Source organism: Pseudomonas sp. C8002, assembly GCF_013385765.1.
Classification (GTDB): Bacteria; Pseudomonadota; Gammaproteobacteria; order Pseudomonadales; family Pseudomonadaceae; genus Aquipseudomonas.
This window is the reverse complement of record NZ_JACAPJ010000012.1, coordinates 1-112,335: the sequence shown is the minus strand read 5'-3', so window position 1 is coordinate 112,335 and position 112,335 is coordinate 1. Positions and strand designations below refer to the sequence as shown.

Sequence of the window (112,335 nt, the reverse complement as noted above, 5' to 3'; positions counted from 1 at the left end):
AGCGGCCGCTTCGTCGATGGCCAGCTGGAGGGCAACGGCACCTTCAACAGCGCCGACGGCGACATGTACATCGGCCATTTCAAACAAAACCAGCTCAACGGCAAGGGCCGCTACGAAAACGCCGACGGCGACGTATGGATCGGCGAATTCAAGGAAGGCGCCCTCAGCGGCAAGGGCGAACTGATCGGCGTCGATGGCAGCCACTACGTCGGCCAGTTCGTCGACTGGCGCTTCACAGGCACAGGCCGCCTGAACCTCACCGACGGCAGCTTCTATATTGGCGGCTTCGACAGCGACAGCTATCAAGGTCGTGGCACTTTGGTGCTCACCGACGGCACCGTGCAGGCCGGCACCTGGGTCAACGGCATGCGCGTGCGCGACGCCGAGGGCAAATTGTTGCCTGACCCGCTGGAAATCGGCCTGTTTGCCCAGGGCCACTTGCTGGATGCCGCCCTCGCCGCCGTGCCCGCGTCCAAATCGGGGGTGGAGCTGTACACCCTGGTGGTGGCCGGCGACGGCAAACAAAGCGTGTTCCTGCGCGAAGCCGACTACGTCAGCAACATGCTCGCCACGCGCTTCGGCGCCTACGGCCAGATCCGCCTGGTGAACCATCGCGACCATATTGCCGACCGCCCGATGGCCACTCGCGAAAGCCTGCGCCGCGCAGTCCAGACCTTGGCCGAACGCAGTGGCCCGCAAGACCTGGTGTTTATCTACCTGACCAGCCACGGCACCCACGAGCACGAACTGGTGCTCGACCAGCCGCGCATGGAGCTGGCCGACCTGCCGGCCGATGAGCTGGCCGCCGTGCTGGCACCGCTGAAGAACCGCGACAAGATCATCGTGATTTCGGCCTGCTACTCCGGCGGGTTCATCCCGGCCCTGAAGGACGAACACACCCTGATCATGACCGCCTCGCGCGCCGATCGTGTGTCGTTCGGCTGCTCCGAAGAGGCCGACTTCACCTACTTCGGCGACGCCCTCTTCGCCCAGGCCTTCAACCAGACCGACGACTTGCAGCAAGCCTTCAAGCTGGCACAGACCCACGTGGCCGAACGCGAACAGGCGGACAACTTCGAAGCCTCCGAACCGCAGATCTGGGCCCCCAAAGGCGTAATCGCCCATTGGCAATTATTACGCAAACAGCAGGCACGAAAGGCGCTCGAAAGCGTCTCAATGAATAGCAAGGAAGCCAAGAGCAACTAAGCTGAATCTGTATAAAGGGGGAAACATCATGTACCTGACGCCTCAGCATATCTTGCTCGCCGGAGCCTCCGGCTTGACCGGGGAGCACCTGCTGGACCGCCTGCTCAACGAGCCGACCGTGACCCGCGTGCTGGCACCCAGCCGCAAGCCTCTGGCCGAGCATCCACACCTGGAAAACCCGGTGGGCGACCCGGCAGTATTCCTGCCGCAACTGAGCGGCCAGGTGGACATCGCCTTCTGCTGCCTGGGCACCACCATCAAGCAGGCCGGCTCCGAAGAAGCGTTCCGCGCCGTCGACCTGGACATGGTCGTGGCCTTTGCCAAGCGCGCCCGGGAAATGGGGGCGCGACACCTGATCGTGATCAGCGCAATCGGCGCCGACCCGAAATCCTCGATCTTCTACAACCGCGTCAAGGGCGAGATGGAACAGGCGTTGAAAGCCCAGGATTGGCCGCAGTTGACCATCGTCCGACCTTCGCTGTTGTTGGGTGAGCGATTGGAACCGCGGCTGGCCGAGCAACTGGCCGGGCCATTGTCGCGGCTGATTCCGGGCAAGTACCACGGCATTGAAGTGTGCGAACTGGCGCGGGCGATGTGGCGACTGGCGCTGGAAGAGCAGGATGGGGTGCGGGTTATAGAGTCGGACGAGCTGCGCAAGCTCGGCAAGTAACCCGTATTCCAGGCCGAACACAATCAAAATGTGGGAGCGGGCTTGCTCGCGAATGCGGTGGATCAGTCAATGATACAGTGACTGATCCACCGCATTCGCGAGCAAGCCCGCTCCCACATTGGATTTCTGTTAATACTGGGATAAGTACTAAAGCCCGCCCGTCGCGTTAAACCCAACCCCCAGCACCGTCAGCACCGACAGCGGCAACAGCAGCGTGTCGAGCAAGGCACTGGCCGGCAGGTCGACATGGGGATAGCTCGGCGCCTCGGCCCCAAAACGGTCCATCGCGCAGCACCCGCCCTGAATCGCATACATGTCCAGCCGCGTGCCGGCATACACCACCGGCGCGCCGGGCTGGGCTGCGTCCAGGGTTCGCGCAGTCGCACACCCGGTCAGTTGCAGCGCCAGCAGCACCATCAATAGTTTATTCATCACTGCTCAAATGGTGCTCGCCCCAGCGCGGCAGCATGTCCTGGGGAATGTTCAGCAGGTTGAGAATCCGCGCCACCACAAAGTCCACCAGGTCATCGATGGTCTGCGGCTGGTGATAGAAGCCCGGCGACGCCGGCAAGATAGTCACACCCATGTTCGACAGCTTGAGCATGTGCTCCAGATGGATGCTCGAATACGGCGCTTCGCGCGGCACCAGAATCAACTGGCGACGCTCCTTCAAGGTCACGTCCGCCGCGCGCTCGATCAGATTGTTGCAGGCGCCCGTGGCAATCGCCGACAGGGTCCCGGTGGAACACGGCACCACCACCATCGCGGCCGGTGCACCGGAGCCCGACGCCACCGGTGACATCCAGTCTTCCTTGCCATAGACCTTGATCTGCCCCGCCGCCGCACCGGTGTACTCGGTGAGGAAGGCCTGCATCATCTGCACTTTGGGCGGCAACGCCACATCGGTCTCGGTGGCCAGCACCAGTTGCGCGGCCTTGGAGATCAGGAAGTGCACCTCGCGGTCTTCGCGCACCAGGCAGTCCAGCAGGCGCAAGCCATAGGGCGCGCCGGACGCACCGGTCATCGCCAGGGTGACGCGTTCCGGGCCGCTCACTTCAGGGCCTCGGCGAGTTTGCCATGCAGGCCGCCAAAGCCGCCGTTGCTCATGATCACCACGTGAGTGCCGGGCCTGGCCTGGTGTTTCACGTGTTCGATAATGCCTTCCAGTGAGTCGCGGCAAATCGACGGCACCGTGCACAACGCGGCGATGGCAGGCAGGTCCCAACCGAGGTTGGCCGGCGCGTACCACACAACCTGGTCGGCATCGTTGACGCTTTCCGGCAAACCATCACGGTGGGCGCCCAGCTTCATGGAGTTGGAGCGCGGCTCGATAATCGCGATCACCTGGGCATCACCCACACGCTTGCGCAAGCCATCCAGGGTAGTGGCGATGGCCGTCGGGTGGTGGGCAAAGTCGTCATAGATGGTAATCCCATTCACTTCGGCGACCTTTTCCATCCGGCGCTTGACGCTTTTGAACGCGCTCAAGGCCGCAATGCCCATGGACGGCACCACGCCGACATGCCGCGCAGCCGCCAGGGTGACCAAGGCATTGGCGACGTTGTGCTGGCCGGTCATGTCCCAATCGACGATGCCTTGGGCGACGCCTTCGAACAGCACTTCAAATTTGGAGCCATCTTCGCTCAGCAGTTTGACCTGCCATTGGCCGCCAGCACCGGTGGTTTGTACCGGGGTCCAGCAGCCCATCTCGATAACTCGCTGCAGGGCAGGTTCGGTGGTGGGGTGAATCACCAGGCCTTCGCTGGGAATGGTGCGCACCAAGTGGTGGAACTGCCGCTCGATGGCCGCCAGATCAGGGAAGATGTCCGCGTGATCGAACTCCAGGTTGTTCAGGATCGCCGTACGCGGGCGGTAGTGAACGAACTTGGAGCGTTTGTCGAAGAACGCGCTATCGTACTCATCGGCTTCGATGACAAAAAACGGGGTGTCGCCGAGGCGCGCCGACACCGAGAAATTCTGCGGCACGCCACCAATCAGGAAGCCCGGGCTCATGCCCGCATGCTCCAGCACCCAGGCCAGCATGCTGCTGGTGGTGGTCTTGCCATGGGTACCGGCAACGGCGAGTACCCAACGGCCTTGCAACACATGGTCGGCCAGCCATTGCGGGCCAGACACGTAAGGCAAACCTTTATTCAGTACATATTCGACTGCCGGGTTACCGCGCACCATGGCATTGCCGATCACGACAAGGTCCGGGACCGGGTCGAATTGCGCCGGGTCATAACCTTGGGTCAGCTCAATGCCCTGGGCCTGCAGTTGCGTGCTCATGGGTGGGTAAACGTTGGCATCGGAGCCAGTAACATGATGGCCCAGTTCTTTGGCGAGCACCGCCATCGAGCCCATGAACGTGCCGCAAATACCGAGAATATGAATGTGCATAGTCGACCTCGTAAAACATCGAGGCAGGTTAGCGCAGGGAATGGAAAATCGCACTCTTTAGCTGTAGCACGCAGGCCTTGGGGGGGGGTAGCCGCCATTGTTTGTCAGAGCGTAGGGGAATATTCGATAAGTCCGGTGCCACAGGATGCATGCATGGCATCGGACCCATCGCCAGTTTGACTGAGCATCATCCATGACTCGAAAGTTTACGCGGGGTTATGTCACACGACTTTTGTTTCGGCAGACTCCGCCGGTAATTCCAGCGTTTTCATGTGCAACAACTTCCCTATGAACTTGTTTAATGCGTCGAATTTCTTATCAATAACATCCAGACGGCCTTTGTCATCGGTGCCGTCTGCGGGAGTGGCAATGTAAGGCCGGAATACCATGTCGCTTTCGTCCGCCAGTTTTTTAAGCTGTTCCTCCGCAGTTTTATACAAGGCCTCAAGCGTTTCCAGGCGCTCGCTTGGCGTACGCGACGACGAGGAGTCGCTCATTTTAAGTGCCAGAGCATTCGTTCCTTGACGCATTGCCATAATATTGTTGGCAATGACTTCCATGCGCAACTCGGCCAGGCCCAAGCGCGCGGTCGTGGCACCCGTGTCGGTGTCCTGCGTGGCGACGACCGATGCTGTCCCGTCGGTTTTCGCGGCAGGCACCTGCGTGCTTGGAGCCGGCTGGTGAGCCGGAGGGAGCAGTGGCGTATTGTTTGTAAACTGCGCCTTGATTGTCTCGCCAGACCAAACCGAGCCTGCGTAGGTACCAATACTCAGGGGAGCACTGACCAATCCGCTTACACCCGCACTGACAAAGGCGTCGCGGGCTACCGTCGCCGCCTGGGGCGAGGTGTCGAACACCTTAGCCTTGACCAGGCGATCAGCAACCATCAGGTTTTGAGTCACCTGTGCCATATCTTTAGGATCTGCGCTGGCCTGAGGCTTGAACGGCCGGTTGGCAGGCCCTTGGTTCATCAATTTTTGTTGTGTCAGCGTTTGAAAATTATTGGGTTTCTCGGGCTTGGGTAGCGTTGTGGAGGTGTCTGTGGCCGGATTTTTCCCTAACCGGGGTTTAGGTTGGGGAGCTATTGGAGGGGAGCTGCCCTGGCCACCGGGACGTACTATCGGAGGCGTTACACCGCCATTGCGCGGGGCCGGTGGTGTATTCACTGGAGGTAGATTGACCGTGTTGGGCCGAATTCTAATACTATTCATGATTATTATCTCACTTGTTGTTACTATTTACCCATAAGCGCTATTAGCGAGTTATCGAGACAATCGACAACCGCCAACTTAGTAACTAAACAGATAATGAACGTTCCAGAAGACAGTCACCCACACACGAAAATACATGACAAAACATTAATACGGTGCGACGCCAATTATTTAACGCACAGTCGCCCACAACACAGATTGATCACTCACAGCCAGAACAGGTAACGTCATCATTAAACCTGACGCGCTATACCATACTTACGTAACTTTCTATAAAGCGTATTTCTACTGACTCCAAGCACGGTCGCCACGTGCGTCATATGCCAGCGTTGCTGCACCAATGTTGCCAGCAATGCCTGGCGCTCGGCAGCATCCAGCAATGAGTTTGCCGGTTCACTCACCGCCACCGGCACGGTTTGCACGGCACGAATCTGTGCAGGCAGGTCATCAAGCCTCACCCTCCCGTCCTCACACAGTGCGGCGAGGGTGCGCAACACCGTGCGCAACTGCCGCACGTTGCCCGGCCACGCGAACGCCAACAGGGCCTGGCGGGCCTCGCCGTCAAGCTGCACCGCCTGATCTCCCGCTTCTTCGGCCAACAGGAAGTCCAGCAGTTGCAACTTGTCACTGCGCTCGCGCAACGGCGGCAAGGCCACTTCCAGGCCATTGAGCCGGTAATACAGGTCTTCACGAAAACTACCGTCCTGCACCCGATCAAGCAGATTACGGTGGGTAGCGCTGATAATTCTGACGTCCACCGCTTGCGGTTCACCGCCGATGGGCACTACCAAGCGGTCTTCAAGCACCCTTAATAGCCGGGTTTGCAAAGCCAGCGGCATATCGCCGATTTCATCCAGAAACAACGTGCCACCATCTGCCTGCTGAAGCTTGCCGCGCATGCCTTCCTTGCGGGCGCCGGTAAAACTGCCGCCGCGATAACCGAACAGCTCGCTTTCGATGAGGCTTTCCGGGATGGCTGCGCAGTTGAGGGCCACAAAGGCTTTATCTGCGCGCAGGCTTGCATGGTGCACGGCCTTGGCAAACGCCTCTTTGCCAGACCCGGTTTCCCCCTGGATCAGCAAAGGCACATCACGCTCGAACACCCGCAAGGCTCTGCGGAAATCGTTTTGCAGCGCCGCGTCTCCAAGGCAAATGCCCGGCAATCGCGGCCGCTCCGGCAAGGCGTGGGCCACCGGCACCGGTACGCTGCGTGGCTGGCCGCGCAACACCGCGAACAAGCCACGGCCATCGCGGGTACGCAGGGGCCAACTGGCGCTGGCGTTCGCGCTGGCACGCCCGAGCAACTCATCGAGCGAACAATCGAAAAACGCCTCGACCGGCTGCCCCAACAACCCGCCACGGATTTGCCCGAGCAGGTTCAACGCACTCTGGTTAACCGCACAAATGCGCCCTTCACCATCGAACGCCAGCAGCCCTTCGCTGAACAGGCCCACAGACTCGGCCTGCAAATGAAAGCGCAGCAACCAGTGGTGCTCAAAATGGCGCAGGAAGTAACAGCTTTCGATCATCTTCGCCGAAAGATTGACCAGCGCCATGGTGTGGAACTGGCTCTGGCGCGACACAGCCTCCCGGGCCGAAGACACATCCAGCACCGCCAGCAGTTCGCCATGAGGGTCGAACACCGGGCTGGCCGAGCAGGTCAGGCCGGTATGTCGGCCACGAAAGTGTTCATCGCGATGAATCGTCAGGGACTGGCGCTCCACCAGGCAGGTGCCGATGCCGTTGGTGCCTTCGCAGGCCTCGCTCCAATCGGCACCCAGCCACAGCCCGGCACCCTCGAAGATCTTGCGCTCGCTGGGGGCGGTGACGCAGTTGAGGATCACCCCGCGGGCGTCGGTCAGCAGCACCGCATGGCCGGCGCCGGAGAGCTGTTGATGCAGGCTGTTCATTTCATTGCCGGCGATGCTCAGCACTTGTTGCAGGCGTTCGCGGCTTTCCAGCAGGCGGCCATGTTCGAGCACCGTGGGCGCGATGGTCAGTGCGGGGTCGAGGTGATAGTCCTCAAGACAACGCAGCCAGGAGCGGGCGATGGACGGATCGCTGCCGGGGCCATGCAGCGGGTCCTGCCCACGGGTGACCGTCAGGACTTGTTGGGCATGGCGACTGAAATGATCGTTTTGCATGTTCTTATTATTCTCCCTGCGTGAAGTACACCGCGCGCGAGTGCCCAGCATCCTCCAGCCTCCCGACCAATGCAATCCCGGGCAGACCCACCGGTCACAGGCTGTACCGCTTATGGCACAAACTGTCACCCAGGCTGTACCAAGCTTGCCACAGCAACGGTTTGCAACAACCTCTAAACCCTTGATTTACAGGCTCTACGAGGCACTGGCCCGACCTTTGCTCTACGCTTTAACAAGCACAACCGTGCGTCCTCCAATAAACACAAAAAGCCAGGAGATACCCACCATGCGTTACGCACACCCCGGTACTGAAGGCGCGATCGTTTCGTTCAAGGCCAAGTACGGCAACTACATCGGCGGTGAGTTTGTCGCGCCGGTCGATGGCAACTATTTCACCAACACCTCGCCGGTCAACGGCAAGCCCATCGCCGAATTCCCGCGCTCCACTGCCAAGGATATCGACAAGGCCCTGGACGCCGCCCACGCCGCCGCTGACGCCTGGGGCAAGACCTCGGCCCAGGACCGCTCGCTGGTACTGCTGAAAATCGCCGACCGCATCGAACAGAACCTCGAACTGCTGGCCATCACCGAAACCTGGGACAACGGCAAGGCCGTGCGCGAAACCCTGAACGCCGACATCCCGCTGGCCGCGGATCACTTCCGCTACTTCGCCGGCTGCATCCGCGCCCAGGAAGGCAGCAGCGCCGAGATCAACGAACACACCGCCGCTTACCACTTCCACGAACCGCTGGGCGTGGTCGGCCAGATCATCCCGTGGAACTTTCCGCTGCTGATGGCCGCCTGGAAACTCGCGCCAGCCCTGGCCGCAGGTAACTGCGTGGTGCTCAAGCCTGCCGAGCAAACCCCGCTGGGCATCAACGTGCTGATGGAACTGATCGGCGACCTGCTGCCGCCGGGCGTGCTGAACGTGGTGCACGGCTACGGCAAAGAAGCCGGCGAAGCCCTGGCCACCAGCAAGCGCATCGCCAAGATCGCCTTCACCGGCTCCACGCCAGTGGGCTCGCACATCATGCACGCGGCCGCCGAGAACATCATTCCGTCCACCGTTGAGCTGGGCGGCAAGTCGCCGAACATCTTCTTCGCCGACATCATGAAAGCCGAACCGCAATTCATCGAGAAGGCCGCCGAAGGTTTGGTGCTGGCGTTCTTCAACCAGGGCGAAGTGTGCACCTGCCCTTCCCGCGCGCTGGTGGAAGAGTCGATCTACGACGACTTCATGAAAGTGGTGATGAAGAAGGTCGAGTCGATCAAACGTGGCGACCCGCTGGACACCGACACCATGGTCGGCGCCCAGGCGTCCGAGCAGCAATTCGACAAGATTTTGTCCTACCTCGAAATCGCCAAGGGCGAAGGCGCCGAGCTGCTCACCGGCGGCAAGGTCGAGAAGCTGACCGGCGATCTGGCCACCGGCTATTACATCCAGCCAACCCTGCTCAAGGGCACCAACAAGATGCGGGTGTTTCAGGAAGAAATCTTTGGCCCGGTGGTGAGCATCACCACGTTCAAGGATGAAGCCGAAGCCCTGGCGATTGCCAACGACACCGAGTTCGGCCTGGGTGCCGGCCTGTGGACCCGCGACATCAACCGCGCCTACCGCATGGGCCGGGCGATCAAGGCCGGGCGTGTATGGACCAACTGCTACCACCTGTACCCGGCGCATGCCGCGTTCGGTGGTTACAAGAAGTCCGGTGTGGGCCGTGAGACTCACAAGATGATGCTTGATCACTATCAGCAGACCAAAAACCTGCTGGTGAGCTACGACATCAATCCGCTGGGCTTCTTCTAACTCACAACCCGCTCCCACATTTGAAATGCAATAAAAATGTGGGAGCGGGCTTGCTCGCGAATGCGGTGTATCAGTTACTGAGTTTTCAACTGACTACCGCATTCGCGAGCAAGCCCGCTACCACACTTGATCTTCACAAGACCTTGCTACTCATTCGGCTTACTTAAGTAAGCCGGGATAAAACAATAAGAAAGGGATTCCATCATGCCCAGCGAACCGAATGGCGCTCCGGCGTCCGGGTCTTCCGTCGACTTTGAAAAGGTCGGCACCGAATACTTCCAACAACGGGAACTGAAAAAAGGCGCTGCCGGCTGGGTACTATTAGTCGGTCTCGGGGTTGCCTACGTCATCTCCGGCGACTACGCCGGCTGGAACTTCGGCCTGGCCCAGGGTGGCTGGGGCGGCATGTTCCTCGCCACACTGCTGATGGCCACCATGTACCTGTGCATGTGTTTCTCCCTGGCCGAACTGTCTTCCATGATTCCTACCGCCGGCGGCGGCTACGGCTTTGCCCGAAGCGCGTTCGGCCCCTGGGGCGGGTTCCTCACCGGCACCGCGATCCTTATCGAATACGCCATCGCCCCCGCCGCCATCGCGGTGTTTATCGGCGCCTATTGCGAGTCGCTGTTCGGCATTGGCGGCTGGATGATCTACCTGGCGTTCTACATCATCTTTATCGGCATCCACATCTTCGGCGTGGGTGAAGCGCTGAAGCTGATGTTTGTGATTACCGCCGTCGCCGCGATTGCCCTGGGTGTGTTCCTGGTGTCGATGGTGCCGCACTTCAGTGTCGCCAACCTGCTGGACATCCCGGTGACCGAGGCCAAGGGCGCCAGCACTTTCCTGCCCTTCGGTTATGTCGGCGTGTGGGCGGCGATTCCCTATGCGATCTGGTTTTTCCTTGCGGTCGAAGGCGTGCCCCTGGCCGCTGAAGAAACCAAGAACCCCAAACGCGACCTGCCCCGCGGCCTGATCGGCGCCATTGTGGTACTGACCAGCTTCGCCCTGCTGATTTTGGTAATCGCCCCCGGCGGTGCTGGCGCCTACGCGCTGATGGCATCGGGCAATCCGCTGGTGGAGGCCTTGTCCAAAGCCTACGGCGGCTCCACGTGGATGGGCCACTTCGTCAATCTGGTGGGCCTGGCCGGGCTGATCGCGAGTTTCTTCTCGATCATCTACGCCTACTCCCGGCAGATCTTCGCCCTGTCCCGCGCCGGCTACCTGCCGCGCAAGCTGTCGCAGACCAACAAAAGCAAGGCACCGGTACTGGCCCTGGTGATCCCCGGCATCATCGGGTTCGGCCTGTCGCTGACCGGCCAAGGCGATTTGCTGATCCTGGTCGCCGTATTCGGCGCGACCATTTCCTACGTGCTGATGATGGCCGCGCACATTACCTTGCGCATCCGCCGCCCCAAAATGGACCGCCCTTACCGTACTCCGGGCGGCATCTTCACCTCGGGCGTCGCCCTGGTACTGGCCTGCATCGCTGTTGTGGCGGGCTTTCTGGTGGATCCGCGCGTGGTGATTGGCGCCGCGATCATCTATGGAGTATTAATTGCTTACTTTGCTTTCTACAGTCGGCATCACTTGGTAGCAGGCACGCCGGAAGAAGAATTTGCGGCGATCCAGGCCGCAGAGGCCGCCTTGCACTAAACGCCGTAAACCTCGGCGCGGGCGCTTTACTCACATTCCGCCCGCGCCGAAAAGGAGACTCTGTATGGCAAGCTTTTCCCACGCGGTCGGTGCATTGACCTACCGCTTCGACAGCCTCAAGGACGTGATGGCCAAGGCCAGCCCGGCCCGCTCCGGGGATTTTTTGGCGGGTGTTGCCGCCCAGAACGATGGCGAGCGGGTCGCGGCGCAAATGGCCTTGGCCAACATTCCGTTGAAGCACTTTCTCGAAGAAGTGTTGATCCCGTACGAAAGCGACGAAGTCACCCGGCTGATTATCGATACCCACGATAAACAGGCGTTTTCCGTGGTCAGCCACCTGACCGTCGGGGGTTTGCGGGATTGGCTGCTCAGCGACGCGGCCGACGAACAGAGCCTGCGCGCCCTGGCGCCCGGGCTGACACCGGAAATGGCCGCCGCCGTGTCGAAGATCATGCGTGTGCAGGACCTGGTACTGGTGGCGCAGAAAATCCGCGTCGTCACACAGTTCCGCGGCACGATGGGCCTGCGCGGGCGCCTGTCCACCCGCCTGCAGCCCAACCATCCCACCGATGAGCCGGCCGGTATCGCCGCGAGCATTCTTGACGGCCTGCTCTACGGCAACGGCGACGCCATGATCGGCATCAACCCGGCCACCGACAGCATCGCCTCGATCTGCGCGATGCTGGAAATGCTCGACGCGATCATCCAGCGTTATGAAATCCCGACCCAGGCCTGCGTGCTGACCCACGTCACCACCTCCATCGAAGCCATCAACCGTGGCGTGCCGCTGGACCTGGTGTTCCAGTCGATCGCCGGCACCGAGGCGGCCAATGCCAGTTTCGGCATCAGCCTGAGCGTGCTGCAGGAAGGCTACGATGCGGGCCTGAGCCTGAACCGCGGCACCCTCGGGCAAAACCTGATGTATTTCGAAACCGGCCAGGGCAGCGCCTTGTCGGCCAACGCACACTTTGGCGTCGACCAGCAAACCTGCGAAACCCGCGCCTATGCCGTCGCCCGGCATTTCAAGCCGTTTTTGGTGAACACGGTCGTAGGATTTATCGGCCCCGAGTACCTGTACAACGGCAAGCAGATCATCCGCGCCGGCCTCGAAGACCACTTCTGCGGCAAGCTGCTGGGCGTGCCCATGGGGTGCGACATCTGCTACACCAACCATGCCGAAGCCGACCAGGACGACATGGACACCCTGCTCACCCTGCTGGGCGTGGCCGGGATCAACTTCATCATGGGCATCCCGGGCTCCGACGACATCATGCTCAACTACCAGACCACTTCATTTCACGACGCGCTGTACGCCCGCCAAACATTGGGTTTAAAGCCGGCACCGGAGTTTGAACAGTGGCTGGCGAAAATGGGCATCTTCACGCAAGCCGACGGCAAGGTGCACTTCGGCAACAGCCTGCCACCGGCATTCCGCCACGCCTTGGCGCAACTGGGATGAAGAAGGAACCGCCCGTGCACATCGACACCCCGGAAAACAACGTGGACAACCCGTGGCTTGAGCTGCGGCGCCTGACCCCGGCGCGAATTGCCCTGGGCCGTACCGGCACCAGCATGCCTACCGGCGCGCAGCTGGATTTCCAGTTCGCCCATGCCCAGGCCCGCGACGCGGTACACCTGCCGTTTGATCATGCAGGGCTCAGCAGCCAATTGGCGGAGCGTGGCCGCGACAGCCTGCTGCTGCACAGCGCCGCCGTCGACCGTCACAGCTACCTGCAACGCCCGGACCTTGGGCGCCGCCTCAGTGATGAATCCGCCCAGGCCCTGCGGGACTATGCCGAAGCCAACCCCGGCGGCGTGGACCTGGCGGTGGTGGTGGCCGATGGCTTGTCGGCCCTGGCGGTGCATAAACATACGTTGCCGTTTCTTACACGCATGGAGGAACAAACCCACGCTGAAGGCTGGTCGCTGTCACCGGTGATTCTGGTGGAGCAGGGCCGTGTCGCCGTCGCGGATGAAGTCGGCCAGTTGCTCGGGGCAAAAATGGTAGTGATCCTGATCGGCGAGCGGCCGGGGCTCAGCTCGCCGGACAGCCTGGGGCTGTATTTCACCTACAACCCCAAGGTCGGACTCACTGACGCCTACCGCAACTGCATCTCCAATGTGCGCCTGGAAGGCTTGAGCTACGGCATGGCCGCTCACCGCCTGCTTTACTTGATGCGGGAGGCCTGTCGCCGGCAGTTGTCGGGGGTCAACCTCAAGGATGAAGCGCAGGTACAAACCCTCGATTCGGATGATCCCGACCTGATGAAAGGAAACTTCCTGCTCAGCCCACCGAAGGACTGATCCCTGCACGATTGCGCTTTTTCTCTGCTTTAGGCAGCATCGAGACACGGCCGCTTGTGTGGTCATACCCCATTTGGAAGTTGAGGCCTGGCATGCGGATTACTCAAGCGACCCTGGAACACCTGGACCTGTTGACCCCGCTTTTCGTCAAATACCGCGAGTTTTACGGCGCGCTGCCGTTTCCTGATTCGAGCCGCGCCTTCCTGGAAAAACGCCTGCGCCGCAAGGAGTCCGTGATCTACCTGGCGCTGGCCGACGATGACGACAAGAAACTGCTTGGCTTTTGCCAGCTGTATCCAAGCTTTTCATCGTTGTCCCTCAAGCGGGTGTGGATCCTCAACGACATCTACGTCGCCGAAGACGCACGCCGGCAGTTGGTGGCCGACAACCTGATGCGTACCGCGAAGAAGATGGCCAAGGAAACTCAAGCCGTGCGCCTGCGTGTGTCCACCAGCAGTGACAACCAGGTGGCGCAGAAAACCTATGAGTCCATCGGTTTTCGGGAAGACACCGAGTTCAAGAACTACGTGCTTGCGATCAGCGATGACTGACAACTATTAACCAAACCTCATACATCTGTTGTGGGAGCCCCCTCCCACACTGACGCTGTGTCTACAATCAGATCGCTTTCGCGACATTCCCCGCTACAAAACCAGCACGCTTTTCACAACTCTATCCGTATAATGCGGACCTTTCAGGGTCGTAAGAAATACGCCACTACCTTGTAGCCCTTATTACCCGAAGCCTCCGCACAGGCCCGCTGAGCCAGGCCATTCACACAGGTGCCCTCCATGGATTTCAACCCGCTCGACCTTATCCTGCATCTCGACGTGTACCTCGACATGCTGGTGAGAAACTACGGAGTGTGGATCTACGCCATTCTGTTCCTGGTTATCTTTTGCGAAACCGGCCTGGTGGTCATGCCGTTTCTGCCGGGTGATTCCTTACTGTTCATCGCCGGCGCTGTTGCAGCGGGCGGCGGCATGGACCCGATATTGCTGGGCGGCCTGCTTATGCTCGCGGCCATCCTGGGTGACAGTACCAACTACGTGATCGGACGAACGGCCGGGGAACGCTTGTTCAGCAACCCCAACTCGAAGATCTTCCGCCGCGACTACCTGCAAAAAACCCACGACTTCTACGACAAGCACGGCGGCAAAACCGTGACCCTGGCGCGCTTCCTGCCGATCCTGCGCACGTTTGCGCCGTTCGTCGCCGGTATCGCGAAAATGCCTTACCCGCGCTTCTTCGGTTTCAGCGTGTTCGGCACCGTCCTCTGGGTCGGCGGCCTGGTAACCCTGGGCTACTTCTTCGGCAACGTGCCGTTCATCAAGAAAAACCTGTCGCTGCTGGTGGTGTTCATCATCCTGCTGTCGCTGGTACCGATGATCATCGGCGTGTTCCGCAGCCGCTTCGGCCGCAGCTCTTCCGAAGCAAAGCCGCAGTAACCGGCTATGTGGTCCCTCAGCGCCTGGCGTCGCCGGCGCCTGCTGGCCAAGCACCCGATTGCCGATGAAACGTGGCAACGGGTGCGCCACCACCTGACGTTCCTCGACGGCATCACTGCCGAGCAAGACCAGTGGCTGCGGGAAGCCTGCGTGGTGTTCCTCGCCGAAAAACACCTCACCGCCCTGCCCGGCGTCGAACTGCACCAGGAACAGCGCCTGCTGCTCGCCGCCCAGGCACAGCTGCCGCTGATGAACCTTGGCGACCTCGACTGGTACCAGGGCTTCCACGAGATCGTGCTGTACCCCGACGACTTCCTCAGCCCGCAGCGCCATCGCGACGCCAGCGGCGTGGAACACGAGTGGGACGGCGAGCACAGCGGCGAAGCCTGGCAACAGGGCCCGGTGATCCTTGCGTGGCCCGGCGTACTGGCCAGCGGCAACTGGGAAGGCTACAACCTGGTGATCCACGAACTGGCCCACAAGCTGGACATGCTCAACGGCGACGCCAACGGCCTGCCACCGTTGCACCACGACATGCGCGTGCAGAAATGGGCCAGCGTCATGCAAAGCGCCTTCGACGACCTCAACCGCCAGCTCGACCGCAACCCTGACGCCGAAACGGCCATCGACCCCTACGCCGCGGAAAACCCGGCCGAGTTCTTTGCCGTCACCAGCGAATATTTCTTCAGTGCCCCGGATTTACTGGTCAGCAGTTATCCACAGGTGTACGAGCAACTGAGCCACTTCTACCGTCAGGATCCCCTGGCGCGCCTGCACCAACTGCAGGCCGGCGACGTGCGGTATCAGACGGAACGCCAAGCGCCCTACGACGTCTGACGCATGGCATCGGCGTCAGAATATGCCTATAATCGCCGCCACTTTTAGGCCAATCCGGCCATGTTCCATGGCCAACTACGGGGGCAACGCCCAATGAGCTACAGCAAGATTCCGGCTGGCAAAGACCTGCCGAACGACATCTACGTCGCCATCGAGATTCCGGCCAACCACGCGCCGATCAAATACGAAATCGACAAAGACAGCGACTGCCTGTTCGTTGACCGTTTCATGGCCACCCCGATGTTCTACCCGGCCAACTACGGTTTCATCCCCAACACCCTGGCAGACGACGGTGACCCCCTCGACGTGCTGGTCGTGACCCCTTACCCGGTTACCCCAGGCTCGGTTATCCGCGCCCGCCCGGTCGGCATCCTGAACATGACTGACGACGGCGGCGGCGATGCCAAAGTTATCGCAGTACCACACGACAAGCTGTCCCAGCTGTATGTCGACGTGAAGGAATACACCGATCTGCCGCCACTGCTGCTGGAACAGATCAAACACTTCTTCGAGAACTACAAAGACCTCGAAAAAGGCAAATGGGTGAAGATCGACGGTTGGGGCAACGCAGACGCCGCCCGCGCCGAGATCCTGAAGTCGGTCGCTGCCTACAAAGGCTGATACCGCTATTCGCTCTGAAAAAGCCCCGATTAATCGGGGCTTTTTTTGTGGGAAAAACATAAACATCCGCCTACTTTAATAAACATATTTACAGCAATTGTTTAACTAGCTTAATCAACTAGCAGAATAGTCCTGCGATAAGGAAACACCTACATACAGCAACTCAACGCATGGTTTATTTGATCTGATTTTACGGCCAGTAAACTCTGCGTTTATGAATACATCAGGTGATCGCTTAAGAGCGCTATTACGGGAAGTCCATCTTTCCGCTTCCGACTTCGCCAAGAACCGCGATGTTACGCCTCAACACGTAAACAACTGGTTCAAACGCGGCGTCCCCATGGGCCGGCTCAACGAGTTCGCAGAATTGTTGTGCGTCACCAGCCGTTGGCTGCGCACAGGCGAAGGCCCCAAACATCCACCCGCCAACTACCTGCTGGAAGGATCCGATGCAGACACCTCCCACCGTATCGCCCGCGAGACCAGCGGCAACTACATCACCCACCCGGTCTCGGGCCCGGTAAAAATCGACGTGGAGATCCCCCTCCACCCCACCTTCACCTCGACCGAAAGCATCCGCCTCTCCCTGCACACCCTTGAAGCCATCGGTGTAAGCCCGGAGCGGGCGCTCGGGGCCTACATGGTCGGCAACAGCATGATCGACATCATCCAGGACGGAAGTACCCTTGCCATCGACTGTGGTCGCAAACAGATCATCGATGGCGAAATCTACGCGGTAGAGCACGACGGAATGCTGCGGATCAAATACCTCTACAACCGTCCAGGAGGTGGCCTGCGGATGCGTAGCCACAACAGCGCCGAGCATCCGGACGAGTTTTTGACCTATGAGCAGCGGCATGAGCAGAACTTTGAGATTCTGGGTTGGGTGTTCTGGTGGGCAACACTGAATAACCGTCGCCCGCCGGTGCCGCTGGATGCGCATTTATTGGGCTACGAAGGCTCTAAATCGGATCCGGAGCTGGGAAATTGAGGCGAATATGGGTATTATCCGCCGCACATTTGGCAGGGGGTTGGCGTGAAGCCGGTCCGCCCTGCCTGGCGATGCGGAGGAGTTCCCGCTGATGCCCCTTATCATCTGGGTGCGAGCCTGGGTGAACGATTTGAAGGCTGGTGAGGTTTACCAAAAATAAGCTGAACCAGTCCCCGAGAAGCCGGCCACAAGCCGGCTTTTTAATGCCTGGAAGAAATGCGCTACACCTGCCAGGCATCGAGCTATTTGAGAACGCGCCAACCGCTCCAAGGCACGCAAGCCGTCTTTTCCATCCTCAGGACATTCGCCTGATACGTCGCTAAAAGCCCGTTCCAAGAACACGTTTCGCATACCTGTCGTTACCAACGACATGACATCAAGACGTGTCGCAGAAATCAAAATATAGCGACACGTAGTGCACGCATGTTTACACTGACGCCACGAAAGGGCGCCCTGATGAGCCCCTCTTACCTTTAGACGGATAAGTCAAAGACCGAGCCCCATCCATGACCGCATCCCACCTTCCCTGGCAGGCTGACAAGCCCTACAACCAGCTTCCCACTTTGCCACCGGCAACTGTTCTGGAAACCCATGCAGTGCTCAAACGCTGCATTGAGGCCCGCACAGCCCTGGCCGAATTGAAGCAAGCGGCTGAGCTGATCCCTAACCAGACAATGCTGATCAACACCATTCCATTGCTGGAGGCCAAGGACAGCTCAGAGATCGAAAGTATCGTCACCACCACGGATTTGCTCTTTCAGCATGCTCAGGATGGAGATAGCCACGCAGACCCAGCGACCAAGGAAGCACTGCGCTACCGCAAAGCCCTGCAGAAAGGTTATCAATCGTTGGCCGACCGCCCACTCTCCAGCGGTACTGCAGTCGAAATCTGCCGCACGCTTAAAGGCGTGAACATGGATATACGCCGGGTGCCAGGAGTCCAGCTAGCCAACGACCGAACCGGCGAGATCATCTATACCCCACCGGAAGGCGAAGATCGCTTACGTGACATGCTCGCCAACTGGGAGCGCTTCCTGCACAACGAGACCGACCTGGATCCATTAGTACGTATGGCGGTTAGTCACTATCAATTCGAAGCCATTCACCCATTCACCGACGGCAATGGCCGTACCGGGCGAGTGCTCAACACCCTGTACCTGATCCAGGAAGGCCTGCTGAATCTACCGATTCTCTACCTTAGCCGTTACATCATTGCCCATAGAGCCGATTACTACCGCCTGTTGCTTGATGTCACTCGCGAACAAGCCTGGGAGCCTTGGCTGCTGTACATGCTCAGCGCTGTGGAAGAAACAGCACGCTGGACTTGTGCAAAAATTGCCGCTATTCGCAGCCTGTCCGAGCACACCACCCAGTTTGTTCGTGAGCAGTTGCCGAAAACCTATTCCCGCGAGCTGGTAGACGTCATTTTCGAACAGCCCTACTGCCGCATCAGCAACGTCGTCGACAAACAGATTGCCCAGCGTCAAGCAGCCTCCCGTTACCTCAAAGAACTAGTCGCCATCGGCGTTCTGCAAGAGGTTCAGGTTGGCAAGGAAAAGCTCTTCATCCATCCCAAGCTGATGCAGTTACTCACTCGCGACAACAACGACTTCAAGCCATACGCCTGAGGGGAGAGCTTTACTCGATGACAATCGTCTGCCGGGATCTGCGCCCCTGAGCCGTGATGATTAGCATTTGGTCAGTAGGTTGCTGACCAAATGCATCGTTACCTCAGTGTCGGCTTAGGATCCTCACCTCGGCTGCAAGCAATCCAACGCCCTATCCACCACCACCTTCGACATCTCCACCAAATGCATCACCGCCCGCTGCGCGCCGTTCAGCGGCTCGGTCGACGCCTGGGCGGTCGCCACGGCGCAATGCAATAACTCGGCAGCATGGGCCAGGGCATCTTCGAAACTCAGTTCGTCATCGACGGTAAACGGGTTGGGTGAAGGCTGCGCGTCCGGCGCTTTAAGGTAGTGATCGATCACTCGACGCGAGGCATCAGTGTCGCGGAGTAAGGCTTTATGGAATGCGGGTGGATCGGGGGTAACTTTGACCATGGTAAATCTCCAATCAAACATTTGGAGCCACCACGCTTCGCGACTAAACGAAGGTGGCAGCTGTACGCAGGTTAGTCGACCGGTCGATTGGAAACCCGGCGCGCCCGAGGGCGCCCTGCGCACAGCCACCATAAAAGTGCAGGCGAAAAACGGCCTGACTCATGAACTGATCGTGCGCCAATCGAATCCGGGCGACTAAACCCGATCACCGAATAAGCAGTGACGGAACGCAGACTAGTCGCGGGATTTTGCTGGCGCAAGCGCTTGGAATTCTCTAGGAAACGTCCTGCCAAGGAAAGGGATCTGTCTTGCTGGCCATCAAAAATCAGCGCCCCACCACCACACATCAGATGTGTTATCGGGTGACACCTCGCCCCGTATCTGCCAATCCAACTTCCCAAACTTCCCGTCTGACAAATCCAGAAACGATCCTACAAACCAATCTAAACAGGATGTTTAACCCCGACTCCCTCCTCCATACCATCAACCCCACCCTGCTCTGGCCCGAATTCTGCCTATTGAACACCGTACAATAAAATCGGCCACCAAGCCGGATAACGTTCATGACCGCTGCGCAATGCAGCCAGGGGAATGATGATGTGCAACATGTCCAACCAGGGCCTTGCTACTTCTCTCAAGGAACGCCACGTCATGCTGATCGCCATCGGGGGGGTGATTGGTGCTGGGTTATTTTTAGGGTCTGGCAAGGCGATCGCCACTGCCGGGCCTGCGTTGTTGGCGGCTTATGCCATTTGCGGGCTGATGATTTATCTGATCGCACGGGCGCTGGGGGAGTTGTCTCTATACCGACCCAATAGCGGGTCCTTTGCGTCTTTTGCCGAGGAGTTCCTCGGGCCGCGCTTCGGCTTTATTACCGGGTGGTCGTATTGGTTGATCTGGATTCTGGTGGGCGTGCTTGAGGTCACCGGCATCGGCCTGCTGATGAAATATTGGTTCCCGGAACTGCCCCAGTGGATTCCCGCACTCGTCACGGCCGGTGTGCTGATGGTGATTAATTTGTTCACAGTCAAGGCGTTTGGCGAGGTGGAGTTTTGGCTGGCGCTGATCAAAGTGGTAACGATTGTCGGGCTGATTGTGGCGGGGTTGGTGATTTTGTTTTTCGGCCTTGAAACATCGGCGAAGACACCGCCGTCCATTACCAACCTATGGACCCACGGAGGCGTTTTACCTCACGGCTGGAGCGGCCTGTTGTACGCGATTCCGGTGGCGGCGTTTGCCTTCGCCGGCGTTGAAGTGATCGGTGTGGTGGCCGCTGAAACGGCCAACCCCGAGCGCACGCTGCCCAAGGCGATCAACAGCATCATTTGGCGCATGTTCATTTTCTATGTCGGCTCGATGGCGATCATCATGGCGCTGTATCCGTGGAACCAGCTGAATACCGGGCAAAGCCCGTTTGTCATGGTGTTCGACAGCATCGGTCTGGGAATGGCCGCGGGGCTGGTGAACTTTGTGGTGATCACAGCGCTGGCGTCATCCTGCAATACCGGGCTGTTTGCCACGAGTCGCATGCTGTATTCGCTATCGCATTTCCAGCAGGCGCCACGCAGCCTCCAGGTGTTGAGCCGGCGCCAGGTTCCCGCTCGATGTCTGATGGTCTCGACCCTGATGTTATTGGTGGGTGTGCTGCTCAACTACATGATTCCGGAGAGTCTGTTCGGCCTGCTGATTACCGGGATATTGGGCCTGTTGATCTGGGTGTGGGCGGTGATCATCGTTGCGCATATGGCGTATCGCCGCAAAGTTCAGCGGGGTGAGTTGCCTCGGGTTGCCTATCGCATGCCGTGGGCCATGGGCAGCAGTGTGCTGGTGCTGTCTTTTCTGGCGGTGCTGGCCGTGTTGGTGGCTCTGGACCCGGACACCCGCGCAGCCTTCTATGTGACGTTCGCCTGGTTCGCGGTGCTGATGCTGGTGTATCCGAAACCCACTCAGTCATTAGCTGCCAGCGACGTGCAGGGAGCTTGAATATGACCGGCAACACCCTCAAGACCGAACTGGCTGCGTGTGTCGAGCGCTTCACTCGTGCCAACCCCAATAGTGCGCGCCAGTTGGAATGGGCCGCCCGGGTCATGCCCGGTGGCAATACACGCTCGGTGCTGTTTTACGAACCGTTTCCCCTGACCATGTCCAGTGGCGCGGGTTGCTTGCTCACCGATATGGACGGCCATCGCTATATCGACTTCCTGGCCGAATACACGGCGGCGCTATATGGCCACTCCCACCCGGTCATTCTGCATGCGCTGTCACAAGGGATGGCGCGAGGACTGAACCTCAGCGCCCACACCGAGCTGGAAGCCAGGCTGGCAACACTGATTGTGGAGCGCTTCGATTGCGCCGAGCAGGTGCGGTTTACCAACTCGGGGACCGAAGCGAACCTGCTCGCACTGGCGGCGGCAGTTGCTTACACAGACCGTCGCGCAATCATTGCCTTTTCTGGTGGATACCACGGAGGCGTAATGAGTTTCGCCGGACCGGCGACGGCAATGAACGTTCCCCATCGCGTCTATCTAGCCGACTATAACGACCTGCACAGTGTCGAGCGCTTGATGCATCAGCACCGCGGCAAAATTGCCGCGATCCTGGTGGAGCCCATGCTTGGTGCCGGCGGATGCATCTGCGCTGCGCCGGGTTTTCTTCAAGGTTTGCGCGAAATGAGCCGGGCCCATGGCGCGCTGCTGATCTTCGACGAGGTGATGACTTCACGCCTGGCGCCTGGAGGTTTGCAGGAAAAGCTTGAGGTCAAACCTGACCTGATCACCCTGGGTAAATACTTGGGCGGCGGGATGCCTTGCGGAATGCTGGGGGGGCGCCGGGAAATCATGGCGCAGTTCGATCCGCGCCTGGGTCGCCTGCCCCATGCCGGGACATTCAACAATAACGTGATGACGCTCAGCGCCGGCATCGCCGGCCTGGAGCAGGTGTTCACCCGCGAGGCAGCCATTGCGCTCAATACCCGAGGCGATGCATTACGCCAGCAACTCAATCAGGTGCTGGCACCTGTCGCCCTGCAGTTCACAGGACAAGGCTCGGTGATGAATTTTCATCCCACCGCCATGCACCTGCAGCGCCCTATGGAGTTATCCGAGTACCAAAAACGCCTGCGTGACCTGTATTTCTTCCACCTGATCGAAAGTGGCATCTACCTCGCCCGGCGCGGGTTGGTCGCGCTGAGCTTGCCACTGACCGACAACGAACTGTTACACCTGCTCACCGCCACTCGGGCTTTTGTCGATCGCTACGCTGCTGTTTTGCCTTGCGACTGAGGCCGCCCGGCCCAGGAGCCCGATGCTCCTGGGCACTCCACCGTGATTCGTATCCGAGACAGGAAAACCCTTAGCCGCTATTCTTTCGCCTTCCCTCAGCCGGAACGAAAGGCCCATGACCAGCAAAACCGCAAACCCCCGAGGCCGGCGTAAAAAAAGCGCTGGGGAGGATTCGAAAAACCTGTTGACCGCCCAAATCATCACCGCCGCGGCACTTGAGCTGATTGATCAGGAAGGCCTGGAGAAATTCAGCCTGCGCACTCTCGCCAGCGCCCTGGGCGTCTATCCGACGGCGATTTACTGGTACGTTTCTTCTCGGGAATTACTGCTGGCCCAGGTGTTGGCCAAGGTGTTGGAACACTTGGCGCCCGAGCCCCAGGAACGCTGGCAGGACTACTTGCGTGCGGCCATGGTCAATTGCCACAACGCCGTGCACCAACATCCGAATATTGCGCCGTTGCTCGGTGCGCAACTGGTCTCCAATACCCGCACCGACTTCAAACTGGTAGAAGGCGTGCTGGCGGCCCTGCAACAGGCCGGCTTCAACGGGCCGACACTGGCAAGCGCCTACAACACCTTCATTGCCGCCCTCACCGGGTTTACTACGCTGGAGTTCGCACCGCTGCCGGAAAACACAGAAGCCTGGCAAAACCAGGTCCAGCAGAGCCTTCAGCAAGTCGACCCGCAACAACACCCGACACTGGCGCAGAACATGGATCAGTTGAGCAATCGCAGCTTCAGCCTGCGCTGGCAAAACGGCGTGCAAGCGGCGCTGGATGACAGCTTCGCGTTTTATGTCGAGACCATCATCTGCGGATTGGAAACCCTGGCATCCCGTCGCTAGAAACGTCACTCATCGATACCTGAAAAACCACCAATTGTACGTCGTACAATTGATGATTAAGATCCGTCACGCATGAAACCCAATGACCCTTAATAAAAATAACGTCAGAGGTCTTTTATCGTGGCGAACGCTTTCCCGTTTTCTGATCCTGTCCGTCATGGGCAACTGCTGTGGCAGCCTAGCCCCGGGCACATACAACAGGCCCGCCTTACCCGTTACCTGAATTGGCTGCAGCAGGAACGAGATATTACCTTCACCGATTACCACGCCTTGTGGCGCTGGTCCGTCAACGACCTGGACGCCTTCTGGCAATCCATCTGGGATCATTTCCACGTACAGGCCTCCAGCCCTCCCCGCGCCGTTCTGGGCGCCCGCACGATGCCAGGGGCGCAGTGGTTTCCGGGGGCCCAGCTGAATTTCGTCGAACATATTCTGCGTAACGAGCGAGAAAACAGTGATGCCCTGCTGTACGTGAGTGAAACCGATACGTTGCAAGGCATGCCCTGGCCCGACTTCGCCAACCAGGTGCGCACCCTGGCGACTTATTTGCGCGAGCTGGGAATAAGACCTGGCGACCGGGTTGTGGCTTACCTGCCTAATATCCCCGAAGCCATGATCGCCCTGTGTGCCAGTGCTGCCATAGGGGCAATCTGGTCGAGTTGCTCACCGGACTTTGGTGCCGATGGCGTATTGGATCGGGTCCGACAACTGGCACCCAAGGTGCTCTTCGCCGTGGACGGTTACCGCTATGGTGGGAAAGCATTCGACCGTCGTGAACAGGTCCAACGGATCGTTCGGGAGCTGGGCAGTATCGAGCAATTGATCATGCTGCCCACGCTCTTCCCCCAAGAGTCGATCACCGTTCAGGGCGCAGTCGATTGGCGCAACCTGCACCTTCGCCCGATCGTCCCGGCCGCCGACTTCCAGTGTGAGCAACTGCCCTTCGACCACCCGTTGTGGGTGCTGTTTTCTTCCGGCACCACGGGGCTTCCCAAAGCGATCGTGCACAGCCATGGCGGCATTTTGCTGGAGCAATTGAAAGCCCTGCATCTGCACCTGGATTTTCGCCCTGGCGATACCGCGTTCTTCTTCACCACCACCGGCTGGATGATGTGGAATACCTTGTTCTGCACGTTGCTCTGCGACGTACGCCCAGTGCTGTACGACGGCCATCCCACCTGGCCGAACACCGATACGTTATGGCAAGTGGCGCAAGACAGCCGTGCGAGTTTTTTCGGCACCAGCCCCACCTACATCGAGCTGATGAAACGTCAGGGCGTGGTTCCCGGCCAGCGCTTCGATCTTTCGGCACTGCGCACTGTCATGCCCGTGGGGTCACCGGTTTCACCTGAGTGCAATGCCTGGTTCTATCGCCACCTCAAACCCGACGTATGGGTCGCCACCGGCAGCGGCGGTACCGATATCTGCAGCGGCCTGGTCAGTGGGGTGCCCACGTTGGCCGTGTATGCCGGCGAAATCCAGGCACGTGCCCTGGGCGTGGCGGCGCATGCATTCGACGACCAAGGCAAGGCCGCCATCGATCAAGTCGGCGAGTTGGCAGTGACGGCGCCAATGCCTTCGATGCCGGTGTACTTCTGGAACGATCCCACCGGCGAGCGTTACCGCGACAGCTATTTCCAGGCCTGGCCCGGCGTATGGCGCCATGGTGATTTCTTCCTGGTCAACGGCCGTGGCGGTTGCCAGGTGCTGGGGCGCTCGGACGCGACGCTTAATCGCTTTGGCGTGCGTATCGGCACCGCCGAAATCTACCGTGCGCTGGAACAGATCGAGGCCATCGAGGACTCGCTGATCGTCAATCTGGACTTGCCTGAAGGTGGGTTCTTCATGCCGCTGTTTGTCCAGCTACGCCCTGGGATTCAGTTGGACGCAGGCCTTGAACGGCACATCAGCGAGTGCCTGAGCCAAACCTGTACACGCCGACATGTCCCGGATCGCATACACGCGGTGCCCATGATTCCCACGACGTTGACGGGAAAGAAAATGGAGGTGCCAGTGCGGCGGATTTTGATGGGCCATGACCCGGCAAAAGTGGCCAATCCAAGTGCCATGCGAGACCCGCACGCATTGGCGTTTTTTATCGATTACGCAGGCCAGCAAACCGACTATCCAATGCCTTTACCGCTGGGAGACATCGAATCATGAGCCTTAAAGCAAAAGCGTTTATCGTCGGGGCTTATGAACACCCTACCCGCCACGCCGTGGACCGCTCCCTCGCCCAACTGCATGCCGACGTCGCACGCGGCGCCCTGGACGACGCAGGATTGAGCATCAACGATGTCGACGGCTACTTCTGCGCGGGAGACGTACCGGGATGGGACTCCCAAGGCGTCGGCCCGTTTTCCGTGGTCGAATATTTGGGCATCAAACCTCGGCACATAGAAACCACAGAAAGCTGGGGTTCGTCCTACATCCAACACGTTGCACAGGCTACACGTGCCATCGCCGAAGGCCGGTGCAAGGTGGCGCTGATTACCCAGGCCGGACGTCCACGCGCCGAGCGCCAGCGGCCGGACAGCAGTCAGCTCAAGCAACCGCAGAGCGCCTGCGAAGCACCATTTGAAATGCCCTACGGCGCCGCCGTGACCAATCTCTACGCCATGTGCGCCATGCGTCACAGCCACGAACATGGCACCAGCGCCGAGCAACTGGCCTGGATCAAAGTCGCTGCGTCACACCATGCCCAGTACAACCCCAACGCGATGCTGCCCAAGGTCGTCAGTGTTGAAGACGTGCTGAACTCGCCACTGATCGCGGCCCCATTACGCAGGTTGGACTGCTGTGTCATCAGCGACGGCGGCGGAGCGCTGGTACTGGCGCATCCGTCCATCGCCCGCGCACTCAAGCGGCCGCTGATCACACCCATCGGCTCAGGCTATTCGGTCAACCATTTGAACGGCGGCTACTTCGACCTGCTCTCCAGCGGCGGCATCCAGTCCGGGGCTGACGCCTTTGCCGAGGCTCGACTCAAGCCCAGCGATATCCGCTACGCCTCACTCTACGACAGCTTCACCATCACCGTATTGATCCAGCTGGAAAACCTCGGATTTTGCCCACCCGGCCAAGGTGGCGTCTTTGTCGCCGATGGCAAGCTGATCAGTGGCGAAGGCCCACTGGCGGTGAATACCGATGGCGGCGGCCTCTGCAACAATCACCCGGGAAACCGGGGCGGCATGACCAAATTGATCGAAGCCGTCCGCCAATTGCGCGGTGAAGCCCACCCGGCGGTTCAGTTGCCCGATTGCACCTTGGCATTGGCTCACGGCACCGGTGGCCTGCTGGGCTCACGACATGGCAGTGCCACCCTTATTCTTGAGCGACTCTGACATGCACCTCAAACCACCTCAAATCACCCCGGAAAGCGCGCCGTTCTGGGACGCCGCCAATCAAGGAAAACTGCTGCTGCGCCGCTGCCTCGATACCGGCAAGCCTTACTACTACCCGCGTGATCACAGCCCGTTTACCGGCTCGACGTCCACCGACTGGATCGTCGCCAGCGGCGACGCGACGCTGTATAGCTTCAGTTACAGTCGGCGAGAAGGCCACGTTCACTGCATTGCCTACGTGACCCTGAACGAGGGCCCTACGATTTTGTCGGCAATAGACTGCGAGGACCCACAACAACTGCGCATTGGCCAGCGACTCAAGGTCGCCTTCTACACCTGCGAGACAGGACAAAATGTACCGGTCTTCCTGCCGGTCGGCAGCGTTTAACTATCACGGGCAGGGCTAGGTCAGCCAGATCGCCTACCCTTGCCCATACCGTAGAGCAAGCGCTTGACTCTCCCCCTAAGGTCACACCTCACCCTGAAACCCCAGTTTTCAGGACCGCACCACCATGAGCCAACGCATCCTGGTCATCCTCGGCCACCCTTCCAGCACCAGCTTCTGCTCGGCCCTCACCGACACCTACATCACCAGCGCCAAAAACGCCGGCCACGAAGTACGCATCCTGCGTCTGGGTGAACTGGCCTTCGACCCCATCCTCCACAACGGCTACAACCAGGCCCAACCTCTGGAACCCGACCTGATTAGCGCGCAATCCGACATCCTGTGGGCCAATCACCTGACGTTTGTTTTCCCCGTCTGGTGGGGTGGAATCCCTGCGTTGATGAAAGGTTTTATCGACCGAATTTTCCTATCCGGTTTCGCCTTCAAATACCGCAAGGGAAAGGCCTTCCCCGACAAACTCCTGAAGGGCAGAACCGCGCACTTGCTGGTGACCCTGGACACACCGCCGTGGTATTACAGGTGGTTCTACCGCATGCCCGCGCTGCACCAGATACGCAAGACAACGCTGGAGTTTTGTGGCATCCAGCCGATCAAGACGTTGCAGTTCGGGCCGGTGCTTGGCTCTACGCCAGCACAGCGGGAACAGTGGCTGAAACAGGCCGGCGCACTCTTTGGGAAAAGGACTTTTCATGTACATCGGCAAAGCCGCGCAACTGTCGGGCACAACCATCAAGGCGATTCGTCACTATGAGGCCATCGGCCTGTTGCCGCCGCCGCAGCGGGAAGGTCGTTATCGGATTTACTCCACGCAAAGTGTCGAACTGCTGACGTTCATCAAGTGCGCCCAGCAGTTGGGTTTCAAGCTCAAGGAGTTGCAGGCGATTCTGGGCGGGCATCCTGGTGATGGGTTGCCCTGGGAGCTGGCGGACAAGGCAATCACCAACAAAAAGCAGGAACTGGTGAGGCAAATCGAAGCGCTGCAGAAGATGCACGGGGGATTGGTCGAATTTGAGGCCAGTCTCAAGGATGCTCAGGGCCAATGCACCGCACCACTGAAAACGCCACTGCCGTCAATGAGCTGAATCGCTGTTTTACGTAGTACCGGGCAGCGGCTCGGAACAGAAAAAGCTTCGCAAGTAATGGAGTGGTTTCCGGCCGCACTGGGAAAGGTCCACTTCGAGCGCGATTGGCAATGGCGTGCTGGCGGGAAGTTGGACGGCGATTACCGGCGTGTGGGACGCCATCAAGCAAGTACAGGAGATCTTCAAGGACGCCGGCAAGCTGTTTGAAAGCCTGGGGGCGACAGCCAGCGAATCGATGGAGCTGGCGAGTACTGCGCCAAAGGTTATGGAACAGGCGATCCTGCTGGCCAGTGATGAGGCGGCGCTGTACCTGATGTGCGCATCTGACTGGACAGTGAGCCGAATAGCTCACACAATCGGCTCACCAAATGAGCCGAATAAGCCTTCTATTCGGCTCACATACCGAGCATGCCTCCATGGATCACCCGAACTGGATCTGGCAACAACCCGACTGGCCGCACTTTCACTGGCAACCAGAGCGCCTCGCAGCGTTGTTGCGCGAGTGCACGCAGGCGCAAGGAAAGTTGCTGGGCATGCTCGGTTCGGTCAGCCAGGCCCAGAGTTCAGAGAATGAACTGGATGCGTTGCTGCAAAACATTCTGACCTCCTCGGCAATCGAGGGTGAGCAACTGAATATGGGTTCCGTACGTTCCTCTTTGGCCCGACGCCTGGGCCTGGAGCAATTGCAAGACGGCTCAGTGAGCCGACGCAGCGAGGGTCTGGCTGACTTGATGCTGGACGCCACGCAACAGTTTGCTCAACCGTTTACCCTCACCCGTCTATTCAAATGGCATCGATGGTTGTTTCCCGCCGAGGAAGCCCGCTTTTCCACCCATGGCTTGAACGTAGGCGCGCTAAGGGGGGATGAGCCCATGCAGGTTGTGTCGGGACGACTGGACCGACCCACTGTGCATTTCGAGGCACCACCCCGCCAAGGACTGGAGCAGTCGCTGGACGATTTCATCGAATGGTTTGAAGCCAGCCGGAATCATGCGGCCCTTGACCCATTGCTCCGCGCAGGCCTGGCGCATTTCTGGTTCGTCACCCTGCACCCCTTCGATGATGGCAACGGTCGTCTGACGCGGGCTATTACTGACCTCGCGCTTGCCCAGGCGGAGAACCAGGCGATCCGCTTCTACGCCATGTCGGCAAGCATCCTTGAAGACCGGGCAGGCTATTACCGTGCACTGGAAACCAGTCAAAAAGCCACGCTGGATGTCACCGATTGGCTAGAGTGGTTCCTGCAAACCCTGCTTCGTAGCCTGCAGCAGGCGATGGCGCGGATCGACCGGGTGCTGGGTAAAACTCGCTTCTGGCAACGGCATCGAGACCACGCACTCAGCGCCGAGCAGACAAAAGTCTTGAATCGCTTGCTCGACGGCGGCGAGAAGGGCTTTGAGCACGGGATCAGCGCGGCCCAATATCAAGCGGTGGCCAAAGTGTCCAAGGCCACGGCGACCCGACATCTGGCCGATCTTCTGGAAAAAAACTGCCTGGTTCGGCTACCCGGCGGCGGCCGCAGCACCCGCTATCAAATCAACACTCAAGGCGATTGATTTTCAAGGCAAATCCCCCCACTCATTTGCCCCAATCCCCCATGTCTGCTAGTGTCGCGCCGGTTTACCGTCTACCGGAATAGCCGCCATGGCCCGCAAAAAAGTTGCACTCGATTTCGAACAATCCCTCGCCGACCTGCAAACCCTGGTCGAGCGTATGGAGAACGGCGAGTTGTCGCTGGAAGACTCGTTGACCGCATTCGAGCAAGGCATCGGCCTGACCCGCGACTGCCAGAGCGCCCTGGCGCAGGCGGAGCAGAAGGTCCAGGTGTTGCTGGAACGCGATGGGGAGTTGGCCGAAGAACCTTTCGATGCGGAACAGCCTGAATGATCGACGCTTATCAGGCCGACAGCCAGGCCCGGGTCAATGCTGCGCTGGAACCGCTGTTTGTCGCGCCCAGCCCTGAGCTGAACCGCCTGTATGAGGCCATGCGCTACAGCGTGATGAACGGTGGCAAGCGGGTTCGCCCGTTGCTCGCCTATGCGGCCTGTGAAGCCCTCGGCGCCCAGGCGGAGGAAGCCAACGGCGCCGCCTGTGCGGTGGAGTTGATCCACGCTTACTCCCTGGTACACGACGATTTGCCGGCGATGGACGACGACGATCTGCGTCGCGGCCAGCCCACTACCCATAAAGCCTTTGATGAAGCCTGCGCGATTCTCGCCGGTGACGGCCTGCAAAGCCTGGCGTTCAGCGCCCTGCTGGACCCGCGCCTGAGCAGCGTCAACGCCGAGATCCGTCTGCGCATGGTTACCGCGCTGGCGCTGGCCGCAGGGCCTGCCGGCATGGTCGGCGGCCAGGCGATTGACCTGGGTTCGGTCGGTTTGAAGCTCGATCAACAAGCCCTGGAATACATGCACCGCCACAAGACCGGCGCGCTGATCGAGGCCGCCGTGCACCTCGGCGCCCTGGCCAGTGGCCTCGCCGAAGCTGCGCAACTGGCGGCGCTGCAAACCTACGCGCGGGCCATCGGCCTGGCGTTCCAGGTGCAGGACGATATTCTCGACGTTGAAAGCGATACCGCGACCCTCGGCAAGCGCCAGGGTGCTGATATCGCACGGGACAAGCCGACTTATCCTTCGCTTCTTGGGCTGGAAGCCGCCAAGGCGTACGCCCTGGAGCTGCGGGACCAGGCCCTGGATGCCCTGCGACCTTTCGACGCGGCTGCCGAGCCACTGCGTGACCTGGCGCGGTATATCGTCGAACGTCGCCACTGACAACAGCGGCCTTTTCCACCGCATATCAGCCAAGTTCGGCGCTCTGCGTGGGCAGTTTGCGATGCTTGAGGTAAACTGCCGCCTCTTCTATACCTATAACGATTCGCCTGATGCCCACGACGTTTCAAGAGATTCCCCGCAAGCGCCCGGCCACGCCCCTGCTGGACCGTGCCAACACGCCAGCCGGCCTGCGCCGCCTGGGTGAAGCCGAGCTGGAAACCCTGGCCGATGAGTTGCGCCTGGAATTGCTCTACACGGTCGGCCAGACCGGTGGGCATTTCGGTGCCGGCCTGGGCGTCATCGAGCTGACCATTGCGCTGCATTACGTATTCGACACTCCGGACGACCGGCTGGTGTGGGACGTGGGTCATCAGGCCTATCCGCACAAGATTCTCACCGGACGCCGCGAGCGCATGGCCACACTGCGCCAGAAGGATGGCATCGCCGCCTTCCCGCGCCGCTCCGAGAGCGAGTACGACACCTTTGGCGTCGGCCACTCCAGCACCTCTATCAGTGCAGCGCTGGGCATGGCGATTGCCGCCCGCCTGCAAAACAGCGATCGCAAGGCGATTGCGGTGATCGGTGATGGCGCGTTGACCGCCGGCATGGCCTTCGAGGCGCTGAACCACGCACCGGAAGTGGACGCCAACATGCTGGTGATCCTCAACGACAACGACATGTCGATCTCGCGCAATGTCGGTGGCCTGTCGAATTACCTGGCAAAAATCCTTTCCAGCCGCACCTACGCAAGCATGCGTGAAGGCAGCAAGAAGGTGCTCTCGCGTCTGCCCGGCGCGTGGGAAATTGCCCGTCGTACCGAAGAATATGCCAAGGGCATGCTGGTTCCCGGCACCCTGTTCGAAGAGTTGGGTTGGAACTACATCGGCCCGATCGACGGCCATGACCTGCCAACCCTGATCGCCACCCTGCGCAACATGCGTGACCTTAAAGGCCCGCAGTTCCTGCATATCGTGACCAAGAAAGGCAAAGGCTTCGCCCCGGCGGAAGTCGACCCGATTGGTTACCACGCGATCACCAAGCTGGAACCGCTGAACGCCCCGGCCGCCGCGCCGAAGAAGCCCAGCGGGCCAAAGTATTCCGGTGTGTTCGGCGAATGGCTGTGTGACATGGCCGCCGCCGACCCGCGCCTGGTGGGCATCACCCCGGCGATGAAGGAAGGTTCCGACCTGGTGGCGTTCAGCGAGCGTTTCCCGCTGCGCTATTTCGACGTGGCCATCGCCGAGCAACATGCGGTGACCTTCGCCGCGGGCATGGCCTGTGAAGGCGCCAAGCCGGTGGTAGCGATCTACTCCACGTTCCTGCAACGCGGTTATGACCAGTTGATTCATGACGTCGCGGTGCAGAACCTCGACGTGCTGTTCGCCATCGACCGTGCGGGCCTGGTGGGCGAAGACGGCCCGACCCATGCCGGCAGCTTCGACCTCTCGTACCTGCGCTGCATCCCCGGCATGCTGGTGATGACCCCGAGCGACGAGAACGAACTGCGCAAGATGCTCAGCACCGGCCACCTGTACAACGGCCCGGCGGCTGTGCGCTATCCGCGGGGGAATGGTCCGAATGCGGTGATCGAAAAGGACCTTGAGCCTATCGAAATCGGCAAGGGTATCGTCCGCCGCCAGGGCAGCGGCGTTGCCTTGCTGGTGTTCGGCGTGCAATTGGCTGAAGCCTTGAAAGTGGCCGAGAAGATCGACGCCACGGTGGTAGACATGCGTTTCGTCAAGCCACTGGACGAGGCCTTGGTGCGCGAGATCGCCGGCAGCCATGAGCTGCTGGTGACCATCGAAGAAAACGCCATCATGGGCGGCGCCGGTGCGGCAGTCAGTGAGTTCCTGGCACGGGAGAATATCCTCAAGTCGGTGCTGCACCTGGGCCTGCCGGATGTGTATGTCGAGCATGCCAAGCCGGCGCAGATGCTGGCTGAGTGCGGGCTGGATGAATCCGGGATTGAAGCTTCGGTTCGTCAGCGCATGGCCCTGCTGGGCCTGTAGAAACGCGATTAAAAATGTGGGAGCGGGCTTGCTCGCGAAAGCGCTGGGTCAGTCGACAGATGCATTGACTGACACTGCGCCTTCGCGAGTAAGCCCGCTCCCACATTTGTTTTATGCCAACTTCAAATGCTACGGACAGCCCATGAACCGCCTTCGCCTCGCCCTGCCCCTTCTGTTACTGCCCGCCACCGACCTGCTCGCCGACAGTTTCGAACGCGACCAAGCCCTCAAGCTGCCCGACATGGTGATCAGCGCCAACCGCCAGGTCCAGGCGCGCAACGACAGCAGCGCCGCCAACACCGTCTTCACCCGCGACGACATCGACCGCCTGCAACCCACCAGCGTGACCGACTTGCTCAGCCGCGTGCCCGGCGTGCAGGTTTCACAGGCCGGTGGCCGTGGCAGCCTGGCAAGCGTCTACATTCGTGGCACCAAGTCGGCCCAGAGCCTGGTGCTGGTCGACGGCCAGCGCATCGGCAACTCGACTTCCGGCGACAGTAACCTGCAGCACCTGAACATCCAGCAGATCGAACGCGTAGAAGTCCTGCGTGGTTCGCGCTCGGTGATCTACGGCAGCGATGCGATTGGCGGGGTGATTCAGATTTTCACCCGGCGTGGTAACGAGTCCGGCCTGCAACCCCGCCTGCATGTGGGATTTGGCAGCAACCAGACGTGGGAACGCAGCCTGGGCTTGTCCGGCGGCGATGCGCAAACTCGCTTCAACCTCGGCGCCAGCCTGGATGACACGGCTGGAATCAATCGCACGTACGACTCCTATCCCAGCGACCGTGACCATGACGCCTATCGCAACCAGGCCATCAGTTTCAGCCTGAGCCATGCCTTCAACGATGACCTCGAAGCGGGTGTGAACGTGCTGGATAACCGCGGCAAAAGCGAATTCGACAACCCGTTCGGTCGCTTCGATTCGACCACCTTCCAAAGCTTCCAGCAAAAGCCCTACACCCACTTCACCGTGAGCAGTGTCAGCACCTATGTTGACGCGCGTATCAATGACACGTGGAAGTCCCGGCTGGAAGCGGGCCACAGCGAAAACCGCGAAGAAACCCGGGACAAGCTCAGCACCGAACGCAGCGTGTTCAACACTTACCGCAACTCACTGAATTGGCAGAACGACCTGACCCTCAATGAGCAGAACAGCCTGATACTGGGCGGCGACTGGTACGAGGACCAGGTCAACAGCAGCACCGCGTTCGCCGAAGACAGTCGCTGGAATCGAGCGGCGTTTATCCAGCACCGTTTTCAAGCCCAGTCCTTTTCCACTGAACTGGGCCTGCGTCGCGACGATAACCAACAGTTCGGCGGCCACAACAGTTGGAGCGGCACCTTCACCCTGCCGCTGACCCCGGACAATGATCTGTTGCTGAGCTACAGCGAAGGCTTCCGCGCGCCTACGTTCAACGACCTCTACTACCCGGACGAATTCGGCTTCAAAAACAGTAACCCGAACCTCAAGCCCGAGACATCGAAAAGCTACGAAGTGCAATGGCGCAGCCAGCTCAGCGACAGCAGCCGACTGGAAGCCTCGCTGTACCGCACCGATATTCAGGACGCGATCGTGTTTGCCAGCAACGGCCCGCAAAACGTCAGCGCCGCACGCATCAACGGCTTCGAGGCGGCGCTCAAGCAAGAACTGTTCGGCTGGCAAAGCAGCCTCGCCGTTGCATTGATCGACCCACGCGACCGCGACACCGGGCGCACACTGGCACGTCGAGCCCGGCGCACCCTGAGCCTGGACCTGGATCGCCAATTCGATCAATTCGGCGTCGGCGCCAGCTGGCAAGCGGTCAGCAGCAGCTACGACGATGCGGCGAACCAGCAACGCCTGGGCGGGTATGGCTTGCTGGGGCTACGGGGCAGTTGGGCGGTGAACCATGAAGTCACGCTGGAAATGAAGCTCGATAACCTGCTGAACAAGGACTACAGCCGGGCGCTGTATCAGTATCAAGGCCAGCAATATGGCTATCGGGAAGAAGGCCGGGCACTGATGTTCGGGGTGACCTGGACGCCGGAACTCTAAGTCGTCTGCACCGGCCTCATCGCGGGCAAGCCCGGCTCCCACAGGGGACCGTGCTTATCCAGACGACTCGGTCAAATGTGGGAGCTGGCGTGCCTGCGATAGCGGTCTCACAGCCCCGGAGCAAGAACCTGACACAACCGCGCCACCGCCTGCAGCATCTGCCCGCTGGGCCGTTCCAGGCCCTTGTCAGGCACCACCAGCAAACGCCCGCCAGCCACCGCCGCCACCTGGGGCCAGGCTTTCCAGGCATCCAGCTGCGCTTGATCGCCCGCCAGAATCACCTCGGGATTACGCTGCAACACCGACTCAATACTGACCTGCGGTGCCGGTAATTTCAGGTCATCGAACACATTGCGCGCGCCGCACACACTCAGCGCATCGCTGATGATCTGCCCGCCACCCACGGTGTACAGCGGCTGGTTCCACACCTGATAAAACACCCGCAACGGCTCGGCCCGCTGATAGCGCGAGCGCAATTCGACCAAGCGCTGACGCAACTGCGCGGCCAATTGCCGGCCGGCGTCATCCCGCCCGAGTTGCCGGGCAATGGTTTCGACCTGTGAGGTGAGTTGTTCGAGGCTGTGGGGTTCGGCGACAAATACCGGGATGTTCAGGCGTTGCAGCTGTTCACGCTGGCCCGGGCCGACGCTGCCGGGCCAAAGCAGGATCAGGTCGGGCTTGAGGCTGAGCAGCCGCTCCATGTCCAACTGCCCGTAGTTGCCCACAGACGGCACGTTCGCCAACGCCTGTGGCCGCTCGCCGCCATCCAGCACGCCCACCAGCAAATCGGCGGCGCCCAGTTCAACGACGATTTCAGACAACGAAGGCGCAAGGCTGACCACCCGCTCGACCGCCGCAGCCTGGGCCGCGACAACCAGCAGCCACACCGCCAGCCAGACGCGCATCAACCCAACTGGCGCGGGATGCGGTAGAGGTAGAACAGCACCAGGGTCGACAGTGCCAACAGAAACAGCGGCACCGCTTCCAGCCCGACAAACACTGCCAGCGCGCCGACCCAGGCCGGCAGTGCAGCCACCAGCAACGCCACACGACGGCGGGCCGCGAGGGTGATCCAGGCAGCCGGCTCTTCAGGGGTATCGAGGGCTTTGCCGGTGGCGATCAGCGCGTGTTTATAGCCGTGGAAGTAACGCAGGCTGACAAACATCGAGGCTACGCCGGCGATAAAAAACGGCATCGCCAGCACCGGCAGCAAGGGCTCGGCCTTGCCAAACACCAGGTTGATCACAAACAACGGCACCAACGCCAACGCCAGGTATTGCCACCAGTTAAACGACAGCCGCCGCTTGACCTGGCCGCGCGTCACGCCCGGTCGGCCTCGCCCTGGTGCTCGTTGCCCATCATGTGGTCGAGCTTGCTGGCCTTGGTGGCCAGGTAGAGCTTGTTGTGCGGGTTGTGGCCGGTGTGCAGCGGCACGCGCTCGGCGACGGTGATGCCCATGTCGGTCAAGGCTTTGACCTTGCGCGGGTTGTTGGTCATCAGGCGCAGGGATTTGACGCCCAGGTGCTGGAGCATCGGCAGGCAGATCCCATAGTCGCGCTGGTCAGCGGCAAAACCGAGGCGCTCGTTGGCTTCCACAGTGTCGGCGCCGCCATCTTGCAGCTCATAGGCGCGGATCTTGTTCAGCAGGCCAATGCCACGGCCTTCCTGACGCAGGTACAGCAACACGCCACGGCCTTCGCGGGCGATGGCCTGCAGGGCGGCTTCCAGTTGTGAGCCGCAGTCACAGCGCTGGCTGAACAGCGCATCGCCGGTCAGGCACTCGGAGTGCACGCGACCGAGGACCGGGGCACCGTCCGCCACGTCACCGAGGCTGAGAACAACGTGTTCGCGCCCGGTGGCTTCTTCAAGAAAGCCATTCATGGTGAACGTGGCAAAAGGGGTTGGCAGCTTGGAAGCGGCGACGAAAACGACGGGCACCTTGTGCTCCTGATTTCAGATTTCACAGGGGAGGGATTGTAACAGTAGGTTCCTACAGACGCTTAAGCTGAATTATCGCTGATAAAGATCAATAGGTTCGATTGGCCTTCAGCTTGGTTCTATGCCTTTCAGAAATGTTGATAGCCACGAATGGCCGGCGTGACGTCCTGGCCAGACGCATCCAGCAGGGTAACGCCCTGCCCCGCCTCGACCCGGCCGATTACATGGACCGGTACACCGGCGGCCAACAGCGGCGCCAGTTCGGCGGGCGGCAAGGTGAACGCCAGTACGTAGTCGTCCCCCCCGCTCAACGCGGCCACCCGGGCATCCGCCTCACCGACGAACGCCAGCAAGGCGGCGGACAACGGCAGTTTTTGCTGCTCGATCAACAAGCTGACAGCCGACGCCTTGGCGATATGCCCGCAATCAGCCAAAAGGCCGTCGGAAATATCCATGGCAGACGTGGCCTTGCCCCGCAACGCCAAGCCCAGCGCCAACTGCGGTTGCGGCGACCAGTAATGGGCCAGCAGCGGCTCGGCGATAGCCGCCTCCGCCGTGCGCTGCCCCAGCACCAGCGGCAAGGCGCCCGCTGCGTTACCCAGCTCACCGCCCACACACAGCAAGTCGCCGGGCCGCGCGCCGCTGCGGGTCAAGGCCTGGCCCGCCGGCACCCGGCCAAACACGGTCATGGTCAGGCTCAGCGGCCCACGGGTGGTGTCGCCGCCCACCAGAACCACGCCACAACCCTGCGCCATGGCGTTCAAGCCCTGGGCATAGCGTTGCAGCCAATCGGCATCAACCGTCGGGGTGGTGAGGGCAAGGGTAAACGCGAGGGGATTGGCGCCCATGGCCGCCAGATCGCTGACTGCCACGGCCAGCGAGCGCTGGCCGAGCAGAAACGGATCGCAGGGGTCGGCAAAATGCACGCCGGCCACCAGGGTATCGGTAGAAATCGCCAGCTGTTCCCCGGGAGGAACAGCCAGCAAGGCGCAGTCGTCGCCAATCCCCAGTGCAATGCCTTCGCCGCCCTGCGCACAGGGCGCGGCGGCGAAGTAGTTGCGGATCAGCTCAAACTCGCCCATTGCGTCAGCAAGCGCCAGTTAGCGCTTGTACGCCTTCACTTCGGCTTCACGCAGGCGCGGGGCCAGCTTGTCGAGCACGCCGTTGACGAACTTGTGACCGTCGGTGGAACCGTAGACTTTCGCCAGTTCGATCCCTTCGTTGATCACAACGCGGTAAGGCACGTCGACGCGCTTGAGCAGTTCCCAGGTGGACAGGCGCAGTACGGCCAGTTCAACCGGGTCCAGCTCTTCGATCGCCAGGTCCAGGCACGGCGTCAGTGCAGCGTCGATCTCCGCCAGGTTGGCCGGAACACCGTGCAGGATGTCGTGGAAGTAGCTGGCATCGGCCGCGCTGAAATCGTTGTCGACGCGAAACTGCGCCTCGATTTCGTTCAGCGAGGTTTTCGCCATGTGGCGCTGGTACAAAGCCTGGGTCGCGAGCTGGCGGGCCGAACGACGCTTTTCGCTTTTCGATGGCTTGCCGGCGTCTGCCGGGCGCGGGTCCTGGGGGTTGAACTGATCGCTGTCGTCGCTAATCACTTGGCCTCCAACTGCGCCAGCAGGCTGACCATTTCCAGGGCGGACAGGGCAGCTTCAGCACCTTTGTTGCCGGCCTTGGTGCCGGAACGCTCGATGGCTTGTTCGATGGAATCAACGGTCAGCACGCCAAAGGCGACCGGCACGCCGAACTCCATGGACACTTGGGCCAGGCCCTTGGTGCATTCGCCAGCCACGTATTCGAAGTGCGGAGTGCCGCCACGAATGACCGCGCCCAGGGCGATGATCGCCGCGTATTCACCCTGCTGTGCAACTTTCTGCGCAACCAGTGGAATTTCGAAGGCGCCAGGAGCGCGGATGATAGTGATGTCGCTTTCGCTCACACCGTGGCGAACCAGGGCATCCACGGCACCGCTTACCAGGCTTTCAACCACGAAGCTGTTGAAGCGGCCAACCACCAGGGCATAGCGGCCTTTGGGGGCGATGAAGGTACCTTCGATGGTCTTCAGGGTCATTCGACAAATCTCTTAAAGAGCCGGGACGCGCTTAGTGCGCGCCCCTCAGTGATATTTGAACCGCGAACAAGGGGCAAACAACGCCGGCCTTTATTCGGAGGGCACGTATTCTACTACTTCCAGGTCGAAACCGGATATGGCATTAAATTTCATTGGCGCACTCATCAGGCGCATTTTGCGCACGCCCAGGTCCCGCAGGATCTGCGAACCGGCCCCGACGATGCTGTAGGTGGTCGGTTTTTTCACCGGCGCGTGGTCGGCGGTTTCGCGGATATGCGCCAGCAGCACGTCGCCATCCAGCGGATGGCCCAGCAGCAACACCACACCGCTGCCGGCCTCGGACACCGCGGACATCGCGGCCCGCAGGCTCCAGCGCCCCGGTTGCTTGACCATCAGCAGGTCGCGCAGCGGGTCCATGTTGTGCACCCGCACCAGGGTTGGCTCTTCAGCGCAGATGGTGCCCAGGGTCAGGGCCATGTGCACGTCGCCTTCCACGGAATCACGATAGGTCACCAGGTTGAACTGGCCCAGTTCGCTGTCCAGCGGCTGCTCGGCAATCCGCTGAACGGTACGTTCGTGGATCATCCGGTAGTGGATCAGGTCGGCAATGGTGCCGATCTTGATGTTGTGCAGCGCGGCAAATTCTTCCAGCTCGGCGCGACGGGACATGGTGCCGTCGTCGTTCATCACTTCGCAGATCACACCGCTCGGCTCGAAACCGGCCATGCGCGCCAGGTCGCAGGCCGCTTCGGTGTGGCCGGCGCGAGCCAGGGTGCCACCCGGCTGGGCCATCAGCGGGAAGATGTGGCCCGGGCTGACGATGTCTTCGGCCTTGGCGTCTTTCGCGGCAGCGGCTTGTACGGTGCGGGCGCGGTCAGCAGCGGAGATGCCAGTGGTGACACCGGTGGTGGCTTCGATGGACACGGTGAACTTGGTGCCAAACCCGGAACCATTGCGCGGCGCCATCAACGGCAGCTTCAGCAGCTCGCAGCGCTCGCGGCTCATCGGCATGCAGATCAGGCCACGGGCGTGCTTGGCCATGAAGTTGATGTGTTCCGGCTGGCAGCACTCGGCGGCCATGATCAGGTCGCCTTCGTTCTCGCGGTCTTCGTCATCCATGAGGATGACCATCTTGCCTTGGCGGATGTCTTCAACCAGTTCTTCGATGCTGTTGAGCGCCACGCGGCACCCCCTTGGGTCAGGATTTAAGGTAGCCGTTAGCGGCTAAAAAACTTTCAGTGATGTTCCCGGCGGGCCCTTGAAGAGAGTCAGACTCTGCGGCCTTATCGCCCAACAACAGGCGCTCCAGGTAACGGGCAAGCAAGTCCACTTCCAGGTTCACCCGGCGACCCGGCTGGTACGACGCCATGATCGTTTCGCTCAGGGTGTGGGGAATGATGGTCAGTTCAAATTCGGCGCCATTCACGGCGTTCACCGTCAGGCTCGTGCCGTCGACGGTGATCGAGCCTTTGTGGGCGATGTACTTGGCCAGCTCTTTCGGTGCGCGAATGCGAAATTCCACGGCACGCGCGTTTTCGCTGCGGGCAACCACTTCGCCGACACCGTCGACGTGGCCGCTGACCAGGTGCCCACCGAGGCGTGTGGTCGGGGTCAGGGCTTTTTCCAGGTTCACCGGGCTGCCGCTCTTGAGGTCGTTCATCGCGGTGCAGTCCAGGGTTTCCCGGCTGACATCGGCGGCAAAGCCGTTGCCAGGCAACTCGATGACGGTCAGGCACACACCGCTGACGGCGATGCTGTCGCCCAGTTTGACGTCGCTCAGGTCGAGCTTGCCGGTTTCAACCAGCAGGCGTACATCGCCGCCTTTTGGGGTCATTGCACGGATGCTGCCGATGGATTCGATAATGCCGGTGAACATGCCGTTCTCCTGAAGACGTGGCGCAGGCCGGGAATTATACGCTCGCTGATGGCAGAGGGATGGCAGTGACTCTCCAGTCATCGCCAACAGCGCGCATTTCAGTGATCTTGAGTTGGGGGGCGTCGGCCAGTTTCTCAAGCGGCCAGTCCAGCAAAGGCCGGGCGGCAGAGCCAAGAAACTTGCCGGCGACGAATATCACGTACTCGTCCACCAGCCCTTGCTGGGCGAAGGCACCCGCCAGGCTTGGGCCGGCTTCCACCAACACTTCGTTGACACCACGGGCCGCCAGGGCCACCAGCGCGGAACGCAGGTCGACCTGGCCGTCGACACCCGGCACCACCAGGCACTCGGGGCCTGTGGGGTACTGGTTGTCCGGCGTCACGCAGGTGATGACCAGCGCGGGGCCAGCCTTGAAGAACGGCGCATTCAGCGGCACCCGCAGGCGGCCGTCGATCAGCACACGCAGCGGCGGACGGGACATCGCCAGGGCGGTGGTTTCTTCATCCAGGCCCAGTTCGGCGGCGCGCACGGTCAGGCGAGCACCATCGGCCAGCACCGTGTCGGCGCCGGTCAGCACCACACTGGCCTGGGCACGCAGGCGCTGCACAGCGGCACGGGCGGCCGGGCCGGTGATCCATTGGCTTTCGCCGTTGGCCATCGCGGTGCGACCGTCCAGGCTCATGGCCAACTTGACCCGCACAAACGGCAGGCCATGCTCCATGCGCTTGAGAAAGCCCGGGTTAAGCGCCCGCGCTTCGTTTTCCAGCAAGCCGCTGTGGGTCTCGATCCCGGCCTGGGCCAGGCGGCGCATGCCACGCCCGGCGACTTCCGGATTCGGGTCCTGCATCGCTGCCACCACACGGGCCAGGCCGGCATTCACCAAGGCATCGGCGCACGGCGGTGTGTGCCCGTGGTGGCTGCACGGTTCAAGGGTCACGTAGGCCGTGGCGCCCCGGGCCTTGTCGCCCGCTGCCCGCAGGGCATGGACTTCCGCATGGGGTTCGCCGGTGCGCACGTGCCAGCCTTCGCCGACAACCTGCCCGTCACGCACGATCACGCAGCCAACCCGGGGGTTGGGGTGGGTGGTGTACAGGCCCTTGCGCGCCAATTCCAGGGCACGGGCCATGTAATGGGCGTCGAGTACCGCTTGTTCTGCCGAAGGTGGGTTCATTCTTTTACCGGCTCACGGGCCAGGCGGTCGATCTCTTCGCGGAACTCGTTGAGGTCCTGGAAGCGTCGATACACCGAGGCGAAACGGATATAGGCGACTTCGTCGAGCTTTTGCAGCTCGCCCATCACCAGTTCTCCAACCACCAGGGATTTGACTTCGCGCTCGCCGGTGGCGCGCAGCTTGTGCTTGATATGCACCAGTGCCGCTTCCAGCCGCTCGACACTCACCGGGCGTTTTTCCAGGGCGCGCTGCATTCCGGCGCGCAGTTTTTCTTCGTCGAAGGGCTGGCGACTGCCGTCGGTCTTGATCAGACGTGGCAATACCAGTTCGGCGGTTTCGAAGGTGGTGAAACGTTCACCGCAGCCAGAGGCCAGGCATTCACGCCGGCGACGCACCTGTTCGCCCTCGGCGACCAGACGCGAGTCAATGACCTTGGTGTCGTTGGCACCGCAGAAGGGACAGTGCATGGTGGCAGGCAACAAAAAATGGGAGGGCCATGGTAGCGCATCCCTGTGGCAAGACAAGCCATAGCCTTTACGGTATATAGGCTGACTATTATGTTTCATATTTTTTAAGCCACGGATTTTGTCCTTTCTGGAGCCGTACATGCAGTTACGACCACTTGTTTTGCTCACGTTGCTCGGTTTTCTGGTCGCCTGCAGCAGCCATGCCCCAAAACCTGCGGCGCCGGCTCCGGCACCGCAACAAGAGAAAAAACTGCCGGGTGTGGAAGAAGATCTCGGCCCGTTGCCCGCCTACCAGCGTGAAGTCAGCGGCCAATTGAACGGTATACCGGCGGGTGCCGAAGTCGAACTGGCGCTGCTGGTGATCGACGACCGTTCGCGCCCGCAACAACTGCTGGCCAGCAGCGTGCTGATCGGCAACAACAAGCCCCTGGCCTTCCGCCTGCGCTTCAACCCGCAAGCGTTCCCGGCGGGCGGGCGCGTTGAATTGCGTGGTCGCGCCAGCCAGTCCGGCCAGTTGATCCTGCACCTGCCGCCGGTGCGCATCACCCAGGCGATCACCCAGACCACCGGGCCGCTGCAACTCGTTCCCGCACCATGACGCCACCGCTGGACCTGCAACGCGCACTGAGCGAACTGATCGGCGACGCCCAACTGGTGCCCTGCCCGCTGCCAGGCACCGAGTTGTCGCTGTGGTTACTGGACGCCGACAACATGGACCGCGCCTTCAGCCCCGAAGAAACCCGGCGCATCCTGCATGAGCCGCCGTACTGGAGCTTTTGCTGGGCCAGTGGCCTGGCGCTGGCGCGATACCTGGCGGCCAACCCCGAGTGGGTCGCGGGTAAGCGGGTGCTGGATTTCGGCGCAGGTTCGGGTGTTGCCGGGATTGCTGCGGTAAAAGCCGGCGCTTTGGAAGTGGTGGCGTGCGACCTGGATCCGCTGGCCCTGGCTGCCTGCCGGGCGAATGCCGAACTCAACGGCGTAACACTGGGCTATTCAGATGACTTCTTCACCGAAGCCGACCGGTTTGACCTGATCCTGGTCGCCGATGTGCTGTACGACCGGGCGAACCTGCCGCTGCTGGATCAATTCCTGACACGCGGCCGCGAAGCGCTGGTCGCCGATTCCCGGGTTCGGGACTTCCAGCACCCGGAGTATCAGCGCCTGGGTATCCTCGACGCCCTGACACTGCCCGACCTGGCCGAGCCGTGGGAGTTTCGCAAGGTGAGCCTGTACCATTCGCAGCGCGCTTGAGAGCATCGCGGGCAAGCCCGCTCCCACATTTGAAATGCATTCCCCTGTGGGAGCTGGCTTGCCTGCGATTGCGATCCTGAGACCGCCCCGCTTTCAGCTAACCCCACCAACCCTTATAGTTGCCCCATCCCCTGCTTTCTTCGAGATTCCCCATGAGTGAGCCCACGCCGTACATCTTCGATGCCACCACCGCCACCTTCGATCAGGCGGTGATCCAGAACTCCTTCGAAAAACCCGTGCTGGTGGATTTCTGGGCCGAGTGGTGCGCGCCGTGCAAGGCGTTGATGCCGATGCTCGCGCAGATTGCCGAGAGTTATCAGGGTGAGTTGCTGCTGGCCAAGGTCGATTGCGATGCCGAGCCGGACGTGGTCTCGCGCTTTGGCATTCGCAGCCTGCCGACCGTGGTGCTGTTCAAGGATGGCCAGCCAGTGGATGGGTTTGCCGGTGCGCAGCCTGAATCCGCCGTGCGCGCGATGCTGGAACCCCATGTGCAGATGCCACCACCGGCGGCTGCCGATCCACTGGAGCAGGCCCAGGCGCTGTTTGCCGAAGGCCGTATCACCGACGCCGAGGCCGTGCTGGTCACCCTGCTTGGCGAAGACAACACCAACGCCGCCGCGCTGATCCTGTACGCACGCTGCCTGGCCGAGCGCGGTGAACTGGGCGAAGCGCAAACCGTGCTCGACGCCGTCAAGAGCGATGATCACAAGGCCGCACTGGCCGGCGCCAAGGCGCAGATCACTTTCCTGCGCCAGGCCGCCGACCTGCCGGACGCCGCAGACCTGAAAGCCCGCCTGGCGCAAAACCCGCAGGATGACGCGGCGGTGTACCAACTGGCCGTGCAACAACTGGCGCGCCAGCAATACGACGCCGCGCTGGATGGCTTGCTCAAGCTGTTCATCCGCAACCGCAGCTACAGCGAAGGCCTGCCCCACAAGACGCTGTTGCAGGTGTTCGAACTGCTCGGCAACGATCATCCGCTGGTCACCGTGTACCGCCGCAAGCTGTTCGCCGCGCTGTATTAAGCCTTACTCGATCCAGCTGTACAGTGGCGTATCCCCGCCGCTGGCTACCTTGACCTTGGCGCTATGGCGCAGGCGCACCAGCAGGCGCTTGCCCGCCGAGGCGCTGCCGGCCAGGCCTTCCAGCTGATCAAGCAATTCCAGGCCGTTGAGTTGCCCGGCCTTGCGCAGCAAATCCTGGGCGGCCTGCCACAGGCTCTCGTCCAGGTTACCCGCCGCCGGCGTCACTACCGGTTCCGCACTCGGGGTTTTGCTGGCCTGCAACTGCGCACCCAGCCGGGCCCAGTCGCCGTCATCCAGCTCCAGGGTCAAGTCCACCGGCAGGTCACCGACGGTTCCACGAATTCTCAACATCGCACTTACTCCCGCACTTTTCTGACGAGCATGCTCCCACGCGTCTTGCGCTACGCCAAGCAGGCGGTCAAACTCCTCGCAAAATTGTTATAAGATCACATAACAAAACTTTCATCTTTGTCCGGGAGCTCCACCATGCGCCGTTTGCTGCTCGCTTTGCCGTTTGCCCTGTTGCCACTGGCCATCGCCCACGCTGCCGACGAGCACGACCATGATCACGAGCACGGCAGCCTCGGTGCCCACGAACACGGCGTGGGTCGCCTCAATGCGGTGCTCGACGGCCAGGCCCTGGAGCTGGAACTGGACAGCCCGGCGATGAACCTGGTGGGCTTCGAACACCTCGCCACCACCCCTGCCGACAAAGCCAAGGTCGCCGCCGCCCGTAAGCAACTGGAGCAACCCTTGGTGCTGTTCAGCCTGCCCAAGGCCGCCGGTTGCGTGATCAGCACCCAGGAACTGAACAGCCCGCTGTTCGGCGACAAGCCTGAAGCCGACCACGATGAAGACGATGACGACCACGCCACCGATGGCAAAGGCGCCGCCGCCCACGAACATCACCACGACCACAGCGAAATCCACGCTCACTACCAGTTCACTTGCGCCACGCCGACCGCCCTGAGCAACCTCGACCTGACCCAGGTGTTCAAGACCTTCCCCGCCACCCAGAAAATTCAGGTACAACTCATTGGCCCGAGCGGCCAGCAGGGTGTGGAAGCGACGGCCACAGCAGCCACCCTGAAATTCTGATGTAAACACCACACTGTAGGAGCTGGCTTGCCTGCGATGCAGACGCCGCGGTGCTCCAGAAACACCGCGGTGATGCCATCGCAGGCAAGCCAGCTCCTACAGTTGATCGGTGTCATCATCCAAATCGAGCCAGACCACTGACCTCCCTATGACCCAAGCACTTATCGAACTGTCTGACCTGGGCTTCAATTGGCCCGGTCACCCACAGTTGCTGGACATCCCCACGTTCAGCCTGGAGCCGGGGGAAACCCTGTTCCTCAAGGGCCCCAGCGGCAGTGGCAAGACCACCCTGCTGGGCCTGTTGGGTGGTGTGCAAAAGCCCAGTCGCGGCAGTATTCGCCTGCTCGGCCAGGAACTGACCGAACTCTCGGCCGGCGCCCGCGACCGTTTCCGGGTCGACCACACCGGCTACATCTTCCAGCAGTTCAACCTGTTGCCGTTTCTCTCGGTGCGCGAGAACGTCGAGTTGCCCTGCCACTTTTCAACGTTACGGGCACAGCGGGCAATCCAGCGTCACGGCAGCGTCGACCAGGCTGCCGCGACCTTGCTCGCCCACCTGGGCCTGAAGGACAAGAGCCTGCTGGAGCGCCGCGCCGACTCCCTGTCCATCGGCCAGCAACAACGGGTGGCCGCTGCCCGTGCGCTGATCGGCCAGCCGGAGCTGGTGATCGCCGACGAGCCGACCTCGGCCCTGGACTACGACGCCCGGGAAGCCTTCATTCAGTTGCTGTTCGCCGAATGCCGCGAAGCAGGCGCCAGCCTGTTGTTCGTCAGCCATGACCAGAGCCTGGCGCCGCTGTTCGACCGCAACCTGTCGCTGGCCGAACTCAATCGCGCCGCCACGCCCGCAGAGGTTTGAGATGTATTTGTTTCGACTAGCCATGGCCAGCCTGGCTAACCGCCGCTTTACCGCGATCCTCACCGCCTTCGCCATCGCCCTGTCGGTGTGCCTGTTGCTGGCGGTGGAACGGGTACGCACCGAAGCCCGCGCCAGCTTCGCCAGCACCATCAGCGGCACCGACCTGATCGTCGGCGCGCGCTCCGGCTCGGTGAATTTGCTGCTGTATTCGGTGTTCCGCATCGGCAACGCCACCAACAACATTCGCTGGGACAGCTACGAACACTTCGCGGCCAACCCGCAGGTAAAATGGGCGATCCCGATTTCCCTCGGCGACTCCCACCGTGGCTACCGCGTGATGGGCACCAACGAATCCTATTTCGAACACTACCAATACGGCCGCCGGCAGAACCTGGAACTGGCCAGCGGCCGCGCCTTCGCCACCGATCCATTCGAAGTGGTGCTCGGCGCCGAAGTGGCCGACGCGCTGCATTACAAGCTCGGCGACAAGCTGGTGCTGGCCCACGGCGTGGCGGTGGTCAGCCTGGTCAAGCACGATGACAAGCCGTTCACCGTGGTCGGCATTCTCAAGCGCACCGGCACTCCGGTGGACCGCACACTGCATATCAGCCTCGGCGGCATGGAAGCGATTCACATCGACTGGCACAACGGCGTACCGGCCCAGGGCAAAGGCCGGATCAGCGCCGATCAGGCTCGCAACATGGACCTGACGCCCCAAGCCATCACCGCGTTCATGCTCGGTTTGAACAACAAGATCTCCACCTTCGCCCTGCAACGGGAGATCAACGAGTTCCGTGGCGAGCCGATGCTGGCGATCCTGCCGGGCGTGGCGCTGCAAGAACTGTGGAGCATGATGGGCACGGCTGAAAAAGCGCTGTTCGTGATCTCGCTGTTCGTGGTACTGACCGGTTTGATCGGCATGCTCACCGCGATCCTCACCAGCCTCAACGAGCGCCGCCGGGAAATGGCAATCCTGCGTTCGGTGGGCGCGCGGCCCTGGCATATTGCGACCTTGCTGATCTTCGAAGCCTTCGCCCTGGCATTGTCGGGCGTGATCGCCGGCGTCGGGCTGCTGTATGTGTGCATCGCCGCGTCGCGCGGGTATTTGCAGGCCAACTACGGCCTGGACCTGCCGCTGTCGTTGCCGAGCGAATATGAATGGACTTTGTTGGGCGGTATTCTCGTCGCAGCCCTGCTGATGGGCAGCGTGCCAGCCTGGCGCGCCTACCGGCAATCGTTGGCCGACGGCCTGTCGATACGTTTATGAGGAAGCTGTTGATGCGTCGCGCCGTGCTCGCACTGTTACTACTGGTGGCCCTGCCCGTGTGGGCTGAAGACCAGCCCAAGGACCTGTCGTGGCAGGAGATGATCCCGCCGGACGCGCCGCCGGAAATCCCCAACATGAAACCGCTGCACGACTTGTCGGGCATGGCCGATGCGTTGTCGGTGGAGTCAGCGCCGGCCGCCAAGCAGGACCTGCCCAACGCGCCGGTCGTACAGAGCCTGGACGGTAAGCACATCCGCCTGCCGGGTTATATCGTGCCGCTGGAAGTCAGCGAAGAAGGTCGCACCACGGAGTTCCTGCTGGTGCCGTATTTCGGCGCGTGCATCCATGTACCGCCACCGCCGTCGAACCAGATCGTGCATGTGAAAAGCGAAGTCGGCGTGAAGCTCGACGAGTTGTATCAACCGTACTGGATCGAAGGCCAGATGCAGGTCAAACCGTCCAGCAGTGAACTGGCCGATGCCGGCTACCAGATGGATGCCGACAAGATCTATGTGTACGAGTTGCAGGAATAACCCGTGATTGCGCTTTCATTGAGCTGAGTCAAAAGCTCGAACGTTACGATCTTTACCATTGGACACAAGCAATTAATAACGTCCTTTGGAGCTCCCATGAACAAGTCCCTGCTCGGCGCGTCGCTTGTCGCGCTCGCCCTCGTCGCCCCTGTTGCCCACGCTCACGAAGCGGGTGACATCCTGATTCGCGCCGGTGCCATCACCGTCAACCCGAAAGCGGACAGCAGCAGTGTCAAGGTTGACCAGGGCCCGCTGGCCGGGACCAACCTGGGCGGCAAGGCGACCATGAGCAGCGACACCCAGCTGGGCTTGAACTTCGCCTACATGTTCACCAGCCACTGGGGTATCGAATTGCTGGCGGCCACGCCGTTCGAACATGATGTGAAGATCAAGAACACCGCCCTGGGCGCTGCCAACGGCAAGCTCGGTACGCTGAAGCACCTGCCACCGACCCTGAGCGTCGTGTACTACCCGCTGGACAGCAAGTCGGTATTCCAGCCGTACATCGGCGCCGGTATCAACTACACCTGGATCTACGACGAGCACGTCGGCAGCCGCGCCGAGCAGGCCGGCTTCAGCAACTTCAAGGCGGAAAACTCCTGGGGTTGGGCGGCGCAGATCGGTGCGGACTACATGATCAACGACAAGTGGATGATCAACGCCCAGGCGCGCTACATCGACATCAGCACCAAGGCCACCGTGGACAACAACGCGCTGGGCCAGGGCACTCGGGCCAAGGTGAATGTGGATGTTGACCCGATGGTGTACATGGTCGGTATTGGCTACAAGTTCTAGGTTCTACCCAAGGCCCTGTTGTACAGGGCCTTTTTTGTGAGGCTTCCCCTGGAGGCAAGCGCCAATCAGAAGCCAGGCACACGCCCGTGTGCTGCGATTCAGGCTTCAGCCAGGAGTTGGCGAACTTCAGCGATGACCAAGTCAATGTTGAACGGCTTTTTCAACACTGCATTGAACAAGTCCGACCGCTCCATACCAATATGAGCCTGGGCTCCGCTGATCAGGATGATGGGCAGGTGATTGACTGCCGGCAGGGCGCGAACCGCTTCGGCAAACTCCAGGCCGTCCATGACCGGCATCATGAAATCGGTGATGATCAACGCTGGCCGCTCGCGCTCCAGGACCTCGAGTCCTTTCTGGCCATTGCTCGCTTTTACGACCATGTACCCCTCATCCTCCAGCGCATAGCCGAGAATGTCAGCGATCAAATACTCGTCGTCGACGACCAGGATGGTGGTCATGTCAATTCAACCCGAATCAGAGACTTTGGACGTTGAGCCCGGCCGCCAGGAATCATCAGCGACAGCCAATGCATTTCTTGATGCCTTCTTCAAGTCAACGCCGTGTTCATGGATTACCACTTCAAGAAGCGAAGGATCGTAGAAGCTGTCTCGTACCTTAAGAATCGAAAGCATTCTTCTTAGTTCAGATTGAATCTCGAAGAAACGCATCAACAGCAGGTTATCGACAATACTGGAGAGGTCCGGGGTTGGAGAGCTGACCTCCGAACCAAAAACGTCACGCATCTCCCATGAGGCAAATACCGTTACGCCACGGGCACGAAGCTCGCTCATCAGGGCGCTGTAGAAATCAGTGATACGTGCCGGGTTCGTCGACACTCGGGTCATGCCGCTCAAGCTGTCGATGAACAGGCGCTTGATGCCCTTTTCCTCAACCATTTTCAGCAGCCGTGCGCCGAGACCGTCGATCAGGCCTTCTGTCGTGGGTTGCCAGGCAATACTCAGCGCACCACTTTCTTCCATACCCTTGATATCAATCCCCAGCGATTGGCCTTTGAGACGTAACCGCTGCGGGCTTTCATAAAAACCGAAATGCAGGCCCGGCGCTTCCACTGTCGACTCTGCGAGAAACCTGAGCCCCAACGTGGTTTTCCCGACGCCGGAAGGCCCCATGACGAGGGTAACGGAGGAACTGTGCAGGCCACCGCCGATGATGGCGTCCAGCGAACCGATGCCGCTGGTGATACGCGTCAGATCGGCACTGTCAGGTAAAGACGGATGGCTGTAGAGGCTTTCCAGACGCGGATAAACTACCAGGCCATCGTCGGTGATTTCACACTCGTGCAATCCGGTCAGTGCACCACTGCCGCGAGTCTTGCGCAGTTGAATACGGCGCACTGAACGGCTGCCGTGAAGCTCTTCACCCATCTCGATCACACCATCAACCATGGTGTGCTCGGGACTGCCGTCGTCCAACCGGGAACTGGTGAGAAACAGCACCGTACAACCGGCGAACGCAGCGTGCCCTTGCAGCTCGGAAATGAATTTCTTGGTGTCGATGGGCGAGTCAGCCTTGGAGCGTGCATTGAGCAAGCCATCGACCACTAACACGGTGGCCTTCTGGCGACTGATCTCACGCCGAAGCAGCTTGACCACCTCATCGAGACCTTCGTTCTCAAGGGTGTCAAACGCACTGACGAACTGAATTTCAGCCCCCACCCGGGAAACATCAAAGAAGTTCAGGGTCGAGAGGAACTGAAATAAACGGTCGTGGGATTCGGCCAGCAACGTGGCCACCAGTACACGGCCCCCATTGCGCGCATGGTTAAACCCCAGCTGATTGGCGAGGATGGTTTTACCGGATCCCGGGCGCCCCTGGATGATGTAGGAGGCACCTGCGACTAGCCCACCCTTGAGCAGAGCATCCAGCCCTTCTATTCCGCTTTGAAGGCGATTTAGCTTTTCCACAATGCAACCCTGATGTGAACAACAGGCTCTTGAGCCGAAGGTTTACGATGCTAACTCCATTTGTGCAATCGGGCTATCCACTCAGCCCGTTCAAGCGCGGGGCAAATAAAGCGTGAACGTACTTCCCTGACCAGGACGACTCTCTACCCTGATCTCTCCCCCCGACTGCTTGGCAAAACCAAATACCTGGCTGAGCCCCAACCCGGTTCCCTGGCCGTTGCCTTTGGTGGAGAAAAACGGTTCAAAGATTCTGTCGAGGTTGAGCGGTGCGATACCCGAACCATTGTCTGTGATGGAGACGGCAACGTAACTTCCGTTCATAAGGGCATGACCATTGGACGCAGGGATAAGGTCCATCGACTCAACACGGATGACCACCTCACCGTGATCAGGCATGGCGTCTCGGGCATTCATGAGCATATTGAGAATGGCGGTTTCAAACTGTTCTGGGTCAACGTGAACAACGCAGGGTGCTGCTGTGGACTCAATGCGTACGTGGATGCCTGTGCCAACCCGCAAAGCAATCGTATCGGCCATGGCCAACGTGCTTGAATTGACGTCCAGCGGTGCGGGATGGAGGGTTTGCCTGCGAGCGAAGGACAGCAATTGGCTGGTGAAGTGAGAACCACGCTTTACCGCCTCGGAAATGGCTTCTACCAGGCGCAGCCGCCGCTCTTCCGATACGGAAGGACGCTTCAAAAGATCCGCTGAAGAACGTATCACCGTCAGCAGATTATTAAAGTCATGAGCCACTCGGCCTGTTACCCGCCCCAGCGCGTCCATCTTCTGCGACTGAAGTGACTGCTCTTGGCTCACATCCTGAACGGTTCCCGTCATCGTGACGGGTAGACCATCATCGGCATAACGGGGTCTTGCGCACACGTGCAGCCAGCGAGTTTCACCGATTGGCGTGATGACACGGTAGCGAACGTCGTAGTCGCCACGTTGAGCGATTGAGCGATCCCACGCTTCGGCCACTCGACGCTTGTCTTCGGCGTGCACCAAGCGCTGCATGTGTTCATAGCTGAACGGTACGTGAGGTTCGAGTCCGAAGTTGAGGCGGCAAGTGGCTGAGGTCTTCAGCTCGCCCGTCGTCAAATCCAGGCGCCATATACCAAGCCCGGCGGCACTCAAAGCGAACTGCAGGTCGTGCGCTTCCTCATACACATCATCGTGAGGCGGCGGCGAACCATTCACCGGAGAGTTTGTTGCCATGATGGGTAGGGCTCCTCTTTTAGGCTGCCCATGGCTGGATGGGCGAAGTCTTCTTCTGAATGCAGACTTTTGCTTTTGCTGAACGAGCCGTAAGCACAATCAATCCCTATTGGCATGGATGACCGGGCGCACCAAAGGTTTCAAATTTTTCGTATGCCGTGGCGCATCCGACTTGCCAACACATATCACTTTTAACCGTCCGCGCACCGCCACAAAAAAAGGCGCCTGTTTCAGGCGCCTTTTTTATGTTTGACCGTGTCGATAGAACCGGTCGAGCAACGCCGGCAGCCCGGCCCGCCATGCCCGTGGCTTGATGCCGAAGGTGTGGAGGATTTTCTTGCAGGCCAGCACCGCGTGTTGCGGCTCGTCGGCTGCATCCGGACGGGCGGCGTGGGCCTGGGCGGTCGGTGCTTCCACAGCCAGCGGGTGGAAGTTGCGCGCTTCGGTCAGGATCGCCTGCCCCAGCGCCAGCGGGGTGGTCGCTTCGTGGCCGGCGTAGTGGTAGGTGCCCCACAGCGGCGCGGCGCAATCGAGTTGCTTGAGCACCGAAATGATCACCCGCGCGGCATCGTCCACCGGCGTCGGGTTGCCCCGGCGGTCGTCGGCCATCAGCAGCTCATCAGGTTTTTCGGCACGGGCCAGGAAGCGCCCGAGGGTGCCGTCGACGCTGTCATCCAGCAGCCAGCCGAAACGCAACAGCACGTGCTGCGGGCAGGTGGCGCGTACGCTCTGCTCGATGCGCCACAACGCCTGGCCTCGCAGACCCAAGGGCACGGGTTCGTCTTTCTCGCTGTAGGCGGTGGCGCGGGAGCCGTCGAACACCCGGTAGCTGGACGGTTGCAGCAGGGTGATGCTGTGGTGCTGGCACAGTTCGGCCAGGCGCTCAATCGCATATTCCTGGGCGGCCAGCCGTGTCTCGCTGACCGTCTCCGCCTGAAACCAGTCGAAGTAATAGGCGAGATTGATCAAGGCATCGGGACGGGTGTCGTCGAGCAGTTGCGTGAGGCTCGCGGCATCCCAGCCGTCTTGGGGCGGGCGCGGGGCGAGGAAACCGATGTCTTCCTCCGCACCGAGGCGAATCAGCGCCTGCCCGAGGGCATTCCCGCCGCCCAGTAACATAAGGCGCATTCGCATAGATTGAGCAGGCCCGGTCTGTTTGGAACGATGGTTATTATCGACAGGCTTGTGAGCCATGCCGTTGGCATTTGCCAGAATCGTTGCATTTTGCGGGTTTGTAGCGCAACCGTCACTTATAAAGTGCGCCGCCGATTGCGGCCGGGGGGCTTTAGGCAGAGAGAGCCTTTTTATGGCTAGGGAGCATGCAGTGGCTAGGGGCCTTGCAGTGGTCAGGGAGCTTGCTGTGGCCAGGGAGCTTCTTGTGGCGAGGGAGCTTGCTCCCGCTGGAGTGCGCAGCGCTCCCGCTTTTTTGGGGCCGCTACGCAGCCCAGCGGGAGCAAGCTCCCTCGCCACTGCAAGCTCCCTCGCCACAACAAGATCCCTCACCACAGGGAATGCATCCCGGGGTTGCAAGTTGCCGGGGCCGGCCGCATAAATTGGGGATGAACCTTCCAGAATCAACGGACACGGTCTTGAACGGTTTCCACCCCGCCGTCAGCACCTGGTTCCGCAGCACGTTCCCGTCGGTGACCGCCGCCCAGGCCCAGGCGTGGCCGCTGATCCGCCAGCGCCGTTCCACACTGATCGCCGCACCCACCGGCTCCGGCAAGACCCTGACTGCTTTTCTCGCCGTGCTGGACGATCTCGTGCACCAAGGCCTGGCCAATGGCGGCCAACTGCCAGACCAAACGCTGGTGGTCTACGTCTCGCCCCTGAAGGCTCTTTCCAACGACATCCAGATCAACCTGCAAACCCCGCTGGCCGGCATCACCGAGCACTTGCAGCGCCTCGACCTGCCTCCGCTGGCGATCCGCACCGCCGTGCGCACCGGCGACACCCCACAGAAAGACCGCGCCCTGATGCGCAAGCACCCGCCGCACATCCTGGTCACCACCCCGGAATCGCTCTACGTGCTGCTCGGCTCGGATTCCGGCCGGCAGATGCTTGCCAGCACCCGCACGGTGATCGTCGATGAGATCCACGCCATCGCCGCCAGCAAGCGCGGCAGCCACATGGCCCTGACACTGGAGCGCCTGCAGGGTTTGTGCAGCGAACCGCTGACCCGCATCGGCCTGTCCGCCACGCAAAAGCCCATCGAGGCGGTGTCGCGCTTTCTGGTGGGCACCGGCCGGCCTTGCGAGATCGTCGATATCGGCCACGCACGCCCACGGGACCTGGATATCGAAGTGCCGCCGGTGACGCTGTCGGCCGTCATGGCCAACGACGTGTGGGAGCTGGTCTACGACCGCCTCGCCGAACTGGCCAGGCAACACCGCACCACGCTGATTTTCGTCAACACCCGGCGCCTGGCCGAACGCCTGGCCCGGCACTTGAGCGAGCGCCTGGGCAAAACCGCCGTCGCCGCCCACCACGGCAGCCTCGCGAAGGAAATGCGCCTGGACGCCGAACAACGGCTCAAGGCCGGTGAGCTGCAGGTGTTGATCGCCACTGCGTCGCTGGAACTGGGGATCGATATCGGCGATGTCGACCTGGTGTGCCAGATCGGCTCGCCCGGCTCGATCAACGGTTTTCTGCAACGGGTCGGACGCTCCGGGCATCAGGTCGGCGGCACGCCCAAGGGCCGGTTGTTCGCCACCACCCGTGACGACCTGATCGAATGCGCCGCCCTCCTCGACTGCGTGCGCCGGGGCGAGCTGGACACCTTGCTGATTCCGGTTGCGCCGCTGGATGTGCTGGCCCAGCAGATCATCGCCGAAGTCAGCTGCCAGGAATGGCAGGAACAGGCCCTGCTCACGCTGATCCGCCGCGCCTCGCCCTACGCCGAGCTGGATGAGCGTCACTATCAGGCAATGCTGCAAATGCTCGCCGAAGGCTACAACGGGCGCCAGGGCCTGCGCAGCGCCTACCTGCACCGCGACGCCATCACCCGCACCCTGCGTGGCCGGCGGGGCGCCAAGCTCACCGCCGTGACCAGCGGCGGCACCATCCCCGACAACGCCGACTACAGCGTGCTGCTTGAGCCGCAAAGCCTGAACATCGGCAGCGTCAACGAAGACTTCGCGGTGGAAAGCATCGCCGGCGATATCTTCCAGCTGGGCAACACCTCCTACCGCATCCTGCGAGTGGAGCCCGGCAAGGTGCGGGTCGAGGATGCCCACGGCCAGCCGCCGACCATTCCGTTCTGGCTCGGCGAAGCACCGGGGCGCAGCGCGGAGTTGTCGTTTGCCGTGGCGCGTTTTCAGGGGCAACTGGACGCGCTGCTGGGCGCCACGCCGGGTAACCTGCAACCGGCGCTCGATTGGCTCACCGGCACCCTCGGCCTGAACCTGGCCAGCGCCGAACAACTGCTGGATTACCTGGCGCGGGCGCGGCTGGCGCTGAGCGCGCTGCCGTCCCAGGACACGTTGATCATGGAACGGTTTTTCGACGAGTCCGGTGGCACCCAATTGATCATCCACACGCCGTTCGGCAGTCGCATCAACCGCGCCTGGGGCCTGGCGCTGCGCAAGCGGTTTTGCCGCACCTTCAACTTCGAACTGCAAGCCGCCGCCAGCGAGGATGCGATCGTGTTGTCGCTGTCCACCAGTCACAGCTTTGAGCTGGACGAAGTGTGGCGCTACCTGAACAGCAACACGGCCGAGCACATCCTGATCCAGGCGGTACTGGATGCACCGCTGTTCGGCGTGCGCTGGCGCTGGAATGCCGGGGTGGCCCTGGCATTGCCGCGCTACACCGGTGGGCGCAAGGTGGCGCCGCAGATCCAGCGCATGAAGAGTGAAGACCTGATCGCCAGTGTGTTCCCCGACCAGATCGCCTGCCTGGAAAACCTCGCCGGCGAGCGCGAAGTGCCCGAGCATCCGCTGGTGGAGCAAACCCTCGACGACTGCCTGCACGAGGCCATGGACAGCGAAGGCTGGCTGGCCCTGTTGCGGCGCATGGAGCGCGGCGAAATCCGCCTGATCAGCCGTGATCTGCCGGCGCCGTCGCCACTGGCAGCAGAGATTCTCAGCGCCCGCCCCTACACCTTTCTCGACGACGCTCCGCTGGAGGAGCGCCGCACCCAGGCCGTGCTCAACCGGCGCTGGAGCGATCCGCAAAGCACCGATGACCTTGGTGCGCTGGATGCCGAAGCGATTGCCGGTGTGTGCGAGGAAGCCTGGCCGGCGCCCAATGGCCTGGACGAGATGCATGAAGCGCTGATGAGTTTGGCGTGCATTGCCGAATCGGAGGTCACGGCGCAGTGGGCAGAATGGCTGCAAGCCCTGGCCGACGGTGGGCGCGCCAGCCGATTGCAGATCGGTACCGGCCAGGCCGTTTGGGTCGCCCTGGAGCGCTTGAGCTGTTTGACGGCGATCTACCCGAATGACCTGCCGCTGTTGCCCGGTTTCGATGAGCCCTGGACCTTCGATGAAACCTTGGTGGAAGTGCTGCGGGCGCGCCTGAGCGGTTATGGCCCATTGACGCTGATCGAGATCGCCGCGCCCCTGGCCTTGCCGGTGGCCGACGTATCACAGGCACTCGCGCGGCTGGAGAGCGAAGGCTACGTGCTGCGCGGCCGTTTCAGCCCCGGCGCCAGCGCCGAACAATGGTGCGAACGCCACCTGCTGGCGCGCATTCACCGCTACACGGTCAAGCGCCTGCGCCGGGAAATCGAGCCGGTGGCGTTGCAGGATTTCATGCGTTTTCTGTTCGACTGGCAGCACCTGTCGAACGGTACCCGCGGCCAGGGCAGCGCCGTGTTGCCGCAGATCGTCGCGCAGTTGGAAGGGTACGCCGCAGCCACTTCGGCCTGGGACAGCGATTTGCTCAGCGCACGAATCAAGGATTACGCGCCCCACTGGCTGGACGATTTGTGCCGCAGCGGCAAAGTGGTGTGGACGCGCCTGAGCAACAAGGCCGGCGCGACGGCCCTGCGCAGCACGCCAGTGGTGCTGTTGCCCCGCAGCCAGGTGCCATTGTGGAGTGGACTGACCGAAGCGCCGGACAGCACCGAGCTGTCGCCCAAGGCACAGAAAGTCCATCAGGCGCTGCGGGAAAACGGCGCGCTGTTTTTCGATGAATTGATCCACGAAGCCCATCTGCTGCGCAGCGAACTGGAAACCGCGTTGCAGGAACTGGTGGGCGCGGGGATGGCGAACGCCGACAGTTTTGCCGGCCTGCGCGCCCTGACCACGCCGGCGAGCAAACGTCAGGCCCGCAGCAGTCGGCGCGGGCGTGGCGCGTTTGTCGGCGGGATGGACGATGCCGGGCGTTGGGCCCTGGTACGGCGGGCGCCGGTGGCGGACGGCACACGTCCGGGGGCTCACTCGGCCGAGACGCTGGAGCATGTGGCGATGACCTTGCTGCGCCGCTACGGGGTGGTGTTCTGGCGCCTGCTGGAGCGCGAGGCGGACTGGCTGCCCAGTTGGCGCGAATTGCTGCGTACGTTCCACCGGCTGGAGGCCCGGGGCGAGATTCGTGGCGGGCGGTTTGTAAGTGGTTTGGCGGGGGAACAGTTTGCGTTGCCGGAAGCGATTCCGCTGCTGCGGGAAGTTCGGCGGCGGCCTCACGATGGAAGCTTGATTGCCGTGTGTGGGGCGGATCCGCTGAACCTGGTCGGTACGCTGCTGCCGGGTAGCAAGGTGCCGGCGTTGAGCGGTAATCGGCTGGTGTACCGGGATGGTTTGCCGGCGGCGGTGGAGATTGCCGGCAAGCAGCAGGTGTTGCTGGAGTTGGATCAGCAGGAGGCCGGGTTGGTGCGGGAAAAACTGATCAGACACTGACTTGTGCAGCGCCCGTAATGACGCCTTCGCGAGCAAGCCCGCTCCCACTTTTGACCGCATTCCAAGGGTGGAACCGGATCGAATGTGGGAGCGGGCTTGCTCGCGAAGAGGCCGGCGGCCTCAACACAAAACTATTGGGTTCTTGGCTGCTCAGTGAGCACCACCGACGAAGGCACTTCTTCCTCCGGCTCATCCACCTGCTGCCCGACCCGCTGCGGCAGCATCACCTGCTGTGGATAAGTTTGCGCGAAGTGAACAAAGGCACAGTTATCCACAAGCTTTTTCAAGCGCTGGTTAAACGCGCGGCTCACCGCATATTGCCCACCCGACACCGTGCGGAACTGCGCCGTCAGCACCACGCCGTTGAGGTCCATCTTGTCGACGCCAAATACCTCCAGCGGCCCTTGCAGGTTGTACTTGAGGAACACGTCGTCTCGGATCGACTGCCCCGCCTCGCGAATCAGTTCCACGGCCTTGTCGACATCGGTGTCGTAGGTGAACTGCACCGAGAAGAACGCATAGGCGAATTGCCGCGACTGGTTGGTGACGGCCTTGATCTGCCCGAACGGCACCGAATGCACAAACCCCTTGCCGTCCCGCAGGCGCAGGGTGCGGATGGTCAGGCCCTCCACGGTACCGGCGTGGCCGGAGTCGAGCACCACCCAATCGCCAATCGACAGGGTGTCTTCGATGATGATGAACAGCCCGGTGATTACATCCTGCACCAGTTGCTGGGAGCCAAAACCAATGGCCAGGCCCACCACCCCGGCACCCGCCAGCAGCGGTGCGACGTTGATCCCCAGGTTGGCCATGGTGGTGATCGCGCAGATCACCACCAGGATGATTTTCACTGCGTTGCGCAGCAGTGGCAGGATGGTTTTCACCCGCGTGCTGGGCTGGCGGCTGGAGCGTTTGTTGACCGGGGGTTTCAATGCTTCCTGAATCGCCGTGTCGAGCACCACCCAGAACAGCCAGGTCACCAGCAGGATCAAACCGATGCTGCTCAGGGAGTCGCTGATGGCCCGGCCCACGGAGTTGCGCTGGGCAAACTCAAACAGCGAAACGCCCCAGATACGCCCGAGGATTTCGATAAAGGCGATGGCCATCACGATGCGCAACAGCGCGTGCAGCAGGCTGAGGAAACGTTCCTTGTAGGCACTGCTGCGCTGCACCGCCACCGTGCTGCGGGACTGGAACAGGTGCTGCAACACCGTGCTGAGGAACACCGTGCCGATCAGCAGGATCGTGGTGAACAGCGCACAGCGCAGGGCTTTCTGGCTGTCGTCGCCGGCGCCGATCAGGTTGATCGCCGACACCAGCACCATCAGCAGGATCGGCCAATACCACAGGCCGGAAAACACCCGCAGGGATTGCTGCACCGCCGGGTGTTTCAGGCGCTGGGCCAGGGGCCGATTGCGGATTAAATGCGCCACCGGACGGCGCAGGCGAATCACCAGCATGCCGAAGATCACCGAGGCAAACAGCCCGGTGAAGATCGCGACGCTGGCGGTGATATTGCCCCCCAGTTGGCGGGCGATCTGTGGGCTGGTCAGCGCATCGCTGAGGGCGGCAAGGAAGCCGATCAGGAACAGCGGCTTGGGGCAGTAGTCCCGAATAATCTTCACCGCCGGGCGCTTGTGGCCGACGTTGAACATGACGATCACGCACAACAGGATCGAGGTGGAGAAAATGCCGCTGCTGGTGGCGTAGGCAAAACACAGCGCCAGCGCACGGCCCACCGAGGTGGGCAGGAAGTGGCTGACGTAGAGCGTCAATGGCAGGCAGATAAGCGCCGGTATCGTGTAGGGAATCAGGTAACCCAGCAACGCCTGGAGGCGCTGGCGCGGTGCGATATGCCGCTGCAGGCTCAGGCGCTTGACGATAAAGCGCCCCAGCAGGGTCAGCGCGGCGAACGCGCCGATCCACACCCCGGACAACAACAGGAAATCCCCGGCTACGCTCCACGAGGAACGTTCGGACGGCTGGTTGACCAGCTTGTCCACCTCATCCGCCGCCCGGTCGGCCCGCAGCCGCCAGGCGTCGACCAGGTTCTGGTTGAGGTCGAGTTTGTCCTGCACATCATCGATGCTGGAGCTGATGGCGCCGAGCAGGCCGCCTTCTACCAACAGTTCCGGCTGGGCCGGGGCGGCAGGCGCTGGAGCCGCGGGGGCGGTGGCCGCTTGCAGCGCGCCGCTGCCGCAGAACAGCAGCGTGCCGAGCAGTAGCACAGTCTTTAAATTCAACAAAACACCGGGCTCCTTCAGAAGGGTCTGTAAGGAACTGACGGGTTTGACGCCTGATCGTTCCCCACGCGCGTCGATCCGTGCGCCCCAGGCAAATATCAAATGCCAATACCTGTCTTTTTCCGCACAAGCCGAACCCCGAGACTGCGCTCCTGATTGAAACACACCGGAGTTGCAGCCATGCCCATTGCCTTGCTCGCGCTGACCCTCAGCGCTTTTGCCATCGGGACGACCGAGTTCGTCATCGTTGGCCTGTTACCCACCATCGGCGCCGACCTGGGTGTCGACTTGCCGTCCGCCGGCCTGCTGGTCAGCCTTTACGCCCTGGGCGTGGCCATCGGCGCGCCGGTACTCACCGCCCTCACCGGCAAAGTGCCACGCAAACTGCTGTTGTTGTCGCTGATGGTGCTGTTCACCCTCGGCAACCTGCTGGCCTGGCAAGCGCCGAGTTATGAGTCCCTGGTACTGGCACGGATCGTCACCGGCCTGGCCCACGGGGTGTTTTTCTCGATTGGCTCCACGATCGCCACAAGCCTGGTGCCCAAGGAAAAAGCCGCCAGCGCGATTGCCATCATGTTTACCGGCCTGACCGTCGCATTGGTGACCGGTGTGCCACTGGGGACGTTTATCGGCCAGCACTTCGGCTGGCGCGAAACCTTCCTCGCCGTCTCGGCCCTGGGCTTGATCGCGTTTATCGGCAGCCTGCTCTACGTACCGAAAAACATCGCCCACAGCAAACCCGCGTCACTGTTGCAACAACTGCAAGTATTAAAACAACCACGGCTGCTGCTGGTGTACGCCATGACGGCGGTGGGTTACGGCGGCTCGTTCATCGCGTTCACCTACCTGGCGCCAATCCTTCAGGACATCTCCGGCTTCAGCGCCGGCACCGTCAGCCTGGTGTTGCTGGTGTATGGCATCTCGGTGGCCATCGGTAATATCTGGGGCGGCAAGCTGGCCGACAAACGCGGCCCGATCAGCGCCCTGAAAATCATCTTTGCCCTGCTCGCTGCCGTGTTGTTTGTACTGACCTTTACCGCAGGCAACCCATGGCTGGCCCTGGCCACTGTGCTGGTGTGGGGCGCGGTCGCTTTCGGCAACGTGCCGGGCTTGCAGGTGTATGTGGTGCGCCAGGCGGAACATCACACGCCGAATGCGGTGGACGTGGCCTCGGGCCTGAACATCGCGGCGTTCAACTTGGGGATTGCCGGTGGCGCGTGGGCCGGCGGCCTGATCGTCGCCCACATGGGCTTGATCCACACGGCGTGGATTGGCGGTTCGGTGGTGTTGGTGGCCTTGGCGCTGACGGCCTGGAGCGGACGCCTTGACCGGCTGGGGCCGGTGTATGCCGAAAGTTCGACCCGGGTGGTTGGCGGGCACTGATCCCGCAGCGATAAAGAACCCAATGTGGGAGCGGGCTTGCTCGCGAAAGCGGTAAGTCAGTCAACAGAGATATCGACTGACCCACCGTCTTCGCGAGCAAGCCCGCTCCCACATTTTGAGAGGTGCCGTCTGTAGGACCATCGAAACTTTCTCCCGATCCTCACAGTCATCCAAAAACGGAGGTCACCACACAGTTAACCCACGGGAGTCATCATGGCCGCGATTCATATCGGCATTTCCGGCTGGCGCTACACGCCCTGGCGGGGGGATTTCTACCCCGAGGGCCTGACCCAGAAGCGCGAGCTGCAGTTTGCCTCACGGGCGGTCAACAGCATCGAGATCAACGGCTCGTTCTACGCGCTGCAAACACCCAAGCGCTATGCCGAATGGTATGGCGACACGCCTGAAGGGTTTGTGTTCAGCGTCAAGGCGCCGCGCTATATCACGCATATCCTGCGGCTGCGGGAGGTGCACAAGCCGATGGCGAATTTCTTCGCCTCCGGGGTGCTGGAACTCAAGGAAAAGCTCGGGCCGATCCTCTGGCAGTTCCCGCCCAGTTTCAAATTCGACCCGCCGTTGTTTGAAGCCTTTCTCGCCGAATTACCCACCACTACCCAGCAGGCCGCCGCCCTCGCCCGCGAGCATGAGCCGCGCCTGAACGGCAAGGCGAGCCTGCAAGCCCACGGTAAAAAGCCGCTGCGCCATGCGGTGGAGATTCGCCACAAGAGTTTCGCCGTGCCGGAATTTGTCGAGATGCTCGACAAGCACGGCGTGGCCCTGGTGGTGGCGGACACAGCCGGCAAGTGGCCCTACCTGGAAGACGTCACGGCCAACTTTGTGTACCTGCGCCTGCATGGGGACAAAGCGCTGTATGCCAGCGGCTATACGCCCGAAGCGCTCAAGCGCTGGGGCGATCGCATCGAACGCTGGAGCCACGGCAAACAACCCGCCGATGCACAGTTGATCGACCCGAAGCACAAACCCCGCGCCCGCAAGCAACGCGACGTGTTTTGCTATTTCGATAACGACATCAAGGTGCGCGCGCCCTTCGATGCGCGCCAATTACTGCAGCGTTTCGGCCTGGACCAGGCACTGGCCACCGAACCCGGCAAGTTGCCGGACACGGGGGTGTTGCCATGACCCATCCGGAGCTGATGCCAACCACGCCCACCGAAACCATCACCCGCTTCAGGGTGCTGACGGTCAATACCCACAAGGGCTTCACCGCGCTCAACCGGCGCTTCATCCTGCCCGAGTTGCGCGAGGCGATCCGCAGCGTGGCCGCCGACGTGGTGTTCCTCCAGGAAATCCACGGCACCCACGAGCGCCATCCCAAGCGCTACAGCAACTGGCCGAGCATGCCGCAGTACGAGTTCCTCGCCGACAGTATCTGGCCGCAATACGCCTACGGTCGCAACGCGGTGTATCCCCATGGCGACCACGGTAATGCGTTGCTGTCGAAATTCCAGATCATCCGCTACGACAATCTCGACATCTCCCAGAGCGGGCACGAAAGTCGCGGGCTGCTGCATTGCGTGCTGCGCTTGCCGGGCAACGTGCAGGACGTGCATGCCATCTGCGTGCACCTGGGGCTGCGGGAAGTCCATCGCCAGCAGCAACTGCGCCTGATCGCGCAGCGGGTCGCCGAGATTCCCGCCGACGCGCCGGTGATTGTCGCCGGTGATTTCAATGACTGGCGCCAGCGCGCCGATCTCGCCCACTGCGGGCTGCGGGAAGTGTTTATCGAAACCCACGGCAAGCCGGCCCGCACCTTCCCGGCGCGCCTGCCGCTGCTGCCGCTGGACCGCATCTATGTGCGCAACCTCAAGGTGCATCAGCCCCAAGTCCTGACAAGCCGCCCGTGGTCACACTTGTCGGACCATGCGCCGCTGTCGGTGGAGATCGAGTTATGAACAGCGCACCACTGGAAAAGGTCGCGGTGGAACACATCGCGACCGACCAACCGCCGGACGATGCCGTGGCCCGGGACCTGGATTACGGCTGGCAGAGCGGTAACCAGATCGAGTTGCTGGAGAACGGCGAGGCCTACTTTCCCAAAGTGTTCGAGGCGATGCGCCAGGCCCAGCGGGAGATCTTGCTGGAGACCTTTATCCTTTTCGAAGACAAGGTCGGCCACGAGCTCAAAGGCATTTTGATCGAGGCGGCGCAGCGTGGCGTCAAGGTCGTCGCCAGCCTCGATGGCTTTGGTTGTGGCGAGCTGACACCGGGGTTTCTCAGCGAATTGAGCCAGGCCGGCGTGACCGTGCAGATGTTCGACCCGGCGAGCAAGACATTGGGTTTTCGCACCAACTGGTTTCGCCGCCTGCACCGCAAGATTGTGGTGGTGGATGCCAGTGTGGCGTTTATCGGCGGGATCAATTTCTCGGCGGATCACCTGGGGGATTTCGGCCCCGAGGCCAAGCAGGATTATGCCGTGCAGGTGCAGGGCCCGGCAGTCGCCGACCTGCATCATTTCGCCCTCGCACAAAGTGGCCGGCGTGTGCGCAAGCGGCGCGGCTGGCGGCGCGAGCAACGCCCGTCGCCATGGGCTGCCGGCGAAGGCGATGGCCTGGTACGGCTGATCTACCGGGACAATCTGCAACACCGTACCGATATCGAAGAGGCCTACCTGCACGCCCTGCGCAAGGCCGAGCGGCGGGTGGTGATCGCCAACGCCTATTTCTTTCCCGGCTACCGCCTGCTGCGGGAAATTCGTAATGCCGCGCGGCGCGGCGTGCACGTGCAGTTGATCATGCAGGGCCAGCCGGATGTGCTGCTGGCCAAGCTGGCGGCACGCATGCTCTATGACTATTTGCTCAAGGAAGGCGTGGTGATCCACGAGTACTGCCAGCGTCCGTTGCACGGCAAGGTGGCGCTGGTGGATGAAGAGTGGAGCACGGTGGGTTCGAGCAATCTCGACCCGCTGAGCCTGTCGCTGAACCTGGAGGCGAATGTGCTGGTTCGTGATCGTGCCTTCAACCAGCAGTTGTTCGAGCGCCTGGAATATCTGAGCCAGAACCACTGCAAGACCATGCCGGAAAACCGCGCGCCTCGCGGCTGGTTCTGGCGGGTGACCGTGGGTTTCGTGGTGTTCCATGTGCTGCGGCATTTTCCGTCGTGGACCGGCTGGTTGCCGGCCCACAAGCCGAGGTTGAAACCCTTCGTTCTTGAGGAGCGTGCGGATCATGACCCAAGCTCGCATCGCTGAAGAAAGCGCTCGCCCCGGCTTCTTGAAACGCTGGAAAAAACCGCTGACGGTGGTGTTTTTCCTGGTGCTGATCGTGTTGTTCACCCTGCTCGCCCGGCGTATCGACTGGAGCGAAGTGCTCGACACCCTGGGCGACTTCAAGCTGCGCACGCTGCTCATCGCGGGTGCGCTGACCCTGTGCAGTTTCCTGGTGTATTCGTGCTTCGACCTGATCGGCCGCACCTACATCCGCCAGCCGTTGGGCTGGAAGCAGATTTTGCCGGTGGGCATCATCAGCTATGCGTTCAACCTCAACCTGAGCGCGTGGGTTGGTGGCATTGCCATGCGCTATCGGTTGTATTCCCGACTCGGGGTGAGCAGCGGGAACATCGCGAAGATCCTCGGCTTGAGCCTGGCCACCAACTGGTTCGGCTACATGGCGATCGCCGGCGCGGTATTCAGCAGCGGGCTGGTGACATTGCCGCCGGGGTGGAAGCTCAGCAGCGGTGCGTTGCAAGGCGTCGGCGTGCTGTTGGTAATGGCGAGCCTGGGTTACCTGCTGGCCTGTCGCTTGTCGAAAAAGCGCGCATGGTCGATACGCGGGATTGAAATCAGCCTGCCGTCGCTGCGCATGGCAGTGTTGCAGTTGGCGCTCGGCGCGCTGAACTGGTCGCTGATGGCAGCAGTGATTTTTACCCTGCTGCCCAAGCAGCTGGATTACCCAGTGGTGCTCGGGGTGTTGCTGATCAGCAGCATTGCCGGAGTGGTCACACACATCCCGGCGGGGCTTGGTGTGCTGGAGGCTGTCTTCATTGCCTTGCTGCAGCACGAAGCGTCCCGCGGCAGTCTGCTCGCGGGGCTGATCGCCTACCGCGCAATCTACTTCATCCTGCCGCTGCTGGTGGCCCTGGTGATGTACCTCGCGGTCGAAGCCAAGGCCAAGGCATTGCGCGTGAAGAAAACGCCTACGACTGGATGATGCTCAAGCGCTCGCCCACCACCATCTCGGTAATCCAGTCCACCAGGATCGAGGTGTAGGCCTGCTGGGAAACCGGATCACTCAGGGAATGATCCGCACCGTCGATAATCCGGTGAGTCAGCGAATGCGTCTGCTGGCAGGCGGCGCGGTAGCTCATGATGGTGGCGTGGGGCACGTGGTCGTCGGTCTCCGACTCCACGATCAACACATCACCGGTAAACGCCGCGCAAGCATGCAGGGCGCGATTGGTTTCGGCGTGCACAAAGGTGCCGCGATAATCCATCAGGTCGGCTTTATCGAGGTCGCGCTTGGGCTTGAGCCATTCCTGGTCGCGGTACAGCGCCGGCACCCGCAAAGCCAGCCAGCGCACGGGGCGCAGCGAAGTGAGGATGGCGGCCAGGTAACCGCCGTAGCTGGTGCCCACCACTGCCACCGCCGAGGTGTCGATGGCCGGGTGTGACAACAGGCGGTCGTAGGCCGCGAGCAGGTCGCGCAGGTTGTCTTCGCGGGTGACGCGGGATAACGGAATGCCGTTGCCGGCATGGCCGCGCAGGTCGAATGTAAGGCATACACAACCGAGCCCGGCGATACCCTTGGCACGTTCCAGGTCACGCTCCTGGCTCCCACCCCAGCCGTGCACAAACAACACCCCCGGTACTTTCGATTTGGGACTGAGGAAGGTCCCGCTCATCTGTTCGTCGTCGATATCAATGGCAATGGTTTCGCTTCTAGCCGTCATAGGATTTGACCGTCACGTACTTGAGAAGAAAGTCGCTGTTTTCTGCCGGGCCCCGGTACACCTCGATCGCGTCAGCCGGCAGTGGCTGGTCGACGTAGGTTTCTACCGACGAGACATAAATCGCCCGCAGCCCGGGATTGTTGACGAAGCTTTGCAGCGCCGCGACTTCCGCGCTGCTGGCCCCGCCCATGCGCCAGGATTGCTCGAGCACGCCGCTGCGGCGTTGGCCGTCGCTGTCCAGGCCCTTGGCGATGTCGTAATTGCGCCGCGAGGCGTAGAACCCGGGATAGGCCTCATCCGCCGCGTTATCGAAGACCTGCGCTTGCTGGATGGCCAGGCGCACGTCAGCGGGCAGGTCGAGCTTGAGCAGGTCTTCGTAGTAGCCCTGGACCACCAACAGGTTGGAACCACCATAGACCTCTTCGCCCTGCCCGTCCCGGGTCAGGTATTGATCGCCGCAGTAGCTGATGACGTGATCGCCGATAAAGCTCTGGCCGACACTGTGGGTGACCACGTCACTCAGGTCCTGCTCCAGCACCACGCCGTCGCTGAACAATTGCGCCGCATCAGGGCGCGCGAGGATGGCGTCGAACTCGTCGAGACTGCGGATCACTTCCTGGCCGCGACCGGCGCAGGCATGCACGGGCTTGAGACGGATCGGGCCGGTGTACAGCAAATGGGTCGCCGCCGGCCGCGCATCTGCCAGGGCGTGCACACTCAACCCATCCAGCACCACATTGCGGATGCGCTCGGAAAACAGCGGCGACCAGCCTTCGGGCGCAACCGCGTTTTTATTCAGCAAACCGTGGCTGATGGCCTTGGTGCAGATGAAATCGTGATCGACATAGCCGCCCCACAGATCCTCAGGGCCTTTGACGCCGAATTGCCGTGCCTGGGCCGCGCCGACCAGCGTCTGAGTGGGCAATAGATAGAGGTCGCGCCCACTGTGCTGCTCAGGGTTATAGCTGCCGCCATATTTGAGCCCGAGGACGTGCGCCAGCCAACGGGCCAGGGCGCGGTTGGTCTCCACTTCGTGCAATGGCGCTTGCGGACGGATTGAATGCGCCACCACGATTTTTTTGCGATTTGTCGGGGTCATGCGTCCCCCTTGGCTCTGCTGCCATGTGTGTAAGGAAACGGTAGCAGGGATCAAGCCAAGGCGGCGTTTGTTTAAACGCGCGGGGAATCAATCAGTTGCGGGAAAAGCGATAGCACTTGGCCTGTTTTATTCTGCACGATGTGATCCCGGTGTCGCGGTTTTCTGCACGATTCAGGCTTGGGCCTTGGAGGGCGTTACGCCGAAACGGCTGCGGTAGTCGCTTGGCGCCAGCCCGGTGATTTTCTTGAAGGTGGCGCGGAAGGCGCCGGGGTCCTGGTAACCCACGGTCCAGGCGATGTGATCAATGGTGCCGTTGGTGAACTCGAGCATCTGGCGCGCCTTGCCGACACGCAGGTGCTGGCAATATTCGGTGGGTTTCAAACCGGTGGCGGCGCGGAACCGTCGCAGGAAGGTGCGTTCCTCAAGTCCCGCCTCCTGCGCCATGGCAGCCAACGAAACATCCACCGCACCGCTGGCCTGCAGCCAATGTTGCACCCTGAGAATCGCAGCGTCGCCATGGGCAAGGATCGGCGCAAAGTTACTGCCGCACTCACTGGCGCTGTCACTGTGTTCGATCACCAGGAAACGCGCGGTGCTGGCAGCGATGCTCGGGCCGAGCAAACGGTCCACCAGGCGCAGGCCCAATTCGGACCAGGCCATGAGGCCGGCGGTGGTGATCAAGTCGCCGTCGTCGACGATGGGTTTGTCGGCTTCCAGGCGAATCGCCGGATAACGGGCGGCGAAGGTTTTCGCCGACGTCCAGTGCGTGGTGGCGCTGCGACCGTCCAACAGGCCGCTTTCCGCCATCAGGATCGAACCTACGCACACCCCGCCCAGAATGGTCCCGGAGCGATGTTGCTGGCGCAGCCAATCCAGCAATTCGGCGGACGCCTGGCCCTCGGAAAAGCCGGCAATGGAGGGTGGAATCAGCAAGGCCGTCAACCTATCCCCGCTACCGGGCTCGCTATCGAATACACGGGTCGGCGCACCGCCTGTTTCAGCCTGCCAATGGCTGATGCGCAGGGACGGCAGTTGCTCCGACTGATGCTCGGTCGCAATCCGGTTGGCGACCGCGAACAGGTCGGTCAAGCCATGCACGGCGGCCATTTGCGCACCACTGTAGATCAGCACGCCGAGCTCGACGATCGCCATTGTCAGTTTTCCCTCTGTTATTGTCGGTGCGGCCAATCCCCAGGCGTCACGCCAGCCAGGATACTGGACGCATCAACCCTCACAAGGAAACCAACATGGCCAAGCAAGCGCTCATCCTAATCGATATCCAGAACGACTACTTCCCCCAGGGCAAGTGGCCGCTAGACGGAGTGGACGCGGCGGCAGACAAGGCGCAGCAAGTGCTACAGGCATTTCGCCAGGCAGGCGATACGGTGATTCACGTACGCCACGAATTCACCTCCGACGATGCCCCCTTCTTCACCCCGGGCTCGGAAGGTGCACACCTGCACCCCAAGGTGCTGAACCAGGCCGACGAGCCGGTGGTGCTCAAGCATTTCGTCAATGCGTTCCGCGAAACCAACCTGCGGGCCCTGCTGGAACAACGCAGCATCACCGAACTGGTGGTGGTGGGCAGCATGAGCCATATGTGCATCGACGGCGTGGTGCGCGCCGCGTCGGACCTGGGCTACACCGTGACGGTGATCCACGATGCCTGCGCCACGCGGGACCTGGAATTCAATGGCAGCGTCGTGCCGGCAGCCCAGGTGCATGCGGCGTTTATGTCGTCGCTGGGGTTTGCTTATGCGAGCGTGGTATCGGCGGAACAGTTCTTGTCCGCCGATTGACCTTCTCCGCGCTTACCGGGTAGCGATGATGAACAGGCGCGGAAACGGCAGCAACACAGTGCCATCGGCCAGCGCTGGATAAGCCTTGGTGATCCGCGCCAGGTACTCGTCGAGGAAGGCGTTCCTTTCTGACTCGGTTAGGGGCGCCAGGAACGGACGCAATGCCGACCCCTTGAACCACTCCACCACCGCGGCGGAACCTGCCAGCGGATGGTGGTAAGTGGTGCGCCATACATCCACGGTGGAACAGTGTTGGCTCAGCAACTCAAAGTAGTAGCTCGCGGTATGGCGTTCATTGTGTTTGACGCTGCCGATCTTTGCGGCCCACGGGCCGTCCGCCGCGACTTCCCGCGCCAGCTTGTGGGCCGGCTCGTCAAGATTGTCGGGCGTCTGCACCGCCAGGGTGCCGCCGGAGGTCAGTTGATTGACTAAATGCGGATACAGCGTGGCGTGATCAGGCAGCCATTGCAGCGATGCATTGGCGAGGATGACGTCAAATTTCTGCACGGGGTTCCAGGCGCCGATATCCGCCAATTCGAAGTTCAACGCGGGCAGGCGCTTGCGGGCGTCCACCAGCATGTCATCAGAGCTGTCCATGCCGGTGACCAATGCCTGCGGAAAGCGATCAGCCAGGACTTCAGTCGAATTGCCCGGGCCGCAACCCAGGTCGACAGCGGTGCGCACGTCACCCTCAGGGATGGCCGCTACCAGATCCCGGACGGGACGAGTGCGCTGTTGTTCGAACATCGAGTATTGCTTGGCTGACCAGGTCATTGCGGCATTCCTTCTTCTGTGAGGAGTGAGGACAGCCTAAATCTTGTGATCCATGAGAACAAATGCCACGATTGATCATCTCCCATACCTGAAAAGTATCCCTATGCTGGAACTCAGGCAGCTCAGGGCCTTCGTCGCGATTGCCGAAGAAGGCTATATCACTCGCGCGGCAGAACGTCTGGGCATGCAGCAACCGCCGCTGACCCGCCTGTTGCAAAGTCTTGAAGCCGAGTTGGGTGTGGTGCTGATGGAGCGCCTGCCACGAGGCGTGCGCCCGACCACTGCGGGGCTGGCCTTGCTGGAAGAGGCGCGGCATATCTTGGCCAGCGTCGATGGTGTGGCCGACATTGTGCGCCGCGCTGCCCGAGGTGAACGCGGACGCCTGGCGATTGGTTTCACCAGCTCTGCCGCCTTGCATCCGTTTGTGCCCAGCGTACTGCGCCTGTTTCGGGAAACCTTTGTCGGCGTTTCAGTGGTACTGGAAGAAGCCGGTACCGGTGAACTGCTGGACGCGTTGCTGCACGAAAAGCTCGACGCGGCGTTCATTCGCTCGCCGCTGAGCGGGACGCAGGCGTTGCAGGACCAGCCAATTCTGGTAGAGCCAATGTTGCTGGCGCTGCCTACCGATCATCCACTGGCTATCAACCCGTCGACGCCGCTGCCATTGGCGGCATTGGCCACCGAGGCGTTTGTGCTGTATCGCCGTCGGGTGGGGCTTGGGTTGTATGACGCGATTCTGGTGGCGTGTCGAGAAGCGGGTTTCAGCCCGCAGGTTGTGCAAGAGGCGCCGCGCATGACGGCGACATTGAGCCTGGTGGCTGCGGGGCTTGGGGTTTCGATTGTGCCTGCCTCAATGCAACGGTTGCGGGGCGACGGGATTGTTTATCGCGAGCTTTCGGAGTGCCGGAGCCTGGTGGCGCCGTTGCATTTGGCAACGCGGGTGGGTGATACGTCGTCGGTATTGGAGAGGTTTCGGGAGTTGGTGGTGAGCGCCGCTTCTACTGACGTTTAGCGGATTGCCGTGTCCGCAATGAAAAACCCCCGGGGCCAAGGCCACCGGGGGTTTTCTGGTGTTACGCGACAGTTCGGGGTCTCAAGCGACCTTAGAACGGAATATCGTCATCAAAGCTGTCGAAGTCGGCTGCCGGCTGAGGAGCGGCCTGCTGTGGCGCTGGACGCGACTCACGCTGTGGCTGCTGGGTTGGCTGCGGACGGGACTGCTGCTGTGGACGCGGCGCCGAGTTGGACATGCCGCCCTGGCCCTGTTGGTCGCCCTGTGGACGGCCGCCCAGCAGTTGCATGGTGCCTTGCATGTCGACCACGATTTCAGTGGTGTAACGCTTGATGCCGTCTTTTTCCCACTCGCGGGTTTGCAGCTTGCCTTCGATGTAGACCTGCGAACCTTTGCGCAGGTATTCACCGGCGATCTCTGCAACCTTGCCGAACATCGACACACGGTGCCATTCGGTTTTCTCGACCTTCTGGCCGGTTTGCTTGTCGGTCCACTGCTCGCTGGTCGCCAGACTCAGGTTGGTCACGGCGTTACCGTTCGGCAAGTAGCGAACTTCGGGATCCTGGCCGCATGTACCGACCAATATGACTTTGTTAACCCCACGGGCCATAACGTTCTCCTAGGCTGGGCGCGCTGTCGGCACTGGGTTGACCAGTTGCTCGAGCGTCGCGCGATCCAATAATTCGGTGTCCAATTTGATGTAGATGGCGGCTTCTTCAGTAACAACCACAGCATCCGTAACCCCAACAACGGCCTTAAGGCGCTCGACCAGACCGGCTTCGCGGATCGCTTCGGGCGATAACGGCAAGCGCAGGCTCGTCACATAGGGAGGTTCGCGCATGGTAACAGCAAAGGCTAGCCAGAGGGCAGCCAGACCTGCGCATCCCAGGAACACAACCGACAAACCGCCATGCTGGAACATCCAGCCGCCCATGATCCCGCCCAGTGCAGAACCGAGGAACTGGCTGGTGGAATACACGCCCATCGCCGTGCCTTTGCCGCCGGCCGGTGAAACCTTACTGATCAGCGAAGGCAGTGAAGCCTCCAGCAGGTTGAACGCGGTGAAGAACACCACCGTGCCGATCACCAGCGCCCGCAGGCTGTCGCCGAACTGCCAGAAGAATAGCTCAGTGAGCATCAATGTCGCGACGGCGCCCAGCAGAACTCGTTTCATTTTGCGTTTCTTCTCGCCGTAGATGATGAACGGGATCATGGCGAAGAACGAAATCAGCAGCGCGGTCAGGTACACCCACCAGTGCTGCTCCTTGGGCAGCCCGGCTTTTTGTACCAGGGCCAGGGGCAAGGCGACGAAGCTGCACATCAGCATTGCGTGCAATACGAAGATACCCAAATCCAGGCGCAACAGGTCCGGGTGCTTGAGTGTCGGCAGCAATGCCTGCTTGGCGACGCCCGACTCACGGTGCTGCAACGGCCCCGTGGAATGCGGAACCATGAAGGCTACGATCACGATGCCGAACAGCGCCATGCCACCCGTCGCCAGGAACAGGCCGTGCAAGCCGAACGCGCGGGTCAGCAGCGGGCCAACTACCATCGCCACGGCGAACGAAAGACCGATGGTCATGCCGATCATCGCCATGGCCTTGGTACGGTGTTGTTCGCGGGTCAGGTCGGAGAGCAGTGCCATGACGGCGGCGGAAATCGCGCCGGCGCCTTGCAGGACGCGTCCGGCGATCACGCCCCAGATAGAGTCGGCATTGGCCGCAAGCACACTGCCCAGGGCGAAGACGATCAGGCCGAGGTAGATCACCGGCCGGCGGCCGATGCGGTCGGAAATGACGCCGAACGGAATCTGAAACAGCGCCTGGGTCAGGCCATAGGCGCCAATCGCCAGGCCGATCAGGGCCGGGGTCGCTCCTGCGAGATCCATTCCATAGGTCGCCAGCACCGGCAACACCATAAACATGCCAAGCATACGGAATGCGAACACCAGGGCCAGACCGCTTGCTGCGCGGGTCTCGCTGCCACTCATGCGTTCGCTGTGGGGATCGTGCATGGATAAACCTCGTGTGAACCGGCGGCGATTCTACCAGTCCCATCGATTGAGAGGGTATATGCGGCGCTTTGCCGCGCAGCTTTCATGTAAGGCTGCACCCGGCACTTTGACAGTGTATATTCATCCAGTCTTTAGCCGTATACTCCTGCATTATTTACGCCCGCCGTGCGAGGCCATCTTGGACAAGATCCTGATTCGTGGGGCTCGAACCCACAACCTGAAGAACATCGACCTGACCCTGCCACGGGACAAACTGATCGTCATCACCGGCTTGTCCGGGTCCGGCAAGTCGTCCCTGGCGTTTGACACGCTGTACGCCGAAGGCCAGCGCCGCTACGTGGAATCCCTGTCGGCCTATGCCCGCCAGTTCCTGTCGATGATGGAAAAGCCCGACGTCGACACCATTGAAGGCCTGTCGCCTGCGATTTCCATCGAACAGAAATCCACCTCCCACAACCCGCGTTCCACCGTGGGCACCATCACCGAGATCTACGACTACCTGCGCCTGCTGTATGCCCGCGTGGGTATTCCCCGCTGCCCGGACCACGACATTCCCCTGGAAGCCCAGACCGTCAGCCAGATGGTCGACCTGGTGCTGGCCCAGCCGGAGGGCGCCAAGCTGATGCTGCTGGCACCGGTGATTCGCGAGCGCAAGGGTGAACACCTTTCGGTCTTTGAAGAACTGCGTGCCCAGGGTTTCGTGCGTGCCCGCATCAACGGCAAGCTCTACGAGCTGGACGAAGCGCCGAAGCTGGATAAACAGAAGAAGCACTCGATTGATGTGGTCGTCGACCGTTTCAAGGTGCGTGCCGATTTGCAGCAGCGCCTGGCGGAGTCTTTCGAGACCGCGCTGAAGCTGGCAGACGGTATCGCCCTGGTGGCGCCGATGGACGACGAACCCGGGGAAGAAATTATCTTCTCCGCGCGCTTCGCCTGCCCGATCTGCGGCCATGCCATCAGCGAGCTGGAACCGAAGCTGTTTTCCTTCAACAACCCGGCCGGCGCTTGCCCGACCTGTGATGGCCTGGGGGTTAAGCAATTCTTCGACATCAAGCGCCTGGTCAACGGTGACCTCACACTGGCGGAGGGTGCGATACGTGGCTGGGACAGGCGTAACGTCTATTACTTCCAGATGCTGGGGTCGTTGGCTTCGCACTACAAGTTCAGCCTGGAAGTGCCGTTCAACGAACTGCCCGCCGAACAGCAGAAATTCATCCTGCATGGCAGCGGCTCACAGAACGTCGACTTCAAGTATTTGAACGACCGTGGCGATATCGTCAAACGCTCGCACCCGTTCGAAGGCATCGTGCCGAACCTGGAGCGGCGCTACCGCGAGACGGAGTCCGCCAGCGTGCGCGAGGAGCTGGCCAAGTTCCTCAGCACCCAGCCTTGCCCGGATTGCCGTGGCACACGCCTGCGCCGTGAGGCGCGGCATGTGTGGGTTGGCGAGAAGACCCTGCCGGCAGTGACCAACCTGCCGATTGGCGATGCCTGCGAATACTTCGGCACGCTGAAACTGACGGGCCGCCGCGGGGAAATTGCCGACAAGATCCTCAAGGAGATTCGTGAACGGCTGCAGTTCCTGGTCAACGTGGGCCTGGACTACCTGTCGCTGGACCGCAGTGCCGACACGCTTTCCGGCGGTGAAGCCCAGCGGATTCGCTTGGCCAGCCAGATCGGTGCCGGCCTGGTGGGCGTGTTGTACATCCTCGATGAACCGTCGATTGGATTGCATCAACGGGACAACGACCGCTTGCTGGGCACGCTGAAGCACCTGCGGGACATCGGCAATACGGTGATCGTGGTCGAGCACGATGAAGACGCGATTCGCCTGGCCGATTATGTGGTCGATATCGGCCCGGGAGCGGGTGTTCACGGTGGGCATATTGTCGCCGAGGGCACGCCGGCTGAAGTGATGGCGCATCCTGACTCGCTGACCGGTAAGTACCTGTCGGGTCGCGTGAAGATCGCCGTGCCGGCCAAACGCACCCCGCGCAACAAGAAGATGGCACTGCACCTCAAGGGCGCGCGCGGCAACAACCTGCGCAATGTCGACCTGGAGATCCCGCTGGGCCTGCTGACCTGTGTGACCGGTGTATCCGGTTCGGGCAAATCAACGCTGATCAACAACACGCTGTTCCCGTTGAGTGCCACTGCACTGAACGGCGCGACCACCCTGGAAGCCGCCGCTCACGACAGCATCAAGGGCCTGGAACACCTGGACAAGGTGGTCGATATCGACCAAAGCCCGATTGGCCGCACACCGCGCTCCAACCCGGCGACCTACACCGGGCTGTTCACGCCGATTCGCGAGCTGTTCGCCGGCGTGCCGGAATCGCGCTCCCGTGGCTACGGGCCTGGCCGGTTCTCGTTCAACGTCAAGGGCGGCCGCTGCGAAGCGTGCCAGGGCGATGGCTTGATCAAGGTGGAGATGCACTTCCTGCCGGACATCTACGTGCCGTGCGACGTGTGCAAGAGCAAGCGCTACAACCGCGAAACCCTGGAGATCAAGTACAAGGGCAAGAGCATCCACGAAACCCTCGAGATGACGATCGAGGAAGCGCGGGTGTTCTTCGACGCGGTACCGGCCCTGGCGCGCAAGCTGCAGACACTGATGGATGTTGGCCTGTCGTACATCAAGCTGGGTCAGTCGGCGACGACGCTGTCGGGTGGCGAGGCCCAGCGGGTCAAGCTGTCTCGCGAGCTGTCCAAGCGTGATACCGGCAAGACGCTGTACATCCTCGACGAGCCGACCACAGGCCTGCACTTCGCGGATATTCAGCAATTGCTGGATGTGCTGCATCGCCTGCGTGACCACGGCAACACGGTGGTAGTGATCGAGCACAATCTGGATGTGATCAAGACCGCCGACTGGCTGGTGGACCTGGGCCCGGAAGGCGGTTCCAAAGGTGGGCAGATCATTGCGGTCGGCACACCGGAGCAAGTCTCGGAGATGAAGCAGTCTCACACCGGCTTCTACCTCAAGCCTCTGCTGGCTCGCGACAAGGACTGATTGTTCAGCCCCACGAAAAAGCCCCTGTCACCGTGTAAGTGACAGGGGCTTTTTAGTAGCTGGAGGAATCAGAACTGCGATTGCAGGTAATTCTCCAGGCCAATCAGCTTGATCAGGCCCAACTGCTTTTCCAGCCAGTAGGTGTGATCCTCTTCGGTGTCATTCAACTGCACCCGCAGGATTTCCCGCGTGACGTAGTCGTTGTGCTGCTCGCAGAGCTCAATGCCCTTGCAGAGCGCGGCACGGACCTTGTACTCAAGGCGCAAGTCGCTGGCGAGCATCTCAGGCACCGTGGTGCCGGTATCCAGGTCGTCGGGACGCATACGGGGCGTGCCTTCGAGCATCAGGATACGGCGCATCAGTGCGTCGGCGTGCTGTGCCTCTTCTTCCATTTCATGGTTGATACGCTCGTAGAGCTCGGTAAAGCCCCAGTCTTCGTACATCCGCGAGTGAATGAAATATTGGTCACGAGCTGCCAGTTCGCCCGTCAGCAACGTGTTGAGGTAATCGATTACGTCGGGGTGACCTTGCATCGCCCTACATCTCCCTGCTTGAAAGTCTGTAGTTTGAACCATGATGACCCGGAGGTCACGGGACCAACGGCAGAAAAGTGAAGATTTCCGGTGAAAAGTAGCTTAAATAACGCAAAAACCGCCCAAATGAGGGCGGTTCTGCTTATCGTTTAGAGTCAGTTAAGCGATACACCCAGTGCAGATGCGATCCCTTCTCCATAAGCCGAGTCGGCCTTGAAGAAGTACTGCAACTGGCGCTGCACCACGTCGCTGGAAACACCCGCCATTGCGCCGGCGATATTGTTGATCAGCAGGGCTTTCTGCTCATCGTTCATCAGGCGGAACAGCGCACCGGCATGGCTGTAGTAGTCGGTATCTTCGCGGTGATCGTAACGATCAGCCGCACCGCTCAGGGCCAAGGCTGGCTCGGCGTACTGAGGAGCCTGCTTCGGCGCATCGGCGTAGCTGTTTGGCTCGTAATTGGGGGCCGCACCACCATTGGAGCCGAATGCCATCGAACCATCACGCTGGTAGCTGTTGACCGGGCTGCGTGGCGCATTCACCGGCAGTTGCTGGTGATTGGTACCTACGCGGTAGCGATGGGCATCGGCGTAAGCGAACACGCGCCCTTGCAGCATGCGGTCTGGCGACAGGCCAACACCCGGGACCATGTTGCTTGGACCGAAAGCCGCCTGTTCAACTTCAGCAAAGTAGTTCAGCGGGTTGCGGTTCAGTTCCAGCTCACCCACTTCGATCAGCGGGAACTCTTTCTGCGACCAGGTCTTGGTCACGTCGAACGGGTTTTCGTAGTGAGCGTTGGCCTGGGCCTCAGTCATGATCTGAATGCACACGCGCCATTTCGGGAAGTCACCACGCTCAATAGCACCGAACAGATCGCGCTGAGCGTAATCAGGGTCGGTACCGGCCAGGCGTGCAGCGTCAGCCGGCGCCAGGTTCTTGATACCTTGCTTGGTCTTGTAGTGCCACTTCACCCAGTGACGCTCGCCTTTGGCGTTAATCAAGCTGTAGGTGTGACTGCCGAAGCCGTGCATGTGACGGTAGCCGTCCGGGATGCCACGGTCCGAAAACAGGATGGTGACCTGGTGCAGCGCCTCAGGGGAGTGCGACCAGAAGTCCCACATCATCTGTGCACTTTTCAGGTTGCTTTGCGGCAGGCGCTTTTGGGTGTGGATAAAGTCGGGAAACTTCAGCGGGTCGCGGATGAAGAACACCGGGGTGTTGTTACCAACGATGTCCCAGTTGCCTTCTTCGGTGTAGAACTTCAACGCGAAACCACGCGGGTCGCGCTCAGTATCAGCCGAACCACGCTCGCCACCCACCGTGGAGAAGCGCAGGAAAGTCGGAGTTTGCTTGCCCACAGAATCGAAGAGCTTGGCGCTGGTGTACTGCGTGATGTCTTGAGTGACGGTGAAGGTACCGTAAGCGCCCGAGCCTTTGGCGTGTACACGACGCTCAGGAATGTTTTCACGGTTGAAGTGAGCGAGCTTCTCGATCAGGTGAAAGTCGTCGAGCAGCAGCGGGCCGCGTGGGCCGGCGGAACGGGAATTCTGGTTATCCGCGACAGGTGCGCCGCTGGCGGTAGTAAGGGTTTTATTCTGGCTCATGCTCAATCTTCCTCAGGTCAGTCTTGGAACTGCCGGCTAATCGGCTTGGAGCGATTATTGATCAGGAAGATGACACCATCAAATTTATTAAATCATACCCACCGATAGAAATTAACTAACGATCCATCCGAACGGATATCAGAAGTAGCTGCACGGGCTGAACGTGTATTCGCTCGAGGTAATTCCAGTTTTGAACGCGCACAAAAAACCGGGCACTAGGCCCGGTTCTTCGTTACAGACTGACGTCTTACTCAGCGGATACAGCTTCACCGCCAACTGGACGATCGATCAGCTCAACGTACGCCATAGGCGCGTTGTCACCAGCGCGGAAACCGCACTTGAGGATGCGCAGGTAGCCACCCTCACGGGTAGCGTAACGCTTGCCCAGGTCGTTGAAGAGCTTACCAACGATAGCTTTCGAACGAGTACGGTCGAAAGCCAGACGGCGGTTAGCCAGGCTGTCTGTCTTGGCCAAAGTAATCAGCGGCTCAGCAACGCGACGCAGTTCTTTAGCTTTCGGCAGTGTAGTTTTGATCAGCTCGTGCTCGAACAGCGACACCGCCATGTTCTGGAACATAGCCTTACGGTGCGAGCTGGTACGGCTCAGGTGACGACCACTTTTACGATGACGCATGGTTCATTCCTTACCAAACTCACGTTCGGTGATTACGACGATCAGGCAGTCGCCTTGTCGTCCTTCTTAAGACTTGCAGGCGGCCAGTTGTCGAGGCGCATGCCGAGGGACAGACCGCGGGAGGCCAGAACGTCCTTGATTTCAGTCAAGGATTTCTTGCCCAGGTTCGGAGTCTTCAACAGTTCTACTTCGGTGCGCTGAATCAGATCACCGATGTAGTAAATGTTTTCCGCCTTAAGGCAGTTAGCCGAACGTACAGTCAGTTCCAGATCGTCAACCGGGCGAAGCAGGATCGGATCGATCTCGTCTTCCTGCTCGATTACCACTGGTTCGCTGTCACCCTTGAGGTCGACGAACGCAGCCAACTGCTGTTGCAGAATGGTTGCAGCGCGGCGGATAGCCTCTTCAGGATCCAGAGTACCGTTGGTTTCCAGATCAATAACCAGCTTGTCCAGGTTAGTACGCTGTTCGACACGGGCGTTTTCCACCACGTATGCGATACGGCGAACCGGGCTGAACGAAGAGTCGAGCTGCAAGCGACCAATGCTGCGGCTTTCGTCTTCATCGCTCTGACGCGAGTCGGCCGGTTCATAACCACGACCACGAGCTACGGTGAGCTTCATGTTCAGGGCGCCGTTAGACGCCAGGTTAGCGATTACGTGATCGGGATTAACGATCTCGACATCATGATCCAGCTGAATATCGGCAGCGGTAACCACCCCCGAACCCTTCTTCGACAAGGTCAGCGTAACTTCGTCACGGCCGTGCAGCTTGATAGCCAGACCTTTAAGGTTCAACAGGATTTCAATTACGTCTTCCTGTACACCTTCGATGGCGCTGTACTCGTGGAGCACACCGTCAATCTCGGCCTCGACTACTGCACAGCCGGGCATTGAGGACAACAGGATGCGGCGCAGCGCGTTGCCCAGGGTGTGGCCAAAACCACGCTCGAGAGGCTCGAGAGTGATCTTGGCGCGGGTTGGACTGACAACCTGCACATCAATGTGACGGGGTGTCAGGAACTCATTTACCGAAATCTGCATGGATGCACCTATTTTCTAGCCCTTACTTGGAGTAGAGCTCGACAATCAGGCTTTCGTTGATGTCGGCGGACAGATCACTGCGAGCAGGAACGTTCTTGAAAACGCCCGACTTCTTCTCAGTGTCTACTTCTACCCATTCTACGCGGCCACGTTGGGCACACAGATCGAGAGCTTGGACAATGCGAAGTTGATTTTTTGCTTTCTCGCGAATCGCGACCACGTCACCAGCACGAACCTGGTACGACGGGACGTTAACGGTTTGGCCGTTTACGCTGACGGATTTGTGCGATACCAGCTGACGGGATTCGGCACGAGTCGAACCAAAGCCCATACGGTATACAACGTTGTCCAGACGGCATTCGAGCAGTTGCAGCAGGTTTTCACCGGTTGCACCTTTCTTGCCAGCAGCTTCTTTGTAGTAGCCGCTGAACTGACGCTCGAGAACGCCGTAGATACGACGGACCTTCTGCTTTTCACGCAGTTGGGTGCCGTAGTCGGACTGGCGACCGCGGCGTTGGCCGTGGATACCAGGTGCTGCTTCAATGTTGCACTTCGATTCGATCGCGCGCACGCCGCTCTTCAGAAAGAGATCGGTGCCTTCACGACGAGCGAGTTTGCATTTTGGACCAATGTAACGAGCCATTCTTTACAATCTCCTGGATTACACGCGGCGCTTCTTCGGCGGACGGCACCCGTTGTGCGGGATTGGCGTCACGTCGGTGATGCTGGCGATCTTATAGCCACAGCCGTTCAATGCACGGACAGCAGACTCACGACCTGGACCTGGACCTTTGACGTTGACGTCGAGGTTTTTCAGGCCATATTCCAGCGCAGCTTGACCAGCACGTTCAGCAGCTACTTGAGCAGCAAACGGGGTGGACTTGCGGGAACCGCGGAAACCCGAACCACCGGAGGTAGCCCAAGAAAGCGCGTTACCTTGACGGTCGGTGATGGTCACGATTGTGTTGTTAAAAGATGCATGGATGTGGGCGATGCCATCAACCACTGTCTTTTTAACTTTTTTACGAGGACGAGCAGCAGGTTTTGCCATGATTAATTTCCTGTCGATTCGCGTGGGCGATTACTTGCGGATCGGCTTACGCGGACCTTTACGGGTACGCGCGTTAGTCTTGGTACGCTGACCGCGTACTGGAAGACCACGACGATGACGCAGACCACGGTAGCAACCGAGGTCCATCAAACGCTTGATTTTCATGTTGATTTCGCGACGCAGGTCACCTTCAGTGGTGAACTTCGCCACTTCGCCACGCAACAGCTCAATCTGCTCGTCGCTCAGATCCTTGATCTTTGCGGCTGGGTTTACCCCAGTGTCTGCGCAAATTTTCTGCGCAGTAGTGCGACCAACACCATAGATGTAGGTCAGCGAGATAACAGTGTGCTTGTTATCTGGAATGTTAACGCCTGCAATACGGGCCATTCAGTGGGACTCCAATTGACAGCTACCTACGCCCCGGAAGCCAAGAAATAGGGCGCGAGATAATATCGCTGTAATAACAAATAATCAACCCGGCAGCGCACTAGCTGCCGGGCTTCAAGCGGATCACACTCAGCCTTGGCGCTGTTTGTGACGCGGTTCCGCGCTGCAAATTACTCGAACAACACCTTCGCGGCGAATAATCTTGCAGTTACGGCACAGCTTTTTCACCGATGCACGAACTTTCATCACCAACTCCTCGAACCTTATGGGTACTCAGCGCAACATGCCGCTGCCGTAACCCTTCAGGTTGGCTTTCTTCATCAGGGATTCGTACTGGTGCGAAACGAGGTGCGATTGTACTTGGGACATGAAGTCCATCACAACCACGACGACGATCAGCAACGAGGTCCCGCCAAGGTAGAACGGAACGTTTGCTGCAACCACCAGGAACTGGGGCAACAGGCAGACGGCCGTCATATATAGAGCACCGAACATGGTCAAGCGAGTCAGAACGCCATCAATGTAGCGCGCAGACTGCTCACCTGGACGAATACCCGGAATAAAGGCACCGGACTTCTTCAGGTTTTCCGCTACGTCTTTCGGATTGAACATCAACGCCGTATAGAAGAAGCAGAAGAAAATAATCCCTGCACTAAACAGCAGAATATTCAACGGCTGACCAGGAGCGATCGACTGCGAGATGTCCTGCAACCAGCCCATACCTTCAGACTGACCGAACCAGGCACCCAACGAAGCCGGAAACAGCAAAATGCTGCTCGCGAAAATGGCAGGAATAACCCCGGCCATGTTCACTTTCAGCGGCAGGTGGCTGGTCTGCGCGGCAAAGACCTTGCGGCCCTGCTGACGCTTGGCGTAGTGAACAGCAATACGACGCTGGCCACGCTCAATGAACACCACAAAACCGATAATCGCTACTGCCAACAAACCGATGGCAACCAGGGCGAAGATATTGATATCACCCTGACGTGCAGACTCGAAAGACTGCCCAATCGCTCTCGGAAGACCGGCAACGATACCTGCGAAAATCAACATCGAGATACCGTTACCAACACCACGCTCAGTAATCTGCTCACCCAGCCACATCATGAACATCGCACCAGCCACAAATGTGGATACCGCGACGAAATGGAAGCCAAAGTCACCAGTGAACGCAACACCCTGCCCGGCCAGGCCAACGGACATGCCGATAGCCTGGACCAGGGCGAGGATGACAGTGCCGTAGCGGGTGTACTGGCTTATCTTGCGACGGCCAGCTTCACCTTCCTTCTTCAACTGCTCCAACTGCGGACTGACGGCGGTCATCAGTTGCATGATGATCGATGCCGAGATGTACGGCATGATCCCCAGTGCAAAGATGCTCATCCGTTCCAGCGCGCCGCCGGAAAACATGTTGAACAAGCTAAGAATGGTCCCCTCATTCTGTCGAAACAGGTCTGCGAGTCGGTCCGGGTTGATACCTGGAACCGGGATGTGTGCGCCTATTCGGTAGACGATAATCGCCAGGAACAGAAAACGCAGACGAGCCCAAAGTTCAGACATACCGCCTTTGCCGAGCGCTGAGAGAGCACCTTGCTTAGCCATTTATTCCTCGAACTTGCCGCCAGCTGCTTCGATAGCCGAACGCGCACCTTTGGTGGCGCCGATTCCCTTGCCGATAGTGACAGCGCGAGTCACTTCACCGGACAGCATGATTTTCACACGCTGTACGTTGACGTTGATCACGTTGGCATCTTTCAGGGTCTGCACGGTAACGATGTCGCCTTCCACTTTGGCCAGCTCGGACAGACGCACTTCTGCGCGGTCCATGGCTTTCAGGGAAACGAAACCGAACTTCGGCAGGCGACGATGCAGCGGCTGTTGACCGCCTTCAAAGCCTGGAGCGATGGTGCCACCGGAGCGGGAGGACTGACCTTTGTGGCCACGGCCACCGGTCTTGCCCAAACCACTACCGATACCACGGCCCGGACGATGCTTTTCGCGACGGGAACCCGGCGCTGGACTCAGATCATTGAGTTTCATCGAATTAACCCTCGACACGCAGCATGTAGTAAGCCTTGTTGATCATCCCGCGATTCTCGGGAGTATCAAGTACTTCTACAGTGTGACCGATGCGACGCAGACCCAAACCCTTAACGCACAATTTGTGGTTAGGGATGCGGCCGGTCATGCTTTTGATCAGCGTTACTTTAACGGTAGCCATGATCAGAAGATCTCCTTGACGCTTTTGCCACGCTTGGCGGCAATGGATTCAGGAGACTGCATTGCTTTCAAACCCTTGAAAGTGGCGTGAACCACGTTCACCGGGTTAGTCGAGCCGTAGCACTTGGCCAGAACGTTCTGAACGCCAGCAACTTCGAGGACAGCACGCATAGCGCCGCCAGCGATGATACCGGTACCTTCAGAGGCAGGCTGCATGTACACCTTCGAAGCGCCGTGAGCGGACTTCATTGCGTACTGCAGAGTAGTGCCGTTCAGATCAACTTGGATCATGTTGCGACGAGCAGCTTCCATTGCCTTCTGGATCGCAGCAGGCACTTCACGTGACTTGCCACGGCCGAAGCCAACGCGCCCTTTACCATCACCTACCACGGTCAACGCGGTGAAAGTGAAGATACGGCCGCCTTTAACGGTTTTGGCTACGCGGTTAACTTGAACCAGCTTCTCAATGTAGCCTTCGTCGCGCTTTTGGTCGTTATTTGACATAACTTAGAACTCCAGCCCAGCTTCACGAGCAGCATCAGCCAGCGCTTTCACGCGGCCGTGGTACTTGAAGCCAGAGCGGTCGAAAGCCACTTGCGAGACGCCGGCGGCCTTAGCACGCGTAGCGACCAGCTGGCCAACCTTAGTGGCCGCGTCGATGTTGCCAGTGGCACCATCACGCAGTTCTTTATCCAAAGTCGAGGCGCTTGCCAGGACTTTGTTGCCGTCGGCCGAGATGACCTGGGCGTAGATGTGCTGCGACGAGCGGAACACGCAGAGACGCACGACTTCGAGTTCGTGCATTTTCAGGCGTGCTTTGCGAGCGCGACGCAGTCGAGTAACTTTTTTGTCGGTCATTTGCTATGCCCTACTTCTTCTTGGCTTCTTTACGACGGACGACTTCGTCCGCGTAGCGCACACCTTTGCCTTTGTACGGCTCTGGTGGACGGAAGTCGCGGATCTCAGCGGCCACCTGACCTACCAGCTGCTTATCAATACCCTTGATCAGGATATCGGTTTGGCTAGGGGTCTCAGCGGTGATGCCTTCCGGCAGTTCGTAATCCACTGGGTGCGAGAAGCCAAGGGCCAGGTTCAGAACCGTGCCTTTTGCTTGCGCTTTGTAACCAACACCGACCAGCTGGAGCTTGCGCTCGAAGCCTTGGCTTACGCCTTGGACCATGTTGTTTACCAACGCACGAGTGGTACCGGCCATTGCGCGAGTTTGTTGATCGCCATTGCGAGCAGCGAAACGCAGCTCACCAGCTTCTTCAACGATCTCAACGGACGAATGGATGTTCAGTTCCAGAGTGCCCTTGGCACCCTTCACCGAAAGCTGTTGGCCTGCGAATTTTACTTCGACACCGGCTGGCAGCTTAACGGGGTTCTTAGCGACGCGTGACATGCTTATCCCCCCTTAGAACACAGTGCAAAGAACTTCGCCGCCGACACCGGCAGCGCGCGCAGCACGATCCGTCATCACACCTTTGTTGGTGGAGACGATAGACACACCGAGACCGCCACGAACTTTTGGCAGATCATCAACGGACTTGTACTGACGCAGGCCTGGACGGCTAACGCGCTTCACTTCTTCGATGACCGGACGGCCTTCGAAGTACTTCAGCTCGATGGACAGCAGTGGTTTGATTTCGCTGCTGATCTGATAACCCGCAATGTAGCCTTCGTCTTTCAGGACTTTGGCAACAGCAACCTTCAACGTGGAAGATGGCATGCTTACGACGGACTTTTCAGCCATCTGGGCATTACGGATACGAGTTAGCATGTCCGCTAACGGGTCCTGCATACTCATGGCTAGACGCTCCTAATACAAAAAAATTAGCCTTGCGGCCATTACGTGTCGCCGAGAATCTCCGAGCACAAAACACACGGGCTCAGGCGAGCCGCGTATTTTAGACACACTCCGGAAATGAAACAAGCCCCAAAAGGGGCTTGTTCCAGATTCTAGGCCACCGGCGGTCAGTATCTTGCGATCCTGACCACCGAGACTTCGAAAGTACTTACCAGCTGGCTTTAACCAGACCTGGTACGTCACCACGCATTGCCGCTTCACGCAGTTTGTTACGGCCGAGGCCGAACTTGCGGTAAACGCCGTGTGGACGACCGGTCAGGCGGCAGCGGTTACGCATGCGCGAAGCGCTTGCGTCACGTGGCTGCTTCTGCAGAGCAACTGTAGCTTCCCAACGTGCTTCTGGACTTGCGTTCAGATCAACGATGATTGCTTTCAGTGCTGCACGCTTCTTGGCGTACTTGGCAACCGTGAGCTGACGTTTCAGCTCGCGGTTTTTCATGCTCATCTTGGCCATGGTCCTACTCCAATCAGTTGCGGAACGGGAATTTGAACGCACGCAGCAGAGCGCGGCCTTCATCATCGTTCTTGGCAGTGGTGGTCAGGGTGATGTCCAGACCGCGGAGAGCATCGATCTTGTCGTAGTCGATTTCCGGGAAGATGATCTGCTCTTTAACGCCCATGCTGTAGTTACCACGACCATCGAAGGACTTGGCATTCAGGCCGCGGAAGTCGCGGACCCGAGGCAGGGAGATCGACAGCAGACGATCCAGGAATTCGTACATACGCTCACGGCGCAGAGTCACTTTGACGCCGATCGGCCATCCTTCACGGACTTTAAAGCCAGCGATGGATTTACGAGCGTAGGTCACAACGACTTTTTGGCCGGTGATCTTTTCCAGGTCAGCAACAGCGTGCTCGATGACTTTTTTGTCGCCGATCGCTTCGCCCAGACCCATGTTCAGGGTGATTTTGGTAACGCGCGGAACTTCCATCACGTTCGAAAGCTTAAGTTCTTCCTTAAGTTTCGGTGCGATTTCCTTCCGGTAAATCTCTTTTAGTCGTGCCATGGTCTTCTACCTAGCAGTGTTCAAGCATCAACCGCTTTTTGGGTCGACTTGAAGACACGAATTTTCTTACCTTCTTCTACTTTGAAACCAACGCGGTCAGCCTTGTTGGTTTCGCCGTTGAAGATGGCGACGTTAGAAGCGTGCAGTGGCGCTTCTTTCTCGACGATACCGCCTTGTACGCCCGACATCGGGTTAGGCTTGGTATGACGCTTGACCAGGTTCAGACCACTAACGACCAGACGGTCATCAGCAAGAACCTTCAGCACCTTACCGCGCTTACCTTTGTCTTTGCCGGCGATCACGATGATCTCGTCGTCACGACGAATCTTTTGCATGTCGGATCTCCTTACAGCACTTCTGGGGCGAGCGAGACGATCTTCATGAACTTCTCAGTACGAAGTTCACGGGTCACTGGCCCAAAGATACGGGTGCCGATCGGCTCTTGCTTGTTGTTCAGAAGAACAGCAGCGTTGCCATCAAAGCGGATAATGGAGCCATCTGCACGGCGTACGCCGTGACGAGTGCGGACTACAACAGCAGTCATCACTTGGCCTTTTTTCACTTTACCGCGAGGAATTGCTTCCTTCACGGTAACTTTGATGATGTCACCGATACCAGCGTAACGACGATGGGAGCCACCCAGCACCTTGATGCACATAACACGGCGTGCGCCGCTGTTATCGGCCACATCGAGCATGGATTGAGTCTGAATCATATAATTTCTCCGACCCCTAGTCCTTAGACTTCCACAGCGCGTTCGAGAACATCAACCAGGGCCCAAGACTTGGTCTTGGCCAACGGACGAGTTTCACGAATAGTGACTTTGTCGCCGATGTGGCACTGGTTGGTTTCGTCGTGCGCGTGCAGCTTAGTCGAACGCTTAACGTATTTACCGTAGATCGGGTGCTTAACGCGACGCTCGATCAAAACGGTGATGGTTTTGTCCATCTTGTCGCTGACAACACGGCCAGTCAGCGTACGGACAGTCTTTTCGGCTTCAGCCATGATCACTTACCTGCCTGCTGGTTGAGCACAGTCTTCACGCGAGCAATGTCACGCTTAACTTGCGAGAGCAGATGAGACTGCCCCAACTGGCCAGTTGCTTTCTGCATACGCAGATTGAACTGGTCGCGCAGCAGGCCGAGCAGTTGCTCGTTCAGCTGCTGTGCGGATTTTTCACGAAGTTCATTCGCTTTCATCACATCACCGTCCGTTTAACAAAGGAGGTGGCGAGCGGCAGCTTTGCAGCAGCCAGGGCGAAAGCCTCACGCGCCAGCTCTTCAGTAACACCCTCGATTTCATACAGGACTTTGCCTGGCTGAATCTGGGCAACCCAATATTCCACGTTACCCTTACCTTTACCCATCCGAACTTCGAGGGGCTTTTTGGAGATAGGCTTGTCCGGGAATACACGGATCCAGATCTTGCCGCCACGTTTAACGTGACGGGTCAGTGCACGACGCGCTGACTCGATCTGACGAGCGGTGAGACGACCACGAGCTACAGACTTCAGCGCATATTCGCCGAAGCTGACTTTGCTACCGCGCTGAGCCAGACCACGATTGTGGCCTGTCATCTGCTTGCGGAACTTCGTACGCTTTGGTTGCAACATTTGGCGTACCCCTTACTTAGCAGCTTTTTTACGAGGCGCTGGTGCTTGTGGTTTCAGTTCTTCTTGGCGACCACCAATTACTTCGCCTTTGAAGATCCAAACCTTTACACCGATCACACCGTAGGTGGTGTGAGCTTCGTAGTTGGCATAGTCGATGTCGGCACGCAGGGTGTGCAGTGGCACACGACCTTCGCGATACCATTCAGTACGTGCGATTTCAGCACCGCCGAGACGACCGCTCACTTGGATTTTGATGCCTTTGGCACCAATGCGCATGGCGTTCTGTACTGCGCGCTTCATAGCGCGACGGAACATTACGCGACGCTCCAGCTGCTGAGCTACGCTCTGCGCAACCAGCATACCGTCGAGCTCCGGCTTGCGGATCTCTTCGATATTGATGTGCACAGGCACACCCATTTGCTTGGTCAGGTCCTGACGCAGTTTCTCAACATCTTCACCTTTCTTCCCGATAACGATACCTGGACGAGCGGTGTGGATGGTGATACGTGCAGTTTGAGCAGGACGATGGATATCGATACGGCTCACGGACGCGCTTTTTAGTTTGTCTTGGAGATACTCACGCACCTTCAGATCAGCGAACAAGTAGTCCGCATAAGTCCGACCGTCTGCGTACCAGACGGAGGTGTGCTCCTTGACGATTCCCAGGCGAATGCCAATGGGATGTACTTTCTGACCCATCTCTTCGACTCCGTTACTTGTCAGCAACCTTGACAGTGATATGGCAAGACCGCTTGACGATGCGATCAGCTCGGCCTTTGGCACGAGGCATGATGCGCTTCAGCGAACGCCCTTCGTTGACGAAAACGGTGCTGACCTTCAGGTCATCAACGTCTGCGCCTTCGTTGTGCTCGGCGTTGGCTACGGCCGACTCCAGCACTTTCTTGATGATCTCGGCGGCTTTCTTACTGCTGAAAGCCAACAGGTTGAGCGCTTCGCCCACCTTCTTCCCGCGGATCTGGTCGGCGACCAAGCGGGCTTTCTGGGCGGAGATTCGAGCGCCCGACAACTTAGCGGCTACTTCCATCGTTCCTTACCCCTTAACGCTTGGCTTTCTTGTCTGCCACGTGCCCACGATATGTGCGGGTACCGGCAAACTCGCCTAGTTTGTGGCCGACCATGTCTTCGTTCACGAGAACTGGAACATGTTGACGACCGTTATGCACTGCGATGGTCAGACCGACCATTTGTGGCAGGATCATCGAACGACGCGACCAAGTTTTCACCGGTTTGCGATCGTTCTTTTCCGCCGCCACTTCGATCTTCTTCAGTAGGTGAAGATCAATAAAAGGACCTTTTTTCAGAGAACGTGGCACTGTCGTATCCCTCTATTTACTTGCGACGACGGACGATCATTTTGTCGGTACGCTTATTACCACGAGTCTTCGCGCCCTTAGTCGGGAAGCCCCATGGCGATACCGGATGACGACCACCAGAGGTACGACCTTCACCACCACCGTGTGGGTGGTCAACCGGGTTCATGGCAACACCACGAACGGTTGGGCGAACGCCACGCCAGCGTTTGGCACCAGCTTTACCCAGCGAACGCAGGCTGTGCTCGGAGTTCGAGACTTCGCCCAGGGTCGCACGGCATTCAGCCAATACTTTACGCATTTCACCAGAGCGCAGACGCAGGGTCACGTAGACACCTTCACGAGCGATCAGCTGAGCCGAAGCACCAGCGGAACGAGCGATTTGCGCGCCTTTACCCGGCTTCAATTCGATGCCGTGTACGGTGCTACCAACTGGAATGTTGCGCAGTTGCAGAGCGTTGCCCGGCTTGATCGGTGCCAAAGCACCTGCGATCAGCTGGTCACCAGCACTCACGCCTTTAGGGGCGATGATGTAGCGACGCTCGCCATCTGCGTACAGCAGCAGAGCGATGTGAGCAGTACGGTTTGGATCGTATTCGATACGCTCGACAGTGGCAGCGATGCCATCTTTGTCGTTGCGACGGAAGTCGACCAGACGATAATGCTGCTTATGGCCACCACCGATGTGACGAGTGGTAATACGACCATTGTTGTTACGACCACCAGTCTTCGATTTCTTCTCGAGCAGCGGTGCGTGAGGAGCGCCTTTATGCAGCTCCTGGTTGACCACCTTGACCACAAAACGGCGGCCAGGGGAAGTCGGTTTGCATTTAACGATTGCCATGATGCACCCCTTCCTTACTCAGCACTGCTGCTGAAATCGAGATCTTGGCCTGGCTGAAGGGAGATAACTGCCTTCTTCCAGTCATTACGCTTGCCCAGACCGCGAGCAGTGCGCTTGCTCTTACCCAGAACATTCAGGGTAGTAACACGCTCTACTTTCACGCTGAACAGGCTTTCGACGGCCTTCTTGATTTCCAGCTTGGTTGCGTCAGTTGCAACCTTGAAAACGAACTGGCCTTTCTTGTCAGCCAGAACCGTAGCCTTTTCGGAAACGTGCGGGCCAAGCAGAACTTTAAATACGCGTTCCTGGTTCATCCCAGCAGCTCCTCGAATTTCTTCACGGCCGACACGGTGATCAACACCTTGTCGTATGCGATCAGACTAACTGGATCGGAACCTTGCACGTCACGTACATCAACGTGTGGCAGGTTGCGAGCAGCCAGGTACAGGTTCTGATCAACAGCTTCAGACACGATCAGGACGTCAGTCAGGCCCATGCCGTTCAGCTTGTTCAGCAGATCTTTGGTTTTCGGCGCTTCAACAGCGAAGTCCTGAACCACGACCAGACGATCAGTACGCACGAGTTCAGCAAGGATGGAGCGCAGTGCTGCGCGATACATCTTCTTGTTGAGCTTCTGGGTGTGATCCTGTGGACGTGCTGCGAAAGTGGTACCGCCGCCACGCCAGATTGGGCTACGGATAGTACCGGCACGAGCGCGGCCAGTACCTTTCTGACGCCAAGGGCGCTTACCGCCACCACGAACGTCGGAACGGGTCTTTTGCTGCTTGCTACCTTGACGGCCGCCGGCCATGTAGGCCACGACTGCTTGGTGAACCAGCGTCTCGTTGAATTCGCCGCCAAATGTCAGTTCGGAAACTTCGATCGCTTGAGCGTCATTTACGTTTAATTGCATGTCAGCTTCCCCTTAACCGCGAGCCTTGGCCGCTGGACGTACAACCAGGTTGCCGCCAGTAGCGCCAGGAACAGCACCCTTGACCAACAACAGATTGCGTTCAGCGTCGACGCGCACTACTTCGAGGGACTGCACGGTCACGCGCTCAGCGCCCATATGACCGGACATTTTTTTGCCCTTGAATACACGACCAGGAGTCTGGCACTGGCCAATAGAGCCCGGGACGCGGTGGGAAACGGAGTTACCGTGAGTGTTGTCTTGGCCACGGAAATTCCAACGCTTGATCGTACCCTGGAAGCCTTTACCCTTGGACTGACCGGTTACATCAACCAGTTGACCAGCGGCGAAGATTTCAGCGTTGATCAGATCGCCAGCCTGGTAGTCGCCGTCTTCAAGACGGAACTCCATGACAGTACGACCAGCTGCAACGTTTGCTTTAGCGAAGTGACCTGCTTGAGCAGCAGTCACACGCGAAGCACGACGCTCGCCGACAGTGACTTGCACTGCACGATAGCCATCGGTTTCTTCAGTTTTAAACTGGGTGACGCGATTCGGTTCGATCTCAATGACCGTGACCGGAATGGAGACACCTTCTTCGGTGAAAATACGGGTCATACCGCATTTACGACCGACTACACCAATAGTCATGTTGTAAACCTCATGAGTGTACGGGGCTTTCACCCGCTATGGCCGCCCATTTCAGAGCGTTACACGACTAAGACCCAAGTCTTAGCCGAGGCTGATCTGTACTTCCACACCGGCCGCCAGATCAAGCTTCATAAGTGCATCAACGGTTTTATCCGTTGGCAGGACGATGTCCAGCACGCGCTTATGAGTACGGATCTCGTACTGGTCACGCGCGTCTTTGTTGACGTGCGGGGAGACCAGAACGGTGAACCGCTCTTTACGGGTAGGCAGTGGAATTGGACCACGCACTTGAGCACCAGTACGTTTCGCGGTTTCCACGATTTCCTGGGTGGATTGGTCGATCAGTTTGTGGTCAAAAGCCTTCAACCTGATACGAATTTGCTGATTTGCCATTGGATTTCAGACTCCGGCTGCTATTCCCAGCGAGCGCAACACGCCCGTTAAAAGGAGGCGCAATTCTATAGACGCCCCATATGGGTGTCAACTCAATAAAAAAGCCCCCGCTGAGCGGGGGCTTTTTCAAGTCATCACTTATTAAGCGATGATTTTGGCTACGACGCCAGCGCCGACGGTACGACCGCCTTCACGGATAGCGAAACGCAGACCATCTTCCATTGCGATGGTTTTGATCAGGGTGACAACCATTTTGATGTTGTCGCCTGGCATTACCATTTCAACGCCTTCCGGCAGTTCGCAGTTACCGGTCACGTCAGTGGTCCGGAAGTAGAACTGTGGACGGTAGCCTTTGAAGAACGGAGTGTGACGACCGCCTTCTTCTTTGCTCAACACGTACACTTCAGCTTCGAAGGTAGTGTGCGGCTTAACCGAACCTGGCTTGACCAGAACCTGGCCACGCTCAACGTCGTCACGCTTGGTACCACGCAGCAGAACGCCGCAGTTCTCGCCTGCACGACCTTCGTCGAGCAGTTTACGGAACATTTCAACACCGGTGCAGGTGGTGACGGTAGTGTCACGCAGACCAACGATTTCCAGTGGATCTTGAACCTTAACGATACCGCGCTCGATACGACCAGTCACAACAGTACCACGACCGGAGATCGAGAATACGTCTTCGATTGGCATCAGGAACGGCTTGTCGATAACACGAACTGGATCTGGGATGTAGCTGTCCAGAGTCTCAACCAGTTTACGAACGGCAGTGGTGCCCATTTCGTTGTCGTCAAGACCGTCCAGAGCCATACGAGCAGAACCGATGATGATCGGAGTGTCGTCGCCCGGGAAGTCGTAAGTGCTCAGCAGATCGCGCACTTCCATCTCAACCAGTTCCAGCAGCTCAGCGTCGTCTACCAGGTCAGCCTTGTTCAGGAAAACCACGATGTACGGAACGCCTACCTGACGGGACAGCAGGATGTGCTCACGGGTTTGTGGCATCGGACCATCAGCGGCCGAGCAAACCAGGATCGCGCCGTCCATCTGGGCAGCACCGGTGATCATGTTCTTCACATAGTCAGCGTGACCTGGGCAGTCAACGTGAGCGTAGTGACGGATCAGCGAGTTGTACTCAACGTGCGCGGTGTTGATGGTGATACCACGAGCTTTTTCTTCTGGTGCGCTGTCGATCTTGTCGAAGTCAACACGAGCCGAACCGAAAACTTCGGAGCAGACGCGAGTCAGAGCAGCGGTCAGAGTGGTTTTACCGTGGTCAACGTGGCCGATAGTGCCAACGTTTACGTGCGGTAGGGAACGATCAAATTTTTCTTTAGCCACGACAATTAACTCCTTGCCTAAAGGACTGAATCAGCCTTGTTTTTTGGATACAGTTTCAGCGATGTGCGCCGGAGCTGTGTTGTATTTTTTGAATTCCATAGAGTAGCTTGCGCGACCCTGAGACATGGAACGAACGTCGGTCGCATAACCGAACATCTCGCCCAACGGAACCTCGGCACGAATCACTTTGCCGGAAACCGTATCTTCCATACCCAAGATCATGCCGCGACGACGGTTAAGGTCGCCCATCACGTCACCCATGTAGTCTTCAGGCGTAACGACTTCTACTGCCATGATTGGCTCAAGCAACTCACCACCGCCCTTCTGGGCCAGTTGCTTGGTAGCCATGGAAGCAGCCACCTTAAACGCCATCTCGTTGGAGTCGACGTCGTGGTAAGAACCGTCAAAAACGGTCGCCTTCAGGCCGATGAGCGGATAGCCGGCAACAACACCGTTCTTCATCTGCTCTTCGATACCCTTCTGGATAGCCGGGATGTATTCCTTAGGAACAACACCGCCCACTACTTCGTTCACGAATTGCAGACCTTCCTGACCTTCATCAGCAGGAGCAAAACGGATCCAGCAATGGCCGAACTGGCCACGACCGCCGGACTGACGAACGAATTTGCCTTCGATTTCGCAGTTCTTCGTGATGCGCTCACGATAGGAAACCTGAGGCTTACCGATGTTGGCTTCGACGTTGAACTCACGGCGCATCCGGTCAACCAGGATGTCCAGGTGAAGCTCGCCCATGCCGGAGATGATCGTTTGACCAGTCTCTTCATCAGTCTTGACGCGGAAAGATGGATCTTCCTGAGCAAGCTTGCCCAGAGCGATACCCATTTTTTCCTGGTCATCCTTGGTCTTAGGCTCAACGGCAACCGAAATAACCGGCTCCGGGAAGTCCATGCGAACCAGGATGATTGGCTTGGCAGCGTCGCACAAGGTCTCACCAGTGGTGACGTCCTTCATGCCGATCAGGGCCGCGATGTCACCAGCGCGTACTTCCTTGATCTCTTCACGGGCGTTTGCGTGCATTTGCACCATACGACCCACACGCTCTTTCTTGCCTTTAACCGAGTTGATCACGCCGTCGCCGGAGGCCAACACGCCCGAGTAAACGCGGACGAAGGTCAAAGTACCCACGAATGGGTCAGTAGCGATCTTGAACGCCAGAGCCGAGAACGGCTCGCTGTCATCGGCGTGACGCTCCATCTCTTCTTCCTCGTTATCAGGGTTGGTACCCTTGATAGCAGGAATGTCGGTTGGAGCAGGCAGGTAGTCGATAACGGCGTCGAGAACCAGGGGAACACCCTTGTTCTTGAAGGAAGAACCGCAAACAGCCAGAACGATCTCACCAGCGATAGTACGCTGACGCAGAGCGGCCTTGATTTCCACGTTGGTGAGTTCTTCACCTTCGAGGTACTTGTTCATCAGCTCTTCGCTGGCTTCAGCAGCAGCCTCAACCATGTTGTTACGCCACTCGTCAGCCAGCTCCTGCAGTTCTGCAGGGATAGGCTTACGAACAGGAACCATGCCTTTGTCAGCGTCATTCCAGTAAACAGCTTCCATGTTGATCAGATCGATCTGACCCTGGAAGTTGTCTTCGGAACCGATAGCCAACTGGATTGGCACCGGAGTGTGACCCAGACGCTGTTTGATCTGACCGATCACGCGCAGGAAGTTGGCACCAGCACGGTCCATCTTGTTTACGTAAACAAGACGTGGAACGCCGTACTTGTTGGCCTGACGCCATACGGTTTCCGACTGAGGCTCAACACCCGAAGTACCGCAGAACACAACGACAGCGCCGTCGAGTACGCGCAGGGAACGCTCAACTTCAATGGTGAAGTCTACGTGGCCCGGGGTATCGATTACGTTGAAGCGGTGCTCGTCCTTGTACTGCTTCTCGGAACCTTTCCAGAAGGCGGTAATAGCAGCAGAAGTAATGGTAATACCACGCTCCTGCTCCTGAACCATCCAGTCTGTGGTCGCGGCGCCGTCATGCACCTCGCCCATTTTGTGACTTTTGCCGGTGTAAAACAGTACGCGCTCGGTGGTGGTGGTTTTACCAGCATCCACGTGAGCAACGATACCGATGTTACGGTAGCGGCTAATCGGAGTAGTACGAGCCATAAAGCCCTCGCAAAATTAGTGAAGCTAGAATTAGAAGCGGTAGTGCGAGAAAGCTTTGTTGGCTTCAGCCATACGGTGCACGTCTTCACGCTTCTTAACAGCAGCACCTTTACCTTCAGCAGCGTCCAACAGTTCGCCAGCCAAACGCAGGGCCATAGACTTCTCGCCGCGCTTACGGGCGAAGTCTACCAACCAGCGCATTGCCAAAGCGTTACGACGGGACGGGCGAACTTCAACCGGAACCTGGTAAGTAGCACCGCCTACACGGCGCGACTTCACTTCGACCAGCGGAGCGATGGCGTCGAGAGCTTTCTCGAAGATTTCCAGGGGGTCGCTGTTCTTGCGTTCTTTAACCTTTTCCAGCGCGCCATAAACGATACGCTCGGCAACGGCTTTCTTGCCGCTTTCCATTACGTGGTTCATGAACTTGGCCAGGATTTGGCTTCCGTATTTTGGATCGTCAAGCACTTCGCGCTTGGCTGCTACGCGTCTTCTTGGCATGGATAAGCCCTCAAACGGTCTTCAGGTTCGCTCGGAATCGGTGCCCTTTCGGGACGCCTCCGACCTTACTCTTATCGACTCAGAAAATAAGATGATTCAGTTTTACAAAAAGCCGCTACTACTTAGGCTTCTTGGTACCGTACTTCGAACGACCCTGGTTACGACCTTTAACGCCGGAAGTATCCAAGGAGCCGCGTACGGTGTGGTAACGAACACCTGGCAAGTCTTTTACACGACCGCCGCGGATCAGTACCACGCTGTGCTCTTGCAGGTTGTGACCTTCACCGCCGATGTACGAGGAAACCTCGAAACCGTTGGTCAGGCGCACACGGCATACTTTACGCAGTGCCGAGTTAGGTTTTTTCGGCGTAGTGGTATACACGCGAGTGCATACGCCACGACGTTGCGGGCAGTTCTGCAGCGCAGGCACGTCGGATTTCTCGACGATACGCTTACGCGGCTGACGTACCAGCTGGTTGATAGTTGCCATCTACTAGCTCCACTGTTGTCTTGCGACGCTATTGTCTTGCAAGAAAAGCAAAATGGCAGGAACGAATTCCCGCCAAATTTAGGGGTACAAGAGTCTAAAGAGGATCTTGTCCCCAGTCAAGGCAAGGCCCCGACCTCCCCTTCCATCGAACCGGGACAAATCTGTCTCGATCCGACGAACGGGGCTGCCAGGGCCCGGTCTTATTTACCGCAGAACTCAGTTACCGCTTGAGTTCAGCGCTTCGGTCAGTGCAGCTTCCACTTCACTGGCGCTTACGCGCAACGGCTTGTCGAGTTCACGGCGACGCTTACGCTCGCTGTGGTAGGCCAAACCGGTACCGGCCGGGATCAGACGACCCACAACCACGTTTTCTTTCAGGCCGCGCAGGTAATCGCGCTTGCCGGTTACCGCTGCTTCGGTCAGTACGCGAGTGGTCTCCTGGAAGGAGGCCGCCGAGATGAACGACTCAGTGGACAGCGACGCCTTGGTGATACCCAGCAACACACGAGTGAACTTGGAAACGAATTTCTCGTCGTTCGCCAGGCGCTCGTTCTCTACCAGTACGTGAGTCAGTTCCATCTGGTCGCCCTTGATGAAACTCGAATCGCCGGATTCAGCGATTTCAACTTTACGCAGCATCTGACGCAGGATGGTCTCGATGTGCTTATCGTTGATCTTCACGCCTTGCAGACGGTAAACGTCCTGGATCTCGTTAACGATGTACTTGGCCAGCGCACTCACACCCAGCAGACGCAGGATGTCGTGTGGATCGCTCGGGCCGTCGGAGATAACTTCGCCGCGGTTTACCTGTTCGCCTTCGAAAACGTTCAGGTGACGCCACTTCGGAATCAGCTCTTCGTACGGATCGCTACCGTCGTTCGGGGTGATAACCAGGCGGCGCTTGCCCTTGGTCTCTTTACCGAACGCGATGGTGCCGCTGACTTCAGCCAGAATCGACGCTTCTTTCGGACGACGAGCTTCGAACAAGTCGGCAACACGCGGCAGACCACCGGTGATGTCACGGGTCTTCGAAGTTTCTTGCGGGATACGAGCGATAACATCACCGATCGCGATCTTCGCACCATCCGCAACACCGACCAGGGCGTTGGCTGGCAGGAAGTACTGAGCGATAACGTCAGTGCCTGGCAGCAACAGATCCTTGCCGTTGTCATCAACCATCTTCACGGCAGGACGGATATCTTTGCCTGCAGCTGGACGGTCTTTGGCGTCGAGTACTTCAATGTTGGTCATACCGGTCAATTCGTCAGTCTGACGCTTGATCGTGATGCCTTCTTCCATGCCCACGTAGGTCACGGTACCTTTCATTTCGGTAACGATTGGGTGAGTGTGCGGATCCCACTTGGCCACGATTGCGCCAGCGTCGACCTTGTCACCTTCTTTAACCGAAATCACAGCACCGTACGGCAGCTTGTAACGCTCACGCTCACGACCGTAGTCATCAGCGATTGCCAGCTCACCGGAACGGGACACAGCAACCAGGTGGCCATCCACTCGCTCAACGTGCTTCAGGTTGTGCAGACGGACGGTACCGCCATTCTTCACCTGAACGCTGTCGGCTGCGGAGGTCCGGCTTGCCGCACCACCGATGTGGAACGTACGCATGGTCAGCTGGGTACCTGGCTCACCGATGGACTGGGCAGCGATAACGCCGACCGCTTCACCGATGTTCACCTGGTGACCACGAGCCAAGTCACGGCCGTAGCACTTGGCGCAAATGCCGTAGCGGGTTTCGCAGCTGATCGGCGAGCGAACAATCACTTCGTCGATGCTGTTGAGTTCGATGAACTCGACCCACTTCTCGTCTACCAGGGTGCCGGCAGGAACGATGACTTCCTCGGTACCTGGCTTGAATACGTCACGGGCGATTACTCGACCCAGTACGCGCTCACCCAACGGTTCTACAACGTCGCCGCCTTCGATGTGCGGAGTCATCAGCAGACCGTGTTCGGTGCCGCAGTCAACTTCAGTCACAACCAAGTCTTGCGCAACGTCTACCAGACGACGAGTCAGGTAACCGGAGTTAGCGGTTTTCAACGCGGTATCCGCCAGACCTTTACGAGCACCGTGAGTCGAGATGAAGTACTGAAGTACGCTCAAACCTTCACGGAAGTTCGCAGTAATCGGCGTTTCGATGATGGAACCGTCCGGCTTGGCCATCAGGCCACGCATACCGGCGAGCTGACGGATCTGCGCAGCAGAACCCCGTGCGCCCGAGTCGGCCATCATGTACATCGAGTTGAACGACTCTTGATCGACTTCCACGCCATGACGGTCGATAACACGCTCTTTCGAGAGGTTCGACATCATCGCCTTCGACACTTCGTCGTTGGCCTTGGACCAAAGGTCGATCACTTTGTTGTACTTCTCGCCCTGGGTTACCAGGCCGGAGGCGTACTGGCTTTCGATCTCTTTCACTTCATCGGTGGCAGCACCGATGATGGCGGCTTTCTCGTCCGGGATAACGAAGTCGTTAACACCGATGGAAACGCCGGAAATGGTCGAATAAGCAAAACCGGTGTACATCAACTGGTCAGCGAAGATAACGGTCTCTTTCAAACCAACCACGCGGTAGCACTGGTTGATCAGCTTGGAGATCGCCTTTTTCTTCATTGGCTGGTTGACCACGTCGTACGACAGGCCAGGTGGAACAACCTGGAACAGCAGCGCACGGCCGACTGTGGTGTCGACGATACGGGTGTTCTTGACGCTGCCACCGTCACGATCGTTGATGGTTTCGTGGATGCGGACTTTAACCTTGGCGTGCAGTGCGGCTTCGCCGGCACGGAACACACGGTCAACTTCCTGCAGATCCGCGAACACACGACCTTCGCCCTTGGCGTTGATCGCTTCACGAGTCATGTAGTACAGACCCAATACAACGTCCTGCGACGGAACGATGATTGGCTCACCGTTGGCTGGCGACAGAATGTTGTTGGTCGACATCATCAACGCACGCGCTTCCAGCTGGGCTTCCAGCGTCAGCGGTACGTGCACGGCCATTTGGTCGCCGTCGAAGTCGGCGTTGTACGCAGCACAGACCAGCGGGTGCAGCTGGATAGCCTTACCTTCGATCAGTACTGGTTCAAACGCCTGGATACCCAGACGGTGAAGGGTCGGTGCACGGTTGAGGAGAACCGGGTGTTCACGGATCACTTCAGCGAGAACGTCCCAAACCTCTGGCAGCTCGCGCTCGACCATTTTCTTGGCAGCTTTGATGGTGGTCGCGAGACCACGCATTTCCAGCTTGCCGAAAATGAACGGCTTGAACAGCTCGAGAGCCATCTTCTTCGGCAGACCGCACTGGTGCAGACGCAGGGTCGGGCCTACGGTAATTACCGAACGACCGGAGTAGTCAACACGCTTACCGAGCAAGTTCTGACGGAAACGACCCTGCTTACCCTTGATCATGTCAGCCAGGGATTTCAGAGGACGCTTGTTCGAACCGGTGATAGCGCGGCCACGACGACCGTTGTCGAGCAGGGCATCGACAGCTTCCTGCAACATACGCTTTTCGTTGCGCACGATGATGTCCGGAGCGGACAGGTCGAGCAGACGCTTCAAGCGGTTGTTACGGTTGATCACGCGACGGTACAGGTCGTTGAGGTCGGAAGTCGCGAAGCGACCACCATCCAACGGCACCAGCGGACGCAGGTCTGGCGGCAGAACCGGCAGAACGGTCAGCACCATCCACTCTGGCAAGTTGCCGGAACCCTGGAAGGCTTCCATCAACTTCAGACGCTTGGACAGTTTCTTGATCTTGGTTTCGGAGTTGGTTTGCGGAATTTCTTCACGCAGACGGCCAATCTCGTGTTCCAGGTCGATGGCGTGCAGCAGTTCGCGGACAGCTTCGGCACCCATGCGGGCATCGAAATCGTCGCCGAACTCTTCCAGCGCTTCGAAGTACTGCTCGTCGTTCAGCAGCTGACCCTTTTCAAGGGTGGTCATGCCTGGATCGATAACGACATAGCTCTCGAAGTAGAGAACGCGCTCGATATCACGCAGGGTCATGTCCATCAGCAAGCCGATACGGGACGGCAGTGATTTCAGGAACCAGATGTGGGCAACCGGCGAAGCCAGCTCGATGTGCGCCATGCGCTCACGACGAACCTTGGCCAGTGCAACTTCAACGCCGCACTTCTCGCAGATCACACCACGGTGCTTCAAGCGCTTGTACTTACCGCACAGGCACTCGTAATCCTTTACCGGGCCAAAGATCTTGGCGCAGAACAGGCCGTCACGCTCTGGTTTGAACGTACGGTAGTTGATGGTTTCCGGCTTTTTAACTTCACCGAACGACCACGAACGGATCATCTCAGGCGATGCCAACCCAATACGGATGGCGTCGAACTCTTCGACTTGACCCTGGTTTTTCAGCAAATTCAGTAGGTCTTTCAAGGCCTTTCCTCCTGGCGGAGCAGAGAGCGGGCTAAACAGCCCCGCTCTCGATTCGCGTCACGTGTTATTCGGTTTCCAGATCGATATCGATGCCGAGGGAACGAATTTCTTTGATCAACACGTTGAAAGACTCGGGCATGCCCGGCTCCATACGGTGATCGCCGTCCACGATGTTTTTGTACATCTTGGTCCGACCGTTCACATCGTCCGACTTCACTGTGAGCATTTCTTGCAGAGTGTAAGCAGCACCGTATGCTTCCAGTGCCCAGACCTCCATCTCCCCGAAACGCTGACCACCGAACTGAGCCTTACCACCCAGCGGCTGCTGGGTAACCAGGCTGTACGAACCGGTAGAACGAGCGTGCATCTTGTCGTCTACCAAGTGGTTCAGCTTCAGCATGTACATGTAGCCAACAGTAACCGGGCGCTCAAACTTGTTGCCGGTACGGCCGTCGAACAGCTGCATCTGGCCGCTTTCTGGCAGGTCTGCCAGTTTCAGCATGGCCTTGATTTCGCTTTCCTTGGCACCGTCGAACACCGGGGTAGCCATTGGAACGCCGCCGCGCAGGTTCTTCGCCAGATCCAGGATTTCCTGGTCGGAGAAGGTGTCCAGCTCTTCGTTGCGACCGCCGATCTCGTTGTAGATCTCGTGCAGGAACTTGCGCAGGTCTGCGACCTTGCGCTGCTCTTCGATCATACGGTTGATCTTCTCGCCCAGACCTTTGGCCGCGAGGCCCAGGTGGGTTTCAAGGATCTGACCAACGTTCATACGCGAAGGTACGCCCAACGGGTTGAGGACGACGTCTACCGGGGTGCCATTGGCATCGTGCGGCATGTCTTCAACCGGCATGATCACGGAGACCACACCTTTGTTACCGTGACGACCGGCCATCTTGTCGCCCGGCTGGATGCGGCGACGGATTGCCAGGTAAACCTTGACGATTTTCAGCACGCCTGGAGCCAGGTCATCGCCCTGCTGCAGTTTGCGCTTCTTGTCTTCGAACTTGTCGTCCAGCAGACGGCGACGATCGACGATGTAGGCCTGGGCCTTCTCGAGCTGCTCGTTCAGAGCATCTTCAGCCATGCGCAGTTTGAACCACTGCCCGTGCTCAAGACCGTCGAGTACTTCGTCGGTGATGTCCTGACCTTTCTTCAGACCTGCGCCGCCTTCAGCCTTGTGGCCTACCAGGGCGGAACGCAGACGTTCGAAGGTCGCGCCTTCAACGATACGGAACTCTTCGTTCAGATCCTTGCGGATCTCGTCGAGTTGGGTCTTCTCGATGGACAGCGCACGAGCATCACGCTCAACGCCGTCACGGGTGAAGACCTGTACGTCGATGACAGTGCCCTTGGTACCGGTAGGTACACGCAGGGAAGTGTCTTTAACGTCGCTGGCTTTTTCACCGAAGATGGCACGCAACAGCTTCTCTTCCGGAGTCAGTTGGGTCTCGCCTTTCGGAGTGACCTTACCTACCAGAATGTCGCCTGCGCCAACTTCAGCACCTACGTAAACGATACCGGCTTCGTCCAGCTTGTTCAGTGCAGCTTCACCCACGTTCGGGATGTCTGCAGTGATTTCCTCTGGCCCAAGCTTGGTGTCACGCGCCACACAGGTCAGTTCCTGAATGTGGATCGTGGTGAAGCGATCTTCCTGAACCACACGCTCGGACAGGCAGATGGAGTCTTCGAAGTTGTAACCGTTCCAGGCCATGAACGCGATGCGCATGTTCTGACCCAGTGCCAGCTCACCCATATCGGTGGACGGACCGTCTGCCATGATGTCGCTGCGCTGAACCCGATCACCCTTGCTGACCAGCGGACGCTGGTTGATGCAGGTGTTCTGGTTGGAGCGGGTGTATTTGGTCAGGTTGTAGATGTCGACACCGGCTTCGCCAGTTTCAACTTCGTCATCGGCAACACGAACCACGATACGGCTGGCATCAACGGAGTCGATCACGCCGCCACGACGAGCCACGACGCAAACGCCGGAGTCACGGGCTACGTTACGCTCCATGCCGGTACCTACCAGCGGCTTGTCAGCGCGCAGGGTCGGTACAGCTTGACGCTGCATGTTGGAACCCATCAACGCACGGTTGGCGTCATCGTGTTCCAGGAACGGGATCAGCGACGCTGCAACCGAAACTACCTGCTTCGGCGATACGTCCATCAAGGTGACGTCTTCCGGCGCCTTGACTGTGAACTCGTTCAAGTGACGAACAGCTACCAGCTCGTCGATCAGCATTTTCTTGTCGTTCATCGTGGCCGAAGCCTGAGCGATCACGTGATCAGCTTCTTCGATGGCGGACAGGAACACGATCTCGTCGGTGACCAGTGCGTCTTTCACCACGCGGTACGGGCTCTCGAGGAAGCCGTACTGGTTGGTGCGCGCATAGGCAGCCAGGGAGTTGATCAGGCCGATGTTCGGACCTTCCGGCGTTTCAATCGGGCATACACGACCGTAGTGAGTCGGGTGTACGTCACGGACTTCAAAGCCTGCACGCTCACGAGTCAGACCGCCCGGGCCCAGTGCGGAAACACGGCGCTTGTGGGTGATCTCGGAGAGCGGGTTGTTCTGGTCCATGAACTGCGAGAGCTGGCTGGAACCGAAGAACTCTTTCACCGCCGCAGCCACTGGCTTGGCGTTGATCAGGTCTTGCGGCATCAGGCCTTCGCTTTCGGCCATCGACAGACGCTCTTTGACCGCACGCTCAACACGTACCAGGCCAACGCGGAACTGGTTCTCGGCCATTTCGCCTACGCAGCGAACACGACGGTTACCCAGGTGGTCGATGTCATCGACGATGCCTTTGCCGTTACGGATGTCGACCAGGGTCTTCAGTACCGCGACGATGTCTTCCTTGCACAGCACGCCCGAACCTTCGATCTCGGTACGACCGATACGACGGTTGAACTTCATCCGGCCGACCGCAGACAGGTCATAGCGCTCAGGGCTGAAGAACAGGTTGTTGAACAGGGTCTCGGCAGCGTCTTTGGTTGGTGGCTCGCCAGGACGCATCATGCGATAGATCTCGACCAGCGCTTCCAATTGGTTGCTGGTGGAGTCGATCTTCAGGGTGTCGGAGACGAACGGGCCGCAGTCGATGTCGTTGGTGTACAGGGTCTCGATGCGAACAACCTGGGACTTGGCGATTTTCGCCAGGATCTCGGTGTTCAGCTCGGTGTTGCATTCAGCCAGGATTTCGCCGGTGGCCGGGTGCACGATGACCTTGGCGGTGGTGCGACCCAGGACGTAGTCCAGAGGCACTTCCAGCGTCTTGATACCGGCTTTTTCGATCTGGTTGATGTGGCGCGCGGTAATACGGCGGCCGGCTTCAACGATGACCTTGCCTTTGTCGTCCTGGATGTCCAGAACGGCAATCTCACCACGCAGGCGCTGAGGCACCAGTTCCAGGCTGAGGGTTTCGCCGCTCAGGTGGAATACGTTAGTGGTGTAGAAAGCGTCCAGCACTTGCTCAGTGGTATAGCCGAGCGCGCGCAGCAGTACCGAGGCCGGCAGCTTGCGACGACGGTCGATACGCACGAACACGCAGTCTTTCGGGTCGAACTCGAAGTCCAACCACGAACCGCGGTACGGAATGATCCGCGCGGAGTACAGGAGCTTGCCGGAGCTGTGCGTCTTGCCGCGGTCGTGGTCAAAGAACACGCCCGGGGAACGGTGCAGCTGGGAAACGATAACGCGCTCGGTACCGTTGATAACGAAGGTACCGTTCTCAGTCATCAGGGGGATTTCACCCATGTAGACTTCTTGCTCTTTGATGTCCTTGATCGCTTTGTTCGACGACTCTTTGTCGAAGATGATCAGACGGACTTTTACCCGCAAAGGTACGGCGTACGTAACACCGCGCAACACGCATTCTTTGACATCAAATGCCGGTTCGCCCAGGCGATAACCGACGTACTCCAGCGCAGCATTGCCGGAGTAGCTGATGATCGGGAAAACGGATTTGAAGGCCGCATGCAGGCCCACGTCGCGGAACTGATCTTTGGTCGCTCCCGCCTGCAAGAATTCACGATACGAATCCAGCTGGATAGCCAGAAGGTACGGGACATCCATGACGTCCGGCAACTTGCTAAAGTCCTTGCGGATACGTTTTTTCTCAGTATATGAGTAAGCCATCAGCGTTCCCCAGCTTGGTCACCTGCTTGTTTGGCCCCTCCCGACGGGAGCAGCCAGAAAATCTTGCAAACCCCATGGTTTGCGCCACCGCATCGGGTGGTTACAGCGCGTTATAGGCGACGACCGAGTCGATTGCCAATAACGGAAAAAGGCCGGTGGCAAGAGCCACCAGCCATCAGCCTTCAGCTTAACGCTTGGGCTGGAGACGCAAGGTCGATGCTTACTTCAGCTCGACTTTAGCGCCTGCTTCTTCCAGCACTGCTTTAGCTTTGTCAGCTGCGTCTTTCGACACTGCTTCCAGAACCTGGGCAGGGGCGCCGTCAACTACTGCCTTGGCTTCTTTCAGGCCCAGACCGGTCAGTTCACGTACTGCCTTGATCACGTTTACTTTCTTCTCGCCAGCTTCCAGCAGCATGACGTTGAATTCGGTTTGCTCTTCAGCAGCAACAGCGGCAACAGCTGGGCCAGCCGAAGCAGCGGCAGCGGAAACACCGAATTTTTCTTCGAAAGCTTTGATCAGCTCAACAACCTGCAGAACCGACATTTCAGCTACGGCGTTGAGGATATCGTCTTGGGAGATAGACATTGCTGTAATTCCTGAATTGGGGGACGGCCTACGCGGCCATCGAAATAAACAAAAATACGCGAGAGGAGATGCTCAGCCTTAGGCTGCGGCAGCTTCTTTTTGCTCGCGAACTGCGGCCAGAGTACGAGCCAACTTGCTGGTAGCGCCTTGAATCACGCTCATCAGCTGAGAAATAGCTTCGTTACGGGTCGGCAGTGTTGCCAGTACGTCGATTTGGTTAGCTGCGAGGAACTTGCCCTCGAACGCAGCTGCCTTGATCTCGAACTTATCCTGACCCTTGGCGAATTCCTTGAACAAACGGGCAGCAGCGCCAGGATGTTCCTTGGAGAACGCAATCAGGGTCGGGCCAGTGAACACGTCGTTGAGGACACTGTATTCAGTGTCAGCAACAGCGCGCTTGAGCAGAGTGTTACGTACAACACGTACGTATACGCCAGCTTCACGAGCCTCTTTACGGAGTCCGGTCATAGCGCTTACTGTCACACCACGGGCATCAGCCACGACAGCGGACAGAGCAGCTTTGGCAGCCTCGTTGACTTCAGCGACGATGGCCTTCTTGTCTTCGAGATTAATTGCCACGGGTTTAACTCCTGCTTGTTACCGTTTCATCTGGCCTGGGCCGGATGTCGTTTTGGTGTCTGATTCGGTAAGGAACCGGGAGCACCATCTGCGTAGGCTTGTGGTTTAAGACTTGCGTCGCCTACGGTCTTGGATAGCCCCCGCCAGGCAGGGACCCCAATCTTTCAATTGGCGCAATTACTTGCGCCAATTTGTGTCTTATACGTCCAGCGAGCCTTGGTCGATGACCAGACCTGGGCCCATAGTGGTGCTCAGGGTAACGCGCTTGACGTAGATACCTTTCGAGGAAGCTGGCTTGATACGCTTCAGATCAGCGATCAGGGCTTCAACGTTTTCCTTCAGCTTGACGGCATCAAAGCCGACTTTGCCAACGGAGGTGTGAATGATGCCGTTTTTGTCGGTGCGATAACGAACCTGACCAGCCTTGGCGTTTTTAACCGCGGTAGCTACGTCTGGAGTCACGGTGCCGACTTTAGGGTTAGGCATCAGACCACGTGGACCAAGGATCTGACCCAGCTGACCTACAACGCGCATTGCATCCGGGGAAGCAATTACGACGTCATAGTTCAGGTCGCCGCCTTTCATTTCGGCAGCCAGGTCGTCCATGCCAACGCGATCGGCGCCGGCGGCCAGAGCAGCTTCAGCTGCTGGGCCTTGGGTGAAGACAGCTACACGTACGGTCTTGCCAGTACCGTGTGGCAGCACAGTAGCGCTACGAACGACCTGGTCGGATTTACGTGGGTCAACGCCCAGGTTTACAGCAACGTCAACAGACTCGCTGAACTTGACAGTCGACAGCTCGGTCAGCAGAGCAGCAGCGTCTACAAAGTTGTAGGACTTGCCCGCTTCGATTTTGCCGGCGATAGCCTTTTGGCGCTTGGTCAGCTTAGCCATTACACACCCTCCACGTTAAGGCCCATGCTACGAGCAGAACCGGCGATGGTACGCACGGCTGCATCCATATCAGCTGCAGTCAGATCCGCGTTTTTGGTTTTCGCGATTTCTTCCAGCTGAGCACGGGTCACGGTGCCAACCTTAACGGTGTTAGGACGAGCGGAACCGCTAGTCAGACCAGCAGCTTTCTTCAACAGAACCGAAGCCGGGGTCGACTTGGTTTCGAAGGTGAAGCTACGGTCGCTGTATACAGTGATGATCACTGGAGTCGGCAGACCTGGCTCAATACCCTGAGTACGGGCGTTGAAGGCCTTGCAGAATTCCATGATGTTCACGCCGTGCTGACCCAGAGCTGGACCAACAGGTGGGCTTGGGTTGGCCTGAGCGGCCTTCACTTGCAGCTTGATGTAAGCGGTAATCTTCTTGGCCATGAGGCACTCCAATTACGGGTTCGAACGCCTCGAAAGGCTCCCCGGTTACTTGCGCGTTTATCCCAGTGACGACAAAACCCCACAGCCTAAGGCTGCGGGGTTGGGATGCTTGCTCAGCTAGACTTTTTCGACCTGGCTGAACTCTAGCTCTACCGGAGTAGAGCGACCGAAAATGAGCACTGCCACTTGGATCCGGCTCTTTTCGTAGTTAACTTCTTCGACGGTGCCGTTAAAATCAGCGAACGGACCATCTGTGACACGAACAACCTCACCCGGCTCGAACAACGTCTTCGGCTTGGGCTTGTCGCTACCATCAGCAACGCGACGCAGAATTGCTTCTGCTTCTTTGTCAGTGATCGGAGCAGGCTTATCAGCGGTACCGCCGATGAAACCCATGACGCGAGGAGTGTCCTTGACCAAGTGCCAAGTACCCTCATTCATGTCCATTTGAACCAGCACGTAGCCAGGGAAGAACTTACGTTCGCTTTTGCGTTTCTGGCCATTACGCATTTCAACCACTTCTTCAGTGGGAACCAGAATTTCGCCGAAGCCATCTTCCATGCCTGCCAGCTTTACGCGCTCTAGCAAAGAGCGCATGACATGCTTCTCGTAACCCGAGTAAGCATGCACAACGTACCAACGCTTAGCCACGGGACACCCTTAGCCAACAATCAAGGAAACAAGCCAGCCGAGCAGGGAATCAAGCCCCCACAACAGCAACGCCATAACCAGAACAACAGCTACCACGATCAACGTGGTCTGCGTGGTTTCTTGGCGAGTCGGCCAAACGACTTTACGGATCTCGGTACGAGCTTCCTTCACCAGGACCGCAAACGACTTGCCTTTTGCAGTCTGCAGGCCAACAAAGGCAGCAACAGCAGCAAGGGCGAGCAATGCGAGGACACGGTACAGGATTGGCGACCCAGAGTAGTACTGGTTGCCAACAACGCCTACAACCACAACAGCGACTACTACAAGCCACTTGAGCAGATCGAAGCGAGAGCCTTGAGCTTCAGCCTTAGGAGTCATCTATGAAGATCCTGTGAAAAGAAAGCCAGACACACCAAGTGAATCTGGCAGGTCAGGAGGGAATCGAACCCCCAACCTACGGTTTTGGAGACCGTCGCTCTGCCAATTGAGCTACTGACCTAAAACAAAATCAGGCCGACAATTATGCCGATCTGAAAAAGACTTTACAACAACAAACCCCTGCAGACCTGAAACCCACCCAAACAAAACAGCGAGAGAGGGCATATTCAACCGGAGGTAGCTGTTAAAACAAAGGCAGATATTTTCATATCTGCCTTGTTATATGGAGCTCTTGAGCGGATTTGAACCGCTGACCTCACCCTTACCAAGGGTGTGCTCTACCAACTGAGCTACAAGAGCGAAACAACTTGCACAACCTGCAAACTTGGAGCGGGTAGCGGGAATCGAACCCGCATCATCAGCTTGGAAGGCTGAGGTTCTACCACTAAACTATACCCGCGGAGCTTGCAGCTCACGCTAAAATGGTGGAGGGGGAAGGATTCGAACCTTCGAAGTCGTAGACGTCAGATTTACAGTCTGATCCCTTTGGCCGCTCGGGAACCCCTCCTAAGCGAGCCGGCATTCTACATCATGCCAGCCTTCTGTCAAGCATTTTCTCATTAAAAAATATGAGGTTAGCTGCGTTGACCTTCACTTCACCCTGTCGACCTAGAAGGTCTTCACTGCGAAGCGGGCGCCATTCTATGCAAACTATTCGAAGGTTGCAATGCCTTCGCACGGCATTATTTTATGTTTTAACTCATTGAATTCATTAGCAAGGTTTTCAAAGGGCAGATCATCGGCCAGACGCCTGCTTTCAGGGGCCACTCGCAGCCAGTATCCCGACGCATCAGGCAGGTTCAGAGACTGCAGCCTGACCTTGATATCCAGGCTGGTGAGGCGCTGCTCAACGGACTGAGCCTCTTTCTGATCAGGCAAACCGCCGATATACAAGCACGTCGCCTGCGCATCAGGCGCTTTTGCCCTGTCTCGCCGAACCATCGCATCAGCCGATTCGCTCAACAGGCGGATATCTTGCTGAGAACCACGATAGAGAGCCAAAGGCGTGACATCTTTAGCGCGCAGAGGGGCCTCCTGCTGATGCCAGATGTAATAGAAGACATTGAGGACCAGCAAAAGCAGAAACAGCCAACGCATAAAAACCTCAGGACAAAGGGCACGCCATCGCCAAGCCAACAAAAACCAGATCAGGGACAAGCCTACCGTGAGGCACAGCGTCAGCCACGAGCTCAGCGTCCCCACCGGTAAGGAAGACGGTAAAATCGCTCCCCCAATAGCTTCGAGCCAACTCCAGCTGGGTCAACACAAAGCCCCTCAGCATCAGCGTACAGCCGCGCTCTACCGCCTCCACAGTTGTGCGCCCTGGAGACAGCGCCTCAAGAGCCCGTTCAGCAGCGATATCGTCATAGCGTATTTTGCGGGTATGTGTTCGAAGCTGATTACGCATCAGCGGCATCCCCGGACAAATGAAACCGCCGAGATGCTCACCGTCTGCGGAAATGAAGTCTGCTGTTGCGGCGGTGCCAAAATCGAGCACCAGGCACGCGCCCGACGCCAGCTGAAACCCACCCAGCATCGCGAGCCAACGATCCAGTCCCAGGCGCTCGAAATCTTCGTACCCGTTCCGCACCCCACCCATCTGCCTCGCCGAAGCAGCACACAGCACCTTGACGCCAAATGCCTCGACCAGGGTAGCGACCAGTTGACTTGTCTCATCCGAAGCGCGAACACTCACCAGCCGGCAGTGTTTTAACGCGAGCCCCGTGAGCGCGAACAGGCTGTCGATCAGCGAGGCATCCGACCCAACGACACCTTCGGCAAAGATACGAGCCTTATCCGACTCAAGTACCCGCCATTTGATAAAGCTATTCCCACAGTCGAGCTCAAGAATCATCACGCAACCTCAGGCTTAGCTCACCACCGCTATATACTTTCTCAACACCATCCACGCTCAACCGCAATGCACCTTGCCCATCGACCCCCAGCACCACGCCGTCAATCTGGTTCACGCCCGCGATGAGCGATACAGGCCGGCCCTGCCATAAATGGCTTTGCTCCCACTCACCCTGGATTGCCGAAAAGCCAGATGCCTGGTGACGCTCAAGATAAGCCTGCAGCTGCACTCCAAGACGCGCTACCAGGTAGTTGCGATCAACAGCACTGCCGCTCTCCAACTGTACGGAGCTCCATTGCTGATCGACCTCATCCGCCTTCTGCATGTTCACGTTGATGCCGATACCAATAACGACGTGACAGACGTCAGCGGGATCCCCGACCAGTTCCAGGAGAATTCCGGCGATTTTTTTCTGCCCGACCAAAACGTCATTTGGCCACTTCAACCCTGCACCACGAACACCCGCGTCGCGCAGCGCCTGCATAACTGCAAGTCCGACCACCAGGCTTAGCCCTTCCAACTGACGCATGCCGCCTTCGATCCGCATCACAAGGCTGTAGTAGACGTTTTGAGCGAAAGGACTGACCCACTTTCGTCCGCGCCTTCCCCTGCCTGCAGTTTGCTGTTCTGAAAGCACAAGAAATGGCGCAGTGCGACCCGATTCAATCAGCCGCAATGCCTCGGCATTGGTAGAGTCAATGGAGTCAGAGATATGAACAGGCCATGCAGGAACAGGTACATGCCGAGCTATTTCATCGGCACTTAACAGTATCAGGGGCGCAGCCAACTGATACCCCCTGCCGCGCACTTTATGGATAGGTAGACCCAATTCCGCCTCGAGATGCTGAAGCTGCTTCCATACAGCACTGCGACTGACACCCAAGGCAGCACCGAGCGCCTCCCCGGAGTGGAATCGGCCATCTTTTAGAAGTTTCAACAACGTCAGCATGCAGGTCTCGCCTCACAATGAGGCACGCATGATAGCCATGCATTAGGCCATTGCATAGAAAGGCAGGACGTTAGCATTGAAGATGCTTGAAATTCGACCGCCCAAATTTTCCGACCGCCAAAACAAAACCCCTGACTGCA

At 59.3% G+C, this 112,335-nt stretch carries 115 protein-coding genes and 4 tRNA genes (1 of these 119 only partly in view); 42 read left to right on the top strand and 77 right to left on the bottom strand.

Going from position 1 to position 112,335, the window contains the following annotated elements:
• Positions 1-1,206, top strand: partial view of a C13 family peptidase gene (locus HX814_RS18295; RefSeq protein WP_008436527.1) — the 3' portion only. 513 nt of this gene lie to the left of the window's left edge; the window shows 1,206 of its 1,719 coding nt (coding positions 514-1,719); its start codon lies beyond the left edge, outside the window; its stop codon occupies positions 1,204-1,206.
• A gap of 28 nt (positions 1,207-1,234) precedes the next feature.
• On the top strand, positions 1,235-1,876 hold the full coding sequence (locus tag HX814_RS18290) for an oxidoreductase (protein WP_003215421.1): 642 nt from the start codon (positions 1,235-1,237) through the stop codon (positions 1,874-1,876).
• A gap of 147 nt (positions 1,877-2,023) precedes the next feature.
• On the opposite strand, the gene HX814_RS18285 is transcribed toward HX814_RS18290, so the two are convergent.
• The 5 genes from HX814_RS18285 to HX814_RS18265 form a co-directional block, all read right to left on the bottom strand.
• Positions 2,024-2,308 (bottom strand): YceK/YidQ family lipoprotein, encoded by a 285-nt coding sequence (locus HX814_RS18285; protein ID WP_023659172.1) that lies wholly within the window; start codon positions 2,306-2,308, stop codon positions 2,024-2,026.
• Positions 2,301-2,930, bottom strand: coding sequence for a flavin prenyltransferase UbiX (gene ubiX, locus HX814_RS18280; protein ID WP_003219402.1), 630 nt, complete (start codon positions 2,928-2,930; stop codon positions 2,301-2,303). The genes HX814_RS18285 and ubiX overlap by 8 nt, the downstream gene beginning before the upstream one ends.
• Positions 2,927-4,276, bottom strand: a complete 1,350-nt coding sequence (gene mpl, locus HX814_RS18275) for a UDP-N-acetylmuramate:L-alanyl-gamma-D-glutamyl-meso-diaminopimelate ligase (RefSeq protein ID WP_003219401.1) — start codon at positions 4,274-4,276, stop codon at positions 2,927-2,929. The genes ubiX and mpl overlap by 4 nt, the downstream gene beginning before the upstream one ends.
• A 221-nt stretch (positions 4,277-4,497) precedes the next feature.
• Positions 4,498-5,247 carry a hypothetical protein gene (locus tag HX814_RS18270; protein ID WP_256343969.1) on the bottom strand — a complete coding sequence of 250 codons (750 nt, stop codon included), beginning with the start codon at positions 5,245-5,247 and terminating at the stop codon, positions 4,498-4,500.
• A 473-nt stretch (positions 5,248-5,720) separates the two neighbouring features.
• The gene (locus tag HX814_RS18265) at positions 5,721-7,631 is read right to left on the bottom strand and encodes a sigma-54-dependent Fis family transcriptional regulator (RefSeq protein ID WP_177008860.1); all 1,911 of its coding nucleotides are present in this window, start codon (positions 7,629-7,631) and stop codon (positions 5,721-5,723) included.
• Positions 7,632-7,917: 286 nt separating this feature from the next.
• Here HX814_RS18265 and HX814_RS18260 point away from each other — a divergent pair, with 286 nt between their 5' ends.
• From HX814_RS18260 to fic, 10 genes are all read left to right on the top strand, one after another.
• On the top strand, positions 7,918-9,438 hold the full coding sequence (locus HX814_RS18260) for an aldehyde dehydrogenase family protein (protein ID WP_003219398.1): 1,521 nt from the start codon (positions 7,918-7,920) through the stop codon (positions 9,436-9,438).
• Between the two features lie 204 nt (positions 9,439-9,642).
• The gene (gene eat, locus HX814_RS18255; RefSeq protein ID WP_008436523.1) at positions 9,643-11,091 is read left to right on the top strand and encodes an ethanolamine permease; all 1,449 of its coding nucleotides are present in this window, start codon (positions 9,643-9,645) and stop codon (positions 11,089-11,091) included.
• A gap of 64 nt (positions 11,092-11,155) precedes the next feature.
• The gene (locus HX814_RS18250) at positions 11,156-12,550 is read left to right on the top strand and encodes an ethanolamine ammonia-lyase subunit EutB (RefSeq protein ID WP_003219393.1); all 1,395 of its coding nucleotides are present in this window, start codon (positions 11,156-11,158) and stop codon (positions 12,548-12,550) included.
• Complete coding sequence (gene eutC / locus HX814_RS18245; RefSeq protein WP_003219391.1) at positions 12,547-13,395, top strand: ethanolamine ammonia-lyase subunit EutC; 849 nt, start codon at positions 12,547-12,549, stop codon at positions 13,393-13,395. The genes HX814_RS18250 and eutC overlap by 4 nt, the downstream gene beginning before the upstream one ends.
• A 92-nt stretch (positions 13,396-13,487) precedes the next feature.
• Positions 13,488-13,946 (top strand): N-acetyltransferase, encoded by a 459-nt coding sequence (locus HX814_RS18240; RefSeq protein WP_003219389.1) that lies wholly within the window; start codon positions 13,488-13,490, stop codon positions 13,944-13,946.
• A 240-nt stretch (positions 13,947-14,186) separates the two neighbouring features.
• On the top strand, positions 14,187-14,843 hold the full coding sequence (locus tag HX814_RS18235) for a DedA family protein (protein WP_177008861.1): 657 nt from the start codon (positions 14,187-14,189) through the stop codon (positions 14,841-14,843).
• Between the two features lie 6 nt (positions 14,844-14,849).
• On the top strand, positions 14,850-15,680 hold the full coding sequence (locus HX814_RS18230; protein ID WP_177008862.1) for a zinc-dependent peptidase: 831 nt from the start codon (positions 14,850-14,852) through the stop codon (positions 15,678-15,680).
• 93 nt (positions 15,681-15,773) lie between these two features.
• Positions 15,774-16,301, top strand: coding sequence for an inorganic diphosphatase (gene ppa, locus HX814_RS18225; protein ID WP_003219382.1), 528 nt, complete (start codon positions 15,774-15,776; stop codon positions 16,299-16,301).
• Between the two features lie 214 nt (positions 16,302-16,515).
• Positions 16,516-17,292, top strand: a complete 777-nt coding sequence (locus tag HX814_RS18220) for an XRE family transcriptional regulator (RefSeq protein WP_087692357.1) — start codon at positions 16,516-16,518, stop codon at positions 17,290-17,292.
• Positions 17,293-17,798: 506 nt separating this feature from the next.
• The gene (fic, locus tag HX814_RS18215; RefSeq protein ID WP_177008863.1) at positions 17,799-18,920 is read left to right on the top strand and encodes a protein adenylyltransferase Fic; all 1,122 of its coding nucleotides are present in this window, start codon (positions 17,799-17,801) and stop codon (positions 18,918-18,920) included.
• Positions 18,921-19,043: 123 nt separating this feature from the next.
• Here the strand turns inward: fic and HX814_RS18210 are convergent, their stop codons facing one another.
• Positions 19,044-19,355: a DUF6124 family protein gene (locus HX814_RS18210; RefSeq protein WP_003219377.1), complete on the bottom strand. Its 312-nt coding sequence runs from the start codon at positions 19,353-19,355 to the stop codon at positions 19,044-19,046.
• Between the two features lie 651 nt (positions 19,356-20,006).
• Between HX814_RS18210 and HX814_RS18205 the strand changes: the two genes are divergently transcribed.
• From HX814_RS18205 to HX814_RS18145, 13 genes are all read left to right on the top strand, one after another.
• A complete protein-coding gene (locus tag HX814_RS18205) occupies positions 20,007-21,338 on the top strand; it encodes an amino acid permease (RefSeq protein WP_177008864.1) in 1,332 nt (443 codons plus the stop codon).
• Between the two features lie 2 nt (positions 21,339-21,340).
• The gene (locus tag HX814_RS18200; RefSeq protein WP_008436512.1) at positions 21,341-22,636 is read left to right on the top strand and encodes an aspartate aminotransferase family protein; all 1,296 of its coding nucleotides are present in this window, start codon (positions 21,341-21,343) and stop codon (positions 22,634-22,636) included.
• Positions 22,637-22,751: 115 nt separating this feature from the next.
• Positions 22,752-23,480, top strand: a complete 729-nt coding sequence (locus tag HX814_RS18195; RefSeq protein ID WP_177008865.1) for a TetR/AcrR family transcriptional regulator C-terminal domain-containing protein — start codon at positions 22,752-22,754, stop codon at positions 23,478-23,480.
• Between the two features lie 120 nt (positions 23,481-23,600).
• Positions 23,601-25,643, top strand: coding sequence for an acetoacetate--CoA ligase (locus HX814_RS18190; RefSeq protein ID WP_177008866.1), 2,043 nt, complete (start codon positions 23,601-23,603; stop codon positions 25,641-25,643).
• Positions 25,640-26,824: a thiolase domain-containing protein gene (locus HX814_RS18185; protein WP_008436509.1), complete on the top strand. Its 1,185-nt coding sequence runs from the start codon at positions 25,640-25,642 to the stop codon at positions 26,822-26,824. The genes HX814_RS18190 and HX814_RS18185 overlap by 4 nt, the downstream gene beginning before the upstream one ends.
• Position 26,825: 1 nt before the next feature.
• Positions 26,826-27,212, top strand: a complete 387-nt coding sequence (locus tag HX814_RS18180) for a Zn-ribbon domain-containing OB-fold protein (RefSeq protein WP_177008867.1) — start codon at positions 26,826-26,828, stop codon at positions 27,210-27,212.
• A gap of 124 nt (positions 27,213-27,336) precedes the next feature.
• Positions 27,337-27,981 (top strand): NAD(P)H-dependent oxidoreductase, encoded by a 645-nt coding sequence (locus HX814_RS18175; protein WP_177008868.1) that lies wholly within the window; start codon positions 27,337-27,339, stop codon positions 27,979-27,981.
• On the top strand, positions 27,920-28,312 hold the full coding sequence (locus HX814_RS18170) for a MerR family transcriptional regulator (protein WP_177008869.1): 393 nt from the start codon (positions 27,920-27,922) through the stop codon (positions 28,310-28,312). Before HX814_RS18175 ends, HX814_RS18170 begins: the two co-directional genes overlap by 62 nt.
• Positions 28,313-28,728: 416 nt before the next feature.
• Positions 28,729-29,868 (top strand): Fic family protein, encoded by a 1,140-nt coding sequence (locus HX814_RS18165; RefSeq protein WP_177008870.1) that lies wholly within the window; start codon positions 28,729-28,731, stop codon positions 29,866-29,868.
• Between the two features lie 88 nt (positions 29,869-29,956).
• Entirely contained in the window at positions 29,957-30,199 is a 243-nt protein-coding gene (locus HX814_RS18160; protein WP_003209964.1) for an exodeoxyribonuclease VII small subunit, read from the top strand.
• A complete protein-coding gene (ispA, locus tag HX814_RS18155) occupies positions 30,196-31,083 on the top strand; it encodes a (2E,6E)-farnesyl diphosphate synthase (protein WP_177008871.1) in 888 nt (295 codons plus the stop codon). The genes HX814_RS18160 and ispA overlap by 4 nt, the downstream gene beginning before the upstream one ends.
• A gap of 110 nt (positions 31,084-31,193) precedes the next feature.
• Positions 31,194-33,092 (top strand): 1-deoxy-D-xylulose-5-phosphate synthase, encoded by a 1,899-nt coding sequence (gene dxs, locus HX814_RS18150; RefSeq protein ID WP_008436502.1) that lies wholly within the window; start codon positions 31,194-31,196, stop codon positions 33,090-33,092.
• A 142-nt stretch (positions 33,093-33,234) separates the two neighbouring features.
• On the top strand, positions 33,235-35,130 hold the full coding sequence (locus HX814_RS18145; protein WP_177008872.1) for a TonB-dependent receptor domain-containing protein: 1,896 nt from the start codon (positions 33,235-33,237) through the stop codon (positions 35,128-35,130).
• A gap of 107 nt (positions 35,131-35,237) precedes the next feature.
• On the opposite strand, the gene HX814_RS18140 is transcribed toward HX814_RS18145, so the two are convergent.
• From HX814_RS18140 to nrdR, 10 genes are all read right to left on the bottom strand, one after another.
• Positions 35,238-36,035 carry a cobalamin-binding protein gene (locus HX814_RS18140; protein WP_177008873.1) on the bottom strand — a complete coding sequence of 266 codons (798 nt, stop codon included), beginning with the start codon at positions 36,033-36,035 and terminating at the stop codon, positions 35,238-35,240.
• Complete coding sequence (locus HX814_RS18135) at positions 36,035-36,454, bottom strand: nuclear FMR1 interacting 1 family protein (RefSeq protein WP_003209980.1); 420 nt, start codon at positions 36,452-36,454, stop codon at positions 36,035-36,037. The genes HX814_RS18140 and HX814_RS18135 overlap by 1 nt, the downstream gene beginning before the upstream one ends.
• Complete coding sequence (gene ribA / locus HX814_RS18130) at positions 36,451-37,068, bottom strand: GTP cyclohydrolase II (RefSeq protein ID WP_003209983.1); 618 nt, start codon at positions 37,066-37,068, stop codon at positions 36,451-36,453. The genes HX814_RS18135 and ribA overlap by 4 nt, the downstream gene beginning before the upstream one ends.
• Positions 37,069-37,196: 128 nt before the next feature.
• Positions 37,197-38,150: a thiamine-phosphate kinase gene (gene thiL / locus HX814_RS18125; protein ID WP_087692351.1), complete on the bottom strand. Its 954-nt coding sequence runs from the start codon at positions 38,148-38,150 to the stop codon at positions 37,197-37,199.
• Positions 38,151-38,168: 18 nt separating this feature from the next.
• Positions 38,169-38,669, bottom strand: coding sequence for a transcription antitermination factor NusB (nusB, locus tag HX814_RS18120; RefSeq protein WP_003209985.1), 501 nt, complete (start codon positions 38,667-38,669; stop codon positions 38,169-38,171).
• On the bottom strand, positions 38,666-39,142 hold the full coding sequence (gene ribE / locus HX814_RS18115; protein ID WP_003209986.1) for a 6,7-dimethyl-8-ribityllumazine synthase: 477 nt from the start codon (positions 39,140-39,142) through the stop codon (positions 38,666-38,668). Before ribE ends, nusB begins: the two co-directional genes overlap by 4 nt.
• Positions 39,143-39,232: 90 nt before the next feature.
• Positions 39,233-40,324, bottom strand: a complete 1,092-nt coding sequence (ribBA, locus tag HX814_RS18110; RefSeq protein WP_003209987.1) for a bifunctional 3,4-dihydroxy-2-butanone-4-phosphate synthase/GTP cyclohydrolase II — start codon at positions 40,322-40,324, stop codon at positions 39,233-39,235.
• A 16-nt stretch (positions 40,325-40,340) separates the two neighbouring features.
• Positions 40,341-41,018: a riboflavin synthase gene (locus tag HX814_RS18105; protein WP_003209988.1), complete on the bottom strand. Its 678-nt coding sequence runs from the start codon at positions 41,016-41,018 to the stop codon at positions 40,341-40,343.
• 34 nt (positions 41,019-41,052) lie between these two features.
• On the bottom strand, positions 41,053-42,189 hold the full coding sequence (gene ribD / locus HX814_RS18100; protein ID WP_003209989.1) for a bifunctional diaminohydroxyphosphoribosylaminopyrimidine deaminase/5-amino-6-(5-phosphoribosylamino)uracil reductase RibD: 1,137 nt from the start codon (positions 42,187-42,189) through the stop codon (positions 41,053-41,055).
• Positions 42,186-42,656, bottom strand: a complete 471-nt coding sequence (gene nrdR, locus HX814_RS18095) for a transcriptional regulator NrdR (RefSeq protein ID WP_003209990.1) — start codon at positions 42,654-42,656, stop codon at positions 42,186-42,188. The genes ribD and nrdR overlap by 4 nt, the downstream gene beginning before the upstream one ends.
• A 139-nt stretch (positions 42,657-42,795) precedes the next feature.
• Between nrdR and HX814_RS18090 the strand changes: the two genes are divergently transcribed.
• The 3 genes from HX814_RS18090 (at position 42,796) to trxA (ending at position 44,932) form a co-directional block, all read left to right on the top strand.
• Complete coding sequence (locus HX814_RS18090; RefSeq protein WP_003209991.1) at positions 42,796-43,254, top strand: YbaY family lipoprotein; 459 nt, start codon at positions 42,796-42,798, stop codon at positions 43,252-43,254.
• Complete coding sequence (locus HX814_RS18085) at positions 43,251-43,907, top strand: methyltransferase (protein WP_177008874.1); 657 nt, start codon at positions 43,251-43,253, stop codon at positions 43,905-43,907. Before HX814_RS18090 ends, HX814_RS18085 begins: the two co-directional genes overlap by 4 nt.
• Positions 43,908-44,059: 152 nt before the next feature.
• Complete coding sequence (trxA, locus tag HX814_RS18080) at positions 44,060-44,932, top strand: thioredoxin (RefSeq protein ID WP_177008875.1); 873 nt, start codon at positions 44,060-44,062, stop codon at positions 44,930-44,932.
• Positions 44,933-44,935: 3 nt separating this feature from the next.
• Here trxA and HX814_RS18075 read toward each other — a convergent pair whose 3' ends face one another.
• Positions 44,936-45,283, bottom strand: coding sequence for a hypothetical protein (locus HX814_RS18075; RefSeq protein WP_003209997.1), 348 nt, complete (start codon positions 45,281-45,283; stop codon positions 44,936-44,938).
• Positions 45,284-45,418: 135 nt separating this feature from the next.
• On the opposite strand from HX814_RS18075, the gene HX814_RS18070 reads away from it, so the two are divergent.
• From HX814_RS18070 to HX814_RS18050, 5 genes are all read left to right on the top strand, one after another.
• Positions 45,419-46,030: a DUF2796 domain-containing protein gene (locus HX814_RS18070; RefSeq protein ID WP_177008876.1), complete on the top strand. Its 612-nt coding sequence runs from the start codon at positions 45,419-45,421 to the stop codon at positions 46,028-46,030.
• Between the two features lie 148 nt (positions 46,031-46,178).
• A complete protein-coding gene (locus HX814_RS18065; RefSeq protein ID WP_177008877.1) occupies positions 46,179-46,889 on the top strand; it encodes an ABC transporter ATP-binding protein in 711 nt (236 codons plus the stop codon).
• Between the two features lies 1 nt (position 46,890).
• Complete coding sequence (locus tag HX814_RS18060; RefSeq protein ID WP_003210004.1) at positions 46,891-48,156, top strand: ABC transporter permease; 1,266 nt, start codon at positions 46,891-46,893, stop codon at positions 48,154-48,156.
• Positions 48,157-48,167: 11 nt separating this feature from the next.
• On the top strand, positions 48,168-48,689 hold the full coding sequence (locus tag HX814_RS18055; protein WP_102369991.1) for a DUF3299 domain-containing protein: 522 nt from the start codon (positions 48,168-48,170) through the stop codon (positions 48,687-48,689).
• Between the two features lie 96 nt (positions 48,690-48,785).
• Positions 48,786-49,484 (top strand): OmpW family protein, encoded by a 699-nt coding sequence (locus HX814_RS18050; RefSeq protein WP_102369992.1) that lies wholly within the window; start codon positions 48,786-48,788, stop codon positions 49,482-49,484.
• Positions 49,485-49,582: 98 nt separating this feature from the next.
• On the opposite strand, the gene HX814_RS18045 is transcribed toward HX814_RS18050, so the two are convergent.
• From HX814_RS18045 to HX814_RS18030, 4 genes are all read right to left on the bottom strand, one after another.
• Entirely contained in the window at positions 49,583-49,945 is a 363-nt protein-coding gene (locus tag HX814_RS18045) for a response regulator (protein ID WP_177008878.1), read from the bottom strand.
• A 6-nt stretch (positions 49,946-49,951) separates the two neighbouring features.
• Positions 49,952-51,412: an ATPase domain-containing protein gene (locus HX814_RS18040; RefSeq protein WP_177008879.1), complete on the bottom strand. Its 1,461-nt coding sequence runs from the start codon at positions 51,410-51,412 to the stop codon at positions 49,952-49,954.
• Between the two features lie 90 nt (positions 51,413-51,502).
• A complete protein-coding gene (locus HX814_RS18035; protein ID WP_177008880.1) occupies positions 51,503-52,627 on the bottom strand; it encodes an ATP-binding protein in 1,125 nt (374 codons plus the stop codon).
• Positions 52,628-52,870: 243 nt separating this feature from the next.
• Positions 52,871-53,761, bottom strand: coding sequence for a sugar nucleotide-binding protein (locus tag HX814_RS18030; protein ID WP_008436463.1), 891 nt, complete (start codon positions 53,759-53,761; stop codon positions 52,871-52,873).
• A gap of 425 nt (positions 53,762-54,186) precedes the next feature.
• Between HX814_RS18030 and HX814_RS18025 the strand changes: the two genes are divergently transcribed.
• Positions 54,187-58,467: a DEAD/DEAH box helicase gene (locus HX814_RS18025; protein ID WP_177008881.1), complete on the top strand. Its 4,281-nt coding sequence runs from the start codon at positions 54,187-54,189 to the stop codon at positions 58,465-58,467.
• A 131-nt stretch (positions 58,468-58,598) separates the two neighbouring features.
• Here the strand turns inward: HX814_RS18025 and HX814_RS18020 are convergent, their stop codons facing one another.
• Positions 58,599-60,713: a mechanosensitive ion channel family protein gene (locus tag HX814_RS18020; protein WP_087692343.1), complete on the bottom strand. Its 2,115-nt coding sequence runs from the start codon at positions 60,711-60,713 to the stop codon at positions 58,599-58,601.
• Between the two features lie 177 nt (positions 60,714-60,890).
• On the opposite strand from HX814_RS18020, the gene HX814_RS18015 reads away from it, so the two are divergent.
• From HX814_RS18015 to HX814_RS17995, 5 genes are all read left to right on the top strand, one after another.
• Positions 60,891-62,093 carry an MFS transporter gene (locus HX814_RS18015; RefSeq protein WP_102369997.1) on the top strand — a complete coding sequence of 401 codons (1,203 nt, stop codon included), beginning with the start codon at positions 60,891-60,893 and terminating at the stop codon, positions 62,091-62,093.
• Between the two features lie 213 nt (positions 62,094-62,306).
• The gene (locus tag HX814_RS18010) at positions 62,307-63,233 is read left to right on the top strand and encodes a DUF72 domain-containing protein (protein ID WP_177008882.1); all 927 of its coding nucleotides are present in this window, start codon (positions 62,307-62,309) and stop codon (positions 63,231-63,233) included.
• Entirely contained in the window at positions 63,230-64,006 is a 777-nt protein-coding gene (locus HX814_RS18005; protein ID WP_003210026.1) for an endonuclease/exonuclease/phosphatase family protein, read from the top strand. The genes HX814_RS18010 and HX814_RS18005 overlap by 4 nt, the downstream gene beginning before the upstream one ends.
• The gene (gene clsB, locus HX814_RS18000) at positions 64,003-65,301 is read left to right on the top strand and encodes a cardiolipin synthase ClsB (RefSeq protein ID WP_003210028.1); all 1,299 of its coding nucleotides are present in this window, start codon (positions 64,003-64,005) and stop codon (positions 65,299-65,301) included. The genes HX814_RS18005 and clsB overlap by 4 nt, the downstream gene beginning before the upstream one ends.
• Positions 65,279-66,259 carry a lysylphosphatidylglycerol synthase domain-containing protein gene (locus HX814_RS17995; protein WP_102605438.1) on the top strand — a complete coding sequence of 327 codons (981 nt, stop codon included), beginning with the start codon at positions 65,279-65,281 and terminating at the stop codon, positions 66,257-66,259. The genes clsB and HX814_RS17995 overlap by 23 nt, the downstream gene beginning before the upstream one ends.
• Here HX814_RS17995 and HX814_RS17990 read toward each other — a convergent pair.
• From HX814_RS17990 to HX814_RS17980, 3 genes are all read right to left on the bottom strand, one after another.
• Positions 66,246-66,998: a S9 family peptidase gene (locus HX814_RS17990; RefSeq protein ID WP_003210032.1), complete on the bottom strand. Its 753-nt coding sequence runs from the start codon at positions 66,996-66,998 to the stop codon at positions 66,246-66,248. The genes HX814_RS17995 and HX814_RS17990 overlap by 14 nt on opposite strands.
• A complete protein-coding gene (locus HX814_RS17985; protein ID WP_177008883.1) occupies positions 66,988-68,097 on the bottom strand; it encodes a DUF3182 family protein in 1,110 nt (369 codons plus the stop codon). The genes HX814_RS17990 and HX814_RS17985 overlap by 11 nt, the downstream gene beginning before the upstream one ends.
• A gap of 171 nt (positions 68,098-68,268) precedes the next feature.
• On the bottom strand, positions 68,269-69,249 hold the full coding sequence (locus tag HX814_RS17980; RefSeq protein ID WP_177008884.1) for a GlxA family transcriptional regulator: 981 nt from the start codon (positions 69,247-69,249) through the stop codon (positions 68,269-68,271).
• A gap of 95 nt (positions 69,250-69,344) precedes the next feature.
• On the opposite strand from HX814_RS17980, the gene HX814_RS17975 reads away from it, so the two are divergent.
• A complete protein-coding gene (locus HX814_RS17975) occupies positions 69,345-69,896 on the top strand; it encodes a cysteine hydrolase family protein (RefSeq protein ID WP_008436449.1) in 552 nt (183 codons plus the stop codon).
• A gap of 12 nt (positions 69,897-69,908) precedes the next feature.
• Here HX814_RS17975 and tam read toward each other — a convergent pair whose 3' ends face one another.
• The gene (tam, locus tag HX814_RS17970) at positions 69,909-70,670 is read right to left on the bottom strand and encodes a trans-aconitate 2-methyltransferase (RefSeq protein WP_177008885.1); all 762 of its coding nucleotides are present in this window, start codon (positions 70,668-70,670) and stop codon (positions 69,909-69,911) included.
• Positions 70,671-70,773: 103 nt separating this feature from the next.
• Here tam and HX814_RS17965 point away from each other — a divergent pair, with 103 nt between their 5' ends.
• The gene (locus HX814_RS17965; RefSeq protein WP_177008886.1) at positions 70,774-71,682 is read left to right on the top strand and encodes a LysR family transcriptional regulator; all 909 of its coding nucleotides are present in this window, start codon (positions 70,774-70,776) and stop codon (positions 71,680-71,682) included.
• 91 nt (positions 71,683-71,773) lie between these two features.
• Here the strand turns inward: HX814_RS17965 and HX814_RS17960 are convergent, their stop codons facing one another.
• A complete protein-coding gene (locus HX814_RS17960; protein WP_003210042.1) occupies positions 71,774-72,292 on the bottom strand; it encodes a single-stranded DNA-binding protein in 519 nt (172 codons plus the stop codon).
• Positions 72,293-72,301: 9 nt separating this feature from the next.
• On the bottom strand, positions 72,302-73,696 hold the full coding sequence (locus HX814_RS17955) for an MFS transporter (protein ID WP_003210044.1): 1,395 nt from the start codon (positions 73,694-73,696) through the stop codon (positions 72,302-72,304).
• Between the two features lie 178 nt (positions 73,697-73,874).
• Between HX814_RS17955 and uvrA the strand changes: the two genes are divergently transcribed.
• Entirely contained in the window at positions 73,875-76,709 is a 2,835-nt protein-coding gene (gene uvrA, locus HX814_RS17950) for an excinuclease ABC subunit UvrA (protein ID WP_003210046.1), read from the top strand.
• 68 nt (positions 76,710-76,777) lie between these two features.
• Here the strand turns inward: uvrA and bfr are convergent, their stop codons facing one another.
• From bfr to birA, 49 genes are all read right to left on the bottom strand, one after another.
• Entirely contained in the window at positions 76,778-77,242 is a 465-nt protein-coding gene (bfr, locus tag HX814_RS17945) for a bacterioferritin (RefSeq protein ID WP_003210048.1), read from the bottom strand.
• 155 nt (positions 77,243-77,397) lie between these two features.
• On the bottom strand, positions 77,398-78,846 hold the full coding sequence (locus HX814_RS17940) for a catalase (protein ID WP_177008887.1): 1,449 nt from the start codon (positions 78,844-78,846) through the stop codon (positions 77,398-77,400).
• Between the two features lie 247 nt (positions 78,847-79,093).
• Positions 79,094-79,480 carry a 50S ribosomal protein L17 gene (gene rplQ, locus HX814_RS17935; protein WP_003210053.1) on the bottom strand — a complete coding sequence of 129 codons (387 nt, stop codon included), beginning with the start codon at positions 79,478-79,480 and terminating at the stop codon, positions 79,094-79,096.
• 41 nt (positions 79,481-79,521) lie between these two features.
• Positions 79,522-80,523 carry a DNA-directed RNA polymerase subunit alpha gene (gene rpoA / locus HX814_RS17930; RefSeq protein WP_003176403.1) on the bottom strand — a complete coding sequence of 334 codons (1,002 nt, stop codon included), beginning with the start codon at positions 80,521-80,523 and terminating at the stop codon, positions 79,522-79,524.
• Positions 80,524-80,545: 22 nt separating this feature from the next.
• Positions 80,546-81,166 carry a 30S ribosomal protein S4 gene (gene rpsD, locus HX814_RS17925; RefSeq protein ID WP_003210056.1) on the bottom strand — a complete coding sequence of 207 codons (621 nt, stop codon included), beginning with the start codon at positions 81,164-81,166 and terminating at the stop codon, positions 80,546-80,548.
• Positions 81,167-81,184: 18 nt separating this feature from the next.
• Positions 81,185-81,574: a 30S ribosomal protein S11 gene (rpsK, locus tag HX814_RS17920; protein ID WP_002555466.1), complete on the bottom strand. Its 390-nt coding sequence runs from the start codon at positions 81,572-81,574 to the stop codon at positions 81,185-81,187.
• A 30-nt stretch (positions 81,575-81,604) separates the two neighbouring features.
• Positions 81,605-81,961, bottom strand: a complete 357-nt coding sequence (rpsM, locus tag HX814_RS17915) for a 30S ribosomal protein S13 (protein WP_003210063.1) — start codon at positions 81,959-81,961, stop codon at positions 81,605-81,607.
• A gap of 129 nt (positions 81,962-82,090) precedes the next feature.
• Positions 82,091-82,207, bottom strand: coding sequence for a 50S ribosomal protein L36 (gene rpmJ / locus HX814_RS17910; RefSeq protein WP_002555468.1), 117 nt, complete (start codon positions 82,205-82,207; stop codon positions 82,091-82,093).
• Positions 82,208-82,234: 27 nt separating this feature from the next.
• A complete protein-coding gene (gene secY, locus HX814_RS17905) occupies positions 82,235-83,563 on the bottom strand; it encodes a preprotein translocase subunit SecY (protein ID WP_003210064.1) in 1,329 nt (442 codons plus the stop codon).
• Positions 83,564-84,001, bottom strand: a complete 438-nt coding sequence (rplO, locus tag HX814_RS17900; RefSeq protein ID WP_003210066.1) for a 50S ribosomal protein L15 — start codon at positions 83,999-84,001, stop codon at positions 83,564-83,566. It abuts the gene before it with no gap.
• A 4-nt stretch (positions 84,002-84,005) separates the two neighbouring features.
• Positions 84,006-84,182, bottom strand: coding sequence for a 50S ribosomal protein L30 (gene rpmD, locus HX814_RS17895; protein ID WP_003186033.1), 177 nt, complete (start codon positions 84,180-84,182; stop codon positions 84,006-84,008).
• Positions 84,183-84,184: 2 nt separating this feature from the next.
• On the bottom strand, positions 84,185-84,685 hold the full coding sequence (rpsE, locus tag HX814_RS17890; RefSeq protein WP_003186035.1) for a 30S ribosomal protein S5: 501 nt from the start codon (positions 84,683-84,685) through the stop codon (positions 84,185-84,187).
• A 3-nt stretch (positions 84,686-84,688) separates the two neighbouring features.
• A complete protein-coding gene (gene rplR / locus HX814_RS17885) occupies positions 84,689-85,039 on the bottom strand; it encodes a 50S ribosomal protein L18 (RefSeq protein ID WP_003186037.1) in 351 nt (116 codons plus the stop codon).
• A 10-nt stretch (positions 85,040-85,049) separates the two neighbouring features.
• A complete protein-coding gene (gene rplF, locus HX814_RS17880) occupies positions 85,050-85,583 on the bottom strand; it encodes a 50S ribosomal protein L6 (RefSeq protein ID WP_003176412.1) in 534 nt (177 codons plus the stop codon).
• 12 nt (positions 85,584-85,595) lie between these two features.
• Positions 85,596-85,988, bottom strand: a complete 393-nt coding sequence (gene rpsH / locus HX814_RS17875; RefSeq protein ID WP_003186040.1) for a 30S ribosomal protein S8 — start codon at positions 85,986-85,988, stop codon at positions 85,596-85,598.
• Positions 85,989-86,196: 208 nt separating this feature from the next.
• On the bottom strand, positions 86,197-86,502 hold the full coding sequence (rpsN, locus tag HX814_RS17870) for a 30S ribosomal protein S14 (RefSeq protein ID WP_003176414.1): 306 nt from the start codon (positions 86,500-86,502) through the stop codon (positions 86,197-86,199).
• 13 nt (positions 86,503-86,515) lie between these two features.
• A complete protein-coding gene (gene rplE / locus HX814_RS17865) occupies positions 86,516-87,055 on the bottom strand; it encodes a 50S ribosomal protein L5 (RefSeq protein WP_003210069.1) in 540 nt (179 codons plus the stop codon).
• Positions 87,056-87,075: 20 nt separating this feature from the next.
• Positions 87,076-87,390, bottom strand: a complete 315-nt coding sequence (rplX, locus tag HX814_RS17860; protein ID WP_003210072.1) for a 50S ribosomal protein L24 — start codon at positions 87,388-87,390, stop codon at positions 87,076-87,078.
• Positions 87,391-87,401: 11 nt separating this feature from the next.
• Positions 87,402-87,770: a 50S ribosomal protein L14 gene (gene rplN / locus HX814_RS17855; protein WP_002555479.1), complete on the bottom strand. Its 369-nt coding sequence runs from the start codon at positions 87,768-87,770 to the stop codon at positions 87,402-87,404.
• A 23-nt stretch (positions 87,771-87,793) separates the two neighbouring features.
• Positions 87,794-88,060 (bottom strand): 30S ribosomal protein S17, encoded by a 267-nt coding sequence (rpsQ, locus tag HX814_RS17850; RefSeq protein WP_003176419.1) that lies wholly within the window; start codon positions 88,058-88,060, stop codon positions 87,794-87,796.
• Between the two features lie 2 nt (positions 88,061-88,062).
• Positions 88,063-88,254 (bottom strand): 50S ribosomal protein L29, encoded by a 192-nt coding sequence (rpmC, locus tag HX814_RS17845; RefSeq protein WP_002555481.1) that lies wholly within the window; start codon positions 88,252-88,254, stop codon positions 88,063-88,065.
• Positions 88,254-88,667 (bottom strand): 50S ribosomal protein L16, encoded by a 414-nt coding sequence (rplP, locus tag HX814_RS17840; protein WP_003210075.1) that lies wholly within the window; start codon positions 88,665-88,667, stop codon positions 88,254-88,256. Before rplP ends, rpmC begins: the two co-directional genes overlap by 1 nt.
• A gap of 12 nt (positions 88,668-88,679) precedes the next feature.
• Positions 88,680-89,366, bottom strand: coding sequence for a 30S ribosomal protein S3 (rpsC, locus tag HX814_RS17835; protein WP_003176422.1), 687 nt, complete (start codon positions 89,364-89,366; stop codon positions 88,680-88,682).
• 13 nt (positions 89,367-89,379) lie between these two features.
• A complete protein-coding gene (rplV, locus tag HX814_RS17830) occupies positions 89,380-89,712 on the bottom strand; it encodes a 50S ribosomal protein L22 (RefSeq protein ID WP_003210077.1) in 333 nt (110 codons plus the stop codon).
• A gap of 13 nt (positions 89,713-89,725) precedes the next feature.
• Positions 89,726-90,001, bottom strand: coding sequence for a 30S ribosomal protein S19 (rpsS, locus tag HX814_RS17825; RefSeq protein WP_002555486.1), 276 nt, complete (start codon positions 89,999-90,001; stop codon positions 89,726-89,728).
• A gap of 16 nt (positions 90,002-90,017) precedes the next feature.
• On the bottom strand, positions 90,018-90,842 hold the full coding sequence (gene rplB / locus HX814_RS17820; protein ID WP_003210080.1) for a 50S ribosomal protein L2: 825 nt from the start codon (positions 90,840-90,842) through the stop codon (positions 90,018-90,020).
• Positions 90,843-90,856: 14 nt separating this feature from the next.
• Complete coding sequence (gene rplW, locus HX814_RS17815; protein ID WP_002555488.1) at positions 90,857-91,156, bottom strand: 50S ribosomal protein L23; 300 nt, start codon at positions 91,154-91,156, stop codon at positions 90,857-90,859.
• Positions 91,153-91,755 (bottom strand): 50S ribosomal protein L4, encoded by a 603-nt coding sequence (rplD, locus tag HX814_RS17810; protein ID WP_003210082.1) that lies wholly within the window; start codon positions 91,753-91,755, stop codon positions 91,153-91,155. Before rplD ends, rplW begins: the two co-directional genes overlap by 4 nt.
• Positions 91,756-91,767: 12 nt before the next feature.
• Positions 91,768-92,403 carry a 50S ribosomal protein L3 gene (rplC, locus tag HX814_RS17805; protein ID WP_003194649.1) on the bottom strand — a complete coding sequence of 212 codons (636 nt, stop codon included), beginning with the start codon at positions 92,401-92,403 and terminating at the stop codon, positions 91,768-91,770.
• Between the two features lie 81 nt (positions 92,404-92,484).
• Positions 92,485-92,796, bottom strand: coding sequence for a 30S ribosomal protein S10 (rpsJ, locus tag HX814_RS17800; RefSeq protein WP_003210084.1), 312 nt, complete (start codon positions 92,794-92,796; stop codon positions 92,485-92,487).
• 141 nt (positions 92,797-92,937) lie between these two features.
• Positions 92,938-94,131 (bottom strand): elongation factor Tu, encoded by a 1,194-nt coding sequence (gene tuf, locus HX814_RS17795; RefSeq protein ID WP_003210085.1) that lies wholly within the window; start codon positions 94,129-94,131, stop codon positions 92,938-92,940.
• Positions 94,132-94,161: 30 nt separating this feature from the next.
• On the bottom strand, positions 94,162-96,267 hold the full coding sequence (gene fusA / locus HX814_RS17790; protein ID WP_003210087.1) for an elongation factor G: 2,106 nt from the start codon (positions 96,265-96,267) through the stop codon (positions 94,162-94,164).
• Positions 96,268-96,297: 30 nt separating this feature from the next.
• Complete coding sequence (rpsG, locus tag HX814_RS17785; protein ID WP_002555493.1) at positions 96,298-96,768, bottom strand: 30S ribosomal protein S7; 471 nt, start codon at positions 96,766-96,768, stop codon at positions 96,298-96,300.
• A gap of 118 nt (positions 96,769-96,886) precedes the next feature.
• Entirely contained in the window at positions 96,887-97,258 is a 372-nt protein-coding gene (gene rpsL / locus HX814_RS17780) for a 30S ribosomal protein S12 (RefSeq protein WP_002555494.1), read from the bottom strand.
• Between the two features lie 216 nt (positions 97,259-97,474).
• Positions 97,475-101,674 (bottom strand): DNA-directed RNA polymerase subunit beta', encoded by a 4,200-nt coding sequence (gene rpoC, locus HX814_RS17775; RefSeq protein ID WP_003210090.1) that lies wholly within the window; start codon positions 101,672-101,674, stop codon positions 97,475-97,477.
• A 64-nt stretch (positions 101,675-101,738) separates the two neighbouring features.
• The gene (gene rpoB / locus HX814_RS17770) at positions 101,739-105,812 is read right to left on the bottom strand and encodes a DNA-directed RNA polymerase subunit beta (protein WP_008436421.1); all 4,074 of its coding nucleotides are present in this window, start codon (positions 105,810-105,812) and stop codon (positions 101,739-101,741) included.
• A gap of 220 nt (positions 105,813-106,032) precedes the next feature.
• A complete protein-coding gene (gene rplL / locus HX814_RS17765) occupies positions 106,033-106,398 on the bottom strand; it encodes a 50S ribosomal protein L7/L12 (protein ID WP_003210093.1) in 366 nt (121 codons plus the stop codon).
• Between the two features lie 78 nt (positions 106,399-106,476).
• Positions 106,477-106,977 (bottom strand): 50S ribosomal protein L10, encoded by a 501-nt coding sequence (gene rplJ / locus HX814_RS17760; RefSeq protein ID WP_003210095.1) that lies wholly within the window; start codon positions 106,975-106,977, stop codon positions 106,477-106,479.
• 198 nt (positions 106,978-107,175) lie between these two features.
• Complete coding sequence (gene rplA / locus HX814_RS17755; protein ID WP_003176434.1) at positions 107,176-107,871, bottom strand: 50S ribosomal protein L1; 696 nt, start codon at positions 107,869-107,871, stop codon at positions 107,176-107,178.
• The gene (gene rplK / locus HX814_RS17750; protein ID WP_003210097.1) at positions 107,871-108,302 is read right to left on the bottom strand and encodes a 50S ribosomal protein L11; all 432 of its coding nucleotides are present in this window, start codon (positions 108,300-108,302) and stop codon (positions 107,871-107,873) included. The genes rplA and rplK overlap by 1 nt, the downstream gene beginning before the upstream one ends.
• Positions 108,303-108,419: 117 nt before the next feature.
• Positions 108,420-108,953, bottom strand: coding sequence for a transcription termination/antitermination protein NusG (gene nusG / locus HX814_RS17745; protein WP_003176436.1), 534 nt, complete (start codon positions 108,951-108,953; stop codon positions 108,420-108,422).
• 9 nt (positions 108,954-108,962) lie between these two features.
• Positions 108,963-109,331: a preprotein translocase subunit SecE gene (gene secE / locus HX814_RS17740; RefSeq protein WP_003210099.1), complete on the bottom strand. Its 369-nt coding sequence runs from the start codon at positions 109,329-109,331 to the stop codon at positions 108,963-108,965.
• Positions 109,332-109,376: 45 nt separating this feature from the next.
• Positions 109,377-109,452: transfer RNA gene (locus HX814_RS17735), tRNA-Trp, on the bottom strand.
• Between the two features lie 163 nt (positions 109,453-109,615).
• Positions 109,616-109,691 (bottom strand) — tRNA-Thr (locus HX814_RS17730).
• A 26-nt stretch (positions 109,692-109,717) separates the two neighbouring features.
• A tRNA-Gly gene (locus HX814_RS17725) sits at positions 109,718-109,791 on the bottom strand.
• A gap of 23 nt (positions 109,792-109,814) precedes the next feature.
• A tRNA-Tyr gene (locus tag HX814_RS17720) sits at positions 109,815-109,899 on the bottom strand.
• Positions 109,900-110,042: 143 nt separating this feature from the next.
• Positions 110,043-110,489, bottom strand: coding sequence for a hypothetical protein (locus HX814_RS17715; RefSeq protein WP_087692334.1), 447 nt, complete (start codon positions 110,487-110,489; stop codon positions 110,043-110,045).
• Between the two features lie 7 nt (positions 110,490-110,496).
• On the bottom strand, positions 110,497-111,246 hold the full coding sequence (locus tag HX814_RS17710) for a pantothenate kinase (protein WP_003210103.1): 750 nt from the start codon (positions 111,244-111,246) through the stop codon (positions 110,497-110,499).
• The gene (birA, locus tag HX814_RS17705; RefSeq protein ID WP_003210105.1) at positions 111,236-112,195 is read right to left on the bottom strand and encodes a bifunctional biotin--[acetyl-CoA-carboxylase] ligase/biotin operon repressor BirA; all 960 of its coding nucleotides are present in this window, start codon (positions 112,193-112,195) and stop codon (positions 111,236-111,238) included. Before birA ends, HX814_RS17710 begins: the two co-directional genes overlap by 11 nt.
• Positions 112,196-112,335: the final 140 nt, after the last annotated feature.

What these genes read in the sequence shown, in the direction of transcription:
- HX814_RS18290 (WP_003215421.1), top strand. Translation starts at nt 1,235, where the DNA reads ATGTACCTGACGCCTCAGCATATCTTGCTCGCCGGAGCCTCCGGCTTG.
- HX814_RS18285 (WP_023659172.1), bottom strand. Translation starts at nt 2,308, where the DNA reads ATGAATAAACTATTGATGGTGCTGCTGGCGCTGCAACTGACCGGGTGT.
- mpl (WP_003219401.1), bottom strand. Translation starts at nt 4,276, where the DNA reads ATGCACATTCATATTCTCGGTATTTGCGGCACGTTCATGGGCTCGATG.
- HX814_RS18270 (WP_256343969.1), bottom strand. Translation starts at nt 5,247, where the DNA reads ATGAACCAAGGGCCTGCCAACCGGCCGTTCAAGCCTCAGGCCAGCGCA.
- HX814_RS18265 (WP_177008860.1), bottom strand. Translation starts at nt 7,631, where the DNA reads ATGCAAAACGATCATTTCAGTCGCCATGCCCAACAAGTCCTGACGGTC.
- HX814_RS18260 (WP_003219398.1), top strand. Translation starts at nt 7,918, where the DNA reads ATGCGTTACGCACACCCCGGTACTGAAGGCGCGATCGTTTCGTTCAAG.
- eat (WP_008436523.1), top strand. Translation starts at nt 9,643, where the DNA reads ATGCCCAGCGAACCGAATGGCGCTCCGGCGTCCGGGTCTTCCGTCGAC.
- HX814_RS18250 (WP_003219393.1), top strand. Translation starts at nt 11,156, where the DNA reads ATGGCAAGCTTTTCCCACGCGGTCGGTGCATTGACCTACCGCTTCGAC.
- eutC (WP_003219391.1), top strand. Translation starts at nt 12,547, where the DNA reads ATGAAGAAGGAACCGCCCGTGCACATCGACACCCCGGAAAACAACGTG.
- HX814_RS18240 (WP_003219389.1), top strand. Translation starts at nt 13,488, where the DNA reads ATGCGGATTACTCAAGCGACCCTGGAACACCTGGACCTGTTGACCCCG.
- HX814_RS18235 (WP_177008861.1), top strand. Translation starts at nt 14,187, where the DNA reads ATGGATTTCAACCCGCTCGACCTTATCCTGCATCTCGACGTGTACCTC.
- HX814_RS18230 (WP_177008862.1), top strand. Translation starts at nt 14,850, where the DNA reads ATGTGGTCCCTCAGCGCCTGGCGTCGCCGGCGCCTGCTGGCCAAGCAC.
- ppa (WP_003219382.1), top strand. Translation starts at nt 15,774, where the DNA reads ATGAGCTACAGCAAGATTCCGGCTGGCAAAGACCTGCCGAACGACATC.
- HX814_RS18220 (WP_087692357.1), top strand. Translation starts at nt 16,516, where the DNA reads ATGAATACATCAGGTGATCGCTTAAGAGCGCTATTACGGGAAGTCCAT.
- fic (WP_177008863.1), top strand. Translation starts at nt 17,799, where the DNA reads ATGACCGCATCCCACCTTCCCTGGCAGGCTGACAAGCCCTACAACCAG.
- HX814_RS18210 (WP_003219377.1), bottom strand. Translation starts at nt 19,355, where the DNA reads ATGGTCAAAGTTACCCCCGATCCACCCGCATTCCATAAAGCCTTACTC.
- HX814_RS18205 (WP_177008864.1), top strand. Translation starts at nt 20,007, where the DNA reads ATGCTGATCGCCATCGGGGGGGTGATTGGTGCTGGGTTATTTTTAGGG.
- HX814_RS18200 (WP_008436512.1), top strand. Translation starts at nt 21,341, where the DNA reads ATGACCGGCAACACCCTCAAGACCGAACTGGCTGCGTGTGTCGAGCGC.
- HX814_RS18195 (WP_177008865.1), top strand. Translation starts at nt 22,752, where the DNA reads ATGACCAGCAAAACCGCAAACCCCCGAGGCCGGCGTAAAAAAAGCGCT.
- HX814_RS18185 (WP_008436509.1), top strand. Translation starts at nt 25,640, where the DNA reads ATGAGCCTTAAAGCAAAAGCGTTTATCGTCGGGGCTTATGAACACCCT.
- HX814_RS18180 (WP_177008867.1), top strand. Translation starts at nt 26,826, where the DNA reads ATGCACCTCAAACCACCTCAAATCACCCCGGAAAGCGCGCCGTTCTGG.
- HX814_RS18175 (WP_177008868.1), top strand. Translation starts at nt 27,337, where the DNA reads ATGAGCCAACGCATCCTGGTCATCCTCGGCCACCCTTCCAGCACCAGC.
- HX814_RS18170 (WP_177008869.1), top strand. Translation starts at nt 27,920, where the DNA reads ATGTACATCGGCAAAGCCGCGCAACTGTCGGGCACAACCATCAAGGCG.
- HX814_RS18165 (WP_177008870.1), top strand. Translation starts at nt 28,729, where the DNA reads ATGGATCACCCGAACTGGATCTGGCAACAACCCGACTGGCCGCACTTT.
- HX814_RS18160 (WP_003209964.1), top strand. Translation starts at nt 29,957, where the DNA reads ATGGCCCGCAAAAAAGTTGCACTCGATTTCGAACAATCCCTCGCCGAC.
- ispA (WP_177008871.1), top strand. Translation starts at nt 30,196, where the DNA reads ATGATCGACGCTTATCAGGCCGACAGCCAGGCCCGGGTCAATGCTGCG.
- dxs (WP_008436502.1), top strand. Translation starts at nt 31,194, where the DNA reads ATGCCCACGACGTTTCAAGAGATTCCCCGCAAGCGCCCGGCCACGCCC.
- HX814_RS18145 (WP_177008872.1), top strand. Translation starts at nt 33,235, where the DNA reads ATGAACCGCCTTCGCCTCGCCCTGCCCCTTCTGTTACTGCCCGCCACC.
- HX814_RS18140 (WP_177008873.1), bottom strand. Translation starts at nt 36,035, where the DNA reads ATGCGCGTCTGGCTGGCGGTGTGGCTGCTGGTTGTCGCGGCCCAGGCT.
- thiL (WP_087692351.1), bottom strand. Translation starts at nt 38,150, where the DNA reads ATGGGCGAGTTTGAGCTGATCCGCAACTACTTCGCCGCCGCGCCCTGT.
- ribE (WP_003209986.1), bottom strand. Translation starts at nt 39,142, where the DNA reads ATGACCCTGAAGACCATCGAAGGTACCTTCATCGCCCCCAAAGGCCGC.
- HX814_RS18105 (WP_003209988.1), bottom strand. Translation starts at nt 41,018, where the DNA reads ATGTTCACCGGCATTATCGAATCCATCGGCAGCATCCGTGCAATGACC.
- ribD (WP_003209989.1), bottom strand. Translation starts at nt 42,189, where the DNA reads ATGAACCCACCTTCGGCAGAACAAGCGGTACTCGACGCCCATTACATG.
- nrdR (WP_003209990.1), bottom strand. Translation starts at nt 42,656, where the DNA reads ATGCACTGTCCCTTCTGCGGTGCCAACGACACCAAGGTCATTGACTCG.
- HX814_RS18090 (WP_003209991.1), top strand. Translation starts at nt 42,796, where the DNA reads ATGCAGTTACGACCACTTGTTTTGCTCACGTTGCTCGGTTTTCTGGTC.
- HX814_RS18085 (WP_177008874.1), top strand. Translation starts at nt 43,251, where the DNA reads ATGACGCCACCGCTGGACCTGCAACGCGCACTGAGCGAACTGATCGGC.
- trxA (WP_177008875.1), top strand. Translation starts at nt 44,060, where the DNA reads ATGAGTGAGCCCACGCCGTACATCTTCGATGCCACCACCGCCACCTTC.
- HX814_RS18075 (WP_003209997.1), bottom strand. Translation starts at nt 45,283, where the DNA reads ATGTTGAGAATTCGTGGAACCGTCGGTGACCTGCCGGTGGACTTGACC.
- HX814_RS18070 (WP_177008876.1), top strand. Translation starts at nt 45,419, where the DNA reads ATGCGCCGTTTGCTGCTCGCTTTGCCGTTTGCCCTGTTGCCACTGGCC.
- HX814_RS18065 (WP_177008877.1), top strand. Translation starts at nt 46,179, where the DNA reads ATGACCCAAGCACTTATCGAACTGTCTGACCTGGGCTTCAATTGGCCC.
- HX814_RS18060 (WP_003210004.1), top strand. Translation starts at nt 46,891, where the DNA reads ATGTATTTGTTTCGACTAGCCATGGCCAGCCTGGCTAACCGCCGCTTT.
- HX814_RS18055 (WP_102369991.1), top strand. Translation starts at nt 48,168, where the DNA reads ATGCGTCGCGCCGTGCTCGCACTGTTACTACTGGTGGCCCTGCCCGTG.
- HX814_RS18050 (WP_102369992.1), top strand. Translation starts at nt 48,786, where the DNA reads ATGAACAAGTCCCTGCTCGGCGCGTCGCTTGTCGCGCTCGCCCTCGTC.
- HX814_RS18045 (WP_177008878.1), bottom strand. Translation starts at nt 49,945, where the DNA reads ATGACCACCATCCTGGTCGTCGACGACGAGTATTTGATCGCTGACATT.
- HX814_RS18035 (WP_177008880.1), bottom strand. Translation starts at nt 52,627, where the DNA reads ATGGCAACAAACTCTCCGGTGAATGGTTCGCCGCCGCCTCACGATGAT.
- HX814_RS18030 (WP_008436463.1), bottom strand. Translation starts at nt 53,761, where the DNA reads ATGCGAATGCGCCTTATGTTACTGGGCGGCGGGAATGCCCTCGGGCAG.
- HX814_RS18025 (WP_177008881.1), top strand. Translation starts at nt 54,187, where the DNA reads ATGAACCTTCCAGAATCAACGGACACGGTCTTGAACGGTTTCCACCCC.
- HX814_RS18015 (WP_102369997.1), top strand. Translation starts at nt 60,891, where the DNA reads ATGCCCATTGCCTTGCTCGCGCTGACCCTCAGCGCTTTTGCCATCGGG.
- HX814_RS18010 (WP_177008882.1), top strand. Translation starts at nt 62,307, where the DNA reads ATGGCCGCGATTCATATCGGCATTTCCGGCTGGCGCTACACGCCCTGG.
- HX814_RS18005 (WP_003210026.1), top strand. Translation starts at nt 63,230, where the DNA reads ATGACCCATCCGGAGCTGATGCCAACCACGCCCACCGAAACCATCACC.
- clsB (WP_003210028.1), top strand. Translation starts at nt 64,003, where the DNA reads ATGAACAGCGCACCACTGGAAAAGGTCGCGGTGGAACACATCGCGACC.
- HX814_RS17995 (WP_102605438.1), top strand. Translation starts at nt 65,279, where the DNA reads ATGACCCAAGCTCGCATCGCTGAAGAAAGCGCTCGCCCCGGCTTCTTG.
- HX814_RS17990 (WP_003210032.1), bottom strand. Translation starts at nt 66,998, where the DNA reads ATGACGGCTAGAAGCGAAACCATTGCCATTGATATCGACGACGAACAG.
- HX814_RS17985 (WP_177008883.1), bottom strand. Translation starts at nt 68,097, where the DNA reads ATGACCCCGACAAATCGCAAAAAAATCGTGGTGGCGCATTCAATCCGT.
- HX814_RS17980 (WP_177008884.1), bottom strand. Translation starts at nt 69,249, where the DNA reads ATGGCGATCGTCGAGCTCGGCGTGCTGATCTACAGTGGTGCGCAAATG.
- HX814_RS17975 (WP_008436449.1), top strand. Translation starts at nt 69,345, where the DNA reads ATGGCCAAGCAAGCGCTCATCCTAATCGATATCCAGAACGACTACTTC.
- tam (WP_177008885.1), bottom strand. Translation starts at nt 70,670, where the DNA reads ATGACCTGGTCAGCCAAGCAATACTCGATGTTCGAACAACAGCGCACT.
- HX814_RS17965 (WP_177008886.1), top strand. Translation starts at nt 70,774, where the DNA reads ATGCTGGAACTCAGGCAGCTCAGGGCCTTCGTCGCGATTGCCGAAGAA.
- HX814_RS17960 (WP_003210042.1), bottom strand. Translation starts at nt 72,292, where the DNA reads ATGGCCCGTGGGGTTAACAAAGTCATATTGGTCGGTACATGCGGCCAG.
- HX814_RS17955 (WP_003210044.1), bottom strand. Translation starts at nt 73,696, where the DNA reads ATGCACGATCCCCACAGCGAACGCATGAGTGGCAGCGAGACCCGCGCA.
- bfr (WP_003210048.1), bottom strand. Translation starts at nt 77,242, where the DNA reads ATGCAAGGTCACCCCGACGTAATCGATTACCTCAACACGTTGCTGACG.
- HX814_RS17940 (WP_177008887.1), bottom strand. Translation starts at nt 78,846, where the DNA reads ATGAGCCAGAATAAAACCCTTACTACCGCCAGCGGCGCACCTGTCGCG.
- rplQ (WP_003210053.1), bottom strand. Translation starts at nt 79,480, where the DNA reads ATGCGTCATCGTAAAAGTGGTCGTCACCTGAGCCGTACCAGCTCGCAC.
- rpoA (WP_003176403.1), bottom strand. Translation starts at nt 80,523, where the DNA reads ATGCAGATTTCGGTAAATGAGTTCCTGACACCCCGTCACATTGATGTG.
- rpsD (WP_003210056.1), bottom strand. Translation starts at nt 81,166, where the DNA reads ATGGCTCGTTACATTGGTCCAAAATGCAAACTCGCTCGTCGTGAAGGC.
- rpsK (WP_002555466.1), bottom strand. Translation starts at nt 81,574, where the DNA reads ATGGCAAAACCTGCTGCTCGTCCTCGTAAAAAAGTTAAAAAGACAGTG.
- rpsM (WP_003210063.1), bottom strand. Translation starts at nt 81,961, where the DNA reads ATGGCCCGTATTGCAGGCGTTAACATTCCAGATAACAAGCACACTGTT.
- rpmJ (WP_002555468.1), bottom strand. Translation starts at nt 82,207, where the DNA reads ATGAAAGTTCGTGCATCGGTGAAAAAGCTGTGCCGTAACTGCAAGATT.
- secY (WP_003210064.1), bottom strand. Translation starts at nt 83,563, where the DNA reads ATGGCTAAGCAAGGTGCTCTCTCAGCGCTCGGCAAAGGCGGTATGTCT.
- rplO (WP_003210066.1), bottom strand. Translation starts at nt 84,001, where the DNA reads ATGAAACTCAATGATCTGAGTCCAGCGCCGGGTTCCCGTCGCGAAAAG.
- rpmD (WP_003186033.1), bottom strand. Translation starts at nt 84,182, where the DNA reads ATGGCTACCGTTAAAGTAACGCTGATCAAAAGCATGACCGGCCGCATC.
- rpsE (WP_003186035.1), bottom strand. Translation starts at nt 84,685, where the DNA reads ATGTCAAATAACGACCAAAAGCGCGACGAAGGCTACATTGAGAAGCTG.
- rplR (WP_003186037.1), bottom strand. Translation starts at nt 85,039, where the DNA reads ATGACCGACAAAAAAGTTACTCGACTGCGTCGCGCTCGCAAAGCACGC.
- rplF (WP_003176412.1), bottom strand. Translation starts at nt 85,583, where the DNA reads ATGTCACGCGTCGCTAAGAACCCCGTTAAGCTGCCAGCCGGTGTCGAA.
- rpsH (WP_003186040.1), bottom strand. Translation starts at nt 85,988, where the DNA reads ATGAGTATGCAGGACCCGTTAGCGGACATGCTAACTCGTATCCGTAAT.
- rpsN (WP_003176414.1), bottom strand. Translation starts at nt 86,502, where the DNA reads ATGGCCAAGATGAGCATGAAAAACCGCGAGCTGAAACGTCAGCTCACG.
- rplE (WP_003210069.1), bottom strand. Translation starts at nt 87,055, where the DNA reads ATGGCACGACTAAAAGAGATTTACCGGAAGGAAATCGCACCGAAACTT.
- rplX (WP_003210072.1), bottom strand. Translation starts at nt 87,390, where the DNA reads ATGCAAAAGATTCGTCGTGACGACGAGATCATCGTGATCGCCGGCAAA.
- rplN (WP_002555479.1), bottom strand. Translation starts at nt 87,770, where the DNA reads ATGATTCAGACTCAATCCATGCTCGATGTGGCCGATAACAGCGGCGCA.
- rpsQ (WP_003176419.1), bottom strand. Translation starts at nt 88,060, where the DNA reads ATGGCTGAAGCCGAAAAGACTGTCCGTACGCTGACTGGCCGTGTTGTC.
- rpmC (WP_002555481.1), bottom strand. Translation starts at nt 88,254, where the DNA reads ATGAAAGCGAATGAACTTCGTGAAAAATCCGCACAGCAGCTGAACGAG.
- rplP (WP_003210075.1), bottom strand. Translation starts at nt 88,667, where the DNA reads ATGTTGCAACCAAAGCGTACGAAGTTCCGCAAGCAGATGACAGGCCAC.
- rpsC (WP_003176422.1), bottom strand. Translation starts at nt 89,366, where the DNA reads ATGGGTCAGAAAGTACATCCCATTGGCATTCGCCTGGGAATCGTCAAG.
- rplV (WP_003210077.1), bottom strand. Translation starts at nt 89,712, where the DNA reads ATGGAAGTAGCCGCTAAGTTGTCGGGCGCTCGAATCTCCGCCCAGAAA.
- rplB (WP_003210080.1), bottom strand. Translation starts at nt 90,842, where the DNA reads ATGGCAATCGTTAAATGCAAACCGACTTCCCCTGGCCGCCGTTTTGTG.
- rplW (WP_002555488.1), bottom strand. Translation starts at nt 91,156, where the DNA reads ATGAACCAGGAACGCGTATTTAAAGTTCTGCTTGGCCCGCACGTTTCC.
- rplD (WP_003210082.1), bottom strand. Translation starts at nt 91,755, where the DNA reads ATGCAATTAAACGTAAATGACGCTCAAGCGATCGAAGTTTCCGAACTG.
- rplC (WP_003194649.1), bottom strand. Translation starts at nt 92,403, where the DNA reads ATGACTATTGGTGTAGTCGGTCGTAAATGCGGTATGACCCGTATTTTC.
- rpsJ (WP_003210084.1), bottom strand. Translation starts at nt 92,796, where the DNA reads ATGGCAAATCAGCAAATTCGTATCAGGTTGAAGGCTTTTGACCACAAA.
- fusA (WP_003210087.1), bottom strand. Translation starts at nt 96,267, where the DNA reads ATGGCTCGTACTACTCCGATTAGCCGCTACCGTAACATCGGTATCGTT.
- rpsG (WP_002555493.1), bottom strand. Translation starts at nt 96,768, where the DNA reads ATGCCAAGAAGACGCGTAGCAGCCAAGCGCGAAGTGCTTGACGATCCA.
- rpsL (WP_002555494.1), bottom strand. Translation starts at nt 97,258, where the DNA reads ATGGCAACTATCAACCAGCTGGTACGTCAGCCGCGTAAGCGTATCGTC.
- rpoB (WP_008436421.1), bottom strand. Translation starts at nt 105,812, where the DNA reads ATGGCTTACTCATATACTGAGAAAAAACGTATCCGCAAGGACTTTAGC.
- rplL (WP_003210093.1), bottom strand. Translation starts at nt 106,398, where the DNA reads ATGTCTATCTCCCAAGACGATATCCTCAACGCCGTAGCTGAAATGTCG.
- rplA (WP_003176434.1), bottom strand. Translation starts at nt 107,871, where the DNA reads ATGGCTAAGCTGACCAAGCGCCAAAAGGCTATCGCCGGCAAAATCGAA.
- rplK (WP_003210097.1), bottom strand. Translation starts at nt 108,302, where the DNA reads ATGGCCAAGAAGATTACCGCTTACATCAAGCTGCAAGTGAAGGCCGCT.
- secE (WP_003210099.1), bottom strand. Translation starts at nt 109,331, where the DNA reads ATGACTCCTAAGGCTGAAGCTCAAGGCTCTCGCTTCGATCTGCTCAAG.
- HX814_RS17715 (WP_087692334.1), bottom strand. Translation starts at nt 110,489, where the DNA reads ATGCGTTGGCTGTTTCTGCTTTTGCTGGTCCTCAATGTCTTCTATTAC.
- HX814_RS17710 (WP_003210103.1), bottom strand. Translation starts at nt 111,246, where the DNA reads ATGATTCTTGAGCTCGACTGTGGGAATAGCTTTATCAAATGGCGGGTA.
- birA (WP_003210105.1), bottom strand. Translation starts at nt 112,195, where the DNA reads ATGCTGACGTTGTTGAAACTTCTAAAAGATGGCCGATTCCACTCCGGG.